The 115,343-nt window shown below is 48.0% G+C and carries 109 protein-coding genes, 1 tRNA gene, 1 other RNA gene and 4 pseudogenes (2 of these 115 running past the window's edge); 67 read left to right on the top strand and 48 right to left on the bottom strand.

Annotated features, from left to right (window positions below; genetic code table 11):
- Positions 1-697, top strand: partial view of an agmatinase gene (speB, locus tag G434_RS13805; RefSeq protein WP_000105561.1) — the 3' portion only. Its footprint begins 224 nt before the window's first position; the window shows 697 of its 921 coding nt (coding positions 225-921); the start codon falls outside the window, past its left edge; the stop codon is at positions 695-697.
- Positions 698-744: 47 nt separating this feature from the next.
- On the opposite strand, the gene loiP is transcribed toward speB, so the two are convergent.
- On the bottom strand, positions 745-1,503 hold the full coding sequence (gene loiP / locus G434_RS13810; protein WP_001297457.1) for a metalloprotease LoiP: 759 nt from the start codon (positions 1,501-1,503) through the stop codon (positions 745-747).
- A gap of 277 nt (positions 1,504-1,780) precedes the next feature.
- Between loiP and tkt the strand changes: the two genes are divergently transcribed.
- Complete coding sequence (tkt, locus tag G434_RS13815; RefSeq protein ID WP_000098614.1) at positions 1,781-3,772, top strand: transketolase; 1,992 nt, start codon at positions 1,781-1,783, stop codon at positions 3,770-3,772.
- A 45-nt stretch (positions 3,773-3,817) separates the two neighbouring features.
- Here the strand turns inward: tkt and G434_RS13820 are convergent, their stop codons facing one another.
- Complete coding sequence (locus G434_RS13820) at positions 3,818-4,726, bottom strand: prohibitin family protein (protein WP_000646940.1); 909 nt, start codon at positions 4,724-4,726, stop codon at positions 3,818-3,820.
- A gap of 377 nt (positions 4,727-5,103) precedes the next feature.
- Here G434_RS13820 and cmtB point away from each other — a divergent pair, with 377 nt between their 5' ends.
- Genes cmtB through G434_RS13850 form a run of 6 tightly spaced genes read left to right on the top strand, consistent with a single transcriptional unit; the run spans position 5,104 to position 10,458 of the window.
- Complete coding sequence (cmtB, locus tag G434_RS13825) at positions 5,104-5,547, top strand: PTS mannitol transporter subunit IIA (protein WP_001239650.1); 444 nt, start codon at positions 5,104-5,106, stop codon at positions 5,545-5,547.
- A 27-nt stretch (positions 5,548-5,574) separates the two neighbouring features.
- Complete coding sequence (gene cmtA / locus G434_RS13830) at positions 5,575-6,963, top strand: PTS mannitol transporter subunit IICB (RefSeq protein WP_000428839.1); 1,389 nt, start codon at positions 5,575-5,577, stop codon at positions 6,961-6,963.
- A gap of 14 nt (positions 6,964-6,977) precedes the next feature.
- Positions 6,978-8,255 carry a zinc-binding dehydrogenase gene (locus G434_RS13835; RefSeq protein WP_000853224.1) on the top strand — a complete coding sequence of 426 codons (1,278 nt, stop codon included), beginning with the start codon at positions 6,978-6,980 and terminating at the stop codon, positions 8,253-8,255.
- Positions 8,252-9,217, top strand: coding sequence for a class II fructose-bisphosphatase (gene glpX / locus G434_RS13840; protein ID WP_016239070.1), 966 nt, complete (start codon positions 8,252-8,254; stop codon positions 9,215-9,217). Before G434_RS13835 ends, glpX begins: the two co-directional genes overlap by 4 nt.
- A 21-nt stretch (positions 9,218-9,238) precedes the next feature.
- Positions 9,239-9,748: a fumarase E gene (gene fumE / locus G434_RS13845; protein WP_000224131.1), complete on the top strand. Its 510-nt coding sequence runs from the start codon at positions 9,239-9,241 to the stop codon at positions 9,746-9,748.
- Positions 9,745-10,458, top strand: coding sequence for a nucleoside/nucleotide kinase family protein (locus tag G434_RS13850; protein WP_000687699.1), 714 nt, complete (start codon positions 9,745-9,747; stop codon positions 10,456-10,458). The genes fumE and G434_RS13850 overlap by 4 nt, the downstream gene beginning before the upstream one ends.
- Here the strand turns inward: G434_RS13850 and G434_RS13855 are convergent.
- Genes G434_RS13855 through G434_RS13875 form a run of 5 tightly spaced genes read right to left on the bottom strand, consistent with a single transcriptional unit; the run spans position 10,430 to position 13,506 of the window.
- Positions 10,430-11,107 carry an ABC transporter ATP-binding protein gene (locus G434_RS13855; RefSeq protein WP_000956899.1) on the bottom strand — a complete coding sequence of 226 codons (678 nt, stop codon included), beginning with the start codon at positions 11,105-11,107 and terminating at the stop codon, positions 10,430-10,432. The two genes, G434_RS13850 and G434_RS13855, sit on opposite strands and share 29 nt — an antisense overlap.
- Positions 11,101-11,778 carry an ABC transporter ATP-binding protein gene (locus G434_RS13860; RefSeq protein WP_001394755.1) on the bottom strand — a complete coding sequence of 226 codons (678 nt, stop codon included), beginning with the start codon at positions 11,776-11,778 and terminating at the stop codon, positions 11,101-11,103. The genes G434_RS13855 and G434_RS13860 overlap by 7 nt, the downstream gene beginning before the upstream one ends.
- Positions 11,766-12,473: an energy-coupling factor transporter transmembrane component T gene (locus G434_RS13865; protein ID WP_016239069.1), complete on the bottom strand. Its 708-nt coding sequence runs from the start codon at positions 12,471-12,473 to the stop codon at positions 11,766-11,768. The genes G434_RS13860 and G434_RS13865 overlap by 13 nt, the downstream gene beginning before the upstream one ends.
- Entirely contained in the window at positions 12,474-13,052 is a 579-nt protein-coding gene (locus tag G434_RS13870; RefSeq protein WP_016239068.1) for an ECF transporter S component, read from the bottom strand. It abuts the gene before it with no gap.
- 22 nt (positions 13,053-13,074) lie between these two features.
- Positions 13,075-13,506 (bottom strand): PPC domain-containing DNA-binding protein, encoded by a 432-nt coding sequence (locus G434_RS13875; protein WP_000988713.1) that lies wholly within the window; start codon positions 13,504-13,506, stop codon positions 13,075-13,077.
- Between the two features lie 371 nt (positions 13,507-13,877).
- Here G434_RS13875 and epd point away from each other — a divergent pair, with 371 nt between their 5' ends.
- From epd to mscS, 4 genes are all read left to right on the top strand, one after another.
- Entirely contained in the window at positions 13,878-14,897 is a 1,020-nt protein-coding gene (epd, locus tag G434_RS13880) for an erythrose-4-phosphate dehydrogenase (protein ID WP_000218480.1), read from the top strand.
- A gap of 49 nt (positions 14,898-14,946) precedes the next feature.
- Positions 14,947-16,110 carry a phosphoglycerate kinase gene (pgk, locus tag G434_RS13885; RefSeq protein ID WP_000111269.1) on the top strand — a complete coding sequence of 388 codons (1,164 nt, stop codon included), beginning with the start codon at positions 14,947-14,949 and terminating at the stop codon, positions 16,108-16,110.
- 213 nt (positions 16,111-16,323) lie between these two features.
- Complete coding sequence (fbaA, locus tag G434_RS13890) at positions 16,324-17,403, top strand: class II fructose-bisphosphate aldolase (protein ID WP_000034372.1); 1,080 nt, start codon at positions 16,324-16,326, stop codon at positions 17,401-17,403.
- 357 nt (positions 17,404-17,760) lie between these two features.
- Complete coding sequence (gene mscS, locus G434_RS13895) at positions 17,761-18,636, top strand: small-conductance mechanosensitive channel MscS (protein ID WP_000389820.1); 876 nt, start codon at positions 17,761-17,763, stop codon at positions 18,634-18,636.
- A gap of 41 nt (positions 18,637-18,677) precedes the next feature.
- On the opposite strand, the gene G434_RS13900 is transcribed toward mscS, so the two are convergent.
- The gene (locus G434_RS13900; protein WP_000559340.1) at positions 18,678-19,721 is read right to left on the bottom strand and encodes a C4-dicarboxylate TRAP transporter substrate-binding protein; all 1,044 of its coding nucleotides are present in this window, start codon (positions 19,719-19,721) and stop codon (positions 18,678-18,680) included.
- A 115-nt stretch (positions 19,722-19,836) separates the two neighbouring features.
- On the opposite strand from G434_RS13900, the gene argO reads away from it, so the two are divergent.
- From argO to srsR, 3 genes are all read left to right on the top strand, one after another.
- Positions 19,837-20,472 (top strand): arginine exporter ArgO, encoded by a 636-nt coding sequence (gene argO, locus G434_RS13905; RefSeq protein ID WP_000626874.1) that lies wholly within the window; start codon positions 19,837-19,839, stop codon positions 20,470-20,472.
- Between the two features lie 92 nt (positions 20,473-20,564).
- The gene (locus G434_RS13910; RefSeq protein WP_000669834.1) at positions 20,565-21,305 is read left to right on the top strand and encodes an oxidative stress defense protein; all 741 of its coding nucleotides are present in this window, start codon (positions 20,565-20,567) and stop codon (positions 21,303-21,305) included.
- Positions 21,306-21,472: 167 nt separating this feature from the next.
- The gene (srsR, locus tag G434_RS13915) at positions 21,473-22,369 is read left to right on the top strand and encodes a LysR family transcriptional regulator SrsR (RefSeq protein WP_000350807.1); all 897 of its coding nucleotides are present in this window, start codon (positions 21,473-21,475) and stop codon (positions 22,367-22,369) included.
- On the opposite strand, the gene scpC is transcribed toward srsR, so the two are convergent.
- The 5 genes from scpC to argP form a co-directional block, all read right to left on the bottom strand.
- Positions 22,366-23,844 (bottom strand): propionyl-CoA:succinate CoA transferase, encoded by a 1,479-nt coding sequence (scpC, locus tag G434_RS13920; RefSeq protein ID WP_000449941.1) that lies wholly within the window; start codon positions 23,842-23,844, stop codon positions 22,366-22,368. The two genes, srsR and scpC, sit on opposite strands and share 4 nt — an antisense overlap.
- A gap of 23 nt (positions 23,845-23,867) precedes the next feature.
- Positions 23,868-24,653 carry a methylmalonyl-CoA decarboxylase gene (scpB, locus tag G434_RS13925; protein WP_000122080.1) on the bottom strand — a complete coding sequence of 262 codons (786 nt, stop codon included), beginning with the start codon at positions 24,651-24,653 and terminating at the stop codon, positions 23,868-23,870.
- A gap of 10 nt (positions 24,654-24,663) precedes the next feature.
- Positions 24,664-25,659, bottom strand: coding sequence for a methylmalonyl Co-A mutase-associated GTPase MeaB (meaB, locus tag G434_RS13930; protein WP_000606502.1), 996 nt, complete (start codon positions 25,657-25,659; stop codon positions 24,664-24,666).
- Entirely contained in the window at positions 25,652-27,796 is a 2,145-nt protein-coding gene (gene scpA, locus G434_RS13935) for a methylmalonyl-CoA mutase (protein WP_000073261.1), read from the bottom strand. The genes meaB and scpA overlap by 8 nt, the downstream gene beginning before the upstream one ends.
- A gap of 203 nt (positions 27,797-27,999) precedes the next feature.
- Positions 28,000-28,893, bottom strand: a complete 894-nt coding sequence (argP, locus tag G434_RS13940; RefSeq protein WP_001301058.1) for a DNA-binding transcriptional regulator ArgP — start codon at positions 28,891-28,893, stop codon at positions 28,000-28,002.
- A gap of 382 nt (positions 28,894-29,275) precedes the next feature.
- Here argP and rpiA point away from each other — a divergent pair, with 382 nt between their 5' ends.
- The 3 genes from rpiA to ibsC all read left to right on the top strand — a co-directional run bounded on the left by rpiA (position 29,276) and on the right by ibsC (position 31,711).
- A complete protein-coding gene (gene rpiA / locus G434_RS13945; RefSeq protein WP_000189743.1) occupies positions 29,276-29,935 on the top strand; it encodes a ribose-5-phosphate isomerase RpiA in 660 nt (219 codons plus the stop codon).
- Positions 29,936-30,190: 255 nt separating this feature from the next.
- Positions 30,191-31,423, top strand: coding sequence for a phosphoglycerate dehydrogenase (gene serA, locus G434_RS13950; protein WP_001151604.1), 1,233 nt, complete (start codon positions 30,191-30,193; stop codon positions 31,421-31,423).
- A gap of 228 nt (positions 31,424-31,651) precedes the next feature.
- Entirely contained in the window at positions 31,652-31,711 is a 60-nt protein-coding gene (ibsC, locus tag G434_RS27465; protein ID WP_071525914.1) for a type I toxin-antitoxin system toxin IbsC, read from the top strand.
- A gap of 100 nt (positions 31,712-31,811) precedes the next feature.
- Here the strand turns inward: ibsC and G434_RS13955 are convergent, their stop codons facing one another.
- The 3 genes from G434_RS13955 to zapA form a co-directional block, all read right to left on the bottom strand.
- On the bottom strand, positions 31,812-32,414 hold the full coding sequence (locus G434_RS13955) for a 5-formyltetrahydrofolate cyclo-ligase (protein ID WP_000192751.1): 603 nt from the start codon (positions 32,412-32,414) through the stop codon (positions 31,812-31,814).
- A gap of 20 nt (positions 32,415-32,434) precedes the next feature.
- Positions 32,435-32,618, bottom strand: a non-coding RNA gene (gene ssrS / locus G434_RS27460) — 6S RNA.
- A 41-nt stretch (positions 32,619-32,659) separates the two neighbouring features.
- Complete coding sequence (zapA, locus tag G434_RS13960; protein ID WP_001276008.1) at positions 32,660-32,989, bottom strand: cell division protein ZapA; 330 nt, start codon at positions 32,987-32,989, stop codon at positions 32,660-32,662.
- 167 nt (positions 32,990-33,156) lie between these two features.
- On the opposite strand from zapA, the gene ygfB reads away from it, so the two are divergent.
- From ygfB to ubiI, 4 genes are read left to right on the top strand one after another with little or no spacing between them, the layout of a single operon-like run.
- Positions 33,157-33,735: a UPF0149 family protein YgfB gene (gene ygfB / locus G434_RS13965; RefSeq protein WP_001295378.1), complete on the top strand. Its 579-nt coding sequence runs from the start codon at positions 33,157-33,159 to the stop codon at positions 33,733-33,735.
- 25 nt (positions 33,736-33,760) lie between these two features.
- A complete protein-coding gene (gene pepP, locus G434_RS13970; protein WP_001290111.1) occupies positions 33,761-35,086 on the top strand; it encodes a Xaa-Pro aminopeptidase in 1,326 nt (441 codons plus the stop codon).
- Complete coding sequence (ubiH, locus tag G434_RS13975) at positions 35,083-36,261, top strand: 2-octaprenyl-6-methoxyphenyl hydroxylase (RefSeq protein WP_000111165.1); 1,179 nt, start codon at positions 35,083-35,085, stop codon at positions 36,259-36,261. Before pepP ends, ubiH begins: the two co-directional genes overlap by 4 nt.
- 22 nt (positions 36,262-36,283) lie before the next feature.
- A complete protein-coding gene (gene ubiI / locus G434_RS13980) occupies positions 36,284-37,486 on the top strand; it encodes an FAD-dependent 2-octaprenylphenol hydroxylase (protein WP_001192216.1) in 1,203 nt (400 codons plus the stop codon).
- Between the two features lie 73 nt (positions 37,487-37,559).
- Here the strand turns inward: ubiI and G434_RS29780 are convergent, their stop codons facing one another.
- Positions 37,560-37,619 carry a hypothetical protein gene (locus G434_RS29780; protein WP_225087691.1) on the bottom strand — a complete coding sequence of 20 codons (60 nt, stop codon included), beginning with the start codon at positions 37,617-37,619 and terminating at the stop codon, positions 37,560-37,562.
- A 314-nt stretch (positions 37,620-37,933) separates the two neighbouring features.
- Between G434_RS29780 and gcvT the strand changes: the two genes are divergently transcribed.
- The 3 genes from gcvT (at position 37,934) to gcvP (ending at position 42,433) form a co-directional block, all read left to right on the top strand.
- Positions 37,934-39,028, top strand: coding sequence for a glycine cleavage system aminomethyltransferase GcvT (gcvT, locus tag G434_RS13985; RefSeq protein ID WP_000068693.1), 1,095 nt, complete (start codon positions 37,934-37,936; stop codon positions 39,026-39,028).
- A 23-nt stretch (positions 39,029-39,051) separates the two neighbouring features.
- On the top strand, positions 39,052-39,441 hold the full coding sequence (gene gcvH / locus G434_RS13990) for a glycine cleavage system protein GcvH (RefSeq protein ID WP_001295377.1): 390 nt from the start codon (positions 39,052-39,054) through the stop codon (positions 39,439-39,441).
- Between the two features lie 118 nt (positions 39,442-39,559).
- Positions 39,560-42,433 (top strand): aminomethyl-transferring glycine dehydrogenase, encoded by a 2,874-nt coding sequence (gcvP, locus tag G434_RS13995; protein ID WP_000195045.1) that lies wholly within the window; start codon positions 39,560-39,562, stop codon positions 42,431-42,433.
- A gap of 165 nt (positions 42,434-42,598) precedes the next feature.
- Here the strand turns inward: gcvP and bglA are convergent, their stop codons facing one another.
- Positions 42,599-44,032 carry a 6-phospho-beta-glucosidase BglA gene (gene bglA, locus G434_RS14000; protein WP_001513393.1) on the bottom strand — a complete coding sequence of 478 codons (1,434 nt, stop codon included), beginning with the start codon at positions 44,030-44,032 and terminating at the stop codon, positions 42,599-42,601.
- Between the two features lie 44 nt (positions 44,033-44,076).
- On the opposite strand from bglA, the gene yqfB reads away from it, so the two are divergent.
- Together yqfB and trhA are read left to right on the top strand one after the other, a co-directional pair.
- Positions 44,077-44,388 (top strand): N(4)-acetylcytidine aminohydrolase, encoded by a 312-nt coding sequence (yqfB, locus tag G434_RS14005; protein WP_001182957.1) that lies wholly within the window; start codon positions 44,077-44,079, stop codon positions 44,386-44,388.
- A gap of 163 nt (positions 44,389-44,551) precedes the next feature.
- On the top strand, positions 44,552-45,211 hold the full coding sequence (trhA, locus tag G434_RS14010) for a PAQR family membrane homeostasis protein TrhA (RefSeq protein ID WP_000250274.1): 660 nt from the start codon (positions 44,552-44,554) through the stop codon (positions 45,209-45,211).
- Positions 45,212-45,287: 76 nt separating this feature from the next.
- Here trhA and ygfZ read toward each other — a convergent pair whose 3' ends face one another.
- The gene (ygfZ, locus tag G434_RS14015) at positions 45,288-46,268 is read right to left on the bottom strand and encodes a tRNA-modifying protein YgfZ (RefSeq protein ID WP_000886049.1); all 981 of its coding nucleotides are present in this window, start codon (positions 46,266-46,268) and stop codon (positions 45,288-45,290) included.
- A gap of 242 nt (positions 46,269-46,510) precedes the next feature.
- On the opposite strand from ygfZ, the gene sdhE reads away from it, so the two are divergent.
- Together sdhE and G434_RS14025 are read left to right on the top strand one after the other, a co-directional pair.
- The gene (gene sdhE, locus G434_RS14020; RefSeq protein ID WP_000354046.1) at positions 46,511-46,777 is read left to right on the top strand and encodes an FAD assembly factor SdhE; all 267 of its coding nucleotides are present in this window, start codon (positions 46,511-46,513) and stop codon (positions 46,775-46,777) included.
- A complete protein-coding gene (locus G434_RS14025; RefSeq protein WP_000244769.1) occupies positions 46,758-47,165 on the top strand; it encodes a protein YgfX in 408 nt (135 codons plus the stop codon). Before sdhE ends, G434_RS14025 begins: the two co-directional genes overlap by 20 nt.
- Before the next feature lie 39 nt (positions 47,166-47,204).
- Here the strand turns inward: G434_RS14025 and fldB are convergent, their stop codons facing one another.
- Positions 47,205-47,726, bottom strand: a complete 522-nt coding sequence (fldB, locus tag G434_RS14030; protein ID WP_001055874.1) for a flavodoxin FldB — start codon at positions 47,724-47,726, stop codon at positions 47,205-47,207.
- Between the two features lie 111 nt (positions 47,727-47,837).
- Between fldB and xerD the strand changes: the two genes are divergently transcribed.
- The 5 genes from xerD to lysS all read left to right on the top strand — a co-directional run bounded on the left by xerD (position 47,838) and on the right by lysS (position 53,924).
- The gene (gene xerD / locus G434_RS14035; RefSeq protein WP_000806652.1) at positions 47,838-48,734 is read left to right on the top strand and encodes a site-specific tyrosine recombinase XerD; all 897 of its coding nucleotides are present in this window, start codon (positions 47,838-47,840) and stop codon (positions 48,732-48,734) included.
- Positions 48,735-48,758: 24 nt separating this feature from the next.
- Positions 48,759-49,469 carry a bifunctional protein-disulfide isomerase/oxidoreductase DsbC gene (gene dsbC / locus G434_RS14040; protein ID WP_000715210.1) on the top strand — a complete coding sequence of 237 codons (711 nt, stop codon included), beginning with the start codon at positions 48,759-48,761 and terminating at the stop codon, positions 49,467-49,469.
- A 5-nt stretch (positions 49,470-49,474) separates the two neighbouring features.
- A complete protein-coding gene (gene recJ, locus G434_RS14045; RefSeq protein WP_000813190.1) occupies positions 49,475-51,208 on the top strand; it encodes a single-stranded-DNA-specific exonuclease RecJ in 1,734 nt (577 codons plus the stop codon).
- A gap of 90 nt (positions 51,209-51,298) precedes the next feature.
- Positions 51,299-52,397 (top strand): peptide chain release factor 2 gene (gene prfB / locus G434_RS14050; RefSeq protein ID WP_001701073.1). Its coding sequence is split into 2 segments (ribosomal slippage): positions 51,299-51,373 and positions 51,375-52,397, totalling 1,098 coding nucleotides; the frame shifts between segments, so codons are not numbered across the junction.
- 9 nt (positions 52,398-52,406) lie between these two features.
- Positions 52,407-53,924, top strand: coding sequence for a lysine--tRNA ligase (lysS, locus tag G434_RS14055; protein ID WP_000003071.1), 1,518 nt, complete (start codon positions 52,407-52,409; stop codon positions 53,922-53,924).
- A 42-nt stretch (positions 53,925-53,966) separates the two neighbouring features.
- Here the strand turns inward: lysS and idi are convergent, their stop codons facing one another.
- Positions 53,967-54,515 carry an isopentenyl-diphosphate Delta-isomerase gene (gene idi / locus G434_RS14060; RefSeq protein ID WP_001192806.1) on the bottom strand — a complete coding sequence of 183 codons (549 nt, stop codon included), beginning with the start codon at positions 54,513-54,515 and terminating at the stop codon, positions 53,967-53,969.
- Between the two features lie 54 nt (positions 54,516-54,569).
- On the opposite strand from idi, the gene G434_RS29775 reads away from it, so the two are divergent.
- Complete coding sequence (locus G434_RS29775) at positions 54,570-54,641, top strand: protein YqfH (protein WP_120795390.1); 72 nt, start codon at positions 54,570-54,572, stop codon at positions 54,639-54,641.
- Here the strand turns inward: G434_RS29775 and yqfG are convergent.
- Together yqfG and uacT are read right to left on the bottom strand one after the other, a co-directional pair.
- Entirely contained in the window at positions 54,638-54,763 is a 126-nt protein-coding gene (gene yqfG, locus G434_RS14065; RefSeq protein ID WP_001050745.1) for a protein YqfG, read from the bottom strand. The two genes, G434_RS29775 and yqfG, sit on opposite strands and share 4 nt — an antisense overlap.
- A 1-nt stretch (position 54,764) precedes the next feature.
- Positions 54,765-56,213, bottom strand: coding sequence for a urate/proton symporter UacT (gene uacT, locus G434_RS14070; RefSeq protein WP_001295374.1), 1,449 nt, complete (start codon positions 56,211-56,213; stop codon positions 54,765-54,767).
- A 435-nt stretch (positions 56,214-56,648) separates the two neighbouring features.
- Here uacT and ygfT point away from each other — a divergent pair, with 435 nt between their 5' ends.
- Positions 56,649-58,568, top strand: a complete 1,920-nt coding sequence (gene ygfT / locus G434_RS14075; protein WP_001377035.1) for a formate-dependent uric acid utilization protein YgfT — start codon at positions 56,649-56,651, stop codon at positions 58,566-58,568.
- Entirely contained in the window at positions 58,568-59,056 is a 489-nt protein-coding gene (locus tag G434_RS14080) for a 4Fe-4S dicluster domain-containing protein (protein WP_000838435.1), read from the top strand. The genes ygfT and G434_RS14080 overlap by 1 nt, the downstream gene beginning before the upstream one ends.
- A 35-nt stretch (positions 59,057-59,091) precedes the next feature.
- Here G434_RS14080 and ghxQ read toward each other — a convergent pair whose 3' ends face one another.
- The 8 genes from ghxQ to mocA form a co-directional block, all read right to left on the bottom strand.
- The gene (gene ghxQ, locus G434_RS14085; protein ID WP_000012163.1) at positions 59,092-60,459 is read right to left on the bottom strand and encodes a guanine/hypoxanthine transporter GhxQ; all 1,368 of its coding nucleotides are present in this window, start codon (positions 60,457-60,459) and stop codon (positions 59,092-59,094) included.
- A 35-nt stretch (positions 60,460-60,494) separates the two neighbouring features.
- Positions 60,495-61,811: a guanine deaminase gene (guaD, locus tag G434_RS14090; protein WP_001377034.1), complete on the bottom strand. Its 1,317-nt coding sequence runs from the start codon at positions 61,809-61,811 to the stop codon at positions 60,495-60,497.
- A gap of 17 nt (positions 61,812-61,828) precedes the next feature.
- Positions 61,829-63,229 carry a xanthine/proton symporter XanQ gene (gene xanQ / locus G434_RS14095; RefSeq protein WP_001280192.1) on the bottom strand — a complete coding sequence of 467 codons (1,401 nt, stop codon included), beginning with the start codon at positions 63,227-63,229 and terminating at the stop codon, positions 61,829-61,831.
- A 164-nt stretch (positions 63,230-63,393) separates the two neighbouring features.
- Positions 63,394-66,264 (bottom strand): molybdopterin-dependent oxidoreductase Mo/Fe-S-binding subunit, encoded by a 2,871-nt coding sequence (locus tag G434_RS14100; protein ID WP_000583656.1) that lies wholly within the window; start codon positions 66,262-66,264, stop codon positions 63,394-63,396.
- Positions 66,261-67,040 carry a molybdopterin-dependent oxidoreductase FAD-binding subunit gene (gene ygfM, locus G434_RS14105; protein WP_000572433.1) on the bottom strand — a complete coding sequence of 260 codons (780 nt, stop codon included), beginning with the start codon at positions 67,038-67,040 and terminating at the stop codon, positions 66,261-66,263. Before ygfM ends, G434_RS14100 begins: the two co-directional genes overlap by 4 nt.
- A 50-nt stretch (positions 67,041-67,090) precedes the next feature.
- Positions 67,091-68,419: a putative aminohydrolase SsnA gene (gene ssnA, locus G434_RS14110; RefSeq protein ID WP_000906289.1), complete on the bottom strand. Its 1,329-nt coding sequence runs from the start codon at positions 68,417-68,419 to the stop codon at positions 67,091-67,093.
- A 2-nt stretch (positions 68,420-68,421) separates the two neighbouring features.
- Positions 68,422-71,520, bottom strand: coding sequence for a putative selenate reductase subunit YgfK (ygfK, locus tag G434_RS14115; RefSeq protein ID WP_000502444.1), 3,099 nt, complete (start codon positions 71,518-71,520; stop codon positions 68,422-68,424).
- Positions 71,521-71,841: 321 nt separating this feature from the next.
- Positions 71,842-72,420: a molybdenum cofactor cytidylyltransferase gene (gene mocA, locus G434_RS14120; protein ID WP_001272863.1), complete on the bottom strand. Its 579-nt coding sequence runs from the start codon at positions 72,418-72,420 to the stop codon at positions 71,842-71,844.
- A 102-nt stretch (positions 72,421-72,522) separates the two neighbouring features.
- On the opposite strand from mocA, the gene yqeC reads away from it, so the two are divergent.
- Positions 72,523-73,293, top strand: coding sequence for a selenium cofactor biosynthesis protein YqeC (yqeC, locus tag G434_RS14125; RefSeq protein ID WP_001309713.1), 771 nt, complete (start codon positions 72,523-72,525; stop codon positions 73,291-73,293).
- Between the two features lie 47 nt (positions 73,294-73,340).
- Complete coding sequence (gene yqeB / locus G434_RS14130; RefSeq protein WP_001020377.1) at positions 73,341-74,966, top strand: selenium-dependent molybdenum cofactor biosynthesis protein YqeB; 1,626 nt, start codon at positions 73,341-73,343, stop codon at positions 74,964-74,966.
- Positions 74,967-75,185: 219 nt separating this feature from the next.
- Here yqeB and arcC read toward each other — a convergent pair whose 3' ends face one another.
- Genes arcC through ygeW form a run of 5 tightly spaced genes read right to left on the bottom strand, consistent with a single transcriptional unit; the run spans position 75,186 to position 81,314 of the window.
- Complete coding sequence (gene arcC / locus G434_RS14135; RefSeq protein ID WP_000037992.1) at positions 75,186-76,118, bottom strand: carbamate kinase; 933 nt, start codon at positions 76,116-76,118, stop codon at positions 75,186-75,188.
- A gap of 47 nt (positions 76,119-76,165) precedes the next feature.
- Positions 76,166-77,551 carry a D-phenylhydantoinase gene (hyuA, locus tag G434_RS14140; RefSeq protein ID WP_001264439.1) on the bottom strand — a complete coding sequence of 462 codons (1,386 nt, stop codon included), beginning with the start codon at positions 77,549-77,551 and terminating at the stop codon, positions 76,166-76,168.
- A 52-nt stretch (positions 77,552-77,603) separates the two neighbouring features.
- Complete coding sequence (locus tag G434_RS14145; RefSeq protein WP_001107125.1) at positions 77,604-78,815, bottom strand: YgeY family selenium metabolism-linked hydrolase; 1,212 nt, start codon at positions 78,813-78,815, stop codon at positions 77,604-77,606.
- 57 nt (positions 78,816-78,872) lie between these two features.
- The gene (dpaL, locus tag G434_RS14150; RefSeq protein ID WP_000110493.1) at positions 78,873-80,069 is read right to left on the bottom strand and encodes a diaminopropionate ammonia-lyase; all 1,197 of its coding nucleotides are present in this window, start codon (positions 80,067-80,069) and stop codon (positions 78,873-78,875) included.
- 57 nt (positions 80,070-80,126) lie between these two features.
- Positions 80,127-81,314 carry a knotted carbamoyltransferase YgeW gene (gene ygeW / locus G434_RS14155; RefSeq protein ID WP_000859787.1) on the bottom strand — a complete coding sequence of 396 codons (1,188 nt, stop codon included), beginning with the start codon at positions 81,312-81,314 and terminating at the stop codon, positions 80,127-80,129.
- A gap of 479 nt (positions 81,315-81,793) precedes the next feature.
- Here ygeW and G434_RS14160 point away from each other — a divergent pair, with 479 nt between their 5' ends.
- Positions 81,794-83,572 carry a sigma-54 interaction domain-containing protein gene (locus G434_RS14160; protein ID WP_000417804.1) on the top strand — a complete coding sequence of 593 codons (1,779 nt, stop codon included), beginning with the start codon at positions 81,794-81,796 and terminating at the stop codon, positions 83,570-83,572.
- A 39-nt stretch (positions 83,573-83,611) separates the two neighbouring features.
- Here G434_RS14160 and xdhC read toward each other — a convergent pair whose 3' ends face one another.
- Genes xdhC through xdhA form a run of 3 tightly spaced genes read right to left on the bottom strand, consistent with a single transcriptional unit; the run spans position 83,612 to position 87,274 of the window.
- Positions 83,612-84,091 carry a xanthine dehydrogenase iron sulfur-binding subunit XdhC gene (xdhC, locus tag G434_RS14165; protein WP_001016585.1) on the bottom strand — a complete coding sequence of 160 codons (480 nt, stop codon included), beginning with the start codon at positions 84,089-84,091 and terminating at the stop codon, positions 83,612-83,614.
- A complete protein-coding gene (gene xdhB / locus G434_RS14170) occupies positions 84,088-84,966 on the bottom strand; it encodes a xanthine dehydrogenase FAD-binding subunit XdhB (RefSeq protein WP_000459197.1) in 879 nt (292 codons plus the stop codon). The genes xdhC and xdhB overlap by 4 nt, the downstream gene beginning before the upstream one ends.
- Positions 84,967-84,976: 10 nt before the next feature.
- Positions 84,977-87,274: a xanthine dehydrogenase molybdenum-binding subunit XdhA gene (xdhA, locus tag G434_RS14175; protein ID WP_000388121.1), complete on the bottom strand. Its 2,298-nt coding sequence runs from the start codon at positions 87,272-87,274 to the stop codon at positions 84,977-84,979.
- Between the two features lie 415 nt (positions 87,275-87,689).
- Between xdhA and actS the strand changes: the two genes are divergently transcribed.
- The 17 genes and pseudogenes from actS to G434_RS14255 all read left to right on the top strand — a co-directional run bounded on the left by actS (position 87,690) and on the right by G434_RS14255 (position 103,068).
- The gene (gene actS / locus G434_RS14180; RefSeq protein ID WP_001309712.1) at positions 87,690-88,442 is read left to right on the top strand and encodes an amidase activator ActS; all 753 of its coding nucleotides are present in this window, start codon (positions 87,690-87,692) and stop codon (positions 88,440-88,442) included.
- A 78-nt stretch (positions 88,443-88,520) separates the two neighbouring features.
- A tRNA-Gly gene (locus tag G434_RS14185) sits at positions 88,521-88,594 on the top strand.
- Positions 88,595-88,826: 232 nt separating this feature from the next.
- Positions 88,827-90,437 (top strand): glycoside hydrolase family 15 protein, encoded by a 1,611-nt coding sequence (locus G434_RS14190; RefSeq protein WP_000676946.1) that lies wholly within the window; start codon positions 88,827-88,829, stop codon positions 90,435-90,437.
- Between the two features lie 65 nt (positions 90,438-90,502).
- The gene (locus G434_RS14195; protein WP_001305821.1) at positions 90,503-90,682 is read left to right on the top strand and encodes a GhoT/OrtT family toxin; all 180 of its coding nucleotides are present in this window, start codon (positions 90,503-90,505) and stop codon (positions 90,680-90,682) included.
- Positions 90,683-91,027: 345 nt separating this feature from the next.
- A complete protein-coding gene (locus G434_RS14200; protein ID WP_000568782.1) occupies positions 91,028-91,777 on the top strand; it encodes a type III secretion system transcriptional regulator EivF in 750 nt (249 codons plus the stop codon).
- Positions 91,774-93,477, top strand: a complete 1,704-nt coding sequence (sctC, locus tag G434_RS14205; RefSeq protein WP_000694681.1) for a type III secretion system outer membrane ring subunit SctC — start codon at positions 91,774-91,776, stop codon at positions 93,475-93,477. Before G434_RS14200 ends, sctC begins: the two co-directional genes overlap by 4 nt.
- Positions 93,478-93,481: 4 nt before the next feature.
- Complete coding sequence (locus G434_RS14210; protein ID WP_000974422.1) at positions 93,482-94,627, top strand: YopN/LcrE/InvE/MxiC type III secretion system gatekeeper; 1,146 nt, start codon at positions 93,482-93,484, stop codon at positions 94,625-94,627.
- Entirely contained in the window at positions 94,620-96,680 is a 2,061-nt protein-coding gene (locus G434_RS14215) for an EscV/YscV/HrcV family type III secretion system export apparatus protein (RefSeq protein ID WP_000482503.1), read from the top strand. Before G434_RS14210 ends, G434_RS14215 begins: the two co-directional genes overlap by 8 nt.
- Positions 96,681-96,711: 31 nt before the next feature.
- Entirely contained in the window at positions 96,712-98,004 is a 1,293-nt protein-coding gene (gene sctN, locus G434_RS14220) for a type III secretion system ATPase SctN (RefSeq protein WP_000734317.1), read from the top strand.
- Positions 97,994-98,452, top strand: coding sequence for a type III secretion protein (locus tag G434_RS14225; RefSeq protein ID WP_001305819.1), 459 nt, complete (start codon positions 97,994-97,996; stop codon positions 98,450-98,452). The genes sctN and G434_RS14225 overlap by 11 nt, the downstream gene beginning before the upstream one ends.
- Positions 98,430-98,660 (top strand): annotated as a pseudogene (locus G434_RS30720) (type III secretion protein); the annotation flags it as partial. The gene G434_RS14225 and the pseudogene G434_RS30720, both read left to right, overlap by 23 nt.
- A 75-nt stretch (positions 98,661-98,735) precedes the next feature.
- A complete protein-coding gene (locus tag G434_RS30945) occupies positions 98,736-99,305 on the top strand; it encodes a SpaN/EivJ family type III secretion system needle length determinant (RefSeq protein WP_001309709.1) in 570 nt (189 codons plus the stop codon).
- Positions 99,265-100,252 (top strand): annotated as a pseudogene (locus G434_RS14235) (YscQ/HrcQ family type III secretion apparatus protein). Before G434_RS30945 ends, G434_RS14235 begins: the two are co-directional and overlap by 41 nt.
- Positions 100,242-100,907: an EscR/YscR/HrcR family type III secretion system export apparatus protein gene (locus tag G434_RS14240; RefSeq protein WP_000071534.1), complete on the top strand. Its 666-nt coding sequence runs from the start codon at positions 100,242-100,244 to the stop codon at positions 100,905-100,907. The pseudogene G434_RS14235 and the gene G434_RS14240 overlap by 11 nt, the downstream one beginning before the upstream one ends.
- Positions 100,908-100,917: 10 nt before the next feature.
- Complete coding sequence (locus G434_RS14245) at positions 100,918-101,178, top strand: EscS/YscS/HrcS family type III secretion system export apparatus protein (protein ID WP_000341004.1); 261 nt, start codon at positions 100,918-100,920, stop codon at positions 101,176-101,178.
- Position 101,179: 1 nt separating this feature from the next.
- Positions 101,180-101,947: a type III secretion system export apparatus subunit SctT gene (sctT, locus tag G434_RS14250; RefSeq protein ID WP_000503322.1), complete on the top strand. Its 768-nt coding sequence runs from the start codon at positions 101,180-101,182 to the stop codon at positions 101,945-101,947.
- A gap of 8 nt (positions 101,948-101,955) precedes the next feature.
- Positions 101,956-103,068: an EscU/YscU/HrcU family type III secretion system export apparatus switch protein gene (locus tag G434_RS14255; RefSeq protein WP_016239067.1), complete on the top strand. Its 1,113-nt coding sequence runs from the start codon at positions 101,956-101,958 to the stop codon at positions 103,066-103,068.
- Positions 103,069-103,138: 70 nt separating this feature from the next.
- On the opposite strand, the gene G434_RS14260 is transcribed toward G434_RS14255, so the two are convergent.
- Together G434_RS14260 and G434_RS14265 are read right to left on the bottom strand one after the other, a co-directional pair.
- Positions 103,139-103,432 carry an invasion protein gene (locus G434_RS14260; protein WP_000060690.1) on the bottom strand — a complete coding sequence of 98 codons (294 nt, stop codon included), beginning with the start codon at positions 103,430-103,432 and terminating at the stop codon, positions 103,139-103,141.
- A 1-nt stretch (position 103,433) separates the two neighbouring features.
- Positions 103,434-103,934, bottom strand: a complete 501-nt coding sequence (locus G434_RS14265; RefSeq protein ID WP_001195865.1) for a helix-turn-helix transcriptional regulator — start codon at positions 103,932-103,934, stop codon at positions 103,434-103,436.
- Between the two features lie 258 nt (positions 103,935-104,192).
- On the opposite strand from G434_RS14265, the gene G434_RS14270 reads away from it, so the two are divergent.
- The 7 genes from G434_RS14270 to G434_RS14290 all read left to right on the top strand — a co-directional run bounded on the left by G434_RS14270 (position 104,193) and on the right by G434_RS14290 (position 108,811).
- Positions 104,193-105,374 carry a PrgH/EprH family type III secretion apparatus protein gene (locus tag G434_RS14270; RefSeq protein ID WP_001309707.1) on the top strand — a complete coding sequence of 394 codons (1,182 nt, stop codon included), beginning with the start codon at positions 104,193-104,195 and terminating at the stop codon, positions 105,372-105,374.
- A gap of 13 nt (positions 105,375-105,387) precedes the next feature.
- The gene (locus tag G434_RS14275; protein WP_000796272.1) at positions 105,388-105,627 is read left to right on the top strand and encodes a type III secretion system needle complex protein; all 240 of its coding nucleotides are present in this window, start codon (positions 105,388-105,390) and stop codon (positions 105,625-105,627) included.
- Between the two features lie 19 nt (positions 105,628-105,646).
- Positions 105,647-105,979: a type III secretion system inner rod subunit SctI gene (gene sctI, locus G434_RS14280; protein ID WP_000116710.1), complete on the top strand. Its 333-nt coding sequence runs from the start codon at positions 105,647-105,649 to the stop codon at positions 105,977-105,979.
- The gene (locus G434_RS14285; protein ID WP_000875226.1) at positions 105,976-106,710 is read left to right on the top strand and encodes an EscJ/YscJ/HrcJ family type III secretion inner membrane ring protein; all 735 of its coding nucleotides are present in this window, start codon (positions 105,976-105,978) and stop codon (positions 106,708-106,710) included. Before sctI ends, G434_RS14285 begins: the two co-directional genes overlap by 4 nt.
- Before the next feature lie 15 nt (positions 106,711-106,725).
- Positions 106,726-107,307 carry a type III secretion apparatus protein OrgA/MxiK gene (locus tag G434_RS27435; protein ID WP_001322789.1) on the top strand — a complete coding sequence of 194 codons (582 nt, stop codon included), beginning with the start codon at positions 106,726-106,728 and terminating at the stop codon, positions 107,305-107,307.
- Complete coding sequence (locus G434_RS29085) at positions 107,249-107,956, top strand: hypothetical protein (protein WP_001227543.1); 708 nt, start codon at positions 107,249-107,251, stop codon at positions 107,954-107,956. The genes G434_RS27435 and G434_RS29085 overlap by 59 nt, the downstream gene beginning before the upstream one ends.
- Before the next feature lie 222 nt (positions 107,957-108,178).
- Positions 108,179-108,811: a LuxR C-terminal-related transcriptional regulator gene (locus G434_RS14290; protein ID WP_000516283.1), complete on the top strand. Its 633-nt coding sequence runs from the start codon at positions 108,179-108,181 to the stop codon at positions 108,809-108,811.
- An 18-nt stretch (positions 108,812-108,829) separates the two neighbouring features.
- On the opposite strand, the gene G434_RS14295 is transcribed toward G434_RS14290, so the two are convergent.
- From G434_RS14295 to G434_RS27430, 3 genes and pseudogenes are all read right to left on the bottom strand, one after another.
- Entirely contained in the window at positions 108,830-109,333 is a 504-nt protein-coding gene (locus G434_RS14295; protein WP_001239202.1) for a lytic transglycosylase domain-containing protein, read from the bottom strand.
- Between the two features lie 83 nt (positions 109,334-109,416).
- Positions 109,417-109,635, bottom strand: a complete 219-nt coding sequence (locus tag G434_RS14300; protein WP_000184106.1) for a hypothetical protein — start codon at positions 109,633-109,635, stop codon at positions 109,417-109,419.
- A gap of 167 nt (positions 109,636-109,802) precedes the next feature.
- Positions 109,803-110,090: pseudogene (locus G434_RS27430) on the bottom strand (transcriptional regulator); the annotation flags it as partial.
- An 82-nt stretch (positions 110,091-110,172) separates the two neighbouring features.
- Between G434_RS27430 and G434_RS14310 the strand changes: the two are divergent.
- A protein-coding gene (locus tag G434_RS14310; protein ID WP_106378881.1) for an IS3 family transposase occupies positions 110,173-111,401 on the top strand; the annotation gives its coding sequence in 2 pieces (ribosomal slippage) (positions 110,173-110,488 and positions 110,488-111,401; 1,230 coding nt in all).
- A gap of 10 nt (positions 111,402-111,411) precedes the next feature.
- On the opposite strand, the pseudogene ygeH reads toward G434_RS14310, so the two are convergent.
- The 3 genes and pseudogenes from ygeH to G434_RS14325 form a co-directional block, all read right to left on the bottom strand.
- Positions 111,412-112,515, bottom strand: a pseudogene (ygeH, locus tag G434_RS14315) (HilA family transcriptional regulator YgeH); the annotation flags it as partial.
- A 334-nt stretch (positions 112,516-112,849) separates the two neighbouring features.
- Positions 112,850-113,341: a tetratricopeptide repeat protein gene (locus tag G434_RS14320; RefSeq protein ID WP_001090785.1), complete on the bottom strand. Its 492-nt coding sequence runs from the start codon at positions 113,339-113,341 to the stop codon at positions 112,850-112,852.
- 225 nt (positions 113,342-113,566) lie between these two features.
- Positions 113,567-114,058, bottom strand: coding sequence for a hypothetical protein (locus tag G434_RS14325; RefSeq protein WP_000804519.1), 492 nt, complete (start codon positions 114,056-114,058; stop codon positions 113,567-113,569).
- Between the two features lie 429 nt (positions 114,059-114,487).
- Here G434_RS14325 and yqeK point away from each other — a divergent pair, with 429 nt between their 5' ends.
- Positions 114,488-114,913, top strand: coding sequence for a protein YqeK (gene yqeK, locus G434_RS14330; RefSeq protein WP_000350603.1), 426 nt, complete (start codon positions 114,488-114,490; stop codon positions 114,911-114,913).
- 35 nt (positions 114,914-114,948) lie between these two features.
- Positions 114,949-115,029, top strand: a complete 81-nt coding sequence (locus G434_RS29080; RefSeq protein ID WP_072132081.1) for a hypothetical protein — start codon at positions 114,949-114,951, stop codon at positions 115,027-115,029.
- 32 nt (positions 115,030-115,061) lie between these two features.
- Here the strand turns inward: G434_RS29080 and yqeJ are convergent, their stop codons facing one another.
- Positions 115,062-115,343: the 3' portion of a protein YqeJ gene (gene yqeJ / locus G434_RS14335; protein ID WP_000568330.1), read on the bottom strand. 201 nt of this gene lie beyond the right edge of the window; the window shows 282 of its 483 coding nt (coding positions 202-483); its start codon lies off the right edge, out of view — the gene reads right to left on this strand; it ends in the stop codon at positions 115,062-115,064.

The following is a 115,343-nucleotide window of genomic DNA, read 5'->3' as shown; positions in this document are numbered from 1 at the left end:
GAATTTCGACATGCGCGAGCGTCTGAACGTGGTGGACTGCGGCGATCTGGTGTATGCCTTCGGCGATGCTCGTGAGATGAGCGAGAAGCTGCAGGCGCATGCCGAAAAGCTGCTGGCTGCCGGTAAGCGTATGCTCTCCTTCGGTGGTGACCACTTTGTTACCCTGCCGCTGCTGCGTGCTCATGCGAAGCATTTCGGCAAAATGGCGCTGGTACACTTTGACGCCCACACCGATACCTATGCGAACGGTTGTGAATTTGACCACGGCACCATGTTCTATACCGCGCCGAAAGAAGGTCTGATCGACCCGAATCACTCCGTACAGATTGGTATTCGTACCGAGTTTGATAAAGACAACGGCTTTACCGTACTGGACGCCTGCCAGGTGAACGATCGCGGCGTGGATGACGTTATCGCCCAAGTGAAACAGATTGTGGGTGATATGCCGGTTTACCTGACCTTTGATATCGACTGCCTGGATCCTGCTTTCGCGCCGGGAACCGGTACGCCAGTAATTGGCGGCCTGACCTCCGATCGCGCTATTAAACTGGTACGCGGCCTGAAAGATCTCAACATTGTTGGGATGGACGTAGTGGAAGTGGCTCCGGCATACGATCAGTCGGAAATCACCGCTCTGGCTGCGGCGACGCTGGCGCTGGAAATGCTGTATATCCAGGCGGCGAAAAAGGGCGAGTAAGCGCCGGATAAGATGCGTTATGCGTCAAATCCGGCGTAATAAAATGCTTACTTAACTCCATCCGCGCTCATACGATCGCGAATATGCTGGGCGCGTTCGGCGGATGCTGGATGGTCGTCAAACATTGAGCTTTGACGGCCTTCTTCCAGCTTCGCCAGTTTTTCAAAGCTGGTGGCAAGACCTGCCGGGCTGATGCCGCGTTGGCGCAGAAGATCGTAAGAATAATCATCGGCTTCTGCTTCCTGGCGCTGGGAGAATTGCGAATTAACTAATTTCTCGCCCAGATCACCGAGTTGTGATTGAGATAAACTGCCGACAATCCCGCCCGCAGAGGCCGCAGCTACTCGTACGGCATTTGTACCAAGTGCCACCTGCATCCCTTTTTTCACATGGCCCAACGCTACGTGCCCCATCTCGTGACCGATCACCGCTTCGACTTCGTTATCTGTCATCATATCCATCAGCCCGCTATAGACGCGGATACAGCCGTTAGCCATTGCAAAGGCGTTCACATCCTTCGCCATATACACTTTGTAATTCACCGGCTGACCGTTGATATTGTTGCCTAGCGCATTGGCAATAGTTGTCAGACGTTTAGCGTATTCGCTATTGGCTGGCGCAATCGTCGCCTTGCTGTCCATCTCCTGACATGCCTGATCGCTCAGGGTTTTCACCTGCGCATCACTCAAACTGTAAGCCTGAAAAGCTTCCGCTCCTGATGAGAGCAGTCCGTTGGAGTCCATATTCTGGCAACCGGTCAGTACCGTTGCCACGCTCATTGCTACCAATAAGGCGCGAATTTTCATGTTTTCTCTTCCGCACAAGGTCAGGATTATTCTAAAAATGCGCCGTTTGCAGGTGAATCGACGCTCAGTCTCAGTATAAGGAAAAGCGCAGCGGACGGGCGAGCAGATTGCGCAACATGCGAGCATGATCCAGAGATTTCTGAAGCGGCAAAAGGATGTTCCATGTACATGACGCGCGGCTTGCGGTAAATTGTTGGCAAATTTTCCGGCGTAGCCCAAAACGCGCTGTCGTCAAGTCGTTAAGGGCGTGCCCTTCATCATCCGATCTGGAGTCAAAATGTCCTCACGTAAAGAGCTTGCCAATGCTATTCGTGCGCTGAGCATGGACGCAGTACAGAAAGCCAAATCCGGTCACCCGGGTGCCCCTATGGGTATGGCTGACATTGCCGAAGTCCTGTGGCGTGATTTCCTGAAACACAACCCGCAGAATCCGTCCTGGGCTGACCGTGACCGCTTCGTGCTGTCCAACGGCCACGGCTCCATGCTGATCTACAGCCTGCTGCACCTCACCGGTTACGATCTGCCGATGGAAGAACTGAAAAACTTCCGTCAGCTGCACTCTAAAACTCCGGGCCACCCGGAAGTAGGTTATACCGCTGGTGTGGAAACCACCACCGGTCCGCTGGGTCAGGGTATTGCCAACGCAGTCGGTATGGCGATTGCAGAAAAAACGCTGGCGGCGCAGTTTAACCGTCCGGGCCACGACATTGTCGACCACTACACCTACGCCTTCATGGGTGACGGCTGCATGATGGAAGGCATCTCCCACGAAGTTTGCTCTCTGGCGGGTACGCTGAAGCTGGGTAAACTGATTGCGTTCTACGATGACAACGGTATCTCTATCGATGGTCACGTTGAAGGCTGGTTCACCGACGACACCGCAATGCGTTTCGAAGCTTACGGCTGGCACGTTATTCGCGACATCGACGGTCATGACGCGGCATCCATCAAACGCGCAGTAGAAGAAGCGCGCGCAGTGACTGACAAACCGTCCCTGCTGATGTGCAAAACCATCATCGGTTTCGGTTCCCCGAACAAAGCCGGTACCCACGACTCCCACGGTGCGCCACTGGGCGACGCTGAAATTGCCCTGACCCGCGAACAGCTGGGCTGGAAATATGCACCGTTCGAAATCCCGTCTGAAATCTATGCTCAGTGGGATGCGAAAGAAGCAGGCCAGGCGAAAGAATCCGCATGGAACGAGAAATTCGCTGCTTACGCGAAAGCTTATCCGCAGGAAGCCGCTGAATTTACCCGCCGTATGAAAGGCGAAATGCCGTCTGACTTCGACGCCAAAGCGAAAGAGTTCATCGCTAAACTGCAGGCTAACCCGGCGAAAATCGCCAGCCGTAAAGCGTCTCAGAATGCGATTGAAGCGTTCGGCCCGCTGTTGCCGGAATTCCTCGGCGGCTCTGCTGACCTGGCACCGTCTAACCTGACCCTGTGGTCTGGTTCTAAAGCAATCAACGAAGATGCTGCGGGTAACTACATCCACTACGGTGTTCGCGAGTTCGGTATGACCGCGATTGCTAACGGTATCTCCCTGCACGGTGGCTTCCTGCCGTACACCTCCACCTTCCTGATGTTCGTGGAATACGCACGTAACGCCGTACGTATGGCTGCGCTGATGAAACAGCGTCAGGTGATGGTTTACACCCACGACTCCATCGGTCTGGGCGAAGATGGCCCGACTCACCAGCCGGTTGAGCAGGTCGCTTCACTGCGCGTGACCCCGAACATGTCTACATGGCGTCCGTGTGACCAGGTTGAATCTGCAGTGGCATGGAAATACGGCGTTGAGCGTCAGGACGGCCCGACTGCGCTTATCCTCTCCCGTCAGAACCTGGCGCAGCAGGAACGTACTGAAGAGCAACTGGCAAACATCGCGCGCGGTGGTTATGTGCTGAAAGACTGTGCCGGTCAGCCGGAACTGATCTTCATCGCGACCGGTTCTGAAGTTGAACTGGCGGTTGCTGCCTACGAAAAACTGACTGCTGAAGGCGTGAAAGCGCGCGTGGTTTCCATGCCGTCTACCGACGCGTTCGACAAGCAGGATGCGGCTTACCGTGAGTCTGTACTGCCGAAAGCGGTTACTGCACGCGTTGCGGTGGAAGCGGGTATTGCTGACTACTGGTACAAGTATGTTGGCCTGAACGGTGCTATCGTCGGCATGACCACCTTCGGTGAATCTGCTCCGGCAGAGCTGCTGTTTGAAGAGTTCGGCTTCACCGTTGACAACGTTGTTGCGAAAGCAAAAGAACTGCTGTAATCGGTAAGATGCTTTGTGAGAAGGGCCGCGAAAGCGGCCCTTTTTTTACTTAGTAGAGATAAACGGAACTGTGCTGCCGGGGATCATGGTATCGGGCAGTTTACCGTCCCAACGTTCGGCAGTGGTGAGGGCTACAAGTCCGGGATTATCCCGCAGAGCTTCACCGCGCAGGCGGATCGCTTCTGCTTCAGCCGCACTTTTTAAACGAATAGTTTCAGCCTCTGCCGCGCCTCTTACGCGAATAGTTTCCGCTTCTGCTTTAGCTGCCGCCAGTTTACTGTCTGCTTCTGCCTGGGCCTGAGTTACCGCTATTTGCGCCTGGATTTTCTCTGTTTCCAGATTTTGCTTACGCGTGGCAATGGCGACTTCTGCTTTCATTCGGTCTTCAATCGACTTTTCATAAGCGTCAGAAAAATCAATATTTTCAATCTGGACCCCGTCAATTACCACTGGCCCAACAACGGCTTTGCGCATGGCATTTTGCAGATCCTGAACCAGTTTTGTACGATCCTGTACCGCGCTGATGGCGGTATATTGGCCGAAAACGTTCTCCAGTTGAGTTGGCAACTGACGGACAATCAGACGATCTTTTAATGCTTCAATGGTGTTGTAGGTGGTATAAACCGCGCCTGCTTCTGAAGGTTTAATGTGGAAGCTGACTGATACTGTCATTTGTGCCGGTTGCTGGTCGCGGCTGTAGGCCTGTAATCCCTGATAGACCACAGCCTGATTACGCGTGGAAATTTTCTCCACGCTTTCCATAAACGGGATCTTAAAACCCAGACCCGGCTCGGCAACTTTTACGATTTTTCCGTAGCGCAGCAAAATGCCGCGTTCACCTTCATTAACGGTGTAATACGAGAGAAATGGCAGCACAACCACGGCAAGCACGCCAATGGCGATAGCAAGAGATTTTTGTGGGCGAAATGAGGTTAATGAAACAGGTGCTTTCATATGAATCTTCCTTGAGTAAAGTGGGGAATATGTCACATGAGGTAAGGAGAAAATAGCCGACAGGTGAGAATTCAGAATCTATAAAGGGGTATAGCGAAAAAACGTTGCATTAAAAAAAGTATGTTTTCGGATATTCAATAAATAAATGGCGATATGCATCACAAATACAATAACAAACAAAATGTTGATTTTGTGATAAACATAACAAATACAAAGTTGACTTTAAAAATATCAATTTCATATTGTTGTTATTTAAGGTTTTATTATTTTGGTTTATGGGGTTTTTCTTCTCGCGTACCCAATTGCTTTCATTAAACCGCACGAGTATTTTATTTTTACCGCCGGACGGTACCCTAAAAATAAAATAAGGATAATTTATGCGGCTTAGTGATTATTTTCCAGAATCATCAATCTCAGTTATACATTCAGCAAAAGATTGGCAGGAAGCTATCGATTTCTCGATGGTATCATTGCTGGATAAAAACTATATCAGCGAGAATTACATTCAGGCAATTAAAGATTCCACCATTAACAATGGCCCTTATTATATTCTCGCACCAGGCGTGGCAATGCCTCATGCGCGACCGGAATGTGGGGCGCTTAAAACCGGGATGTCTTTGACATTACTTGAACAAGGTGTTTATTTTCCGGGGAATGACGAACCAATTAAATTACTCATCGGACTCTCTGCTGCCGATGCCGATTCGCACATTGGCGCTATTCAGGCGTTAAGTGAATTACTGTGCGAAGAAGAAATACTCGAACAACTCTTAACAGCATCATCAGAAAAACAATTAGCGGACATTATCAGCCGCGGATAATTACTCTCTCCTCTACAGGATAATATTATGGAAAACAAGTCTGCTCGTGCAAAGGTCCAGGCTTTTGGGGGCTTTTTGACTGCAATGGTCATCCCCAATATTGGTGCTTTTATTGCCTGGGGTTTTATTACTGCGTTATTTATTCCCACCGGTTGGCAGCCTAACGAACATTTCGCCAAAATTGTCGGCCCGATGATTACCTATTTATTGCCCGTGATGATTGGTTCTACCGGTGGTCATCTGGTCGGCGGTAAACGCGGCGCGGTCATGGGCGGAATAGGTACTATTGGTGTGATCGTCGGCGCAGAGATCCCGATGTTCCTTGGCTCAATGATTATGGGGCCGCTCGGTGGGCTGGTCATAAAATATGTCGATAAGGCACTGGAAAAACGCATACCTGCTGGTTTTGAGATGGTTATCAATAACTTCTCATTAGGTATCGCGGGGATGCTCCTTTGTCTGCTGGGTTTTGAAGTGATCGGCCCGGCGGTGTTAATTGCCAATACTTTCGTCAAAGAGTGTATTGAGGCGCTGGTACATGCGGGTTATCTGCCTCTGCTGTCAGTCATCAATGAACCGGCGAAAGTGCTTTTCCTTAATAATGCGATCGATCAGGGCGTCTATTATCCGCTGGGAATGCAACAGGCTTCGGTTAACGGTAAATCCATCTTCTTTATGGTGGCCTCTAACCCAGGTCCGGGCCTGGGGCTGCTGCTGGCGTTTACCTTGTTTGGTAAAGGGATGAGTAAACGTTCTGCGCCCGGGGCGATGATTATTCACTTCCTCGGTGGGATCCACGAACTGTATTTCCCATATGTGCTGATGAAGCCGCTGACCATTATTGCCATGATTGCGGGCGGTATGTCTGGCACCTGGATGTTTAACTTACTGGACGGTGGTCTGGTGGCTGGCCCAAGTCCGGGGTCTATCTTTGCTTACCTGGCGCTGACGCCGAAAGGCTCATTCCTGGCGACAATTGCTGGTGTTACGGTAGGTACCCTGGTGTCCTTTGCTATCACTTCGCTGATACTGAAGATGGAAAAAACGGTGGAAACGGAGAGCGAAGATGAGTTTGCTCAGTCAGCCAATGCGGTTAAGGCGATGAAACAAGAGGGTGCATTCTCGCTAAGCAGAGTTAAGCGTATCGCCTTTGTTTGCGATGCGGGGATGGGCTCCAGCGCGATGGGCGCAACCACCTTCCGTAAACGCCTGGAAAAAGCGGGGCTGCCAATTGAAGTAAAACATTACGCGATAGAAAACGTGCCTGCGGATGCGGATATCGTCGTTACTCATGCCAGTCTGGAAGGGCGCGTGAAACGTGTGACGGATAAATCACTGATATTGATTAATAACTATATTGGCGATCCAAAACTCGACACTTTATTTAATCAATTAACCGCAGAACATAAACACTGATTACAGAGGTAAAAATGAAAACCAAAGTTGCTGCTATTTATGGCAAGCGGGATGTCCGTCTGCGCGAATTTGAACTGCCAGAAATTACCGATAATGAACTGCTGGTGAGTGTAATTTCTGACAGCGTCTGTTTATCCACCTGGAAAGCGGCGTTACTCGGTAGTGAACATAAACGCGTACCCGACGATTTAGAAAATCATCCGGTCATTACCGGGCATGAATGTGCCGGGGTTATTGTCGAAGTGGGTAAAAATCTCACTGGCAAATATAAAAAAGGCCAGCGTTTTGTATTGCAACCGGCGATGGGGTTACCAAGCGGATATTCAGCGGGCTACAGCTACGAATATTTTGGCGGTAACGCCACCTATATGATTATTCCCGAAATCGCCATTAATTTGGGCTGCGTATTACCGTATCACGGCTCTTATTTTGCTGCGGCGTCGCTGGCAGAGCCTATGTGCTGCATTATTGGCGCTTATCATGCCAATTATCACACTACGCAATATGTTTATGAGCATCGCATGGGCGTCAAACCTGGCGGCAATATTGCGCTGCTGGCGTGTGCAGGTCCGATGGGCATTGGCGCTATCGATTACGCCATTAACGGAGGTATACAACCGTCGCGGGTGGTGGTGGTCGATATCGACGACAAACGCCTGGCGCAGGTACAGAAGCTGCTGCCGGTGGAGCTGGCGGCCAGTAAAGGCATTGAGCTGGTGTATGTGAATACCAAAGGGATGAGCGATCCGGTACAGAAGCTGCGGGCGCTGACAGGAGATGTCGGGTTCGATGACATTTTTGTTTATGCGGCGGTGCCTGCTGTCGTTGAGATGGCTGACGAATTACTGGCGGAAGATGGCTGCCTGAACTTCTTTGCCGGGCCGACGGATAAAAACTTCAAAGTGCCGTTTAATTTCTACAACGTCCATTACAACAGCACGCACGTCGTCGGTACATCCGGCGGTTCAACGGACGACATGAAAGAGGCGATTACCCTTAGCGCTACGGGACAGTTACAGCCGTCGTTTATGGTGACCCATATTGGTGGCCTGGATGCGGTGCCAGAAACCGTGCTCAATCTGCCGGATATCCCAGGCGGTAAAAAACTCATTTATAACGGCGTGACCATGCCGCTCACTGCCATTGCCGATTTTGCCGAAAAAGGCAAAACCGATCCGCTGTTTAAAGAGCTGGCGCGGCTGGTTGAGGAAACGCACGGCATCTGGAATGAGCAGGCCGAGAAATATCTGCTGGCGCAATTTGGCGTTGATATTGGGGAGGCCGCGCAATGATGTCCCTGGCGTGGCCATTATTTCGCGTTACGGAACAGGCAGCGTTGGCTGCCTGGCCGCAAACCGGATGTGGCGACAAAAATAAAATTGATGGCCTGGCGGTCACCGCGATGCGCCAGGCATTAAACGACGTCGCTTTTCGTGGGCGAGTGGTTATCGGCGAGGGAGAGATTGACCATGCGCCGATGCTGTGGATTGGCGAAGAGGTGGGCAAAGGCGATGGGCCAGAAGTCGATATCGCGGTTGATCCCATTGAAGGTTCGCGGATGGTGGCGATGGGACAGAGCAATGCGCTGGCAGTCATGGCCTTCGCCCCACGAGGCAGCCTGCTACACGCTCCCGATATGTATATGAAAAAACTGGTTGTTAATCGGCTGGCGGCGGGCGCGATTGATCTGTCTTTGCCCCTGGTGGACAACCTGCGCAACGTGGCGAAAGCGTTAGGCAAACCGCTGGACAAGCTGCGCATGGTTACGCTGGATAAACCGCGCCTGAGTGCCGCGATTGAAGAAGCAACACAGCTGGGCGTGAAGGTTTTCGCTCTGCCGGATGGCGATGTCGCCGCCAGCGTGCTGACCTGCTGGCAGGATAATCCTTACGATGTGATGTACACCATCGGCGGTGCGCCAGAAGGCGTGATTTCTGCCTGTGCCGTTAAAGCATTAGGCGGGGATATGCAGGCCCAGCTGATTGACTTTTGTCAGGCTAAAGGGGATTACACGGAAAATCGGCAGATTGCAGAGCAGGAGCGCAAGCGTTGCAAGGCAATGGGCGTTGACGTTAACCGTGTGTACTCGCTCGATGAACTGGTGAGGGGGAACGATATCCTCTTTAGCGCTACGGGCGTGACGGGTGGCGAGTTGGTGAACGGTATCCAACAGACGGCGAATGGGGTGCGGACGCAGACATTACTGATCGGCGGCGCGGACCAAACGTGTAATATAATAGACTCCCTGCATTGATGGTGATCTATCGGAAGACCAATGGCGACGCTGACAGAAGATGATGTGCTTGAGCAACTGGACGCACAGGACAATTTATTTTCATTTATGAAAACTGCGCATTCTATTTTGCTCCAGGGGATACGCCAGTTTCTGCCGTCGCTGTTTGTCGATAACGATGAAGAGATCGTCGAATATGCAGTGAAGCCGTTACTCGCCCAAAGCGGCCCGCTTGACGATATTGATGTTGCGCTGCGTTTGATTTATGCGCTGGGGAAAATGGATAAATGGCTGTACGCCGATATCACGCATTTTTCCCAGTTCTGGCATTACCTGAACGAACAGGATGAAACGCCCGGATTTGCCGATGACATGACCTGGGATTTTATCAGCAACGTCAATAGTATAACCCGCAATGCGACGCTCTATGACGCATTGAAAGCGATGAAGTTCGCCGATTTCGCCGTCTGGTCAGAGGCGCGTTTTAGCGGGATGGTCAAAACGGCGCTGACGCTGGCAGTAACGACCACCTTAAAGGAATTAACGCCGTGAAAATTGAATTAACGGTGAATGGGCTGAAGATACAGGCACAGTACCAGAACGAAGAGATTGAAAATGTACATAAACCGTTGCTGCACATGTTGGCGGCCTTACAGACGGTAAATCCGCAGCGGCGTACGGTGGTTTTTCTTTGCGCTCCGCCGGGGACGGGTAAATCTACCCTAACCACCTTCTGGGAATATATCGCGCAACAAGACCCGGAACTGCCCGCTATTCAGACGCTACCGATGGATGGTTTTCACCATTACAATAGCTGGCTGGATGCGCATCAATTGCGCCCCTTCAAAGGCGCACCAGAGACATTTGACGTTGCGAAACTGGCGGAAAATCTGCGCCAGGTCGTGGAAGGGGATTGTACGTGGCCGCAGTACGATCGACAAAAGCATGATCCTGTTGAAGATGCGCTGCACGTTACCGCACCACTCGTCATCGTCGAAGGAAACTGGTTGTTGCTGGACGACGAGAAGTGGTGCCAGCTTGCGCAATTTTGTGATTTCTCTATCTTTATCAACGCGCCAGCTACTGCGTTGCGGGAACGACTGGTGGGGCGAAAGCTGGCGGGAGGGTTATCGCTGGCAGACGCAGAAGACTTTTATGACCGTACCGACGGGCCGAATGTTCGCCGGGTGCTGGAAGAGAGTCTGCCTGCAAATTTGACCTTAATGATGACCGCTACGGGTGAATATCGTCTGGTGGATTAACGTTCCTGATTACACCATCTTCCAGTCGCACCACACGAGAGAAATGACGCCGGGTAAATGCGGCGTCATGACTGATTGCTACGACGCTCGTGCCTCGCTGGCGGCACTTTTCCAGCCAGCGTTCAAACACGCTCAACCAATTTTCGTCAAAATCCCGACTCGGCTCGTCCAGCAGCAATAGCGGCGGAGAGAGTGCTTCCAGGCAGGCGACGGCGACCATCCGTCGCTGCGCACTATGCAGATCCAGCGGATGCGCGCTGGCAGTGTCTGCTAACTGACAGCATTGCAGGGCAGCATTGGTACGTTGAGTGATTTCATCCGCCGGGCATTTTTGCAGTTTCAAACCAAATGCGATCTCGTCGGCGACGGTGCTGTGAAAAAGCTGGTTTTCCGCTTCCTGAAACAGTACGCCAATCTTTGCTGCACGTTGGCGGTTTTTCAGGTTTTTCATCGCCTGTTGTTGCAGCATAACCGTACCGGTTGTGGGCGTAAGAAGACCTGCCATTACTCGTAACAGCGTCGATTTTCCCGCGCCATTGTCGCCGGTCAGCGCCAACCATTCACCTTGTTTGAGTTGCAGAGAAATGTCGCAAAGACAATCCGTTGCCGCGCCAGGCCAGCGATAAGTTATCTGATTTAACGTTAACATAGTGGCTGGAGCGCTCCGTTTTGCAATAGCCACGCTTGCTGGCAGTAGTTCAGGAAAGGTGTGCGATGACGTTCAAAAAGAATAATCAGCGAACCACGTTCAGACGCCCAGTGTTGTAAGCGCTGCAACAGCATTTCGCTGGCCTGCGGCGTCAGGCGGCTAAAGGCTTCATCAAGAATTAAGAGTTTTGGCTGCATCGCGATGGCGCAGGCGATGACCACGCGCTGTGTCTCTCCACCGGAGAGTGTTGCCGGGTGACGATGGCGCAACGGCTGGCACTCGGTCAGGGCCAGGGCGGCGTCAATCCGCGCCATAATCTCTTTTTCAGCAAGACACAGATTTTCTGGCCCAAAGGCAACTTCTTCTTCCACGCTAAAGGTACAGCCGGAGAGCTGCAAATAGGGCGATTGCTGGACGAGCTGGATGGTGGCGGATTGTTCATTAAGCGGGAGACGCCCAATGGGCGTACCGAGAAGCGTCCCCGTGCCGGTTATCTCTCCTGGTAGAAAGTCCGGATACCAGCCCGCCATCAGCTGCGCCAGCGTACTTTTGCCACTGCCGTTGTCACCAAAGATGGCGACCATCCCCGGTTTGACATAGTGAAAGTCATAACAGAACGGAGGATGCGTTGAGTGTGTCGGGCAATAGCGGAACTGTTCTAACGTAACCATATCCACGCTCCGAATTCTGCCAGCATCAGCAAGATCATGGTGTAACGTGCTACGCGTTGTAGGGTGCTATCGGCTGGTGCCCATAACGTAGTGCGCCTATTGTTGATTCGAAATGCCCGCATATCCAGCGCCGCACCACGGATAGCCAGATCGTTTAGCGCATTGTGTGTTAGCGGAATAATTAGCGCGGGCATAGCACGTAAACGCTGATACCAGCCCTCATCCAGCGGCACGCCGCGGGCGCGCTGCGCTTCATGAATAATCGCTAATTGCCGTTTTAACTGCTCAACGACCAACAACGGCCCGGCGAACAGATAAGCGACGCCCGGCGGCAGGTGAGAAGCAAACAAAGCGCGGATAAAACGTTGCACTGGGACGTACTGCATCCACAACTGCGAGGTTGAAACAATCGCCAGAATCCGCAACCAGAGCGTAATAGCATGCGTCCACCGTTCTGGCGAGCGTGGCGTGCCGCTTAGCCATTCTGTCAGCCAGCCACCGTGTACCAACCACAGTCCAGCCCCCAGCGAGAACATCAGCCAGACGACATATTTTGTCCGCCGCCGCGTGGCCTTTAGCGCAATAAGGCAGAAAAAGGTCGCCGCGCTATAGACTGGCAATATTGTCTGTGTGGGCAGGATAAGCGTGGTGCAGGCCGCCAGCGCCCACAGCGTTAAGGATGTAAACGGATGCATTTAGCGCACGGCAGCCATTGCCGGGAAATGGCGCGTGGTGCGAATCGGCAGCTGACGCAGTAAAAGCCAGACAATCACCGCTGTGAGAATTTTATCGACCAGGTTCGCGCCTATCACCGTAATCGCCACCGACTCCACCAGGTTTTGCCCCATCGAGTGCATCCAGGCAACGAACAAATCGGCTCCGCTTCCTGTCACGCCGCCGAACAGCGCAGTACGCAGCGGTACAGCGACGACCGTTACCGCAAGCGTAATAATCACGCCGCTAACAACGACTTTTGGCAGGGTGCGGAACCAACCCGCTCGCGCCAGCCAACCGGTGACCAGGCCGATGACCATCGCGACGGGCGCAAATGCGGCGGCGATCGGGTCGGTCAGCAAACCCCAGAGTAAATTGGTCAGTAAGCCGGTCAGCATCCCGATCACCGGACCAAGCAGTACCGCGCTAATAAGTGTGCCGATGGAGTCGAGAAATATAGGTAATTTGACCATGCTGGCCAGTTGCCCGCCGATCATATTGATGGCGATAGAGATAACGATCAACACCAACGCCTGACTGGAAAAGTGGCGACGCGCCATAAGAAAACCTCTCTGAAAGTAGTTATTTAACGGGGGAAATATGCAATTCGTCGTAACCAGAAAGCGCGCAAGGTTGGCGGCTAAACGCCAGTTCCTCAAGGCTACCGATCACCAGTTCAAGCGTGGTCCGCACGGTACAGCCGGGCATCATATGACCGCCAAGCATCGTGCCGTGTGGATCGGAAACGCAGAGATGAAGATGTTCACCACTCTGTTCCAGTGTGCCGTTCAATGCGATGACTTCGAACTTACCGCTTAGTAGGGCCGTGTTTTCTTGCCCGCCATAGCGTAAGGCGACGTCAGTCAGACTGCCGGTACAACCTGCAATCCACGCAGCGTGGAGTTGTTGTTGCTGCGCGAAGGCGCGTAATTGGGAGAGAACTTCCTGCCCGGGGAGCAGGCGCAGCGCGTAAAAGCGTGCGGAGGAAGAATATGGGTAGGGCAATGTCATCATTGGAGTACTCCGAAACTCGGACGTATTGCGGATAATATCGACGCTGCATCAGTCATATTCTGATATAAGTCAGGGTTTGTGACGGCACAACGAAAAGATTTTGCTACGCTTATTCGTGATTCTGCAAAGTGGAATAAATTCCACAGTGGCGGGGCTGAAAACGTGACGTAAGTCAGATAATTGTCTTCTTTGACTGGACAATCATTCCTTTTATTCCACGTTTCGCTTATCCTAGCTGAAGCGTTTCAGTCGATTAAATGTTCGACAATTAACCAATCAGTCGCAGTTTGCGACAGGTAAGGTTTCCCCGGACGATTTGCTGGATTACTCTGTCTGGCAAATTTGCTCAGGGAAAACCTTGCAGGAGATCTATGACCGTACGCGTAGCGATAAATGGCTTCGGTCGCATCGGGCGTAATGTGGTTCGTGCTTTGTATGAATCCGGACGCCGGGCGGAAATTACCGTGGTGGCAATCAACGAACTGGCGGATGCTGCGGGCATGGCGCATTTGTTGAAATATGACACCAGCCATGGCCGTTTTGCATGGGAAGTACGACAGGAACGCGATCAACTTTTTGTTGGTGATGACGCCATCCGCGTATTGCATGAACGTTCACTGCAATCGCTCCCCTGGCGTGAACTTGGCGTTGATGTAGTCCTCGACTGCACCGGCGTATATGGCTCCCGCGAGCATGGCGAAGCACATATTGCCGCCGGGGCTAAAAAAGTGCTCTTTTCACATCCTGGCAGTAACGATCTCGATGCGACCGTTGTTTACGGCGTCAATCAGGATCAACTTCGTGCGGAACACCGCATCGTTTCTAACGCTTCCTGTACCACGAATTGCATAATTCCCGTCATCAAATTGTTAGATGATGCGTACGGTATTGAGTCCGGCACTGTGACCACAATTCACTCCGCCATGCACGATCAACAGGTTATTGATGCATACCATCCTGACCTGCGTCGCACCCGGGCAGCCAGCCAGTCGATCATTCCGGTCGATACTAAACTGGCCGCCGGTATCACACGATTTTTTCCGCAATTTAACGATCGCTTTGAAGCGATTGCGGTACGTGTGCCAACCATAAATGTGACGGCAATCGATTTAAGCGTGACGGTGAAGAAACCTGTAAAAGCCAATGAAGTCAACCTGTTGCTGCAAAAAGCAGCACAAGGTGCATTTCATGGTATAGTTGACTATACGGAATTGCCGTTGGTCTCTGTAGATTTTAACCACGATCCGCACAGTGCCATTGTCGATGGCACCCAAACCCGGGTCAGTGGCGCACACCTGATCAAAACGTTGGTCTGGTGCGATAACGAATGGGGCTTTGCTAACCGAATGCTCGACACGACGTTAGCTATGGCTACTGTTGCTTTCAGGTAAGACGCAAGCAGCGTCTGCAAAACTTTTAGAATCAACGAGAGGATTCACCATGTCTGTAATTAAGATGACCGATCTGGATCTTGCTGGGAAACGTGTATTTATCCGTGCGGATCTGAACGTACCAGTAAAAGACGGGAAAGTAACCAGCGATGCGCGTATCCGTGCTTCTCTGCCGACCATCGAACTGGCCCTGAAACAAGGCGCAAAAGTGATGGTAACTTCCCACCTGGGTCGTCCTACCGAAGGCGAGTACAACGAAGAATTCTCTCTGCTGCCGGTTGTTAACTACCTGAAAGACAAACTGTCTAACCCGGTTCGTCTGGTTAAAGATTACCTCGACGGCGTTGACGTTGCTGAAGGTGAACTGGTTGTTCTGGAAAACGTTCGCTTCAACAAAGGCGAGAAGAAAGACGACGAAACCCTGTCCAAAAAATACGCTGCACTGTGTGACGTGTTCGTAATGGACGCATTCGGTACTGCTCACCGCGCGCAGGCTTCTACTCACGGTATCGGTAAATTCGCTGATGTTGCGTGCGCAGGCCCGCTGCTGGCAGCTGAACTGGACGCGCTGGGTAAAGCACTGAAAGAACCAGCTCGCCCGATGGTGGCTATCGTTGGTGGTTCTAAAGTATCTACCAAACTGACCGTTCTGGACTCCCTGTCTAAAATCGCTGACCAGCTGATTGTTGGTGGTGGTATTGCTAACACCTTTATCGCGGCACAAGGCCACGATGTGGGTAAATCCCTGTACGAAGCTGACCTGGTTGACGAAGCTAAACGTCTGCTGACCACCTGCAACATCCCGGTTCCGTCTGACGTTCGCGTAGCGACTGAGTTCTCTGAAACCGCTCCGGCTACTCTGAAATCTGTTAACGACGTGAAAGCTGACGAGCAGATCCTGGATATCGGTGATGCTTCCGCTCAGGAACTGGCTGAAATCCTGAAGAATGCGAAAACCATTCTGTGGAACGGTCCGGTTGGCGTGTTCGAATTCCCGAACTTCCGCAAAGGTACCGAAATTGTGGCTAACGCTATCGCAGACAGCGAAGCGTTCTCCATCGCTGGCGGCGGCGACACTCTGGCAGCAATCGACCTGTTCGGCATTGCTGACAAAATCTCCTACATCTCCACTGGCGGCGGCGCATTCCTCGAATTCGTGGAAGGTAAAGTACTGCCTGCAGTAGCGATGCTCGAAGAGCGCGCTAAGAAGTAAAAAATCACAGGGCAGGGAAACCTGCCCTTGTTTCAGCGCGCTTTTAGAGCACGCATTTTTTCATACTCTAAATAATTCGAGTTGCAGGAAGGCGACAAGAGAGTGAATCCCCAGGAGCTTACATAAGTAAGTGACTGGGGTGAGCGAACGCAGACGCAGCACATCAACTTGAAGTATGACGAGTATAAGGCCCGACGATACAGGACAAGAGACATGTCTAAGATTTTTGATTTCGTAAAACCTGGCGTAATCACTGGTGATGACGTACAGAAAGTTTTCCAGGTAGCAAAAGAAAACAACTTCGCACTGCCAGCAGTAAACTGCGTCGGTACTGACTCCATCAACGCCGTACTGGAAACCGCTGCTAAAGTTAAAGCACCGGTTATCGTTCAGTTCTCCAACGGTGGTGCTTCCTTTATCGCTGGTAAAGGCGTGAAATCTGACGTTCCGCAGGGGGCTGCTATCCTGGGCGCGATCTCTGGTGCGCATCACGTTCACCAGATGGCTGAACATTATGGTGTTCCGGTAATCCTGCACACTGACCACTGCGCGAAGAAACTGCTGCCGTGGATCGACGGTCTGCTGGACGCGGGTGAAAAACACTTCGCAGCTACCGGTAAGCCGCTGTTCTCTTCTCACATGATCGACCTGTCTGAAGAATCTCTGCAAGAGAACATCGAAATCTGCTCTAAATACCTGGAGCGCATGTCCAAAATCGGCATGACTCTGGAAATCGAACTGGGTTGCACCGGTGGTGAAGAAGACGGCGTGGACAACAGCCACATGGACGCTTCTGCACTGTACACCCAGCCGGAAGACGTTGATTATGCGTATACCGAGCTGAGCAAAATCAGCCCGCGTTTCACCATCGCTGCCTCCTTCGGTAACGTACACGGTGTTTACAAGCCGGGTAACGTTGTTCTGACTCCGACCATCCTGCGCGACTCTCAGGAATATGTTTCTAAGAAACACAACCTGCCGCACAACAGCCTGAACTTCGTATTCCACGGTGGTTCCGGTTCTACTGCTCAGGAAATCAAAGACTCCGTAAGCTACGGCGTAGTGAAAATGAACATCGATACCGATACCCAATGGGCAACCTGGGAAGGCGTTCTGAACTACTACAAAGCAAACGAAGCTTATCTGCAGGGTCAGCTGGGTAACCCGAAAGGCGAAGATCAGCCGAACAAGAAATACTACGATCCGCGCGTATGGCTGCGTGCCGGTCAGACTTCGATGATCGCTCGTCTGGAAAAAGCATTCCAGGAACTGAACGCGATCGACGTTCTGTAAGATATTCCTTTCTGCTTATCTCAAGGCCCGCTCTGCGGGTCTTTTTTTTGCTAAAAGAAAAATTGCCTGATGCGCTACGCTTATCAGGCCTACACGTATCCTGCAATATATTGAATTCGCAGGTTTTTGTAGGCCGGATAAGGCGTTCACGCCGCATCCGGCATGACAAAGCGCACATTGATATCTGTCTGAGCCCCGCTCTGCGGGGATTTTTTCGCCAAAAGCAAGGTGATGCAGATGAGAAATCTGTGATCTATTTGGCAAAATTATGCTTTATTGTTTACCCTTGTCAGACTGCCCGTCATAAGGCGGCGGAGTGTATTTCTCCATTTTGAGTCAGTTGAAAAGGAATATTGAATGGAAGATTTGAATGTTGTCGATAGCATAAACGGCGCGGGAAGCTGGCTGGTGGCTAACCAGGCGCTGCTGCTAAGTTATGCAGTAAACATCGTGGCGGCACTCGCGATCATCATCGTTGGTTTGATTATCGCGCGGATGATTTCCAACGCGGTGAATCGCCTGATGATCTCCCGTAAAATCGATGCCACTGTTGCTGATTTTCTTTCTGCGTTAGTCCGTTACGGAATTATCGCCTTTACGCTAATCGCTGCACTGGGCCGCGTGGGTGTACAAACAGCGTCAGTCATTGCTGTACTCGGTGCCGCAGGCTTAGCGGTTGGTCTGGCTTTGCAGGGGTCACTGTCTAACCTGGCCGCTGGCGTGTTACTTGTCATGTTCCGCCCGTTCCGTGCCGGAGAATATGTTGACCTCGGCGGCGTAGCCGGTACTGTGCTGAGTGTGCAGATTTTCTCCACCACCATGCGTACTGCAGACGGTAAAATTATCGTTATTCCGAACGGTAAAATTATTGCCGGAAATATTATTAACTTCTCCCGCGAGCCAGTTCGCCGTAACGAATTTATTATTGGCGTGGCGTATGATTCCGATATCGATCAGGTTAAGCAGATCCTGACCAATATTATCCAGTCTGAAGATCGCATTTTGAAAGATCGCGAAATGACTGTGCGCCTGAATGAACTTGGCGCATCGTCGATTAATTTCGTGGTCCGCGTCTGGAGCAACAGCGGCGATCTGCAAAACGTGTACTGGGATGTGCTGGAGCGTATTAAACGTGAATTTGATGCCGCCGGTATCAGCTTCCCGTACCCGCAAATGGATGTGAACTTTAAGCGGGTGAAAGAAAATAAAGAAAACGAAGCGGTAACTCGTTAATCATGTAAAGCGCCCATGAAGTTCATGGGCGCACTACCAATTTAACGCATTGTTTCATCGAGTATATTGGCAACTTTTTGCATGACTTCCCCGGCTTTCTCCACGCCTTCCTTATTTTGCTTTTCTACCCACTGTGCTTGTTCTTGCTGATAACCGATCGCTTTCTGCCAGGCGTCCAGCCCTGATTTTTTCAGATAGCGAACCTGTGCACCTTCCTGCTCAAGCGTTTTTACCATGCTGATCAGGTTGTTATCTAATGCCTTGCCCAGTGCTTTCTCGGTTGTAATGGCAGCTCGTTGAATAGCCTCACGATCTCTGTTATCAAGGTTTTCCCACGATTGTTTATTCATTACCAACAGATAAACATGACCAAGCCAGAGAGAAGGTGAGAGCAACACATTCGGCGCAGCACGTTCAGCATGGATGTCATATCCGCTATCGAGATTGACCATTAAACCATCCAGTTTTCCATCCATGAGTGCTTTAGTTATTTGATCATTCCACGGTAAAGTTACGGTTTTTGCCCCCGTATGAGTTAAATAAGCCCGATGCCAGAAACTGGCTGTTCGCCAGGTGGTTCCCTGAAGCGCAGTCAATTTATCAATGGGCCTGGTAGAGAAAAAGCCTACCGGGTAGCCAAGGAAAAACTGTAAATTCACGATATTGTTACGCTCAAGTTCAGCGTTAAATTCGGGAATTTCCGCATATACGCGACGAAAGAATTCTACCTGACTGGCTCCATGATCCGGGCCAATAGCAAAGCTCTTGAAGATTTGATGAAGCGGCAATTGTTTCGCGGTGTATTCCGGCACCACTATACCCATATCAGCTTTGCTGCCATCGCTTATTGTCGTCAGAGCGTCATAGCTGATGGCGGTTTCACCGTTCCAGTGTGGTTCGATTTTCAAACGCCCCTGCGACTCTTTTTCAATTTCTGCAAAAAATATCTCTTTAATTATTTGTGTACGCATTCCCCCGTAGGGTTCATGGTCTGTATAACGAAGAATTTTTTCAGCAGCAAAAATCGAGGGAGATAACAGAAGAAATCCTGATAAAAGAAAGGGGAGTAATTGTCGGTAGTGCATATCTGTTCCTTCAGTTTATTAATTCAACTTATACTATATTAATTTTATCAATTATCCCTAATGTTATTCCTGCGCTATAGTCTGCGCATCAGATAATTAGCCCGGAATTAATTACGTGATATCTTATTACTTTCAAGGTCTTGCGCTTGGCGCAGCTATGATCCTACCGCTCGGTCCACAAAATGCTTTTGTGATGAATCAGGGCATTCGTCGTCAGTACCACATTATGATTGCCTTACTTTGCGCTATCAGCGATTTGGTCCTGATTTGCGCCGGGATTTTTGGTGGCAGCGCGTTATTGATGCAGTCGCCGTGGTTGCTGGCGCTGGTCACCTGGGGCGGCGTAGCCTTCTTGCTGTGGTATGGTTTTGGCGCTTTTAAAACAGCGATGAGCAGTAATATTGAGTTAGCCAGTGCCGAAGTCCTGAAGCAAGGCAGATGGAAAATTATCGCCACCATGCTGGCAGTGACCTGGCTGAATCCGCATGTTTACCTGGATACTTTTGTTGTACTGGGCAGCCTTGGCGGGCAACTTGATGTGGAACCAAAACGTTGGTTTGCGCTCGGGACTATTAGCGCCTCTTTCCTGTGGTTCTTTGGTCTGGCTATTCTCGCAGCCTGGCTGGCACCGCGCCTGCGCACGGCAAAATCACAACGCATTATCAATCTGGTTGTGGGATGTGTTATGTGGTTTATTGCCTTGCAGCTGGCGAGAGACGGTATTGCTCATGCACAAGCCTTGTTCAGTTAGGCGCTATCTGATGGAAAAATAAAACAGAGGCGCTAAGCTTGCCTCCAGAGGTCCTGAATTTTAGGCAAGTCAATTAACACGGAGAGACTAACGTGAAGTTCAAAGTTATCGCCCTGGCGGCATTAATGGGTATTAGCGGGATGGCAGCGCAGGCTAACGAATTGCCGGATGGACCGCATATTGTCACCTCCGGTACGGCAAGCGTGGATGCGGTGCCAGACATTGCCACTCTTGCGATTGAAGTCAACGTGGCCGCGAAGGATGCCGCTACTGCCAAGAAACAGGCGGATGAGCGCGTCGCACAATACATTTCCTTCCTTGAACTCAATCAGATCGCGAAAAAAGATATCAGCTCAGCGAACTTACGCACCCAGCCAGATTATGATTATCAGGATGGTAAAAGTATCCTGAAAGGCTACCGTGCTGTGAGAACGGTGGAAGTCACGCTCCGTCAGTTAGACAAACTGAATTCCTTGCTGGATGGTGCGCTGAAGGCGGGTCTTAACGAAATTCGTTCTGTGTCGCTGGGCGTGGCGCAGCCGGATGCCTATAAAGACAAAGCGCGTAAGGCAGCGATTGATAACGCGATTCATCAGGCGCAGGAACTGGCGAACGGCTTTCATCGTAAACTGGGGCCGGTATATAGCGTGCGCTACCATGTTTCCAACTATCAGCCCAGCCCAATGGTGCGGATGATGAAAGCCGATGCCGCGCCGGTGTCCGCCCAGGAAACTTACGAGCAGGCCGCTATTCAGTTTGATGATCAGGTCGATGTGGTCTTCCAGTTAGAACCTGTGGATCAACAACCCGCTAAAACACCTGCAGCACAATAATATTTGTAGCCCGACGTATTCGTCGGGCTAATGCCTTTACCCGATATTGCCTCCTTTTTCTGTAATTTTCTGTAAAACCATGACGTAATCACCTATCTTTGCTCGCGGTTTCATCAAGGATAGGCTGACTGAAACGGTTAAGCGGACAAGGATGCGGGGGAGGGGGTATGGACATTTTTATTTCGAAAAAGATGCGCAATTTCATTTTATTAGCGCAAACCAATAATATTGCCCGGGCGGCAGAAAAAATCCATATGACGGCTTCGCCATTTGGTAAAAGCATTGCCGCGCTGGAAGAACAAATTGGCTATACGCTATTTACCCGCAAAGATAATAATATCAGCCTCAATAAAGCCGGACAGGAACTGTATCAAAAACTGTTCCCGGTTTATCAACGACTTTCTGCGATTGATAATGAAATCCATAACTCAGGGCGTCGTTCACGAGAAATTGTGATTGGCATAGATAATACTTATCCGACAATTATTTTCGATCAGTTGATTAGTCTCGGAGATAAGTATGAAGGCGTGACCGCCCAGCCAGTTGAGTTCAGCGAAAACGGCGTTATCGATAATCTTTTTGACCGCCAGTTAGATTTTATTATCTCCCCACAGCATGTATCTGCACGAGTTCAGGAACTGGAAAACCTGACTATCAGTGAACTACCGCCGCTGCGATTGGGCTTTCTCGTTTCTCGCCGTTATGAAGAGCGTCAAGAGCAAGAGCTGCTTCAGGAGCTGCCCTGGCTACAAATGCGCTTTCAGAACCGGGCCAACTTCGAAGCAATGATTGATGCGAATATGCGACCTTGTGGGATCAATCCCACCATTATTTATCGTCCCTACAGTTTTATGGCCAAAATCAGCGCCGTAGAGCGCGGACATTTTCTGACGGTGATCCCGCATTTTGCCTGGCGACTGGTGAATCCGGCAACGCTGAAATATTTTGATGCGCCGCACAGGCCGATGTATATGCAGGAATATCTTTATTCAATCAGAAATCATCGTTATACCGCCACGATGCTTCAGCATATTGCTGAAGATCGTGACGGGACGAGTCATTAACCCAGCATCGAGCCGGTTGCAATTAAATTACGGTGTAAATCGAAGACGTGGCTAAGATCGTGGTGAATATGTCCGCCGGGCGCATTTTCCAGATAGCGATGCAGATAATCCCGATACATAGGATGTGCACAATTATCAATGATGGTGCGGGCGCGTTGAAGCGGGGAAAGACCACGCAGATCGGCGATCCCTTGTTCGGTGATGATCACTTTGACGCTGTGTTCGCTGTGATCAACATGGCTGCACATTGGCACGACGGTTGAGATCTTGCCTTCTTTAGCAATCGACGGGGCCATAAAGATCGACAGATACGCGTTGCGTTCAAAATCACCGCTGCCACCGATGCCGTTCATCAGATCGACCCCGGCTACGTGCGTTGAGTTGGCATGCCCGTAAATATCAAACTCCAGGCCGACGTTCAGAGCGATGACGCCCAGACGACGGATGATTTCCGGGTTATTGGAAATCTCCTGCGGACGCAACACAATGCGGCTGGCAAAGTAATCCATATTGTCGTAAATCTTGCGCAGGGAATCGGCCGAGATAGTCAGGCTGGAGGCGCTGGCCCCGCTGATTTTGCCCGTTTCCAGTAAATGCACCACCGATTCCTGTAGCACTTCCGAATACATCATGAACGGAGGAATTTCCGGGTTTTCCCCTAGTCGCGCCATGACTGCATTATTGATATTGCCCACGCCACTTTGCAGCGGCAGAAATTCCGGCGGAATACGCCCATGCGCCATTTCCTGCAACAAGAACGTGACCACGTTATCGGCAATCTGCTGGCACATGGGATTTTGCTTATCCAGCATATTACCGGCGTCGGGCAAGTTGGTTTCCACGACGGCGACAATCTTTTTCGGATCGATTTGCACATAGCGGGTACCGACGCGATCCATTGCATGGAAGATCGACACGCTATTGCGCCGCGGTGGCGCGCCAGGAATCACAATATCTGCCAGTTCTGCAACGCGCGGATCGTGATAGTGATTAAGTTCAATGATCACTTTCTTCGCCCGCAGCAGCCATGTCGGCGCATTACCGATCCCGCTGGTTAACCAGACTCGACCATCCGGTGCCAGTGCCGATGCTTCAATGACGGCAACATCAATGTCGCCGAAGAAACCGTAATTGACCATTTGCGCCACTTCGCTCAAATGCAGGTCAACGAAACTCACCGCGCCCTGATTGATCTTTTTACGTAAACCGGACGATGTTTGATATGGCGCACGCCAGGAAACAGCATCGGCGTCAGAAAGTACATCGTCAGCGGCGGCGCTGATTGACGCCCCCGTCAGCAGGCGAATTTGATACGGCTTTTTGGCCTCATGCTGTTCGTTAGCTCTGCGGGCAATCGCGGTGGGTAAGGCTTTCGGCGAACCCGCTGGGGTAAAGCCGCTAAATGCCACCATGTCGTTATGCTGGATAATTTCTGCCGCTTCATCGGCGGTCATCCTTGTCCACTGAGTTTCCATTTTAACTCCTTCGTTCGCAGGGATTAATGACCAACGAAATTAGGTTTACGTTTTTCGAGGAAAGCGTTCATCCCTTCCTGGTAGTCTTCGCTGTCATAAACCGCGCGGCGCATCCCCTGAATACGTTCAAATTCATCGGAGTTCATGGTGTGCGCTTCGCCCAGTACACGCAGCTCTTCTTTGATAACGGCAATGGCTAACGGCGCTTTCTCAGAGATGTGGTGCGCCATTTGTAAGGTGAAATCTTCCAGTTCTTCCACTTCCACAACATGGTTGAGGATGCCGACAGCCAGCGCGCGCTGGGCGGTGATTGGCGAAGCGGTAAAAATCAGCTCTTTGACAATGTGGAAGCCCGCGTCGCGGGTCAGGTTGTGAATGCCGACCAGGTTATACGGGACACCGAGGTTTACAGGCGTCATTGAGAAGGTTGAGGTACTGGCGGCGATAATCAGATCGGAACTCATGATCATTTCAAATGCGCCACCCCAAACACTACCTTCCACCATCGAAATGATCGGTTTCGGGAATTTTTGGATCATGCGGGTGATTTGGCGCAATGGATCATCATAGGAGAGCGGATCGCGACCGCCAGACGGCAGTTCGTGAATATCGTGACCTGCGGAGAAGACTTTGGATCCACTCGGCGCGCGCAAAATGATACAGCGAATTTCCGGCCGGTTGAGATCGCTTAATGCCTGCATAAGATCATCAATAAAGACTTTACTTAAGGCATTAAGTTTTCGGCCATAGTTAAACTCAATGACCGCCACTTTGTTGATAGTGACAACGTTCACATACTGATAAGACATAAAAATTCCTTTAATCAAAATATTGCGTCTGGATAAATTCACTGAGCTGTCGCAGGCCGGTGCGCGGTGAGAGCGTATTGTTTTTGACCGCTAAAAGCGTCTGGCGGTAATAGCGATCGAAATCTTCATTCGCGAACAGGTGATTCAGTACTTCTTCTTCGGTTTGTTTACGCAGCCATTCCACTGATTGTTGTTGCCGTACTTGTTGCAAACGACCACTGGCAGTTAGCGCGGTTTTGAAGTCGATGATGGCGTGCCAGATCTCATTGATTCCACGTTTTTCCAGTGCGCTACAAGTCAGAACCCGTGGCTGCCATTCGTCGTATTTGTGTCGCAGAATATGCAGGGCACTCTCGTACATATGCTGGGCAATGGCGACATTGGTATGGTTATCGCCATCGTCTTTGTTGATAACGATCAGATCTGCCACTTCCATCAGCCCCTTTTTAATGCCCTGCAGATCATCGCCGCCACCGGCAATTTGCAACGAGATAAAACAGTCCACCATGCGGGCGACTTCCGTTTCCGACTGTCCGACGCCAACCGTTTCGACAATCACTACGTCATAACCCGCCGCTTCGCATAACAGCATTAATTCCCGCGCTCGCTGACTGGCACCGCCCAGATGACCGGAGGAGGGTACCGGGCGAATAAACGCCGCCTCGGCACGCGCCAGATCATTCATGCGGGTTTTATCTCCGAGAATGCTACCGCCAGTGACCGGGCTGCTGGGATCGACCGCAATAACCGCAACCTTTAGTCCCTCACGAATCAACAACATGCCAAAGGCTTCAAGAAAGGTACTTTTCCCCGCGCCGGGTGTGCCGGTAACACCCAGTCGCAGGGCGTTACCACAGAACGGCATAATGGCATCAAGCAGTTGCGTACTTAGCGCCTGATGACGCGGGTGACGGCTTTCCACCAGCGTCATGGCCTGGGCGAGCGTGGCACGCTCACCCTGACGTAAGCGGCGAATACTTTCTGCCAGCGTGGCTTCATTAATCATGATGCTGGCTTATCAGATTCAGTACGTCGCGCACGCTGTCGAGCATAGGCGTACCTGGACCATAAATCGCCGCCACGCCGCGCTCCTGCAGGAAGGCGTAATCCTGCGGCGGAATGACGCCACCCGCGACCACGCAGATATCTTCGCGTCCCCATTTTTTCAGCGCTTCGACCAGTTCCGGGATCAGCGTTTTATGACCGGCAGCCAGTGAAGATGCGCCCACTACGTGAACGTCGTTTTCTACTGCCAGGCGGGCGATCTCTTCAGGTGTAGAGAACATCGGGCTTAAATCTACGTCGAAACCGAGATCGGAATAGGCGCTGGCGATCACTTTCGCGCCGCGATCGTGCCCATCCTGGCCCATTTTGGCGATCAGAATGCGCGGGCGACGACCATTGTCGGCAAGGAACTGCTCCGTTTGCGCAACAATGGCATCGAACTCGGTGGCCGATTTCTCAGACTGATGATAGCTTTGCGCAATCACGCCGGTAACACACTGGCTTGGCACCAGATAACGGTCAAATGCCGCTTCCAGTGCATCGGAAATTTCACCAAGCGTTGCGCGAACGCGAGCGGCATTAACAGCGGCAGCCAGCAGGTTTTCGTTATGCTGTGCGGCGTGAGTCAGGGCGTTCAACGCGGCGGTTACGGCGGCATCATCACGGGTGGCGCGAATGCGTTCCAGCGAAGCAATTTGCTCGTTACGCACCATCACGTTGTCGATCTCAAGTACATCGGTTTCGTCTTCGTGATCCAGTTTGTACTTGTTGACACCAACGATGACACGCTTGCCCTGGTCGATCAACGACTGTTCGCGCGCTGAGGCCTCTTCGATCATTCGTTTTGGCAGACCTGCTTCGATCGCTTTCGCCATGCCACCGGCTTCGTCGATCTGTTGGATAATGGCTCTGGCTTGTTTGACGATTTGATCGGTCAGCGATTCAACGTAATAGGATCCGGCCAGTGGATCGACGGTGCGGCAGAGTTCTGATTCTTCCTGAATGATGATCTGGGTATTGCGGGCAATGCGTGCTGAGAAATCGGTAGGCAAACCAAGCGCTTCATCAAAGGCGTTGGTATGCAGTGACTGAGTACCGCCCAGCGTTGCAGCCAGTGCTTCAATGGTGGTGCGGATAACGTTGTTATACGGATCCTGTTCAGTCAGGCTCCAGCCTGAGGTCTGGCAGTGGGTACGCAGCGCCAGTGATTTCGGATCCTGTGCGCCAAATCCACTGACCGCTTCGCTCCATAAATAACGTGCCGCACGCAACATGGCGACGTTCATAAACAGATCCATGCCAATGCCGAAGAAGAACGACAGGCGAGGAGCGAAGTCATCAATTTTCAGCCCGGCGGAGATTGCTGCTTTGATGTACTCAATCCCATCAGCGAGCGTAAATGCTACCTGCTGCACGCAGTTGGCACCCGCTTCACCCATATGGTAACCGCTGATACTGATGGTATTAAATCGCGGCATGTTGCCGGAACACCAGGCGATGATGTCTGCGATAATACGCATTGACGGTTTTGGCGGGTAAATATAGGTGTTGCGGCAAAGATACTCTTTGAGGATATCGTTTTGAATGGTGCCGGTCAGTTTATCGGGTGTAACACCTTGCTCTTCTGCGGCGACAATATAAAACGCCAGTACTGGTAGTACTGCGCCATTCATGGTCATCGAAACCGACATTTTATCCAGCGGGATCTGGTCGAACAGGACTTTCATATCTTCCACGGTGTCGATAGCAACGCCCGCTTTGCCGACGTCGCCCGCCACGCGCGGGTTATCGGAGTCGTAGCCTCGGTGGGTGGCAAGGTCAAACGCAACGGAAAGACCTTTTTGCCCGGCGGCCAGGTTACGGCGATAAAAAGCGTTGGACTCTTTTGCTGTTGAAAAACCAGCATACTGACGGATGGTCCACGGTTGGGCGGTATACATAGTGGCACGCGGGCCACGAACGTAGGGGGGCAAACCAGGAAGGGTACCTGTCACCTCCAGATTATCGAGATCGGCTTCGGTATACAGCGGCTTGATGGCGATCCCTTCCGCGGTTTGCTGAACCAGCGAGTCGACAGTTTTCTCCCGACGGCTCAATTCCTTGTTGGCAAGCTGTTGCCACTCCTGCACGTTAGACATTATTTGCTCCGTAAAACGCAATCAAAATGAGGGTATTTGCGCTTACGGTGAGCTTTTTACGTGGGTTTGTCGCCAGCAAAAAAAATGCATTCAGACGTCGTTTTTTGCCGCCTGAGATTTGTCTATTTTGTGATGTGATTCAAGGAATACAAAAAGAAGTGAGGATAATGCCTGATATGTGCTATCAGGCATTATTTGATGGATTAATCCTGACGAAGGACTTTGTGACCATAATCGAGCAACGCATCAGTGACTTTACGCATCATGCGGCTTTCAGGAGCAAAGCGGTGCCAGTAGAGCATCCGGCGTTGAAATAGCCCCGGCGTTAAGTCAATCAGTTCACCGCTGGTCAGTTCTTTCTCGATTTGCAGGTGCGGGATCATACAGCAGGTGGTGCCCTGGCGAGCAAGTTGTACGAACGCTTCTGAAGAATTAACGATATGGCACGGTACGCTGCCTGGGGGCAGGTCGAAGTTTTGCTGCAAAAAGGCCTGGTGCATATCGTCAAGATGGTCAAAGGCGACCACAGGTGCTTTCAATAATGCCGAACGCGTTACGCCGTTAGGGAAATATTTTTCGGCAAACGGTTTTGAGCTGACGAACAGATAGTCAAGCGCACCGAGCTTATCGACAAGGCAACTCGGCAGCGCCTGATGTTGAATACTCACCGCGCCGACCACTTCGCCGCGGCGCAGACGTTCCTGAGTGCGGGTTTCATCTTCTACCTGCAAGTTGAGGCGGATAGGCGAATCAGCTAACACAGGAGCCAGCGCCGGAAGCAACCACGTCGCCAGACTGTCGGCGTTGACCGCCAGTGAAAGCAGCAGCGGAGTCGAACCGGTTTGTTCATCGCCCAGCCACTCTTCTTCCAGCAACTCCACCTGGCGTAGCAGTGCCAGCAGTTTTTGCCCTTGTTCTGTCGGGCGCGGCGGTACGGTACGCACCAACAGCGGCTGCCCGAACATATTTTCCAGTTGCTTAATGCGCTGTGAGACGGCTGATTGTGTAATGCACAGCTTTTGTGCCGCGCGTTCAAATCCTCGTTCACGTATCACCGCATCCAGTGCCTGTAATGTTCTGTAGTCCGGGCGTTTCATTGCTGTTGTCTGCTCCTGGTAAATGCTTTTTCCTGCACTATGACACAATTTTGTGTCAGGTTGCATATACCGAAGCCGTCGGCGGGTAACATTTGTATCAATGGTTAAACGCGCAGCTTAAAAGATCAGGGATTTGCGCTATTGCATTTCGCTTAGCGACTTCGCGCCCTGGTTATGTTGAATGGCGTGGCGTTATTGCCTCTGTTCGCACCGTGGAGCGGCATACCCAGACCGTTGTATGCTTTATTTGCCGGGCGAAAGGGGATGCCCGCCATTGCGCGATATTTTATGGATGAGTTAACCACGCGGCTTGCCAACGGGGTCTGAATCGCTTTTTTTGTATATAATGCGTGTGAAATTTCATACCACAGGCGAAACGATCATGACGCAGGATGAATTGAAAAAAGCAGTAGGATGGGCGGCACTTCAGTATGTTCAGCCCGGCACCATTGTTGGTGTAGGTACAGGTTCCACCGCCGCACACTTTATTGACGCGCTCGGCACGATGAAAGGCCAGATTGAAGGGGCCGTTTCCAGTTCAGATGCTTCCACTGAAAAACTGAAAAGCCTCGGCATTCACGTTTTTGATCTCAACGAAGTCGACAGCCTTGGCATCTACGTTGATGGCGCAGATGAAATCAACGGCCACATGCAAATGATCAAAGGCGGCGGCGCGGCGCTGACCCGTGAAAAAATCATTGCTTCGGTTGCGGAAAAATTTATCTGTATTGCCGACGCCTCCAAGCAGGTTGATATTCTGGGCAAATTCCCGCTGCCAGTAGAAGTTATCCCGATGGCACGTAGTGCAGTGGCGCGCCAGCTGGTGAAACTGGGCGGTCGTCCGGAATACCGTCAGGGCGTGGTGACCGATAACGGCAACGTGATCCTCGACGTCCACGGCATGGAAATCCTTGACCCGATAGCGATGGAAAACGCCATAAATGCGATTCCTGGCGTGGTGACTGTTGGCTTGTTTGCTAACCGTGGCGCGGACGTTGCGCTGATTGGCACACCTGACGGTGTCAAAACCATTGTGAAATGATCTGACGGGGGAACCTCCCCCGTTAAAAAAATTCTCTTCATTAAATTTGGTGACATGTGTCACGTTTTTACCTGGCTATTGTCGATTGCTCTAAATAAATCCTCTAAACCAGCATATTCATCCAAGAAATACCTTTGCGTGATATTTCCTCAACATCGCGACGCAAACGTTCATATTGCCGCAATATTATTTTTTGATATGTTGAAAGGCGGACGCAAATCCGCACACAACATTTCAAAAGACAGGATTGGGTAAATGGCAAAGGTATCGCTGGAGAAAGACAAGATTAAGTTTCTGCTGGTAGAAGGCGTGCACCAAAAGGCGCTGGAAAGCCTTCGTGCAGCTGGTTACACCAACATCGAATTTCACAAAGGCGCGCTGGATGATGAACAATTAAAAGAATCCATCCGCGATGCCCACTTCATCGGCCTGCGATCCCGTACCCATCTGACCGAAGACGTGATCAACGCCGCTGAAAAACTGGTCGCTATTGGCTGTTTCTGTATCGGAACAAACCAGGTTGATCTGGATGCGGCGGCAAAACGCGGTATCCCGGTATTTAACGCACCGTTCTCAAATACGCGCTCTGTTGCGGAGCTGGTGATTGGCGAACTACTGCTGCTATTGCGCGGCGTGCCGGAAGCCAATGCTAAAGCGCACCGTGGCGTGTGGAACAAACTGGCGGCGGGTTCTTTTGAAGCGCGTGGCAAAAAGCTGGGTATCATCGGCTACGGTCATATTGGTACGCAATTGGGCATTCTGGCTGAATCGCTGGGAATGTATGTTTACTTTTATGATATTGAAAACAAACTGCCGCTGGGCAACGCCACTCAGGTACAGCATCTTTCTGACCTGCTGAATATGAGCGATGTGGTGAGTCTACATGTGCCAGAGAATCCGTCCACCAAAAATATGATGGGTGCGAAAGAGATTTCACTAATGAAGCCCGGCTCGCTGCTGATTAATGCTTCGCGCGGTACTGTGGTGGATATTCCGGCGCTGTGTGACGCGCTGGCGAGCAAACATCTGGCGGGGGCGGCAATCGACGTATTCCCGACGGAACCGGCAACCAATAGCGATCCATTTACCTCTCCGCTGTGTGAATTTGACAACGTCCTTCTGACGCCACACATTGGCGGTTCGACTCAGGAAGCGCAGGAGAATATCGGCCTGGAAGTTGCGGGTAAATTGATCAAGTATTCTGACAATGGCTCAACGCTCTCTGCGGTGAACTTCCCGGAAGTCTCGCTGCCACTGCACGGTGGGCGTCGTCTGATGCACATCCACGAAAACCGTCCGGGCGTACTAACTGCGCTCAACAAAATTTTTGCCGAGCAGGGCGTCAACATCGCCGCGCAATATCTACAAACTTCCGCCCAGATGGGTTATGTGGTTATTGATATTGAAGCCGACGAAGACGTTGCCGAAAAAGCGCTGCAGGCAATGAAAGCTATTCCGGGTACCATTCGCGCCCGTCTGCTGTACTAATTCCCCTTCTCTGAAAATCAACGGGCAGGTCACTGACTTGCCCGTTTTTTTATCCCTTCTCCACACTGTTGCCGCGTTGCGCATTCTACTTTGCGAGTCTGCTCCAGAAAATAAATCAAAGTCAGATCAATGCGTTGTGTTTATTTAATGGGGATTTACGATGGCAGGACAGCACAGGGCTGTAACGGTAAAGCCCTCACCGAAGCGAGGGCTTGAAGGAGAAGGGTTATGATGCGACTTGTCATCATACTGATTGTACTGTTACTCATAAGTTTCCCAGCTTATTAACAGTCAGTCTCAGGGGAGGAGTCATCCTCCCTTACCCTTACTCACTAAATTAGGTCAAAGAATCAACGATGTCAATCAGGGCGATGCAGGTGTGTCGCCCTCACCACTCCCAGACTTTCGACGGTGTAACCACCGCAGGAAGAGGGATATCCCACTCTTCAACGGGGAGTTTTTCCACCAACTGACAATCATGCGCATAACCCACCGGTTGCATTTTATAGTGCTGCCAGTTTTGTAAGGTTCGATCATAAAAACCACCGCCCATTCCCAGGCGCTGACCGTACTCATCAAAGGCGACCAGCGGTGTGATCAACACGTCTAATCGGGAAAGGGGTAGCACGTCACGCACATCCAGTTTTGGCTCATGGATCTTCAACCTGTTCATCACCAGTTCACTTTGCGGATGGTAATTCAGGAACAGCAAATTACCGGCACTAAAGGGATGCAAAACTGGAAGATATACGCGCTTACCGGCGCGCCAGAGTTGTTCTATGAGTGGCTGGGTGTCGAGTTCGCCATCAAAAGAGAGGAATACAGCGACCGTATGCGCCATCACCACTGGGGGATACGTCATCATCCGGGTAGCGGCTTGTTGACCCATTTCCTGCTGTTGTTCCGGCGTTAACGTACGACGACGTTGCCGAATCATTTTGCGGATTTCTTGTCGGGATAATGTCAGTGGGAGTTCTGGTAGTTGCGTCATGGCTGGTGCCAGATAAGAAGGGAATCTCCGAGATGCCGCCGCAGGCTGTAACCCTTGAACCCTTGGTTCAAGGTGAATGTGTCGTCGCAGTTTTAAGGCTTCTCGGACGGACCGAGCATGCTCACCAACCGCGGAGCGCCACATTCTTGTGGTATGAAATATCGGCTCAGGGGACTGGCCCGCTTGCGAACATCTCAGAGAAATTTTGTCTTCACGGTTACTCTACCACAGTAAACCGAAAAGTGTCATTCAAAGTTTTGGTTAGTTTTTTCGGTGATGCGACCTTGTTCAAGTAACGCTTGTTCTATGGTCTGCTGCAGCATCCGAATACGCTGTTCCATACTTGCCGCGTAGTCACGAGTCTTCGCTTTTTCTTGCGCTAACTCATAGCTGATATTCAATGCGGCAATGAAGACCAACTGTTCAGTATTTGTGACTCTAGTGCGTTCTTTCAGATCTTGCAACCGTTGGTTCAGATCGTCCGCTGCCTGATTCAACGCATCCCTTTGGTCAGGCGGGCAGTTCACACGCAGTGAACGGCCAAAAATTTGGATATCGACGGGTTGTGCAGACATGCCACCTTCCTGCTGATTGACTGCGCTGCCTTCGTCTTTAGACCCATGGTCTGCGAAGGGGCGACACTATAGCTACCCTGATGAGAAGAGACAAGCCCTTTTCTGGTCCACCAGGGCCCAAAGTGGTAGCATATCATGAATATTCCTCCCTTTGACGACGAATGCTTATGTCTATACAGAACGAAATGCCTGGTTACAACGAAATGAACCAGTATCTGAACCAACAAGGGACGGGTCTGACCCCAGCTGAGATGCATGGTTTAATCAGCGGGATGATATGTGGCGGTAACGATGACAGCTCATGGCTGCCGCTACTTCACGACCTGACGAACGAAGGCATGGCTTTCGGTCATGAGCTGGCACAGGCACTGCGTAAAATGCACTCTGCCACCAGCGATGCCCTGCAGGATGACGGCTTCCTTTTTCAGCTTTATCTGCCTGATGGCGATGATGTCAGCGTTTTCGATCGGGCTGATGCACTGGCAGGTTGGGTTAATCACTTCCTGCTTGGTCTTGGCGTTACGCAACCGAAGCTGGACAAAGTGACCGGAGAAACCGGTGAAGCCATCGACGATCTGCGTAACATCGCGCAGTTGGGCTACGACGAAGACGAAGATCAGGAAGAGCTTGAAATGTCGCTTGAAGAGATCATCGAGTACGTCCGTGTTGCCGCGCTGTTATGCCACGACACCTTTACTCATCCGCAACCGACCGCGCCAGAAGTACAAAAACCGACTCTACACTAAAAACAAAAAACGTAAGGAGAGTGTTATGAGTGAGATATCCCGGCAAGAGTTTCAGCGTCGCCGTCAGGCCCTGGTGGAGCAAATGCAACCCGGCAGCGCCGCGCTGATTTTTGCTGCACCAGAAGTAACACGTAGCGCCGACAGCGAATACCCCTATCGTCAGAACAGTGACTTCTGGTACTTCACCGGCTTTAACGAACCGGAAGCGGTGCTGGTGCTGATTAAAAGCGATGACACTCATAACCACAGCGTTTTGTTTAACCGCGTTCGCGACCTGACGGCAGAGATCTGGTTTGGTCGTCGCTTAGGCCAGGATGCCGCGCCAGAGAAACTGGGCGTTGACCGCGCACTGGCATTCAGTGAAATCAATCAGCAACTTTATCAACTACTTAACGGCCTGGATGTGGTTTACCATGCTCAGGGCGAATATGCATATGCTGATGAAATCGTGAACAGTGCGCTGGAAAAACTGCGTAAAGGCTCGCGACAAAATCTCACCGCGCCAGCAACGATGATCGACTGGCGTCCCATTGTTCATGAAATGCGCCTGTTCAAATCGCCGGAAGAGATTGCCGTACTTCGCCGCGCGGGTGAAATCACCGCCCTGGCGCATACCCGGGCGATGGAAAAATGCCGTCCGGGAATGTTCGAGTACCACCTGGAAGGCGAAATTCACCACGAATTTAACCGCCACGGCGCGCGCTATCCTTCCTATAACACCATTGTCGGCAGCGGTGAAAACGGTTGCATTCTGCACTATACCGAAAACGAGAGTGAACTGCGTGACGGTGACCTGGTGTTGATTGATGCGGGTTGCGAATACAAAGGTTACGCTGGCGATATTACCCGCACCTTCCCGGTCAACGGCAAATTCACTCAGGCCCAGCGTGAAATCTACGACATTGTGCTGGAGTCTCTTGAAACCAGCCTGCGCCTGTATCGTCCGGGAACTTCCATGCAGGAAGTCACTGGTGAAGTGGTGCGCATCATGGTTAGCGGCCTGGTAAAACTCGGCATCCTGAAAGGTGATGTTGATGAACTGATCGCTCAGAACGCCCATCGTCCTTTCTTTATGCATGGCCTTAGCCACTGGTTAGGACTGGATGTCCATGACGTTGGCGTTTATGGTCAGGATCGCTCGCGCATTCTGGAGCCGGGGATGGTACTGACCGTAGAGCCTGGTCTGTATATCGCGCCGGATGCGGATGTGCCAGAACAATATCGCGGTATCGGCATTCGTATTGAAGACGACATTGTGATTACCGAAACCGGCAACGAAAACCTCACCGCCAGCGTGGTGAAAAAGCCGGAAGAAATCGAAGCGTTGATGGCTGCTGCGAGAAAGCAATGAGCGTAATCATCGTCGGTGGCGGCATGGCGGGCGCGACGCTGGCGCTGGCTATTTCCCGGTTAAGTCACGGGGCGCTGCCGGTACATTTGATTGAAGCGACTGCGCCAGAGTCACATGCTCATCCGGGCTTTGATGGACGAGCTATTGCGCTGGCGGCGGGTACCTGTCAGCAACTGGCGCGCATCGGCGTCTGGCAATCTCTGGCTGATTGCGCAACCGCCATCACCAGCGTGCATGTCAGCGATCGTGGTCATGCCGGATTCGTCACCCTCGCCGCAGAAGATTACCAACTGGCGGCGCTGGGGCAGGTTGTCGAATTGCATAATGTCGGGCAACGGCTGTTTGCATTGCTGCGCAAAGCACCTGGCGTAACGCTGCATTGTCCTGATCGCGTGGCTAACGTTGCCCGTACTCAGAGTCACGTTGAAGTGACGCTGGAGAGTGGCGAGACGCTGACGGGCCGCGTGCTGGTAGCAGCTGATGGCACCCATTCAGCGTTAGCCACCGCGTGCGGCGTTGACTGGCAGCAGGAGCCTTACGAACAACTGGCCGTGATTGCCAACGTTGCGACTTCCGTTGCGCACGAAGGCCGCGCTTTTGAACGCTTCACGAAACATGGCCCGCTGGCGATGTTGCCGATGTCTGACGGACGCTGTTCGCTGGTCTGGTGTCATCCACTGGAACGGCGCGAAGAGGTGCTGTCGTGGAGCGACGAGAAGTTTTGCCGTGAACTCCAGTCTGCCTTTGGCTGGCGACTGGGGCAAATTACCCACGCCGGTAAACGCAGTGCTTATCCGCTGGCGTTAACCCGCGCCGCCAGACCTATTACCCATCGTACCGTGCTGGTGGGCAATGCGGCGCAAACTCTGCACCCGATTGCCGGGCAAGGGTTCAACCTCGGTATGCGAGATGTCATGAGCCTTGCGGAAACTCTGACTCAGGCGCAGGAGCGCGGAGAAGACATGGGTGATTACGGCGTATTGTGCCGTTATCAGCAGCGTCGACAGCGCGATCGCGAAGCAACCATCGGCGTCACGGACAGCCTTGTACATCTTTTTGCCAACCGTTGGACCCCGCTGGTTGTCGGGCGCAACATCGGGCTGATGACGATGGAATTATTTACCCCGGCACGCGATGTGCTGGCGCAGCGCACCCTCGGTTGGGTGGCGCGTTGAAGGTGGTTTTAAGGAATAAACAATGCAAAGTGTTGATGTAGCCATTGTTGGCGGCGGCATGGTGGGGCTGGCGGTTGCCTGCGGCTTACAGGGGAGCGGCTTACGCGTTGCCGTACTGGAGCAGCGCGTACCGGAACCTCTGGCGGCGAATGCACCACCACAACTGCGCGTTTCGGCTATCAATGCCGCCAGCGAAAAATTACTCACCCGTCTTGGCGTCTGGCAGGACATTCTCTCTCGTAGGGCCAGTTGTTATCACGGTATGGAAGTGTGGGACAAAGACAGCTTTGGTCACATTTCGTTTGACGATCAAAGCATGGGCTATAGCCATCTTGGGCATATCGTTGAAAACTCAGTGATTCACTACGCGCTGTGGAACAAAGCGCAGCAGTCGTCAGATATCACTCTGTTGGCCCCCGCAGAATTACAGCAGGTCGCCTGGGGAGAAAATGAAACCTTCCTGACGCTGAAAGATGGCAGCATGTTAACGGCGCGTCTGGTGATTGGCGCGGACGGCGCTAATTCCTGGTTGCGCAACAAAGCCGATATTCCGCTGACTTTCTGGGATTATCAGCATCACGCGCTGGTAGCGACCATTCGCACGGAAGAACCGCATGATGCGGTGGCGCGGCAGGTTTTCCATGGCGAAGGCATTCTGGCCTTTTTACCGCTTAGCGATCCGCATCTTTGCTCGATTGTCTGGTCACTGTCGCCAGAGGAAGCGCAGCGGATGCAGCAGGCAAGTGAAGACGAATTTAATCGCGCGTTAAATATCGCTTTTGATAATCGCCTGGGCTTATGTAAGGTTGAGAGTGAGCGCCTTGTGTTCCCACTGACGGGGCGTTATGCGCGCCAATTTGCCGCGCACCGTCTGGCGTTGGTGGGCGACGCCGCGCATACCATTCACCCGCTGGCGGGGCAGGGGGTAAATCTCGGCTTTATGGATGCTGCAGAGCTGGTTGCTGAACTGAAACGGTTGCATCGTCAGGGGAAAGACATCGGGCAGTACATTTATCTGCGTCGCTATGAGCGTAGCCGCAAGCACAGTGCGGCGCTGATGCTGGCTGGTATGCAGGGATTTCGCGATCTGTTTTCCGGTACCAATCCGGCGAAAAAACTGCTGCGTGATATTGGTTTAAAACTGGCCGACACGCTTCCTGGCGTTAAACCACAACTTATCCGCCAGGCAATGGGATTAAACGATTTGCCTGAATGGCTGCGTTAAAAATTTCTCTTCTGCTGTTTATTTGATACCCATCACACTTTCATCTCCCGGTTTTTTCGACGGGAGATTTTCCTCATTTGAAATAAACTAATTTCACCTCCGTTTTCGCATTATATTTTCTAATGCCACGAATTTTTGATTTAGTGTTTTTTCACATTTTTTCAGCTCTTAATATTGCCTTATTCAAATTAATTTCCTCATCGCATCATTTTTCTATAGAAATTGGTGTGTTTTTTGGTTTTTTATTCTGTTGCGATTTTGGCGTTTTTTAACCATAAGCTAATGTGATGATCAATTTTACCTTATGGTTAACAGTCTGTTTCGGTGGTAAGTTCAGGCAAAAGAGAACGATTGCGTTGGGGACCGGGAGTGGCTCCGATGCTGGGTTTCGTGGTGATAATTTCGCCATGGAAAAGTTGTCAGCCCCGCTTATTCAATGAGGACAAGATGGCACAACAGACTCCTTTGTACGAACAACACACGCTTTGCGGCGCTCGCATGGTGGATTTCCACGGCTGGATGATGCCGCTGCATTACGGTTCGCAAATCGACGAACATCATGCGGTACGTACCGATGCCGGAATGTTTGATGTGTCACATATGACCATCGTCGATCTTCGCGGCAGCCGCACTCGGGAGTTTCTGCGTTATCTGCTGGCGAACGATGTGGCGAAGCTCACCAAAAGCGGCAAAGCCCTTTACTCGGGGATGTTGAATGCCTCTGGCGGTGTGATAGATGATCTCATCGTCTACTACTTTTCTGAAGATTTCTTCCGCCTCGTTGTTAACTCCGCCACCCGCGAAAAAGACCTCTCCTGGATTACCCAACACGCTGAACCTTTCGGCATCGAAATTACCGTTCGTGATGACCTTTCCATGATTGCCGTGCAAGGGCCGAATGCGCAGGCAAAAGCTGCCACACTGTTTAATGACGCTCAGCGTCAGGCGGTGGAAGGGATGAAACCGTTCTTTGGCGTGCAGGCGGGCGATCTGTTTATTGCCACCACTGGTTATACCGGTGAAGCGGGCTATGAAATTGCGCTGCCCAATGAAAAAGCGGCCGATTTCTGGCGTGCGCTGGTGGAAGCGGGCGTTAAGCCATGCGGCCTGGGCGCGCGTGACACGCTGCGTCTGGAAGCGGGTATGAATCTTTATGGTCAGGAGATGGACGAAACCATTTCTCCGTTAGCCGCCAACATGGGCTGGACTATCGCCTGGGAACCGGCAGATCGTGACTTTATTGGTCGTGAAGCTCTGGAAGCGCAGCGTGAACATGGTACAGAAAAACTGGTTGGTCTGGTGATGACCGAAAAAGGCGTGCTGCGTAATGAACTGCCGGTACGTTTTACCGATGCGCAGGGCAACCAGCATGAAGGCATTATCACCAGCGGGACTTTCTCCCCGACGCTGGGTTACAGCATTGCGCTGGCGCGCGTGCCGGAAGGTATTGGCGAAACGGCGATTGTGCAAATTCGCAACCGTGAAATGCCGGTTAAAGTGACGAAACCTGTTTTTGTGCGTAACGGCAAAGCCGTCGCGTGATTTACTTTTTTGGAGATTGATTGATGAGCAACGTACCAGCAGAACTGAAATACAGCAAAGAACACGAATGGCTGCGTAAAGAAGCCGACGGCACTTACACCGTTGGCATCACCGAACACGCCCAGGAGCTGTTAGGCGATATGGTGTTTGTTGACCTGCCGGAAGTGGGCGCAACGGTTAGCGCGGGCGATGACTGCGCGGTTGCCGAATCAGTAAAAGCGGCGTCAGACATTTATGCGCCAGTAAGCGGTGAAATCGTGGCGGTAAACGACGCACTGAGCGATTCCCCGGAACTGGTGAACAGCGAACCGTATGCAGGCGGCTGGATCTTTAAAATCAAAGCCAGCGATGAAAGCGAACTGGAATCACTGCTGGATGCGACCGCATACGAAGCATTGTTAGAAGACGAGTAACGGCTTTATTCCTCTTCTGCGGGAGAGGATCAGGGTGAGGAACTTTTACGCCTCACCCTCACTCTCTTCGCAAGGAGAGAGGTTCACAATTCACTGCACGTTTCAGGAACCATCGCTCATGACACAGACGTTAAGCCAGCTTGAAAACAGCGGCGCTTTTATTGAACGCCATATCGGACCGGACGCCGCGCAACAGCAAGAAATGCTGAATGCCGTTGGCGCACAATCGTTAAACGCGCTGACCGGCCAGATTGTGCCGAAAGATATTCAGCTTGCGACCCCGCCGCAGGTTGGCGCACCGGCGACCGAATACGCCGCGCTGGCGGAACTCAAGGCTATTGCCAGTCGCAATAAACGCTTCACGTCTTACATCGGCATGGGTTACACCGCCGTGCAGCTACCGCCGGTTATTCTGCGTAACATGCTGGAAAATCCGGGCTGGTATACCGCGTATACTCCGTATCAACCTGAAGTCTCCCAGGGCCGCCTTGAAGCACTGCTCAACTTCCAGCAGGTAACGCTGGATTTAACCGGGCTGGATATGGCCTCTGCTTCTCTTCTGGACGAGGCCACCGCTGCCGCCGAAGCAATGGCGATGGCGAAACGCGTCAGCAAACTGAAAAATGCCAACCGCTTCTTTGTTGCTTCTGACGTTCATCCGCAAACGCTGGATGTGGTTCGCACCCGTGCCGAAACCTTTGGTTTTGAAGTGATTGTCGACGATGCGCAAAAAGTGCTCGATCACCAGGACGTCTTCGGCGTGCTGTTACAGCAGGTGGGTACGACGGGTGAAATCCACGACTACACTGCGCTTATCAGCGAACTGAAATCACGCAAAATTGTGGTCAGCGTCGCCGCCGATATTATGGCGCTGGTGCTGTTAACTGCGCCGGGTAAACAGGGCGCGGATATTGTCTTTGGTTCGGCGCAACGCTTTGGCGTACCGATGGGCTACGGTGGCCCACATGCGGCATTCTTTGCGGCGAAAGATGAATACAAACGCTCAATGCCGGGCCGTATTATCGGTGTATCGAAAGATGCAGCTGGCAATACCGCTCTGCGCATGGCGATGCAGACTCGCGAGCAACATATTCGCCGTGAGAAAGCGAACTCCAACATTTGTACTTCCCAGGTACTGCTGGCAAACATCGCCAGCCTGTATGCCGTTTATCACGGCCCGGTTGGCCTGAAACGTATCGCTAACCGCATCCACCGTCTGACCGATATCCTGGCGGCGGGCCTGCAACAAAAAGGTCTGAAGCTGCGCCATGCGCACTATTTCGATACTTTGTGTGTGGAAGTGGCTGACAAAGCGGGCGTGCTGGCGCGTGCCGAAGCGGCTGAAATCAACCTGCGTAGCGATATTCTGAACGCGGTTGGGATCACCCTTGATGAAACCACCACGCGTGAAAACGTGATGCAGCTTTTCAGCGTGCTGTTGGGCGATAACCACGGGCTGGACATCGACACGCTGGACAAAGACGTGGCTCACGACAGTCGCTCTATTCAGCCTGCGATGCTGCGCGACGACGAAATCCTCACCCATCCGGTGTTTAATCGCTACCACAGCGAAACCGAAATGATGCGCTATATGCACTCGCTGGAGCGTAAAGATCTGGCGCTGAATCAGGCGATGATCCCGCTGGGTTCCTGCACCATGAAACTGAACGCCGCCGCCGAGATGATCCCCATCACCTGGTCGGAATTTGCCGAACTGCACCCGTTCTGCCCGCCGGAACAGGCAGAAGGTTATCAGCAGATGATTGCGCAGTTGGCTGACTGGCTGGTGAAACTGACCGGTTACGACGCCGTTTGTATGCAGCCGAACTCCGGCGCACAGGGCGAATACGCGGGCCTGCTGGCGATTCGTCATTATCATGAAAGCCGCAACGAAGGGCATCGCGATATCTGCCTGATCCCGGCTTCTGCGCACGGAACTAACCCCGCTTCTGCACATATGGCAGGAATGCAGGTGGTGGTTGTGGCGTGTGATAAAAACGGCAACATCGATCTGGCTGATCTGCGCGCGAAAGCGGAACAAGCGGGCGATAACCTCTCCTGTATCATGGTGACCTATCCTTCCACCCACGGCGTGTATGAAGAAACGATCCGTGAAGTGTGTGAAGTCGTGCATCAGTTCGGCGGTCAGGTTTACCTTGATGGCGCGAACATGAACGCCCAGGTCGGCATCACCTCACCGGGCTTTATTGGCGCGGACGTCTCGCACCTTAACCTGCATAAAACTTTCTGCATTCCGCACGGTGGCGGCGGCCCAGGTATGGGACCGATCGGTGTGAAAGCGCATTTGGCACCGTTTGTACCGGGTCATAGCGTGGTGCAAATCGAAGGCATGTTAACCCGTCAGGGCGCGGTTTCTGCGGCACCGTTCGGTAGTGCCTCTATCCTGCCAATCAGCTGGATGTACATCCGCATGATGGGCGCAGAAGGGCTGAAAAAAGCAAGCCAGGTGGCAATTCTTAACGCCAACTATATTGCCAGCCGCCTGCAGGATGCTTTCCCGGTGCTGTATACCGGTCGCGACGGTCGCGTGGCGCACGAATGTATTCTTGATATTCGTCCGCTGAAAGAAGAAACCGGCATCAGCGAACTGGATATTGCCAAGCGTCTGATCGACTACGGTTTCCACGCGCCGACCATGTCATTCCCGGTGGCGGGTACGCTGATGGTTGAACCGACCGAATCCGAAAGCAAAGTGGAACTGGATCGCTTTATCGACGCGATGCTGGCTATCCGCGCAGAAATTGACCAGGTGAAAGCCGGTGTCTGGCCGCTGGAAGATAACCCGCTGGTGAACGCGCCGCACATTCAGAGCGAACTGGTCGCCGAGTGGGCGCATCCGTACAGCCGTGAAGTTGCGGTATTCCCGGCAGGCGTGGCAGACAAATACTGGCCGACAGTGAAACGTCTGGATGATGTTTACGGCGACCGTAATCTGTTCTGCTCCTGCGTACCGATTAGCGAATACCAGTAATTCACTGATTCGACTATTTTCTAAAGGCGCTTCGGCGCCTTTTTAGCTTGTTAATAAAGTGCGCTTTGTGTGTTTCGACTGAGGCGTAATATAAAATATTGCGAGCTCAATATATTAAAAGAGTGCCAGGCCTGATGAGCGTAGCGCATCAGGCACATCGGCTAATTACAGATTCTCGCCGTTGCTGGCAATCACCTCTTTGTACCAGTCAAAGCTCTTCTTACGTGAACGCGACATATCGCCAGTACCGTCGTCATGTTTATTCACATAGATAAAGCCGTAGCGCTTGCTGTACTGCCCGGTGGTGAACGACACGCAGTCGATGCAGCCCCATGGTGTGTAGCCCATCAGGTCGACACCATCGTAAGTCACCGCTTTTTTCATCTCTTCAATATGGGCGCGCAGGTAGTCAATGCGGTAGTCGTCGTTGATGCTGCCATCTTCTTCCACTTTGTCGTAAGCGCCAAAACCGTTTTCGACAATAAACAGCGGCTTCTGGTAACGCTCATACAGTTCGCAAAGTGCGTAACGCAGACCCACCGGATCAATCTGCCAGCCCCAGTCAGATGCTTTAACATACGGGTTTGGTACGCTGCCTTCAAAACCAGAGATCGCATCGCCGGTGCCGCCTTCGGCCTTCACCGCGTTGGTCATGTAATAGCTGAAACCGAGATAATCGCAGGTGCCTTCGCGCAGCACATCGAGATCGCCGTCTTCCATTTTGATGTTAAATCCGCGACGCTCCCACTCGTGCAACACATAGGACGGGTAATAGCCACGCAGTTGCACATCGGTAAAGACGTAGCGTTCGCGCATCGACTCCTGGGCGAACATCACATCGTCCGGATTACAGGAGTAAGGGTAAAGCGGCACCATCGCCAGCATACAGCCGACTTTCATTTCCGGGTTAATGCGACGCGCGGCTTTCACCGCCAGGGCGCTGGCGACAAACTGGTGATGCAGCACCTGGTACATCGTCTCTTCCGGGTTTTCATGCTCGGTATACACCACGCCGGAGCAGCAGTAACCGAACAGCGGTGCACGCCAGTTACGCTGGTTGTTAATTTCGTTGAAGGTCATCCAGTATTTGACTTTATGCTTATAGCGTTCAAATACCACTTCTGCGAAACGGACAAAGAAATCAACCACTTTACGGTTGGTCCAGCTACCGTATTGCTGCACCAGATGCAGCGGCATTTCAAAGTGGGAGAGGGTGATCACCGGTTCGATGTTGTATTTCAGCAGTTCATCGAACATATCATCGTAGAACTTCAGCCCTTCTTCGTTTGGCTGAGCTTCATCGCCTTTTGGAAAAATGCGCGTCCAGGCGATGGATGTACGAAAACATTTGAAGCCCATTTCGGCAAATAGCTTGATGTCTTCCTTGTAATGACCATAAAAATCAACGGCTTCATGGTTCGGATAGTATTTTCCTGGCAACACTTCTTTGGTGATTTCGCGCGGCACGCCGTGTGCGCCACCGGTCAGAACGTCACAAATGCTCGGCCCTTTGCCGCCTTTGTTCCAGCCGCCTTCGACCTGATGAGCGGCAACTGCGCCGCCCCATAAGAAATCTTTCGGTAAGGTGAGTTTTTTCACTATCATAGGCTCCAGATGAGTCAATTCTTACAGGAAATAGTACCATGCAGCCAAACGACATCACTTTTTTTCAACGTTTCCAGGATGACATTCTGGCTGGGCGTAAAACCATCACCATCCGCGACGAGTCTGAATCGCACTTCAAAACGGGTGATGTGCTTCGTGTCGGGCGTTTTGAAGATGACGGTTATTTTTGCACGATTGAAGTCACCGCAACCTCAACCGTAACGCTGGATACACTGACGGAAAAACATGCAGAGCAGGAAAATATGACCCTGACTGAACTCAAAAAGGTCATTGCCGACATCTATCCCGGTCAGACACAGTTTTATGTGATTGAATTTAAATGTCTTTAAATTGAACTCACACCTGTTAGTTGAAATTTTGCATTTAATTTCATGATTTTTCGGAGATTAGTCCCAAATCAGAATTTATTTTAGCTAACAGGTGTTCACTGGAACTATTCTCAGTTACGCTGGAGAGGTTTACACGTGCGTGTACGTTTCTCCGGAGTAAGTTATGGTTCAGAAGCCCCTCATTAAGCAGGGATATTCGCTGGCAGAGGAAATTGCCAACAGCGTCAGTCACGGCATTGGGTTGGTGTTTGGTATCGTTGGGCTGGTGTTGCTACTGGTTCAGGCGGTGGATCTCAATGCCAGCGCCACAGCGATAACCAGTTACAGCCTCTATGGCGGCAGTATGATCCTGCTGTTCCTCGCTTCGACGCTCTATCACGCCATTCCTCATCAACGGGCAAAAATGTGGCTGAAGAAATTTGACCACTGCGCTATTTATCTGTTGATTGCCGGAACCTACACGCCGTTTTTGCTGGTGGGGCTGGATTCTCCGTTAGCGCGCGGGTTGATGATTGTTATCTGGAGCCTGGCTCTGCTGGGGATTCTGTTCAAACTGACTATCGCGCACCGATTCAAAATTTTATCTCTGGTGACCTATCTGGCGATGGGCTGGTTGTCGCTGGTGGTGATTTATGAAATGGCAGTTAAGCTCGCGGCGGGCAGCGTTACCTTACTGGCTGTAGGCGGCGTGGTCTACTCGCTCGGGGTGATTTTCTACGTCTGCAAGCGCATCCCATACAACCATGCCATCTGGCACGGCTTTGTGCTCGGCGGCAGCGTGTGCCACTTTCTGGCGATCTATTTATATATTGGGCAGGCGTAATGGGTGTGCCTTTGTAGGCCTGAAAAGACACACCCGTGTCGCATCAGGCGATAAATACCTGATGCGACACAGAGATTTACTCTTCGAGCGAATACGGCAGCGGCTCGATATGCAGCGTATTCGCATCGTCACGCACGCGGAAGATGCTGTCCGGTTCCATATCGTTATTCATGACGACCTGTACCACGACCTGACCATCTTCCAGTTTTACCGCAGCCAGCACCGTACCAGTGCGACGCCAGTTCTCGCCCATTTTCAGCTCTAAATCTTCACCAGCTTCCGGCAGTCGGCTGGCACTACCTGTCAGCAACCAGAGCGCGCGTTTGTTGGCACCACGGAATTTTGCTCGCGCCACCATCTCTTGTCCGGTATAGCAGCCTTTTTTAAAGCTGATACCGCCCAGCGCCTGGAGATTGGTCGCCTGTGGGATAAACTGCCCGCTGTTGGCGGCGTCAATCACCGGGAAACCCGCTTCAATGTTTAATGCCAGCCACTGTTGGCTATTGTTCAGTTCCGCTTCACCGCGCAGTTTATCGGTCAGCATATTGGCAGTAGCTTCATCGGTTACGATCAGGAAACGTTCTGCCGGGTGTTCGAACCATAGCAAAGTGGTCGCGCCTTCTTTAACTACCTGTTTTTCTTTCGAAGGCAGTTCACTAAAGAGATTTGCCAGCGCGGCGCGCGCCTGAAAACCGGCAACACCAAGCAGCACACGCTCGTCGTCTGGCGCGATGGTCACTTTAGAGAACACCGCATATTTTTTCAGTTCAGTCAGCTGCGGTTCACGCACGCTGCGCCGTTCAATCCATGCAAAGCCATCGCCGTCGCGGAACAGACGTAAATTGCTCCACATTTTACCTTTGGCGTCGCAATGGGCGGCGAGCAGGTGCTGATCTTCTGTCATCTGGCTGACATCTGCTGTCACCTGACCCTGCATATATTTTTCGCTGTCCGCGCCAGTAATGGTGGCAAGCGCCCAGTCATCAAGCGTTATCAGCGTCAGCGGTAAACGGGCAGACGCCGTAGGCTGACGGGGAGGAAAAGGTGTAAAAGCCATAATAGAGTCCTGAGTTGCTTAACGGCGTATTAATGACTAATGGTAAAAGAGCTATGAGGCAATGCAAGTGCTTTCACTACGCGATCTGTGCCTTCTGCGAGGCGACTTCCAAAAAAATGAAGCCCTTGAATTGTTGTGAATTAATTTCGCGATCGCGATTGTGTTTACTGATATTCCCGCAAAAGAAGTCGAAAAACACGTTACAATAGCCAAGTACTGGATTTTCGTGAGACAGGAAGAAGATGGACATTAACAACAAAGCCCGCATTCATTGGGCATGCCGCCGTGGTATGCGCGAACTCGATATTTCAATCATGCCGTTTTTCGAACATGAGTACGACAGCTTAAGCGATGACGAAAAACGCATCTTTATTCGTCTGCTGGAGTGTGACGATCCGGACCTGTTTAACTGGCTGATGAATCACGGTAAACCAGCCGATGCAGAACTGGAAATGATGGTCCGACTCATCCAGACACGGAACCGGGAACGTGGTCCTGTGGCAATCTGATTTGCGCGTCTCCTGGCGCGCGCAGTGGCTTTCCTTGCTGATTCATGGGCTGGTTGCCGCTGTTATTTTACTCATGCCCTGGCCGCTCAGTTACACCCCGTTATGGATGGTGTTACTTTCGCTGGTGGTGTTTGATTGCGTTCGCAGCCAGCGGCGCATTAATGCTCGCCAGGGGGAAATTCGCCTGTTGATGGACGGGCGTTTGCGTTGGCAAGGGAAGGAGTGGAGCATCGTCAAAGCGCCGTGGATGATTAAGAGTGGCATGATGCTGCGTTTACGTTCTGATAGCGGTAAACGGCAACATTTATGGCTGGCAGCCGACAGCATGGACGAAGCCGAATGGCGGGATTTACGGCGGATTTTGTTGCAACAAGAGACGCAAAGATAAAGATGACGGCAAAGCATATGCGCTAAGCCGTCAGTGACATCAGGCGTAATGCTCTGCCATTTCGTTGAGGATTTGTTCACACCAGCTCTGAATACGCTCGTCGCTAAGGTCATACTGGTTAGTTTCGTCCAGCGCCAGCCCCACGAACAGTTGCCCGTCAGCAATCACCGGTTTCGGGCTGGTAAATTCATACCCTTCCGTTGGCCAGTAGCCGACGAACTTCACGCCTTTGGTCGAGAGTTTGTCATGCAGCATACCGAGCGCATCGAGGAACCACTCGCCGTATCCCAGTTGATCGCCAAGCCCATACAGCGCAACAATTTTACCTTCGAGGTTCAGGTCGTCGAGCTGATCCCAGACGGCTTCCCAGTCTTCCTGGATTTCACCAAAATCCCAGGTCGGGATACCCAGAATGAGCACATCGTACTGCTCCATTAATTTCGGGGAGTCGTCCTTGAGGTTATGTAAGGTCACCAGTTCTGGGCCGATAATATCGCGGATTTTTTCTGCCGCCATTTCGGTGTAACAGGTGCTGGAACCGTAAAAAAGACCCATATTCATAACGTAAGCTTCTCGATTCTGCTGTGGCTTTTGTGGCTAGTGTATCAGAATCGCTTTAGTCACGGCACAATAAGGCATAATGGATCAAATGAGTGACCATAAGGGGCGCAAGTGAAACAGGATCTGGCACGCATCGAGCAGTTTCTTGATGCTCTGTGGCTGGAAAAAAATCTGGCTGAAAATACGTTGAACGCATACCGTCGCGATCTGTCAATGATGGTGGAGTGGTTGCATCACCGCGGGTCGACGCTGGCGACGGCGCAAAGTGACGATTTGCAGGCATTACTGGCAGAACGGCTGGAGGGCGGGTATAAAGCCACCAGCTCAGCGCGTTTGCTGAGTGCAGTGCGTCGATTGTTCCAGTATCTTTATCGCGAAAAGTTTCGTGAAGACGATCCCAGTGCGCATCTCGCTTCACCGAAATTGCCACAGCGTTTGCCAAAAGATTTAAGCGAAGCGCAGGTCGAACGTTTATTACAGGCACCATTAATTGATCAGCCACTGGAGCTACGCGATAAAGCCATGCTTGAAGTGTTGTATGCTACAGGGCTGCGTGTCTCTGAACTGGTCGGGCTGACAATGAGTGATATCAGCCTGCGTCAGGGCGTAGTGCGGGTCATTGGTAAAGGCAACAAAGAGCGCCTGGTACCGTTAGGTGAAGAGGCGGTTTACTGGCTGGAGACCTATCTGGAACATGGGCGACCGTGGTTGTTGAACGGTGTCTCTATTGATGTGTTGTTCCCCAGCCAGCGTGCGCAGCAGATGACGCGACAGACCTTCTGGCACCGCATTAAACATTATGCCGTGCTGGCGGGTATCGACAGCGAAAAGCTGTCACCGCATGTGTTGCGTCACGCTTTTGCCACTCATTTATTAAATCATGGTGCGGATTTACGCGTGGTGCAGATGCTACTGGGCCACAGCGATCTCTCCACCACGCAAATTTATACGCATGTCGCTACCGAGCGTCTGCGGCAACTTCATCAACAGCATCACCCGCGGGCGTGATGTCTGAAAAGAACGGGAAGATTTATGAAGAAAGGTTTTATGTTGTTTACTTTGTTAGCGGCGTTTTCAGGCTTTGCTCAGGCTGATGACGCGGCAATTCAACAAACGTTAGCCAAAATGGGCATCAAAAGCAGCGATATTCAGCCCGCGCCCGTAGCTGGCATGAAGACAGTTCTGACTAACAGCGGTGTGTTGTACATCACCGATGATGGTAAACATATCATTCAGGGGCCAATGTATGACGTTAGTGGCACAGCTCCGGTCAATGTCACCAATAAGATGCTGTTAAAGCAGTTGAATGCGCTTGAAAAAGAGATGATCGTTTATAAAGCGCCGCAGGAAAAACACGTCATCACCGTGTTTACTGATATTACCTGTGGTTACTGCCACAAACTGCATGAGCAAATGGCAGACTATAACGCGCTGGGGATCACCGTGCGTTATCTTGCTTTCCCGCGCCAGGGGCTGGATAGCGATGCAGAGAAAGAAATGAAAGCTATCTGGTGTGCGAAAGATAAAAACAAAGCGTTTGATGATGTGATGGCCGGTAAAAGCGTCGCACCAGCCAGTTGCGACGTGGATATTGCCGATCATTACGCACTTGGCGTCCAGCTTGGCGTTAGCGGTACTCCGGCAATTGTGCTGAGCAATGGCACACTTGTTCCGGGTTACCAGCCGCCGAAAGAGATGAAAGAATTCCTCGACGAACACCAAAAAATGACTAGCGGTAAATAATTCGCGTGAAACAACAGATACAACTTCGTCGCCGTGAAGTCGATGAAACGGCAGACTTGCCCGCTGAATTGCCTCCCTTGCTGCGCCGTTTATACGCCAGCCGGGGAGTACGCAGTGCGCAAGAACTGGAACGCAGTGTTAAAGGTATGTTGCCCTGGCAGCAACTGAGCGGCGTCGAAAAGGCCGTTGAGATCCTTTACAACGCTTTTCGCGAAGGAACGCGGATTATTGTGGTCGGTGATTTCGACGCCGACGGCGCGACCAGCACGGCTCTAAGCGTGCTGGCGATGCGCTCGCTTGGTTGCAGCAATATCGACTACCTGGTACCAAACCGTTTCGAAGACGGTTACGGCTTAAGCCCGGAAGTGGTCGATCAGGCTCATGCCCGTGGCGCGCAGTTAATTGTCACGGTGGATAACGGTATTTCCTCCCATGCGGGGGTTGAACACGCTCGTTCGTTGGGCATTCCGGTTATTGTTACCGATCACCATTTGCCAGGCGACACATTACCCGCAGCGGAAGCGATCATTAACCCTAACTTGCGCGACTGTAATTTCCCGTCGAAATCACTGGCAGGCGTGGGTGTGGCGTTTTATCTGATGCTGGCGCTGCGCACCTTTTTGCGCGATCAGGGCTGGTTTGATGAGCGCGGCATCGCAATTCCTAATCTGGCAGAACTGCTGGATCTGGTCGCGCTGGGGACAGTAGCGGACGTCGTGCCGCTGGACGCTAATAATCGCATTCTGACCTGGCAGGGGATGAGTCGCATCCGTGCCGGAAAGTGCCGTCCGGGGATTAAAGCGCTGCTGGAAGTGGCCAATCGCGATCCACAAAAACTCGCCGCCAGCGATTTAGGTTTTGCGCTGGGGCCACGTCTCAATGCTGCCGGGCGACTGGACGATATGTCCGTTGGCGTGGCGCTGTTGCTGTGCGACAACATCGGCGAAGCGCGCGTGCTGGCAAATGAACTCGATGCGCTAAACCAGACGCGAAAAGAGATCGAACAGGGAATGCAAGTTGAAGCCCTGACCTTGTGCGAGAAACTGGAGCGCAGCCGCGACACGCTACCCGGCGGGCTGGCAATGTATCACCCCGAATGGCATCAGGGCGTTGTCGGTATTCTGGCTTCGCGCATCAAAGAGCGTTTTCATCGTCCGGTTATCGCCTTTGCGCCAGCAGGTGATGGTACGCTGAAAGGTTCCGGTCGCTCCATTCAGGGGCTGCATATGCGTGATGCGCTGGAGCGATTAGACACACTCTACCCCGGCATGATGCTCAAGTTTGGCGGTCATGCGATGGCGGCGGGTTTGTCGCTGGAAGAGGATAAATTCGAACTCTTTCAACAACGTTTTGGCGAACTGGTTACTGAGTGGCTGGACCCTTCGCTATTGCAAGGCGAAGTGGTGTCGGACGGTCCGTTAAGTCCGGCCGAAATGACCATGGAAGTGGCGCAGCTGTTGCGCGATGCTGGCCCGTGGGGGCAGATGTTCCCGGAGCCGCTGTTTGACGGTCATTTCCGTCTGCTGCAACAGCGACTGGTGGGCGAACGTCATTTGAAGGTGATGGTCGAGCCGGTCGGCGGCGGTCCGCTGCTGGATGGTATTGCTTTTAATGTCGATACCGCCCTCTGGCCGGATAACGGCGTGCGCGAAGTGCAACTGGCTTACAAGCTCGATATCAACGAGTTTCGCGGCAACCGCAGCCTGCAAATTATCATCGACAATATCTGGCCAATTTAGCGTCATCTTCTCTATAAAAAAGAGCGTGGATTGGGTACAATCCCGCTCTTATCACCGCATTTTGACTAGCTCAATAAAAGAAATCAGACCATGTTTGAAATTAATCCGGTAAATAATCGCATTCAGGACCTCACGGAACGCTCCGACGTTCTTAGGGGGTATCTTTGACTATGACGCCAAGAAAGAGCGTCTGGAAGAAGTAAACGCCGAGCTGGAACAGCCGGATGTCTGGAACGAACCTGAACGCGCACAGGCGCTGGGTAAAGAGCGTTCCTCCCTCGAAGCCGTTGTCGACACCCTTGACCAAATGAAACAGGGGCTGGAAGATGTTTCTGGTCTGCTGGAACTGGCTGTAGAAGCTGACGACGAAGAAACCTTTAACGAAGCCGTTGCTGAACTCGACGCTCTGGAAGAAAAACTGGCGCAGCTTGAGTTCCGCCGTATGTTCTCTGGCGAATATGACAGCGCCGACTGCTACCTCGATATTCAGGCGGGGTCTGGCGGTACGGAAGCACAGGACTGGGCGAGCATGCTTGAGCGTATGTATCTGCGCTGGGCAGAATCGCGTGGTTTCAAAACTGAAATCATCGAAGAGTCGGAAGGTGAAGTGGCGGGTATTAAATCCGTGACGATCAAAATCTCCGGCGATTACGCTTACGGCTGGCTGCGTACAGAAACTGGCGTTCACCGCCTGGTGCGTAAGAGCCCGTTTGACTCCGGCGGTCGTCGCCACACGTCGTTCAGCTCCGCGTTTGTTTACCCGGAAGTTGATGACGATATCGATATCGAAATCAATCCGGCGGATCTGCGCATCGACGTTTATCGCGCGTCCGGCGCGGGCGGTCAGCACGTTAACCGTACCGAATCTGCGGTGCGTATTACTCACATCCCAACTGGGATCGTGACCCAGTGCCAGAACGACCGTTCCCAGCACAAGAACAAAGACCAGGCCATGAAGCAGATGAAAGCGAAGCTTTATGAACTGGAGATGCAGAAGAAAAATGCCGAGAAGCAGGCGATGGAAGATAACAAATCCGACATCGGCTGGGGCAGCCAGATTCGTTCTTATGTCCTTGATGACTCCCGCATTAAAGATCTGCGTACCGGGGTAGAAACCCGTAACACGCAGGCCGTGCTGGACGGCAGCCTGGATCAATTTATCGAAGCAAGTTTGAAAGCAGGGTTATGAGGAACCAACATGTCTGAACAACACGCACAGGGCGCTGACGCGGTAGTCGATCTTAACAATGAACTGAAAACGCGTCGTGAGAAGCTGGCGAACCTGCGCGAGCAGGGGATTGCCTTCCCGAACGATTTCCGTCGCGATCATACCTCTGACCAATTGCACGCAGAATTCGACGGTAAAGAGAACGAAGAACTGGAAGCGCTGAACATCGAAGTCGCCGTTGCTGGCCGCATGATGACCCGCCGTATTATGGGTAAAGCGTCTTTCGTTACCCTGCAGGATGTGGGTGGCCGCATTCAGCTGTACGTTGCCCGTGACGATCTGCCGGAAGGCGTTTACAACGAGCAGTTCAAAAAATGGGACCTCGGCGACATCCTCGGCGCGAAAGGTAAACTGTTCAAAACCAAAACCGGCGAACTGTCTATCCACTGCACCGAGCTGCGTCTGCTGACCAAAGCACTGCGTCCGCTGCCGGACAAATTCCACGGCTTGCAGGATCAGGAAGCGCGCTATCGTCAGCGTTATCTGGATCTCATCTCTAACGATGAATCCCGCAACACCTTTAAAGTGCGCTCGCAGATCCTCTCTGGTATTCGCCAGTTCATGGTGAACCGCGGCTTTATGGAAGTTGAAACGCCGATGATGCAGGTGATCCCAGGCGGTGCCGCTGCGCGTCCGTTTATCACCCACCATAATGCGCTGGATCTCGACATGTACCTGCGTATCGCGCCGGAACTGTACCTCAAGCGTCTGGTGGTCGGTGGCTTCGAGCGTGTATTCGAAATCAACCGTAACTTCCGTAACGAAGGTATTTCCGTACGTCATAACCCAGAGTTCACCATGATGGAACTCTATATGGCTTACGCAGATTACAAAGATCTTATCGAGCTGACCGAATCGCTGTTCCGTACTCTGGCACAGGATATTCTCGGTAAGACGGAAGTGACCTACGGCGACGTAACGCTGGACTTCGGTAAGCCGTTCGAAAAACTGACCATGCGTGAAGCGATCAAGAAATATCGCCCGGAAACCGACATGGCAGATCTGGACAACTTCGACTCTGCGAAAGCGATTGCTGAATCTATCGGTATCCACGTTGAGAAGAGCTGGGGTCTGGGCCGTATCGTTACCGAGATCTTCGAAGAAGTGGCAGAAGCACATCTGATTCAGCCGACCTTCATTACTGAATATCCGGCAGAAGTTTCTCCGCTGGCGCGTCGTAACGACGTTAACCCGGAAATCACTGACCGCTTTGAGTTCTTTATCGGTGGTCGTGAAATCGGTAACGGCTTTAGCGAGCTGAATGACGCGGAAGATCAGGCGCAGCGCTTCCTGGATCAGGTTGCCGCGAAAGACGCAGGCGACGACGAAGCGATGTTCTACGACGAAGATTACGTCACCGCACTGGAACATGGCTTACCGCCGACAGCAGGTCTGGGAATTGGTATCGACCGTATGGTAATGCTGTTCACCAACAGCCATACCATCCGCGACGTTATTCTGTTCCCGGCGATGCGTCCGGTGAAATAAGCATTACGTTATGCTCACAACCCCGGCAAATGTCGGGGTTTTTTAATTGTGCTGCGCGAAAGCAGACAACAATTTTCTTGCTTCACTATTGGCTGCCTGCATCACCATCCACGGACTGAACGCCCACGGCGTGGCATCAATACCACGTAATACATCTGCTAAATCACACCATTGATAATCCATCACTTCATCATCGTTGATCTGTAACGCACTGGTGGTGCGTGCGGCAAATACCGGACACACTTCATTTTCCACAATGCCATTCGGATCGGTGGCGCGGTAGCGAAAGTCAGGATAGACCGGTTCTGGTGCTGTTATTTCCACACCCAGTTCAAAGCGGCAACGGCGGATCACCGCGTCTTCGTTGCTTTCGCCCATTTGTGGGTGCCCACAAACCGAGTTAGTCCACACGCCCGGCCACGCTTTTTTGCTAAGGGCGCGGCGGGTAACTAATAATTGCCCCTTGGCATTAAACAGCCAACTGGAGAACGCGAGATGTAAGAGGGTGTCTGCCGTGTGTGCGGCATACTTTTCCAGCGTACCCGTGGGAACTCCCTGTGCATTCAATAAAATGACGTGTTCCGTTTGCATAATTTCTCACATGTAATTCTAATCACTCATCATTATAGATAATTGAAGAGTGAAATGATTAACCAAGTGAGCGTTTATCGACAACCGCCCGTTTTGAGCGGATGTCGACAGGTAAAAACCATTTAAAAAAGCAGCATCATATATTTGAAGCGACTTTCAATGGCCATTGCAACACAGTCAGAAATGACAGGAATAGAGAGAGTAAAAAGCAACAACAGACTGAATATAGCGCGCATTAAAAGATTCATATTATTCTCCATGCTCATTTTTCTTCAGCTTGCGCATCAGAAGCCACATACGTACTGTCCTGACTTTTAAATCTTTATCAGAGACGGATTCCTTCACCAGATCAGCATGATGCTGATAGCCATTAAAGAAGACGTTCAGCACAACGGCGCTAAGGGTTGCGAGCATAATGCCGCTATGCAGCAACGGTTGCAGTACGGCCGGTAACTTAGAAAAGAAATCGTGAGAGAGCGTCGGAGTCATGCCAACGCCGAGACTGATCGCCACAATATAGAGGTTGTAACGATTGGTGGTGTAGTTACAGCGCGACAGAATTCGAATCCCTGTCGCCAGTACCATGCCGAACATCACCAGCCCAGCACCGCCCAGCACAAATTGCGGAATGGAGGCGACCAGCACCGCCATTTTTGGCACCATGCCAAACAGGATTAATATAATTCCCGAAGAAATACACACCCAGCGGCTATGAACGCGCGTCACGCTAACCAGGCCAACGTTTTGAGAAAATGACGTGTGGGGAAAGCTGTTAAACGTTCCGCCTATCATTGTCCCTACGCCATCGACACGCAGCCCGCGAATAATATCGTGTGAAGAGAGTTTACGACCGACTATTTCACCCAGTGCCAGGAACATCCCCATCGACTCGATAAACACGATGATTAACACGGCAGTCATGGTCAGAATGGAAACGGGATCAAAAATCGGCATACCAAACGACATCGGCGTAACAATCGCAAACCACGAGGCATCATGTAGCCCGGATAAATTGACTTCATTCATCATCCACGAAAGTAAAAAGCCAAATACAATCCCCAGTAATACGGCGACGTTGGACATAAATCCTTTCGCATAGCGAGTAATGAGCAAGATGAAAATTAAGACGGCAAAGGAGATACCTAAATAAACGGGATTACCATATTGCGGATTCCCTTTACCTCCTGCGGCCCAGTCAATACCCACCTGAATGATGCTAAGTCCGATAGAAGTAATAACCACACCGGTAACCAGTGGCGGGAATAAAGGCATCAAGCGACCGATAAGTGGCGCTAATAATGTGGTGATAAAACCCGCGGCGATAGTGGCACCAAATATCCCCAGCAGGCCGATATCCGGGTTCATCCCAATGGCTATCATTGGTGTTACAGCAGCAAAGGTCACCGACATAATCACCGGCAGGCGGATCCCCATAAAGCGGCCGATACCGATACATTGCAATAATGTGACGATCCCGCAGCAAAAGAGATCCGAGCTAATGAGCATCGCAATAGCTTCTTTTGAGAGGCCCAGTCGGTCACCAATCATAAGAGGAACAGCGACTGCACCTGCGTACATGACAAGGACGTGTTGCAGACCGAGTATGATCAGCTTTCCTGGTGATAATATGCGGTCAACCTCATCAGTTGGGCGGTCTTGCCCTGAAGATGAGGGAAGTTGGGAATCTATGGCGCTCATCAGTGTTTCTCCTTTCGCCCGCCAGAGTAAAAAGCAACCGTTTACGTTAATGAAACTGTCTAAACACATGCTCGTGGAGTGCCAGTTTTTGCGAGGAAGGGGAGTTAGAGACAGGAATTGCGGAGGCAATCACATAATCGTGGTTAAACCACGAAAATGAGAAGAGAACCTGACAATGGAATTATCTGTAATTTTCTCATATTGATATTTCATTAATCATTCTGGCATGTCGCACTCTCGTATTTAATCGTTTTTATCTGGTTAGATCTCTTTTGGTCGGCAATGTTGAAATAATGAAAGCGGCACAGATTGAGGGGCAATAATTTGAACTCAGTCGCAAAATTATAATTAAATCGGCCATGCTACCTAATATATGCCCATTTATTGCATCGCGAAATTTGAGAAGACATAACTCATTAAATGAAAGGGATGCAAATGAATAAGTTTATCGCTGCTGAAGCTGCGGAATGTATAGGCTGTCATGCTTGTGAAATTGCCTGTGCGATGGCACATAATCAAGAAAACTGGCCGCTGAGTCACAGTGACTTTCGACCGCGTATCCACGTTGTAGGGAAAGGCCAGGCTGCGAATCCGGTGGCCTGCCATCACTGCAACAATGCCCCTTGCGTTACGGCTTGTCCGGTTAATGCTCTGACTTTCCAGCCCGATAGCGTACAACTGGACGAGCAAAAATGTATTGGTTGTAAAAGATGCGCAATCGCTTGCCCCTTTGGCGTCGTTGAGATGGTCGATACGATTGCGCAGAAATGCGACCTTTGTAACCAGCGCAGTTCCGGCACGCAAGCCTGTATTGAAGTCTGCCCAACACAGGCGTTACGGCTGATGGACGATAAAGGGTTGCAGCAGATAAAGGTGGCCCGCCAGCGCAAAACGGCAGCAGGAAAAGCGTCATCAGACGCTCAGCCATCTCGCAGTGCAGCGTTGCTCCCCGTTAACTCGCGTAAAGGCGCAGATAAAATTTCAGCGAGTGAACGGAAAACCCACTTTGGCGAAATCTATTACGGGCTGGATCCACAACAAGCGACTTATGAGAGTGACCGCTGTGTTTATTGCGCCGAAAAAGCTAACTGCAACTGGCATTGCCCGCTGCATAACGCTATTCCGGATTACATCCGTCTGGTGCAGGAAGGAAAGATTATTGAAGCGGCAGAACTTTGCCACCAGACCAGTTCCTTACCAGAAATCTGCGGCAGGGTATGTCCACAGGACCGTCTTTGTGAAGGCGCATGTACTTTGAAAGATCACTCTGGCGCAGTCTCTATCGGGAATCTGGAACGCTACATCACCGATACCGCGCTGGCGATGGGCTGGCGTCCCGATGTCAGCAAAGTTGTTCCCCGTATCGAAAAAGTGGCGGTGATTGGCGCAGGGCCTGCAGGGTTAGGGTGTGCTGATATTTTGGCGCGCGCAGGAGTTCAGGTTGATGTCTTTGATCGCCATCCAGAAATTGGCGGTATGCTGACTTTTGGCATACCTCCTTTCAAACTCGATAAAACGGTATTAAGCCAGCGGCGAGAGATATTCACCGCAATGGGAATCGACTTTCATCTTAACTGTGAAATTGGCCGCGATATTACCTTTGGCGATTTAACTTCTGAATATGATGCAGTTTTCATCGGCGTGGGGACTTACGGGATGATGCGAGCAGATCTGCCGCATGAAGATGCGCCCGGTGTCATTCAGGCTCTACCGTTTCTGACTGCCCATACCCGCCAGCTCATGGGGTTGCCGGAGTCTGAAGAGTATCCGCTGACGGATGTGGAAGGTAAGCGAGTCGTGGTATTGGGCGGTGGCGATACGACCATGGATTGTTTGCGGACTTCCATTCGCCTCAATGCTGCCAGCGTGACCTGCGCGTATCGTCGTGATGAAGTCAGTATGCCGGGCTCGCGCAAAGAGGTGGTCAATGCGCGCGAGGAAGGTGTCGAGTTTCAATTCAATGTTCAGCCGCAATATATCGCTTGTGACGAAGATGGGCGTTTAACTGCGGTGGGCCTGATTCGTACCGCCATGGGTGAGCCGGGGCCGGATGGTCGCCGTCGTCCTCGTCCGGTAGCGGGTTCAGAGTTTGAATTGCCCGCCGATGTTCTCATTATGGCCTTTGGTTTCCAGGCGCATGCCATGCCGTGGTTGCAGGGCAGCGGAATTAAACTCGATAAATGGGGCCTGATTCAAACCGGCGACGTCGGGTATTTACCCACCCAGACGCATCTGAAAAAAGTCTTTGCTGGGGGTGATGCTGTTCATGGCGCGGATCTGGTTGTCACTGCAATGGCCGCAGGAAGGCAGGCGGCGCGCGATATGTTAACTCTGTTTGATACGAAGGCATCGTGATGAAATCGTTAATTATCGTTAATCCGGCTGACTGTATTGGCTGCCGTACTTGTGAAGTAGCCTGTGTGGTCGCTCACCCTTCAGAACAGGAGTTGAATGCCGATGTCTTTTTACCCCGGCTGAAGGTACAGCGACTGGACAGCATCAGTGCGCCGGTGATGTGCCATCAGTGTGAAAACGCCCCTTGTGTTAGCGCTTGCCCCGTGGGGGCGCTGACGATGGGCGAGCAGGTGGTGCAGACCAATTCTGCCCGTTGTATTGGCTGTCAGAGTTGCGTGAGTGCGTGCCCGTTTGGAATGATCACCATTCAGTCGTTGCCGGGGGATACCCGGCAACAAATCGTGAAATGCGATCTCTGTGAACAGCGGGAAGAGGGGCCTGCCTGCGTTGAATCTTGCCCAACACAGGCGCTGCAGTTGCTTACTGAAAGAGAACTCAGGCGAGTCCGCCAGCAGCGTATTGTTGCCAGCGGTGAGAATCCTCTGTGAAAGAAATCTCCGCGCTGAAAGGCGCGGAGAATCTATTAGATTGCCCAACCACCCGCGTAAAATGCGACCAGTGCGGCAGTAATGATCACCGTACCAATATTCAGCTTTTGCCATTCGCGTGCAAAGACGCGGCCTACGACCAGTGTCACAAAGCCCAGCATAATACCGGTAACGATATTACAAGTCAGAACGATGAACACGGCACACACCAGGCCAGCCATAGCGTCAATAAAATCATTGAAATCCAGCTTCGAGACGTTACTTAACATCAGCAAACCTACGTACATCAGAGCGGGTGCAGTGGCGTAACCAGGGATCAAAAATGACAGCGGTGATAAGAACAGAATCAGCAGGAATAACGCCCCCACTACGGTTGCGGTTAACCCTGTTTTACCCCCGGCGGCGGTTCCTGCCGCTGATTCGATATAAACCGCTGCGGGCGCTGCGCCCACCAGGCCGGAGAATATTGAACTTACTGAGTCACTGGTCAGGGCTTTGCCGCCGTTGATGATCTGGTTGTCTTTATCCAACAAATTCGCCTGACCGGCGACGGCACGGATGGTGCCAGTGGCGTCGAACACTGCGGTCATCACCAATGCCAGTACACTCGGAAGTACAGTTGGCTGGAGTGCGCCCATAATATCGAGGCTGAAAATCAGAGACTTACCATCTTCGCCAGTCAGGCTTGGCATCGCCACCAGACCGTGGTATTTCACCGCTGGGTCAAAGATTAAGCCGATGATCGAAATTGCAATAATCACCAACAAGATCCCGCCGGGTACGCGACACTTTTCCAGACCGAAGATGACCGCCAGCCCCAGCAAGCTCATCATCACCGGGAAGGAGGTAAACGCACCGAGCGCCACTGGCAAGCCTTCAATCGGGTTTTTGATAACCATTCCCACACCGTTAGCAGCAATCAGCAGCAGAAACAGGCCGATACCGATACCTGTACCGTGAGCGATCCCCATGGGCAAATTACGTAAGATCCAGGTACGCACACCGGTTACGGAAATGGCGGTGAAGATGACGCCCATCAGAAAGACCGCGCCCAGTGCGACAGGAACGCTAATTTGTTGCCCGAGAACCAGACTGAATGCGGTAAACGCCGTCAAGGAAATCGCGCAACCAATCGCCATTGGCAAATTGGCCCATAATCCCATCAGCAACGAGCCGAAGCCCGCGACCAGACAGGTGGCAACAAACACAGCTGCGGGAGGAAAACCTGCTTTGCCCAGCATTCCCGGAACGACGATAACGGAATAAACCATGGCCAGAAAGGTCGTTAAGCCAGCCAGTACTTCCTGACGAACGGTACTGCCACGAGCGGTAATTTTAAAATAATTATCCAGCGCGCCCTGTGGCTTTGGTGCGTCCGGTGTTTGTAGGATGTCTCCAGACATAATGATGTCCTCACGAGGATGTTAAAGTTTTATTATTAGTTGCGTTCGTATACCAGACGACCATCAACGTAGGTGCGGTAGATCGAACGGTCATCGCCCAACGTCATCATCACGAACAATTTGTCGACTAAAGAAACAGAGTTGTCATAGCGCAGCTGCTGTAGCGGAGTGGCGGTGGGTTCCATCACCACGAAATCAGCCTCTTTGCCAGGTAAAAAGTTGCCAATCAAATCGTCAAGGCCCAGAGATTTCGCTCCGCCGAGCGTGGCCAGGTAAAACGCTTCATATGCCGAGAGGCGATAGCCTTGTAGTTGCAACACTTTGTAGGCTTCGTTTAGCGTTTGCAGCATGTTGAAAGTTGTTCCGGCACCGATATCCGTTCCCATGCCCACTTTGACTTTCTTCTGCCATGCTTTTTTCAAGTTGAATAAGCCGCTGCCGAGGTAAAGGTTGGAGGTCGGACAGAAAGCAATGCTGGATTTGGTTTCGCTAAGACGATCCCACTCTTTTTCTTCGAGATGGACGCAGTGAGCAAAGACACAGTTTTTACCGGTCAGGCCGTACTGATGGTAAACATCCAGATAACCATCATGGTCAGGATAAAGCGATTTCACCCAGGCAATTTCATCTTTGTTTTCACAGAGATGGGTATGTACCCACGTATCCGGATATTCTTCTTTCAGGTGTTTCGCCATCGCCATCTGTTCAGGAGATGAGGTAGGGGCGAAGCGTGGCGTAATCGCATACAACAGACGACCATTTTTGTGCCAGCGCTCGATCAGTTCTTTGCTTTGGTGATAGCTGCTTTCGGCAGTGTCGAGCAGATAATCCGGTGCGTTGCGGTCCATCATCACCTTACCGGCAATCATACGCATATTGATATGGCTGGCGGCTTCAAACAGCGCATCAACGGATTGCGGATGAACAGTGCCAAACACCAGCGCCGTGGTGGTTCCGTTACGTAAAAGCTGCTTGATGAAGAACGCCGACATTTCGCGGGCGTACTCTAAATCCTCATAACGACGTTCAGTAGGGAAGGTGTGTTTATTCAACCACTCCAGCAATTGTTCACCATAGGCCCCCACCATTTCACTTTGCGGATAATGGATATGTGTATCGACAAAGCCCGGTACTATCAGTTTGCCGCGATAGTCGCGCACGCGAATAGTGTCAGGAATTTGATGCTTTCCGTCTTCCCATTCGCCAAACCATTCCACTTTTCCTTGTTTAATGAGTAATAAACCATCCTCAATAAACCGCAGCGCAGAGGCAATCTCTTCCGGGTTATCGACTGTACGGGTGACATCAATAAAACTGCCTCGTACCGCTTTTAACGTGTGTTCTCCTGACATCATTGACTCCTTTACTGTTAATCCATCTCTTCCGCTGAGGTAATACCAGGCAGAACGTTTTCCTGTCGGTAGCCACCAGGGAGGATAATATTTAATAAAATCGCAGTTAACCCGCCAGCACAAATAGGGTTTTCAACTAGTACATAAATAGAGGCTGGCAATATTTTAAAAATTTCGGGATCGTAGGAGACGCCAAGCCCTAAACCTAAAGAAGTGGCGACAATAAGTGTTTCTCGGCGCTTTAAACCGTTGGTGATGATGATGCGAATCCCAGCGATAGCAATCATGGAAAACATCAACGTCATTGCGCCTCCCAGAACAGCCGAGGGAATGGTCGTGAAGAAGCCGCCAATCATCGGAAATAAGCCGAGGATAACCAGCATTACCGCGATGGTTCGCCCGACATAACGTGAAGCGACGCCAGTCATCTGAATAACCCCATTATTTTGCGCAAATGTGGTTAAGGGTAATGATCCGACAGCGGAGGCGATAACAGAAACCAGACCGTCTGCCAGCACGCCGCCTTTCAGTCGGGACTGATACTCTTCCCCCTGAATGGGGCGGCGGGAAACCATTGCCGTGGCGGTGATATCGCCGACAGCTTCCAGCACGCTAAGCAGATAAATCGTGCCAACCACCAGGAACTGATGGAAGCTAAAACTAAAGCCGTATTTGAACGGATGTGGGATGGTGATTAACGGCAAATTGCGCATACTGCTGAAATCCACCATGCCCAGGCATAACGATGCGATATAGCCGACACATAGCCCAATGGCGATCCCTCCCATGCGTAGCAACGGACTGCGACAGCAGTTAAAGCCGATCACCACAATCAAAACCAATAAACCAACGCCGAGATGTTCGTAATTGCCGAATGTACCGCTGCTTTTGGCTGCAAATCCTCCACCAAAATCGATAATGCCGACTTTAATCAGGCTTAAGCCGATCATCAGCACCACAATGCCGCTGACGGTAGGCGTAATAACCCGACGTAAATAGGGCAGGATAAAAGAAGAGCCGACAACCAGAAATGCGCCAACGAAGGAGACGCCGAGGAGCGACGACATGATTAACTCTTCGTGAAAACCGTCGCTTTTCATGCTGCTGCCCAGCGCAATCATGACCGTAACAAATGAAAAATTGACTGACTGAATTGAGAGTAGGCCAGAACCGACGATGCCATAGCGGTTTACTTGTAACCAGGTACCAATACCAGAGGCGATCATCGCCATTGAAACAAGATAGGCAGTTGTTTCAGCGGAAAGCTGTAAGGCCGCACCCACGATTAACGCGGGGGTTACCATCGGAACGAAAATTGCCAACAGATGGGTAATGGCACCAACGAGAGCCTGATGAAAGGGAGGGCGATCCTCCAGTTCAAATATAAGGTCAGAACCTGCATGGTTTATATCAGACATCCCTTCACTCCTTTTAAAGTAAATTTGATCATCTGAATCAGTAAAATAAATTCCCACGAATTTGGGGCGCAGGACGCCTTGAGAACGGCTTATCTCATTTTCGCAGTCACTATTTGGTCGTCGTTCAAACAGAGAAACAGGCCGCCGAAGCGGCCATTTATTACTTATATTTTTTCCAGCGCGGTGAGTATTTTCTCCGGTGTGAAATGCCATTCGCGTAACCAGATGCCGCAGGCATCGTGAATTGCGGTAGCAATCGCCGGAGCTGCGCCATTTACACCGATTTCCGAGATCGATTTCGCCCCGAACGGGCCGACTTTATCGTCGCTCGGCACCAGCACAGCGCGGAAATCACGCGGAATATCGCCTATTTTCGGTGCGCCATAACTGCGTAAATCACGCGTTAACGGGTGACCTTCGGCGTCATAAATGATTTCTTCGCTCATACTGTGGCCGATAGCACGTAGGGTAGCACCGTAGATTTGTCCCAACGCTAACTCTGGATTGACCGGTGTACCGCAGTCCAGCAAGGCGTAGAATTTATCCAGGCGGATTTCACCCGTACGCGTATTGACGGCAACTTCAGCGAAGTTCGCGCCATACGGGAAGGCGAAATCAGGCGTGATATAACTGCCAGTTCCCACCAGTGAACCAAAGCCGGTGCCGGTTTCGCCTTTATGGGCAATATCCCCGAAACTAACTTCGCCTTTCTTGCCGCGAACGACGCCCGGCGTTGCTAGTTGAACATCTGCCACTGGCTCACCCAACATTTGCGCGCCGTGGAACAGAATTTTCTCCCGCAGATTTTCCGCTGCCAAACGCGCCGCGTTACCCGAGAAGCAAGTACCGGACGAGGCATATGCGCCTTTATCAAACAACGCATGATCGGTATCACCGGAGATAACATGCACGTCCTGCGGTGGGCAGTGCAGCACTTCTGCTGCCAGTTTCGTCACTACAGTATCCAGACCAGTACCAATATCCGCACCGCCAGAATGAACGATAAAGGTGCCGTCCGATTCCAGTTTGATCATACAGTTAGCCTGATCGATATCCGGGATACCCGATTTCTGCATGATAATGGCGACGCCGCGACCGATGTGCCAGTCACCATTTTGCGGTTTCGGTGAAGACCATTGGATCATCTCGCGACCCTGACGCAGGATCTCTTCCAGTGCGCAGCTGGCGGCGGAAGGAACGGAGGTCGGCGCTTTACCTTCACCGATTGCACCGAGAATTTTCAGCTCTTGCCCTTCGTGTACCCGGTTACGTTCGATAATTTCCAGTTGGTCGATCTGTAACTGTTCAGCCAGTTCCGCTAATGCCATGGTGATAGCGAAGTTACCTTTCGGTGCGCCATAACCCTGATAAGCACCATTTGGGCAAATGTTGCTGTAGTAGGTGGTGACCTGGAAATCGACGTTATCGCACGGATATAACGGCAGCGACAGCGCCGGTCCGTTACACGGTACGGTGAGTGAGTGGTTGCCGTAAGGGCCAGTGTTGGCGCGGAAATCCATCTTCACTGCCGTCAGGCGACCATCTTTTTTCGCTCCCAGTTTGACGGTGACTTTCGCGACGTGACGAGAGGTGTTAGCAATAAACTCTTCTTCACGGGTGTAGCGGAACAGTACCGGACGCCCGGTCACGCAGGTTGCCCAAGCGCACACTTCTTCCAGCAGGATGTCCTGTTTAGACCCAAAACCGCCGCCAACTCGCTCTTTAATGACATGAACTTTATGTTGTTTCATGCCCACGAGGCGCGCGACCTGGCGGCGTAAGTGCCATGGTACCTGGGTGGAGGCGTGGATAACCAGACGATCGCCGTCCATACGGGTAAAGCAGATATGTGTTTCAGTCGGGCACTGCTGCGCCTGCGTTGAGTTATAGGTTCGCTCAATGATCACATCGGCATCGGCAAAGCCTTTGTCCATATCGCCAATATGACCATGAATACTGGCGGCGATATTTTTGCGAGGGCGAGAACCGATCGGGAAGTTGATGATCATATGCTCGCCGCGCTGGGCTGCATGGCTGTTATCGTCTTCCAGAGTATCTGGCGCACCAGCAACATACACCACCGGTTCATCGTGCACGACAGGCGCATCTTCCGCCATTGCTTCGTCGATCGACATTACCGGCTTAAGCACTTCATATTCAACGTCGATGAGCTTCAGTGCTTCGAGCGCAATTTCTTCACTTTCTGCGACGACCGCAGCAACGCGATCGCCGACGTGACGCATTTTCTTACCGAACATACGGCGGTCAAGCGGTGACGGTTCCGGTGCGCTCTGACCGCCCGGGGTATAGTAGATATCCGGGCAATTCAGGTGAGTAATAACGTGAACAACGCCCGGTAAGGCTTCAGCTTTGCTGACATCCAGATGAGTAATCAGTGCGTGAGCGTGTGGGCTACGTAACATTTTAATGACGCAGGCGTCAGCCGTTACGCGGTCTTCAACATAGCAGGGTTTCGCCTGCACCATTTTCGCGGCATCAGTTTTAGGATAATGCTTGCCAATGACTTCAAGGTCGTCACGGAAAGTCGGAGCGATATCAATGGTGGCCTGCGGATTATTTTTACGTGCAACCGCCAGTTCAATGACCTGATAGTATTGCTGCCAGCCAGCATCGCGGCTAAACAGACCTGAGAGTGCATCGTCGATCTCTTCGCGGGTAGGTGCGTCGATGCGATCGAGAAGATCGGTGATAATCAGAGCCGCAGCTGGATCGTTATAACCAGACTGCACCACGCCAACATCAACCATGGCCTGTTGAACCAGACTTAACTCATTCCATTTGCCCAGAGATTCTGCAGTACGAATATCTGCCTTCTCTAACTGTGCGGCGATAAGCAAGGACGCGTTAACGATATTACCGTTAAAGATAATTGCGTCAGAACCGGCAAACCCAAAGCCATCATCACTGTTGCGTACAGAGTGCATTCCCATGTTAAACAACAGCTTTTGCACGTTTTCGCCTGGATTAACGGTTAGCTCCTGAGGCGCGCCATTTAAAGTAAAGTGGATGATCATACGGCTTCCTCCCCAGCCTGTTGGCAGTCGGCATACAGGTCGGCTACCAGAACTCCCGTGATATAGCGTTTATAGGCCACGCTGCCCCGCAAATCTTCCTGCGGGAAAATGGCGTTGGCGACAGCCTGTTCAAGTGCATTGCCTTCCAGATTTTGTTTTTCGACATCGTGCAGACGCAGGGCTTTACTGGCGACGCCATCCAGCGCAATTCGCATACCGTCGTGGTCTGTCATTGCAACGGCTGCCGTCACGATGGTTAAACCTGCCTGAGAACGGCTAATTTTGCGGGTCGCACAGGTGCGATACGGATCTTTAATGATAATTTCGGTTAGCAGGCGATCGCATGGGCAGGCCAGGTAGTCCTCGATTGACAGCGTTTCGCCGTTGCCAAAAACCAGTTCAGCATCCAGTGCCAGCAGGACGGGAAGCAGCACCGACTCTTCCTGCCGGGCGGCGATTTCACCACCAATGGTCGACTGATTACGAACATGGCGTGAGTAAACAAAACCGAGGGCTTCACGCAGTGCTGCAGGAATAAATCGCGCATCACGCAGTGGCTGCAAGCGAGACATTGCACCAATCCGCAGTGCACCGTTATCCCAGTCAACCCAGTCCAGTTCCAGATCCTGTAAGGAAATGGCAATCTTTTTATCGGTACGGGTTGGTGTAGCGTTGAGTTTGCTGCCCCCGGCGAACCAGACGGCTTCATCCTTGTAGCGGCGCTTCAGTTCCAGCGCCTGTTCGACAGAGTCGGGCCTGAAAAATTGTTCAATCATCTTCTTTCCTTATTTAACCCTCTTCCCTGCGGGAAGAGGGTATTTGTCATTTATGCCAGCGCATCCATCCGACGCCACATACTGGCAGCGGCTTTTCTGGCTTGCGCATAAATGGAATCGCAATCGAAGTTAAACTGACGGTCTTCATAGACCATCACGCCATTGACCATCACGCTATGAACGCTGCCTGAGCCCATACCGAAAGCGATATGCCCGGCGATATTGTCTGCAAGCAGCGGTGTCGGCGAGTTGTAATCGCAAATGGTTAAATCGGCTTTGTAACCGGCTTCCAGAAGGCCAAATTTCGCGCCAAAGTTGCGGCTCATCAGTTCGTTGCCGTTAGCCAGTGCTTTGGCAAAACTGTCAGGCCACAGCGGACCACCCGCATCGCGATGTTTAAAGAAGGCAAATTTCATCTCTTCAAACATGTCCGAACCAATGCCGTCAGTTCCCAACGCCAGATTGCGGATGTCGCTAAGGTGATGGTTGTAGCCGACATGGTTGTTCATGTTTGAACGGGCGTTATGCACCAGGAACGCATCGCGCTGATTGAGTAGGGCGATGTCATCTTTCGACAAGTACAGCCCATGAGCGACCAGCGTTTTGCTGTCGATGAGATCGAATTGCGCCAGTCGTGCCAGCAGGTCTTTGCCGTACCAGTGGTGACTGTAGGAAACGTCGTAAAGGTCTTCCGCAGCGTGAATATGCAAACCACGACCTGTGGCTTTCACGGCTTCACGCAGCATCTCCAGACCGGCATCCGGCACGGTAAACGGCGCGTGAGCGCCGATATGTGCTTCCACCAGATACGGCTCGGTTGCTGCTTTCTTCGCCTCATCAATCTGACGGGCGAAGCGGATGTTTTCTTCTACACCTTCCTGCAACTCTTTGATGCCGTTGTTACGGTCAGTAGTTTCAAAACAGGTCATCGCGCGCAGGCCAACTTTTAAAAATGCGTTGCGCAATGTGGAGAGCGACCCGCCGATATACGCCGGAGAGGCATGGTGATCGATAACCGATGTACATCCGCTCTTAATCGCTTCCAGGGAACAAATCAGTCCGCTGTAATAGAGCGACTCTTCATCAAGGGCGCGATCGAGTCGCCACCAGAGATTTTTCAGCGTTGAGATGAAATCCGGGCAGGGGGCGATGTTTGCCATAATTCCGCGGGACAGTCCCGAGTAAAAATGGTTGTGCGAGCAGACAATTCCCGGCATCACAATCCGACCATGCATCTCTTTGTAGCTGGCATCGGGGTAGCGTTGCGTCAGGGCATCGCCGATAGCGACAATCACATCATTTTCGATGGCGATATCAACGCCTTCCTGCACTTTCGCCGGGTGTAACTGCACTGCGGTGACATTCTTCAGAATCAACATGATTACACCTCCACGCGGCCCAGCAGATAATGATGATGCTGGTGGACATGGCTAATAATGCGGCACATATCGTTCAGCTCCGGTGGTACGTTGTTGAACTGACCTTCGCTGTCGATGTTTAACACCCAGCTTTGGTTATTCAGACGTACTCGTACCCGGCAATCTTCCACAAGGAAGCCAGGATTGCTGCTGTTATCAAAGTCTTGCGACAGGCTGAAGACGGTGATTTTGTCTTTGTACGGTTTACCGTTCCACGGGCAGAACTGAGCGCAGTTGCCGCATTCGTTACAGTAAGCGTCGAGGTGCAGCGTCTGGAAACGGTTCTGGAAGCCAGGGACCGCAATGGATACGTTGGCACGGTTCGGGCAGACATCCACACACTTGCTGCAAACGTAGTTACATTCAAGGCAGCGTGCGGCTTCCTGGGCGACAAACGCGTCACGATCGTCGCTATCCACCAGGGTGATAGAGATATCGCCTTTGCGTTGATAGATTTCCGCCGGATTGACGTTGTTCCAGTATTTATCGTTCTGGTGGGAACGGATATTTTCCCGACTAAGGATGGCATCGGTCGCCCGACGCGCGGTTCCGACAGCAGCGACAATGGAGGATGGTCCGCGCTGTACGTCGCCGATCATAAAGACGTCAGTCAGACGAGTTTCGCCATTATGGTCGACGTCTGGCCAGCCGTTTTTGTCCAGCGGCACGCCCATCGCATTCAGGGCTTCAGTATCCTGCTGTTCACCAATGGCGGTGATCAGGCTGTCTACATGCAGTGTTACTGTTTCGTTGGTTTCAACCGGACGGCGACGACCTTTCTCATCAGGTTCGCCAAGCGACATAACGCGCAAGGTTAAGGTGCCATCAGCATCGAAACGTTCCGGATTATTCAGGAAACGGAACTCCACGCCGTCGTGCAACGCTTCTTCATACTCTTCGCGCCATGCTGGCATCTCTTGCAGTGAACGACGGTAAACGACCGTTGCTTTTTCTACGCCTGGAACGCGTAACGCCGCACGAGCGCAGTCCATTGCCGTGTTACCCGCCCCGACAACGACCACATGTTTGCCCAGCTTGAGCGCTGTGCCCTTGTTGTATTCACGCAGGAAGGGGAGTGATTTCCAGACATTTTGGTTGTCGCCCGCCAGTTTCACACCGCTATTTTTATCAGTGCCGGTGGCAATCAGAACATAGTGGAAGCCCTGATTTTTTAACTGTTCAACGGTCAAATCGGGTGAGCAGCCATACTCAAATTTCACGCCGTGATCGGCAACAAAATCGATATCGTGCTGAATTAACTCTGCAGGAATACGGAACTGAGGAATGATATTTTTCACTACGCCGCCCGCATTGGCTTCGCGTTCAAACAGCGTAACCGGATGGCCCGCTCTGGCAAGGAAGTAACCTGCTGCCAGACCCGCCGGACCTGCACCAATCACGGCAACCGGATGGCGTGAACCAGAACCGGCGGGTTTGTGCCAGCGTTGCTTATATTCATCCCAACCTTTTTCCAGCGCGACTTTTTTCAGTTCGCGGATATTCAGCGCACTGTCGTAATCCAGGCGGGTACAGTTGTATTGGCACTGGTGATCGCAAATATGACCGGTAATGGCGGGCAGGGCGTTGCGTTGGTAGATGAGTTCCAGCGCGTCAGCATAGCGGTGTTCGCCAAGCAGCCGAATGTATTCCGGAATATCTTGCTTGATAGCGCAGGCAGTAACACAGGGGGCAACGTAGCAGTCGGTCAGCGGCAGGTCTTCTGCCACTTCAATACGCTCTTCTGGCTTCCAGTGTTTCTGGGTGTATTCCATGGTTAACGCGTCTGCTGCCAGTTTGTTCAGGCGTTCGACGTCAACATGGTCAAGCCCCCTGGCGTCGGAGCCTTCCAGCTCGCGCATGCAGGCACTTAAGCGCAGATAGCCGCCAGGTTTCAGCAGGTCGGTTGCCATAGTAATAGGGCGAATACCAGTATCAAAAATATCGCGGATAGTCAGCTGACTGGCACCACCGGAATAAGAAATGGGCAGTTTGCCGTCAAAGGCGCGAGAGAGAACTGCTGCAACATTGATGGAGAGCGGGAACAGCGCACGGCCTGACATATACATCTCTTCACCAGGCAGTGCGCCTTTATTGTTGATGGTGCCGAGAGTGTTAGTCAGTTTTACGCCAAAGCCGAGTGATTTTTCTTTTGCCAGTACCATCAGGCGTTCCAGCATTTCCAGCGCTTGCGTCAGCTTGAGGTCGTGATCAAATGACTCTTCTTTTAAGCCTATGTAACCGAAACCGCAGACATCGAGGATCTCACGAACACGCGCGTACCCCAGTAAGGTCGGGTTGAGTTTCACAAAGGTATTGAGCCCTTTTTCTTCCAGCATGTAGCGGCAAATGGCTTCGATTTCATGCGGAGGACAGCCGTGCATCGTGGAGAGGGTAACGCCTTGTACCATGCTGGTGGGGATGCGTGCCGGTAAGGCCTGCAAGCATTCGCGTTTTTCCTGTAAGCCGTGGCGGGCTAAAAATGCGTCATCCTGGAGTAGTTTATTAAGCGTATCGCGGTACTGTGCGAATTTCGGATGGTCAGACGCGTCCATCATATTATCGATGAACTGCTGCATGGGCGGCTGTTTAATCCCTTCAAGGTTATAACCGACGCTCATATTAAAGATAAATGACTTACCGGATCCTGATGGCTGGAACATCGCTTCCAACAGATGCAGGGCAAACCAGGCTTTGAGGTATTCATCCCAGGCTTTAAGCAGGGTAAATTCGGTGGACCATTCGGTGTTAAAGCACTCGTCTTCGGCATCAATACAGGGCTTTTCCAGCTCCAGGCGGTCAAGAATTTGGACGGTTTTTAGTTCGATGAAGCGTCCGCCAGTTAGCCAGGAAGTGACAATATTTTGCGCGAGCTGCGTGTGCGGGCCAGCGGCAGGGCCGACGGGAGTGGCACAGGTTTCACCGAAGACACTAACAGTTTTACCTTTTACGGGTGAGTAAAACTGTTGCTCGGGAATACCAAAGATTGAGCGTTGTTGTTGGTATTCATCAAATATGCGCGTCAAAAGTTCCTCAAACGGAATGGGACGCATAATATCCCCCATAACCCTCTCCTTAGCTTATACAGATATCATTGAGTGACCGGTGTTGAGAAATCCGGTGGTTTAGGGGGATAGAGCAACAATCGCACCACTCTTGCCAGGTTTGGCGGGAAATATAAAAAAATGTGAGGCGGCTCGAAACTTAGGAGCTTTTTGTGAATGAACTCACAGGTGCCAAATGAGAATTAAAATCACTCCTGAAAATTATTATTGCCAGCCCATTTATCACTTTTTCTCTTTTCTCAAAATCAGTGATTCCTTATCATTATGATAAAGAGTGCTGGAGGGATTAAATATTTGAACGCAATCGTTTAACTACGTTTTCTAAATTTCAGTATGCCTTTTTTTCGCTGTAATAAAGTCGTCCGGAGTATCAATATCTAAAATTATTTCTGCATTTTCTATTTCGACGGAATAATGTTCTCCCATAAGGAGTGCCTGACGCATATTGGTGATATTGGGACGCTGGATTGCCTGCATCAGGCATGGCTTTGACACTAAAATCGGATGGCCGGGAATGCCATTATGGAGTGGCAGTATTGCGCCATCATTTCGTAACGACCAGATTTTACTAAAAATATCGATGGTGAGGGTAGGCATGTCACCGTGGGTGAGAAAACAATATTCTGTTTGTACCGCAGGTACTGCGGCCTTTACTGATGTTAGTAAACCCTGTGCATAATCTGGGTTGTGGATAATAGTGATATTGCTCTGGTTCGCGTAACGTTCGTGCAGTTCATTACCACGATAGCCGGTGACTAAAATAATTCGGCTACAAAACTGCAACGCATTTTTGATACTTGTATCAAGAATTGTTCCCTGTTGCCAGGGTAACATCATTTTCCATTGCCCCATTCTTGATGATAATCCGGCAGCGGTAATTATACAGTCGATGGCTGACATAGTGGTTCCATTATTTATAGGGGCTAATAACGCCTGATAATTGCGTTACTTCCTGATGGATTAAGTTGGGGATAATTTATCCCAGAGAGGTCATAAAGACTCGTGAAAAGTATAGTTGACCCATCGGCATTATTCATTGATTTAGGCGCGCAGAAACGTCCCACTGTGATTTCTGTTGTTGGGGCTGGGGGAAAAACCAGCTTGCTTTTTTGGCTGGCAGAACTGCTCCAGGCTAGCGGCAGGCGTGTGTTAATCACTACGACGACACATATGTTTATGCCAACGTCTCACTGGCCCGTGGTTTTCTGTCGTGATCCCGCCATGCTTCCTCATGCGTCTCTTACATCCCCCATTTCATTTTGTTTTCACAGCTGGAAAGCGAACCAGGGAAAAGTGCAGGGATTTACGCCAGAAGCGATTGATGCACTGGTGCAACGACCAGAGTGTGACGTAATTCTCATTGAAGCAGATGGCTCGCGTGGAATGCCGTTAAAAGCGCCTGATGAGCACGAACCTTGCATACCCAAAAGCAGTTGCTGCGTGATTGCTGTGATGGGAGGACATATTTTGGGCGCGAAAGTGAGCACAGAAAATGTCCATCGCTGGTCGCAGTTTGCTGATATTACCGGGTTAACACCTGATGCAACCTTGCAACTGAGCGATCTCGTTGCGCTGGTTCGCCACCCTCAGGGCGCATTTAAAAACGTACCGCAAGGTTGTCGGCGAGTCTGGTTCATTAACCGTTTTTCTCAATGTGAGAATGCGATTGCGCAAAGCGAGCTCCTTCAACCGCTGCAACAACACGACGTAGAGGCAATCTGGCTGGGCGATATACAAGAACATCCTGCAATCGCGCGCAGATTTGTGAATTAGCGGCCCGGGTATTCCGGGTTACTGAAAGGATATCCATTGAGGTTGGTATGAATATTTTCACAGAGGCTGCAAAACTCGAAGAGCAAAATTGTCCGTTTGCGATGGCGCAAATTGTTGATAGCCGAGGCTCTACTCCCCGCCATTCTGCACAAATGTTAGTGCGCGCCGATGGTTCTATCGTCGGTACAATTGGTGGCGGAATGGTTGAGCGGAAGGTGATTGAAGAGTCGCTTCAGGCATTGCAGGAACGTAAGCCGCGATTATTCCATGGACGTATGGCTCGTAACGGTGCGGATGCTGTCGGGTCAGATTGTGGAGGTGCAATGTCAGTATTTATCAGCGTCCATGGTATGCGTCCACGTCTGGTGTTGATTGGCGCGGGGCATGTCAACCGGGCGATAGCCCAGAGTGCGGCGCTATTAGGATTTGATATTGCCGTTGCTGATATTTATCGCGAAAGCCTCAATCCTGAACTATTCCCACCATCAACCACGCTTCTCCATGCTGAGTCGTTTGGTGCGGCAGTGGAAGCACTGGATATTCGCCCTGATAATTTTGTCCTGATTGCCACGAATAATCAGGATCGTGAAGCCCTCGACAAACTCATTGAACAGCCCATTGCATGGCTGGGGTTGCTGGCAAGTCGCCGCAAGGTTCAGCTTTTCCTACGTCAATTGCGTGAGAAAGGCGTGGCTGAAGAACATATTGCCCGTTTACATGCGCCCGTTGGTTACAACATAGGTGCGGAAACGCCGCAGGAGATCGCCATCAGCGTGCTGGCAGAAATATTACAGGTGAAAAATAACGCGCCGGGTGGGCTGATGATGAAACCTTCTCATCCTTCCGGACACCAGCTGGTGGTGATTCGCGGTGCGGGGGATATCGCCAGTGGTGTGGCGCTACGTCTGTATCATGCGGGTTTTAAAGTGATCATGTTGGAAGTGGAAAAACCGACAGTGATTCGTTGTACCGTGGCGTTTGCCCAGGCCGTGTTCGATGGCGAAATGACGGTCGAAGGCGTCACTGCCCGCCTGGCAACCAGCTCTGCGGAAGCGATGAAACTTACCGAACGCGGATTCATCCCTGTGATGGTAGATCCCGCCTGTTCATTGCTTGATGAACTGAAACCGCTTTGCGTGGTGGACGCTATTCTGGCGAAACAGAATTTGGGGACGCGGGCAGATATGGCACCAGTAACAATCGCGCTTGGGCCGGGCTTTATTGCAGGGAAGGATTGTCATGCGGTAATTGAAACAAATCGCGGGCACTGGCTCGGTCAGGTGATTTACTCTGGTTGTGCGCAGGAGAATACCGGTGTTCCTGGCAATATTATGGGGCATACCACCCGACGGGTGATCCGTGCTCCTGCTGCAGGCATTATGCGATCCAACGTGAAATTAGGCGATCTGGTGAAAGAGGGCGATGTGATTGCCTGGATTGGTGAGCATGAAATTAAAGCACCGTTGACGGGGATGGTGCGTGGCTTGTTGAACGACGGACTAGCAGTGGTCGGTGGTTTTAAAATTGGTGATATCGATCCTCGTGGTGAAACGGCTGATTTCACCAGCGTTTCTGATAAAGCCCGGGCAATTGGCGGCGGCGTACTTGAGGCGTTAATGATGTTGATGCATCAGGGCGTGAAAGCGACAAAAGAAGTGCTGGAAGTGGCTTAAATGAAAATGGCCGGATGGTATTACCCCCCGGCCTGAGACTGATGACAAACGCCAAATTGCCTGATGCGCTACGCTTATCAGGCCTACAAGTGCATTGCAATCTATTGAATTTGCGATGTTTTGTAGGACGGATAAGGCGCTCGCGCCGCATCCGGCATCAACAAAGCGCACTTACTTGACAATCTTTGGCCGGATGGTATTACCCACCCGGCCTTTAAATTACTGACAAATCACCGTTCCGGTTTTGCCTTCAATCCCTTCTTTCGCTTTGCTCAATACGGTAATCAGTGCTTCACGACCTGCGCGAGAGCGAGCAAACGAGGCGGCAGCTTCCACTTTAGGCAGCATAGAACCTTTCGCAAAATGACCTTCTTCGATAAAGCGTTCAGCATCACTTAATGACAGGCGATCGAGCCACTGTTCATTCTCTTTACCGAAGTTAATGGCCACTTTTTCTACCGCAGTCAGAATGATCAGCATATCGGCATCAATCATTTCTGCTAAACGGGCGCTGGCCCAGTCTTTATCGATAACCGCACTGGCACCACGCAGGTGGTTACCTTCACGAATAACAGGGATACCACCACCGCCAACGGTGATCACCACCTGGCCTGCATCTACCAACGCTTTAACCGTTTCTTTTTCAATGATATCAACCGGTTTTGGCGAGGCAACAACACGGCGATAGCCGCGACCAGCATCTTCTTTCAGAGTGTAACCCTGTTTTGTCAGTTGCTCTGCTTCTTGCTCGGTAAAGAACGAACCGATCGGCTTGGTCGGGTTGAGGAATGCCGGGTCGTTAGCATCGACTTCGACCTGGGTAACCAGCGTTGCTACAGGTTTATTAATGCCACGAGAAAGCAGTTCTTCTCTTAATGCGTTTTGTAGATCGTAACCAATATAACCCTGGCTTAAGGCAACACAGACAGACATCGGCAGCATTGGCGAGTGCGCTTCAGTTTTTGCGGCAGCTTCAAAGGCCTGGTTAATCATGCCCACCTGTGGCCCGTTACCGTGAGTGACGATGACCTCATGTCCCTGGGCAATTAAATCAACAATTGCCTGAGAAGTAATTTTTACCGCTTTCATTTGTCCGGCCAGGTCATCGCCCAGCGCATTCCCGCCCAGGGCGAGAACAATTTTCTTACTCATTTTTCCTCACTCATCATTCTTGATTGTGTATAGATCCCTGGCAGTGGTTAGAGCACGGGAGGGACAAACGGTTTGCGTCGCAGGAAACGACCTCGCCCGGCTTTGCCTGTAAAGGTGCCGTCACAGAAAATCGTTTCACCACGGGATAAAGTTCTGACAATCGCGCCCTGACAGGTAAAACCCTCCCATGGCGAATAGTCAGCGTTGTCGTGGAGATGGCGATGCTGAATTTGTTGGCTCTGACGTGGGTCGATAATCACCACGTCGCCATCGGAACCGGGCGCTAATAATCCTTTTTGCGGCCACAGGCCAAACAGCCTGGCGGGCATCGCGCTGGTTAATTCAACAAAACGTTCCGGTGTTATACGTCCCGTCATTACGCCACTGGAAAACAGTAACTGCATGCGGTTTTCCACACCGGGTAAGCCATTTGGGCAGCGACTGAAATCGCCTTTAGAAATTTGCAGGCGTTGAGCCATCGAGAACGTGCAGTGATCGGTCGCTACCACGTCAATCGCACCATCGCTGATGCCACACCACAGTTTGTCCTGCTCGCGTACGTTACGCAGCGGTGGGCTAAGAATGAACTTCATGCCATCTTCTGTATCGTAACTGCGTTCGTCCAACAGGAGATATTGTGGGCAGGTTTCAACCCAGACTGGCTGGTGATTCGCACGGGCAAGACGCAGATAATCCAGACCTAAGCCGTTAGACAGGTGCACGATATAGAGCGGGGCGTTACCGGCAATTTGTGCCAGGTTAATCATGCGGGCGATGGCTTCCGCTTCGCATTCCAGAGGGCGACTCAAGGCGTGATAGCGCGGCGCGGTTAACCCTGCGGCGATAAACTCCGCCCGCTTGCTGGCGATAGCTGCATCATTTTCCGGGTGCACGGTGGTCAGCGCGCCGGACTCATGCAAGCGGCGTAACGCCTGCAAAACCTCGTCATCGTTGAGTTTGTATTGATAGGTTAAATAGAGTTTAAAACTGCTCAGTCCTTCTTCGACCATCATCGGAATTTCGTCGAGGATGGCGTGATTAATGTGCTGGATCACACCGTGAAAGCTGTAGTCGATGACCGCCTTATGGGCGGCATAACCACGATAAACCTCCAGTTGATGGCGTAACCGGCAGCCATTCGGGCCAAATCCCATATGGTCAATAATGGTTGTTGTACCGCCACACGCAGCTGCGCGGGTACCGGTAAAAAAATCATCACAACTGCGCGCGATGCCGACATCAATATTGAAATGCGTATGGACATCCACGCCGCCAGGGAAAACGTAACAGCCAGTGGCATCAATTTCTTCATACGGGAGCTGTGGCGAAATATTGTTGCCCAACTGGCGAACAATCGCGCTTTCAATCAGCAAATCCTGTTTGGCTTGTCCATCTGCGTTAACGACAGTGCCGTTTTTGATCAATACGCGCATAGCAAACTCCAAAAACCCTCCGGCGAACCGGAGGGGAATAAGTGAAGAGTAATTATTCGGTTGCCAGCCAGCTTAACGGGATTGCCGCGTACATCGCGGCACAGGTCACCAGGTGAGATTTCCAGGTTTTTTCGTTAGGTGCATGCGCTTCAGGTTCTTTACCTGGGCCAAAGCCGATCACTGGAATGCCGTGACGGCCCATGATAGATACGCCGTTAGTTGAGAAGGTCCACTTATCAACAACCGGCGCTTTGCCAAACAGACCTTCGTAGGCATTCACCAGTGCTTTAACGGTGAAGTGATCTTCTTCCACTTTCCAGGTCGGGAAGTAGCATTCGGTTGGGTAAACCAGGCCAGTCCAGGACGGACGGTCGTAGTTGTACATAGAAACAACCGCGTTAGCTTTCTGTACTGCAGGCAGGGCGCGGATTTCGTCCAGCGCGCCTTCCCAGGTTTCGCCCCAGGTCAGACGGCGGTCAATAGAGACGGCGCAGCTATCTGCTACAGCGCAACGGCTTGGGGATGTGAAGAAGATTTCAGAAACGGTGAGGGTGCCTTTGCCGAGGAATTCGTCATAACCCAGACGTTGGGAGAGTTCTTGTAATTCGCCAAGAATCGGACCCATTTTGAAAATGGCGTTGTCACCGCGTTCTGGTGCAGAACCGTGGCAGCTAACACCCTGAACATCAATACGAATTTCCATACGACCGCGCTGACCACGGTATACCTGGCAGTCGGTTGGTTCGGTACTGACCACAAATTCCGGGCGAATGCCGGATTGTTCAATAATGTACTGCCAGCACAGGCCGTCGCAGTCTTCTTCCTGCACCGTACCGGTAACCAGCAGGGTATATTCATCTTCCAGACCGAGGTCTTTAATGATTTTACCGGCATAAACCATAGAGGCCATGCCGCCTTCCTGGTCGGAAGTACCGCGACCACCGATCAGTTCATCAGTTTCCATGCCTTCGTACGGATCGAAGTCCCAGTTTTTGATGTTACCAATGCCGACGGTATCAATATGAGCGTCCATTGCCACCAGACGCGGGCCGTGGCCGATATAACCGAGAACGTTGCCCATCGGGTCGATTTCAACTTTATCGAAGCCGACTTTTTCCATCTCTTCTTTAATACGATGTACTACGCGTTTTTCGTCGCAGCTTTCACTGGGAATAGCAACCATGTCGCGCAGGAAGCGAGTCATGTCCGCCTGGTAATCTTTTGCTTTTTCAAGAATCAGTTTGAATGGAATATTCTTAGCCATTATTTTTCTCCAGATTTTTTACTCCCCGTTTTGCAGGGAGCAGTTCCAATAGGGTGATTAAGGTGCTACAGCGTGTTTGCCTTCCCAGACAACTTCGCGGTAGTGCTTCACGTCTGTGTCGCCTTCAGTGCTGATAACCAGCACTACGGCATCTTTGTTCAGCGCCAGTTTTTCCATCAGGCTTTGACGTTGCGGGTGATAATGAACCGCTGCGAGAACGCCCAAACCGACAGCGCCGGATTCACCGGAGATGATGCGCGGGTCATTGCCGTACGGATTACCCAGCACACGCATACCTAATGCGGCAACGCTGTCCTGGCAGGAGATGAATTGGGTGGCGCAGTTACGTAGGATTTCCCAGCCCAGCGGGTTAGGTTCGCCGCAGGCCAGGCCCGCCATGATGGTGGCCATATCACCGCCAACGTTGACGATGTCGCCTTTGACGCCGGAGCGATAAATACAGTCAGCTTTGTCAGGTTCAACAATAATGCTGTGCAGATTTTGCGGGCTGTAGACGTCGACCAGATAACCCAGCACACCACCGGCCATTGCACCGACACCGGCTTGCAGCAGAACGTGTGTCGGGGTTACGCCCATTTCACGCATTTGCTCGACGGCTTCATCTGCCAGTGTTGCGTAGCCTTGCATGATCCAGGTTGGGATTTTGGTGTAACCTTCCCAGGCGGTATCTTGCACCACTTCCCAGCCGTGCTGCTGCGCGTGTTGCATGGTCAGGCGAACGGTATCGTCATAGTTCATATCCGTGACGATGCACTCGGCACCGAGGTTCAGAATGGCGTCAACGCGTTCCTGAGCAGAACCTTTCGGCATGTAAATCACCGCATTCTGTCCGAGTTGCTGTGCTGCCCACGCCACACCGCGCCCGTGGTTGCCGTCGGTGGTGGTCGCGAAAGTCATTTTTTCGCCGATGGCATTTTTCAGGTGCTCAAATGACAGCGTTTCGATATCAAGATGATATTTTTCGCACAATAATTGAGCGATGGCGTATGCACCGCCGAGCATTTTGAAGGCGTTCAGACCGAATCGTTTTGATTCGTCTTTGACGAGAATTTTCTTCACACCAAAAAGGTTTGCGAGATCGTCCAGCGCACAAAGCGGTGTTGGGCGATAACCAGCAATTTTCTGGTGGAACTGGCGCGCCAGTTTGGCCTGGCTTTGCGAAAAGAGCGGTGATGTTTCGCCGTTGAAAAATTTGTTATCGGCGATATCAATCTTCAATGAGAAAACGGACATATCCTATCCTTTTGGCCTCTGGAAATAGAGGGCCGACCAGCTGATCGGCCCGAGGGGTTATTTCACGCGTTCTTGCGCTTCTTTCAGCAGTTGCTCGAGCAGTGCACCTGGTTTGGCGTATTTACGGGACAGGATCATCGCGGCGATGATATAAGGCTTCCAGCTGGCTTCTTTGTAGGTCGCGATACGGTATTTTTCGAATACGCCTTCAGTCACTTCACCTTCTTTGCAGGATACGCCGCTGATATCAGCTGGCAGGCAGTGCATGTACAGGGCTTCGCCATCACGGGTCAGTTCCATCATCTCTTCAGTACAATGCCAGTCTTTGTGTTGCGCGTTCTGTGCCAGACACTGTTTTTCCAGTGCTTTTAAGCCTTCGTGATCGTTCGCACGCAGCAATTCAGTACGCTCTTCCATCACTTTGTAAGGTGCCCATGACTTCGGATAAACGATGTCTGCGTCTTTGAAGGCTTCTTCCATGCTGGTGACCTGACGGAAGCTACCGCCGGAGGCTTTAGCATTGTTTTTAGCGACTTCAACGACATCCGGGATCAGGTCGTAGCCTTCCGGATGGGCCAGGGTGACATCCATACCGAAGCGAGTCATCAGACCGATGATGCCTTGTGGTACAGAGAGCGGTTTGCCATAGCTTGGGGAGTAGGCCCAGGTCATGGCGATTTTTTTACCTTTCAGGTTTTCCAGTGAACCAAAGTGTTCACGTAACCATGCGAGGTCAGCCATTGACTGAGTCGGGTGGTCAATATCGCATTGCAGGTTCACTAAAGCCGGACGCTGCGGCAGTACGCCCTGCTTGTAGCCGTCATCAAGTGCAGCGCCAACTTCACGCATATAAGCGTTGCCTGCGCCCAGATACATATCGTCACGAATACCGATGGCATCGGCGCAGAAGGAGATCATATTGGCGGTTTCACGCACGGTTTCGCCGTGAGCGATTTGTGATTTGCCTTCGTCGAGATCTTGCTGTGCGAGGCCGAGCAGGTTAAGCGCGGAAGCATAAGAGAAGCGGGTACGGGTGGAGTTGTCGCGGAATACGGAAATACCTAATCCACTATTAAAGACTTTGGTTGAGATGTTTTCAGCACGCAGTGCTTTTAATGCTGCGGCAACGTCCAGTACTTGTTTCAGTTCATCTGGCGTCTGTTCCCACGTTAACAAAAAATCTTTCTCGTGAAGGTGAGAGGTCAGCGAATTGATATCCTTAATCAGCTCATTAACAGTTTTCATCATAAAGTCCCGGTAGTGGAATGACAGGCAAAGAGGTTTATTTCACTGTGATTTGCCAAAAGTGATTGGTCTTTTCACAGCTATACCTGGGACTAACAATAACTATGCCAGAATTATCCAAGCGGCTGCAAAAGACTAATTTGACGGGTAATGTGTGGGGTTGATCACAAATTGATGCCAGCTTCTGGTTGTTTGTAAAATACGAAAACGTTTGGCTTTTTTTATCGCGTTATTTATTTGCTGCTAAGTATCAGAAATAAGATAAAGGGGCAGGTTATCCCTCGTCAGTTTGATAAACTCACCGCCGTAATTCTCATATTGATATAGAAATGTGATATCTCTTCCATAATTTCATTAGAAAGTGATAAAAATCTTATGTTTTTATCAAAGCCAATTTCGCCTGAGTTAATATCATCATGATCTATGAACCATCAACGTCTTCAATGATCGACTTTTAAGTAAGTCTGGAAGGTAAAGCTATGGAGCTTGCTACTACGCAGTCAGTATTGATGCAAATTCAACCGACAATTCAGCGTTTTGCCAGAATGCTTGCCAGCGTTTTGCAGCTTGAGGTTGAGATCGTTGATGAAAACTTGTGTCGCGTCGCCGGAACGGGCGCGTATGGGAAGTTTCTTGGTCGCCAGTTGAGCGGCAACTCACGCCTGCTCCGCCACGTCCTGGAAACGAAAACTGAAAAAGTTGTGACACAGTCTCGCTTCGATCCCCTTTGTGAAGGTTGCGATAGTAAAGAAAATTGCCGCGAAAAAGCATTTCTGGGTACGCCTGTCATTTTACAGGATCGTTGTGTTGGGGTGATAAGTTTGATTGCCGTTACCCACGAGCAACAAGAGCATATCAGTGATAATTTACGCGAATTTTCTGATTATGTTCGCCATATATCCACCATTTTTGTTTCGAAACTTCTGGAGGATCAGGGGCCAGGAGATAACATCAGTAAAATATTCGCGACCATGATCGATAATATGGATCAGGGCGTATTAGTTGTTGATGATGAAAGTCGGGTTCAGTTTGTTAATCAGACTGCCTTAAAAACACTTGGTGTTGTACAAAATAATATTATTGGGAAACCTATCCGTTTCAGACCATTAACATTTGAGAGTAATTTTACCCATGGACATATGCAGCATATTGTTTCGTGGGACGATAAAAGTGAATTAATCATTGGTCAATTGCATAACATTCAGGGCCGACAATTATTTTTAATGGCGTTTCACCAATCGCATACCAGTTTTTCTGTAGCAAATGCACCTGATGAACCGCATATTGAACAATTGGTTGGCGAGTGCCGTGTTATGCGGCAATTAAAACGACTCATTAGCCGTATTGCACCCAGCCCATCCAGCGTTATGGTGGTTGGTGAAAGCGGCACGGGTAAAGAAGTTGTCGCCCGTGCAATCCATAAGTTGAGCGGAAGACGGAATAAACCCTTTATTGCTATCAACTGTGCCGCGATTCCGGAGCAGCTTCTGGAGAGCGAACTGTTCGGTTATGTTAAAGGCGCATTTACTGGCGCTTCTGCCAACGGTAAAACAGGGTTGATTCAGGCGGCGAATACGGGCACGCTGTTTCTCGATGAAATAGGTGATATGCCATTAATGTTGCAGGCTAAATTACTGCGCGCTATTGAGGCGCGTGAAATTCTGCCGATTGGTGCCAGTAGCCCAATACAAGTCGACATTCGCATCATTTCTGCAACTAACCAGAATTTGGCCCAGTTCATTGCCGAAGGTAAATTCCGCGAAGATCTCTTCTACCGACTTAATGTTATCCCGATAACTCTGCCACCGCTGCGTGAACGTCAGGAAGATATTGAACTACTGGTGCATTACTTTTTACATCTGCATACCCGTCGTCTGGGATCGGTTTATCCTGGCATTGCTCCCGATGTCGTCGAAATATTGCGTAAGCATCGTTGGCCCGGAAACCTGCGCGAGTTAAGCAATTTGATGGAATATCTGGTTAACGTTGTTCCTTCAGGTGAAGTTATCGACAGCACGCTATTGCCACCAAATCTGCTGAATAATGGCACAACGGAGCAAAGTGATGTAACAGAGGTCAGCGAGGCGCACCTGGCACTCGATGATGCGGGCGGCACGGCGCTGGAGGAGATGGAAAAGCAAATGATCCGCGAGGCGCTTTCACGTCATAACAGCAAGAAGCAAGTTGCTGATGAACTGGGCATCGGCATTGCTACGCTCTATCGCAAGATTAAGAAATATGAGTTGTTAAACACATAACCTCAGTGAATCCGGCCTGAATTCAGGCCGGATATCCTTTTACTTCGTTTTCTCGCAATCCAGAACTGTATTTACAATCATCTGATACCCCGTGCAGCGACAAAGATTTCCTGCCAGTCCGCGACGAATTTCCGTAATGGTTAATGGCTTCTCGCGTGGTTTCGCCAGCATTGCTGTGGTAGCCATAATCAGGCCAGGCGTACAAAACCCGCACTGCACTGCGCCGGATTTCGCATAAGCCTGCTGAACATGAGAAAGTTTTCCGCCTTTCGCTTCACCTTCCAGCGTGCGGATCTCTTTTCCTTCAGCCCAGGCGGCAAGGTATAAGCAACTGTCTATTGCTGTGCCGTCGACCAGCACCGTACAGGCACCACATTCACCCACGCAGCACCCTTGTTTGACACTTAGCAGTCCTTGTTCGCGGAGTAATTCCGAGAGCGGCGTGCCTGGTGCGGCGTGAAGCTGAAAAGGGATCCCGTTAATGGCGCATTCGATGGTAATTGTTTCGCTGTGATTCATTGCAATTTTCCCCCCGCCGCGGCGACGGCTTCGCTAATCACTTTTTTGGTCATCGTCTGGATGAGATGCAGACGAAACTCTTTACTGGCCCGCCATGAAGAACGCGGGGCGACATCTTGCAGGACAGATTCGCTGATAGCTTCCAGCGTTTGCAGGTTTAATGGCGCATTTTGTGCAGTCTGTTCGGCATGTTGGCAGCGAATCGGCGTTGGCGCGGCAACACCAAATGCCAGACGTAATTCGCTGAAATTGCCGTTATCCAGTCGGCAATGTGCGGCGCAGCCAATCGTTGAAATATCCATTGCGTCGCGCATGGCATATTTAAAATGCGCGCTGCCCGCGTGTTCTTTCGGCTGGGGCGGAAAATGAAAGGCGACAAGGATTTCGTCATGCTCAAGAGACACTTTGCCCGGCCCAGTGTGAAAGCCATTAATCGGGACGAAACGAACACCGCGCGGGGAGTGAATCTCCAGTTTCGCGTCATAAATTAGCGTTGGCGTGGCAGAATCTGCGCTGGTAGCACCGTTGCAAATATTTCCACCGTAGGTAGCGACGTTACGGATCTGCGGTCCGGCAATGGATGAGGCCGCAGCACATAACGCTGGGAGATGACGTTGAGTTACAGGATCTTCAATGAGCTGGGTAAATGTCGTTGCAGAGCCGATACGTAGTGAGCCATCTTCCGCCAGCGTAATTCCCCGCAGCTCCACCAGATTATGAATATCAACAATATGGCGATAACGGTCATTGTGATGGTGGAGCTGAATCAGTACGTCAGTGCCACCGGCGAGCAGTTTGGCCTGCGGGTTGTCAGCCAGCAGGTTGATGGCATCGGCAAGGGTTGCTGCGCGATGGTAAGAAGCAAAATCAAACATGATGTTATCCTCAAATCAATCCTGCCAGATGGAACTCTTCATATAACCGTTTTGGCGTCAGCGGCAGTGTATTGATTGCAACACCGGTAGCCATCTTCACCGCGTTACGAATAGCAGCGGCAACAGGAATTATTGGTGGCTCACCCAGTGACTTATGTCCGTATGCGGATTGCGGCTCATTGATTTCGACGAACGCGCTTTCCAGTTGTGGCAGATCCGGCATGGTCGGCATTTTGTAATCCAGCAGGTTGGGGTTACGGACCACGCCGCTTTTCGCATCAATGATCATCTCTTCAAATAGCGCCCAGCCAATGCCCATTCCCATTCCGCCGTGTACCTGACCTTCTGCCAGTAGCGGATTAAGAATATGGCCCGAATCATGAACGTTGAGGATGCGGTTGATGGTGACTTTGCACAGCGCAATATCGATCGTCAGATCAACAAAGGTACAGCCAAACGCTGGTGGGTTAGTGGTGGTTTTGATGGAGCTTTCGGCAGAGAGCTGCCCACCGCGTTCAGGGTGGTAGAAAGCGTCCATCGCCAAATCTTTTAACGACATTAACGGCTCTTCCGGTCGTTCAACCAGCACGATATGGCCTTTTATCAAGGTAAGATTCATCGCTGACTGATGTAGCATGACAGCGGCGTGAGCGATGATTTTCTCTTTTAATAACAGTGCCGCACTGCGCAGCGCGGGCGCGGCAACATAGCTCTGGCGCGAGGCAAATGCACCGGGATCGAACGGCGTAACGTCGGTATCTTGTGTTGAAATAACGCGAACGTCGCTGACCGGAACCCCCACGGTTTCTGCCACCATTTGCGAGAACACGGTGTCGGCACCCTGGCCGATTTCCGTGGCACCACTCTGTACGTTGATGGTTCCATCCTGATTCATCAACAGGCGCGCGCCAGCAATTTCTACGCCGACAGGCCAGGTGTTAGAGGTGTAGCTAAAACAGGCGACGCCAACGCCGCGGCGTAAATTGCCTTGCTGGTTCTGGCATTCTGCACGGCGTTTTTCCCATTCAAAGATTTTCCGGCCTTTTTCAAGACACTCCGGCAACCCTGCGCTGTAAATACGTTTGCCCGAGAGCGGATTAGCATCTCCTTCGCGGGCGGCGTTGCGTAAACGAATTTCAACAGGATCAATACCTAACGCTGTCGCGGCGTCATCAAGCATAGACTCAACGGCAAATACGACTTGTGGCGCGCCATAACCACGCATCGCACCAGCCGAGGGGAGGTTGGTATAGCAGGTCTTTGAACTGTAAGCGTAGGCACAACGAGGATAAAGGTAAGCGACTTTATTCCCCCCTGCAGAAGCGATGGAGTGCCCGTGAGATGCATAAGCGCCGGTGTTAGACAGAACATCCAGACTATAACCTTTCAATGTTCCGTCGCGGTTCACGCCCATTTGCCCGTCAATAGTAAAAGCGTGGCGGGTACGGGTTGCGAGGAAACACTCTTCACGGCTAAGGGAAACTTTCACCGGAATGCCGCCAAGCTTGCTGGTCAGGAATGCTGCCATTGGCTCTTCCAGTACATCCTGTTTATTACCAAAACCGCCACCGACAAACGGTTTGATGACTCGTACGCATGACCAGGGAATATTCAGCGCCTGACCAACCACACGGCGAACAATGTGCGGGATCTGGGTGCTGGAAACGATGGTAATTCGCGAGTCATCCTCCATCCATGCCAGCGATGTCACGCTTTCCATGTGACAATGTTGAATGACCGGCGTCTGATAGTGCCCCTGTACCTGGTAGTCGGCGGCATCGATTGTTTGTTGGACATTGCCCGTCGTCATCGTGCTTTGTTTTAGTAAATTGCCGCCATTATGGATTGGTTCAGCGTCATCAGCCAGCGCCGCTTCTGGGGTGGTGATAACGGGTAATTCTTGCCACTCAATGCTGACCAATTGCGCCGCTTTTTCTGCCGTGAGTTCATCACGGGCCACGACGATGGCAACGGCGTCACCATGGTGACGAACATGGCGAGTTAGCAGGGCACGATCGGCGGTATCGCGCTTGTTTTCGTCAAGTGTCCAGGCATGCCCAGCTGTAGCGAATGGGATATCAGGCACATCTTCCCAGGTAAAAATCGCCAGTACGCCCGGTAAACTTCTGGCTTGTTCATCATTAATACTTACGGCATAACCATGTGCGATAGGGCTACGTACATATTTCGCGTAACACATGCCCGCCATAACATAATCGTCAGTATATCGTGCCCGCCCGGTGACCTTAGCAATGGCATCTACGCGCATGCATGATTCACCTGTAGCGGTTGCTTCCCGCGCTTCCATAGAAATCCCCTCGATTTGAACATTTGGTTCTTATGGCAAAGATTTAGTCTAAGCAGGCAAGATTTACGCCAGAAACGACGATAAGCGTTAAGGGAGGAAGGAAGTGTGATGATGTTAAAAAAACACAGATATGATACGAAACAGGACCCTGAATAGGGGCAGTGATACGTATCAATATGAGTGGCGATAAAATCAATGTGATAAATCAGGATTATTACGCATCAGGATGGGAAATAGGGTAAAAAAGTCAGGAAATTCGATACCTCTGCAGCGAATATTTTGCTGATGATACTTCCCTTTGCCAAATGAAATTAACCTCTTTCTCTATTACCGCGTTTTTCCAGAAGCAAGAGATTGGGTATCCAGAGGCTGGCTGCTATGATATGGCGTCTTGTTTTTTAAGCGAGGAAAGATTTTGAGTGCGGGACGCCTGAATAAAAAATCTCTGGGTATCGTGATGTTGTTATCGGTTGGACTGCTTTTGGCGGGCTGCTCGGGTAGCAAATCATCCGATACAGGAACGTATTCCGGCTCCGTTTACACCGTGAAACGGGGGGATACGCTATATCGTATTTCGCGCACCACGGGAACCAGCGTAAAAGAGCTGGCGCGACTGAACGGCATTTCCCCCCCTTACACCATTGAAGTTGGTCAGAAACTAAAACTGGGTGGGGCGAAAAGTAGCAGTACACGTAAATCAACCGCCAAATCAACGACCAAAACCGCATCGGTTACACCGTCATCAGCAGTACCGAAATCTTCCTGGCCGCCAGTAGGGCAACGTTGTTGGTTATGGCCAACGACAGGGAAAGTTATCATGCCGTATTCGACAGCTGATGGCGGCAATAAAGGGATTGATATCTCAGCTCCACGGGGTACACCTATTTACGCCGCGGGTGCAGGAAAGGTGGTGTATGTGGGCAACCAGCTGCGTGGCTACGGTAATCTCATCATGATTAAACACAGTGAAGATTACATTACGGCTTACGCCCATAATGACACGATGCTGGTAAATAATGGGCAAAGCGTGAAGGCTGGGCAAAAAATCGCCACTATGGGGAGCACTGATGCGGCATCGGTTCGCCTGCATTTCCAGATTCGTTACCGTGCTACGGCAATTGATCCGCTGCGTTACTTGCCGCCTCAGGGCAGCAAGCCAAAATGCTGATGGCGAATTAATCAGCAGTCAGCAGCGCGGCACTTGCTAAGGAGAGCGTAAGGTTTATAATGCCTTACGCATCTCGAAGCGGGCGTAGTTCAATGGTAGAACGAGAGCTTCCCAAGCTCTATACGAGGGTTCGATTCCCTTCGCCCGCTCCAATTTATCTTCACCTCATCAACCTGCCATTTTTGTTGTATCTGATTTTCTATATTATCTTAATTCAATCGCTTCAGACTTTTCGCAATCGCCGTAATACTTCCCCATTTTTTTGTAAATAAAAGCGTTTACGCAATGCAATCCATTTGTAACAACCCAGGTAAAATACCTTATTTTCAAGTTGTTAAATAAGTGGTTATCTACGCTTTTAACAAACGATTGATGGAATCTTTTATGAAAGGGAAATCTACATTAACTCTTCTGCTCGCTGGTATATTTTCATGCTGCACATGCCAGGCGACAGGGGCAGAAGTGACGAGTGAATCTGTATTTAACATTCTTAATTCCACGGGGGCAGCAACTGATAAAAGTTATTTATCGTTAAATCCAGATAAGTATCCTAATTATCGTCTTCTGATTCACTCAGCCAAATTAAAAAATGAAATAAAGAGCCACTATACCAAAGACGAAATTCAAGGATTGTTAACATTAACAGAAAATACACGAAAGTTAACGTTGACGGAGAAACCATGGGGAACATTTATTCTTGCTTCTACTTTCGAAGATGACAAAACAGCGGCAGAAACCCACTATGATGCTGTCTGGCTGAGGGATAGTTTATGGGGCTATATGGCATTAGTATCAGATCAGGAAAATAGTGTAGCCGCAAAAAAGGTTCTGCTCACTCTGTGGGATTATATGTCTACGCCAGACCAGATTAAACGGATGCAGGACGTCATTAGCAACCCAAAACGACTGGATGGTATTCCTGGGCAAATGAATGCTGTGCATATCCGATTTGACAGCAACTCCCCCGTGATGGCAGATGTGCAGGAAGAAGGCAAGCCGCAGCTGTGGAACCATAAACAAAATGATGCGTTAGGTCTTTATCTTGATCTCCTTATACAAGCAATCGACACTGGTACTATTAACGCTGAAGATTGGCAAAAAGGTGACCGATTAAAATCGGTTGCGCTGCTGATTGCTTATCTGGATAAAGCCAATTTCTATGTTATGGAAGATTCCGGAGCGTGGGAAGAAGATGCCAGATTAAACACATCTTCCGTTGCACTGGTGACCTCTGGACTGGAACGTTTGTCGAACTTACTCTCGAAGAAAGACTCTGTTTTTGTCTCTGATTTACTACGCGAAGCTAAAGCTAATGAACTGGATGAACCACTTTCAACAACGAGGTTGAACCACCTCATAGATAAAGGTTATGAAAGAATAACGTTACAGCTTGATTTAGGGGGAGAATCCCCAGGTTATCTGGAAAAAGATAAACATTACAGAGAAGCCGATGCGGCTTTACTTAATGTTATTTATCCTGCAAATCTTTCAAAGATAAATACCAGAAGAAAAGAGCAAGTTCTAAAAATAGTTAAAAAACTAGCAGGTCCGTATGGTATAAAAAGATACGAGAAGGATAATTATCAGTCGGCAAATTTTTGGTTCAATGATATTAAAACCGATACCGATCAAAATTCACATGCAAAAAGAGAAATGAGCTTCATTCCATCAACAGAAGCAGAATGGTTTTTTGACTCATGGTATGCAAAATCAGCAGCAATTGTTTATAAAGAATCAAGAAAAGAAGAGTATTTGAATGACTCAGTGCAATTTATGAATAGATCATTGGCCCAAATAACAGGCGAGAATATGATTGGTGCAAATGGCAGGAGCGTACCTGAAATGGCACTTCCCGAAAGCTATAACTATATCCACAAGTCAGGAACTTTGCATGAAGCGCCAAGCCCTATCATTCCGCTAAACTGGTCGAAAGCCTCAATGACTCTTATGTTGAAAGAAATGTCCAATCTTATCAATGATGAGGGAATTAAATAGTTTTCATAATGAAGCGGTCCTGGATTAAAAGGACCGCTCAAAGAGAAATCGTAAGGGAGGTAAAAGTGATCAATAAATTACTGTTAGCTTACCTGATAGGTCTGGTTGTGACATCGACCTTAATATTTATCTTCTCGGAAGAAAAAGTAACATATCGGTTGTTTGCTGCAGTAATTACAGGGTTGACATGGCCGCTTAGCCTCATTCCATCCATCATAAGTCTCATGATTCGTAAATCCGACTAACAAGAAAATTATATGAACGATTAAGAAAAATAGAATCGGAAAAGAGAATAAAATATATGCAGGGAGTAACAAAACACTCGCAGTGCGTTAATGTGTAACTAACAAATATGATTTTTATTGAAAATAGTCACCAAACAAGTGTTATAAGAAATACGGGGTATGTTTAAGTAAAACATATCAACAGTTGCAATTCTGTATATGGACAGGATGACGTACAAGTGTAAGTGGCTGATAGCTATTCGCTCATAACAAAATCATTATTTTATAAATAGGAATCATCACTTTTTAATCATGTTTTTATTGCAAGTTTATGGAGAATGAGAATATGGAATAAGGAGATGAAACATGATTGAAGAAGGGCTGTTACTTCCAATGAATGTTTTGCTTCAAGGACAGAAGTTAACCCTACTGGACCCTGAAATGTGGTTCTTACGGGGAAATGAAAACAAGGATGTAACCCTTGTTATTACGATTGGTAATAACCATCAAAAATTAATGGTAGTGGAAGACATATTACTGCTCATTGACCGAAGCCAAATTGAGGTAACTGCAGGGAAAGTAATTTATCATCCACTTCGCATTGATATCCTGAGTAAATTATTAGCTTTTATTGATGAATCAACGGGGAGTGTGGAAAGGGAACACCATGAGTTGTTTGCTGATGCCTTGCCCTTTGCATCAGAAGTTGTGCTATTCAGTAAAGTTGCAAGTGAAGCCTGGTTTTTAGCCACTTATCTGAGCAGCGATAATATTAATGAAATTCTGTTTCAGCATCTAAGAAAAACAGAATGCTATAAACTGGTTCGCTATTTATTATCGCAATCGCTCATACAGACTTCACTCTATGATCTTGGTGAGCTTTACGGCGTATCGTATTCACATTTTCGCCGTTTATGTAGTTATGCATTGGGTGGTAAAGTTAAAACGGAATTATGTGGCTGGAGAGTTGCCAGAGCCGTGTTGGAAATCATTGAAGGAAACAGTGATATGACAACTATTGCGCATAAATATGGCTACTCATCCTCATCACACTTTTCAGCTGAAGTAAAAAGTCGGTTAGGAAAAACACCGAGAGAACTATGTAAAAAGTTATGAAAATAAAATTACGTATTACTATTATATTAATTTCAGCCTTATGCATTTTTAATGGATTATTGACTCCTGGTGCATATGCCGCAACAGCGAATGGATACGTAGCAAATAAAGAAAATCTACGTAGTTTTTTTGAAACGGTTTCATCATATGCGGGTAAGCCTACAATAGTAAGTAAGCTTGCCATGAAGAAACAGATCAGCGGAAATTTTGATTTAACCGAACCCTATGCCTTGATTGAACGCCTGTCGGCGCAGATGGGACTTATTTGGTACGATGATGGCAAAGCTATTTATATCTATGACTCATCAGAGATGCGTAATGCTCTGATTAATCTGAGAAAGGTATCGACTAATGAGTTTAATAATTTCTTAAAAAAATCGGGTCTGTATAACTCTCGTTATGAAATTAAAGGGGGCGGCAATGGTACTTTCTATGTATCGGGGCCACCGGTTTATGTTGACCTGGTCGTTAATGCTGCAAAATTAATGGAGCAAAACAGTGATGGCATCGAGATCGGACGCAATAAAGTAGGGATTATTCACCTGGTCAACACATTCGTTAATGATCGGACTTATGAATTACGTGGCGAAAAGATAGTTATTCCTGGCATGGCAAAAGTACTATCGACGTTGTTAAATAATAACATTAAGCAAAGCACTGGGGTTAACGTACTTTCTGAAATTTCAAGTCGTCAACAACTAAAAAACGTATCACGTATGCCTCCTTTTCCTGGTGCTGAAGAAGATGATGATCTACAAGTAGAGAAAATAATATCGACAGCTGGAGCGCCAGAGACTGACGATATACAAATTATTGCATATCCTGATACCAACAGTTTACTTGTTAAAGGAACAGTATCTCAGGTTGATTTTATCGAGAAGTTAGTAGCTACACTCGATATTCCAAAGCGACACATTGAATTATCTTTATGGATAATAGATATTGATAAGACTGATCTAGAACAGTTAGGAGCTGACTGGTCGGGCACGATAAAAATTGGATCCAGCCTAAGTGCATCATTTAATAATTCAGGTTCAATTAGTACCCTGGATGGGACACAGTTTATTGCAACAATACAGGCACTTGCGCAAAAAAGAAGAGCCGCCGTTGTTGCTCGTCCTGTCGTTTTAACACAGGAGAATATTCCTGCTATATTTGATAATAACCGTACTTTCTATACTAAATTAGTCGGCGAGCGTACTGCGGAGTTGGATGAAGTAACCTATGGTACGATGATTAGCGTGCTACCACGATTTGCTTCGCGAAATCAAATTGAATTACTCTTGAATATTGAAGATGGCAATGAAATCAATTCTGACAAGACCAATGTTGATGATCTGCCTCAGGTTGGTAGAACGCTTATAAGTACTATTGCGCGCGTGCCTCAAGGGAAAAGTCTTTTGATTGGTGGATATACACGAGATACGAATACCTATGAAAGTCGCAAGATCCCAATATTAGGCAGTATTCCATTTATTGGTAAATTATTTGGATATGAAGGAACAAATGCGAATAACATCGTTCGTGTCTTTCTTATTGAGCCAAGAGAGATCGATGAGCGCATGATGAATAATGCGAATGAGGCTGCGGTTGACGCCAGAGCAATAACACAGCAAATGGCAAAAAATAAAGAAATCAACGATGAATTACTGCAGAAATGGATAAAAACTTACCTGAATCGTGAAGTCGTCGGAGGATAGTGAAATGGCGATTCATGTAGAGCATGTCGGTGTATTAGAAAGAGCCAGAGAAGTTTCTCGCTTAGAGGACATTATCACAGAAGATAATGAAGATATTGAAGCTGAAATGCCTAAAATGGGGGATGATCCCGCCGGTAAAGAAGCTCGATTCTTACAAGCTACTGACGAGATGTCAGCAGCGTTAACGCAGTTTATGAAGAAAAAAATCTACGAAGAACAACTGGCCAACTTTCTGGACGGAGAAGAATATGTCCTGGAAGATCAGCCAATAGAAAAAACCGATAAAGTCATGGAGGCGCTTAAGGCTGCAACTACCCATGACTATGAAGTGTATAGCTTTGCTAAAAAATTATTTCCAGATGAAAGCGATCTGGTGGTTGTATTACGTGCAATTTTACGTAAAAAACAAATATCTGAAAATGTGCGGCTAAACGCTGAAGCATTACTTAGAAAAGTTAATCAAGAGACTACTAAAAAATTCATTAATAGTGGCATTAACTCGGCATTAAAAGCAAAGTTATTTGGCCAGGCATTGTCATTAAATCCAAAATTACTAAGGGCAAGTTATCGACAATTTTTAATGGCAGAAGACGATGCTGTAGATACTTATGTAGAATGGATTGGTAGTTATGGCTATCAAAATAGAATGCTAGTGACAAAATTTATCAAAGAGACGCTTTTCTCAGATATAAATGCACTTGATGCGAGTTGTTCATCATTGGAATTTGGTATGTTTCTCAATAAGTTGTCACAACTATTGTCTCTTCAGTCGGCAGAGGCTTTATTTCTGAAAACTTTAATGAATAACCCAATAATTAAAAAATTTATTAGCGCAGAAGATTACTGGATATTTTTTCTGATATCGTTAATAAAGTTTCCTGAGACTGCAGAGGAACTCCTGAAAAATGCACTGGTAACCCTACCCGCAGATGCTAATTATAAAGACAAAACGTTACTCCTGAAGGCGATTTACAGCGGATGTACAAATCTTCCATTTTCACTTTTTATTAATAATGAACAATTATTAGAGATTAGGGAGTGTTGTAAACAGGCAATAAAAGTAACATTTGCAGCAGAGCTCTTTGATACACAAAACAGTAATAAAAAACAAAATAAAAAACCATGGAAGAAGGTAATGTTCAATGTTTAACAAAGTTTTGATAGGGTTAAGGAGTCATCCAGAATTAATAATTCTTGGATTAATGGTGATGATTATCGCCATGCTCATAATTCCATTGCCCACCTACTTAATCGATTTTTTGATTGGGCTGAACTTAACATTGGCAATACTTGTGTTTTTAGGATCATTCTATGTTGATAGGATTTTAAGTTTTTCTTCATTCCCATCAATTCTTCTCATCACAACGTTATTTCGTTTGGCGCTGGCGATCAGTACCAGCCGACTTATACTTCTTGAGGCGGACGCCGGAGAAATTATAACGAGTTTTGGTGAATTCGTTATTGGAGATAGCCTGGTAGTTGGTTTTGTTATTTTCTCCATTGTTACTATTGTTCAGTTTATCGTGATTACTAAAGGTTCGGAACGTGTGGCTGAAGTTGCTGCCCGCTTTTCGCTTGACGGTATGCCAGGTAAACAAATGAGTATTGACGCCGATCTACGCGCCGGGATCATTGATGCAGATTTAGCAAAAGAACGTCGTAGCGTATTAGAACGAGAGAGTCAGCTGTATGGTTCCTTTGATGGTGCGATGAAATTTATCAAAGGTGATGCTATTGCAAACATTATTATTATCTTTGTTAATATTATCGGTGGGCTATCAGTAGGAGTAGGCCAAAATGGAATGGATTTCTCGACAGCGTTGACCGTCTACACAATTCTTACCGTCGGTGATGGTCTTGTTTCACAAATTCCAGCTTTATTAATTGCTATTAGTGCAGGGTTTATCGTAACGCGCGTGAATGGCGATAGTGATAATATGGGGCAAAATATAATGTCCCAGTTATTAAGTAATTCTTTTGTCATTATTGTGACATGTGTCCTCGCGCTAAGTATTGGGTTGCTTCCAGGTTTTCCCCTTCTTGTGTTTTTATGTTTGGCAGTAATCTTAGGAATTTATTTTTACTTTAAATTCAAAAAGAAAGGGGTTGAAGAAACGGTTGTTGAGGGAGATATCACCGTTGGGTTGGAACCCTATAATCAGGATGATGATATTTCATTAGGTATTATTAATAAACTTGATCAGGTTATTACCGAAACGGTACCCTTGGTTTTGATTATGAATAGTGTACAGGCTAAAAAATACACTGAAATCAATCTTGCTGATAGGATTCGTAGTCAGTTTTTTATTGAGTATGGTATCCGTATTCCCGGTATTGTCATTCGCGAGGGGGAAGGCCTTAATGATGAAGATGTCATATTAATGCTAAATGAAGTCAGAGCCTCGCAATTTAAAATTTATCATGATCTTGTCTTGTTGGTTGAATATTCAGATGAAGTGGTTTCGACTTTGATCAAGAAACCTGTCATCGTAAATAATAATGGTGAACAATATTATTGGGTTACAAAAAGTGATGCCCAAAAATTAACAAAAATTGGCTGTTATACTCGCACGGCCATGGATGAAATGTACAATCATTTATCTGTATGTCTGGCTCATAATATTAATGAGTATTTTGGTATACAAGAAACCAAATATATTCTTGATCAATTAGAGATGAAGTATCCTGATCTATTAAAAGAAATATTAAGATATATAACCGTGCAGCGCATTTCAGAGGTAATTCAGCGTCTGATCCAGGAGCGAATTTCAGTGCGCAATATGCGTTTAGTTATGGAGGCTTTAGCATTATGGAGCCCACGAGAGAAAGATATAATTACACTCGTCGAGCATGTACGAGGTGCATTAGGTCGCTACATTTGCCATAAGTTTTCATATTCTGGAGAAATTAAAGCAATTGTGATTTCGCCTGAAATAGAGGACAGAATCAGAGATGGTGTCAGGCCTACCGCTGGCGGTACTTTTCTTAATCTCGATGCATCCGAAGCTGAGATGATTCTGGATAATTTTAAACTGGCTCTTTCTGGAATCAATATTCCTATTAAAGACATTATTTTACTGGGATCTGTGGATATTCGTCGTTTTATCAAAAAACTTATTGAATCTAGTTATCGAGACCTCGAAGTACTTTCGTACGGGGAACTAACGGAAAATGTTCCCGTTAATATTCTGAAAACTATTTAGGATAATGTCTTGCGATATGGAGCATGCTGGTATGAAAAAATTAAAACTATTAAATAAATACAGCTACTTACATAGCATAAACGGCTCGCTGATTGAAGCAGAGCTTGACGACGTTTCAGTGGGCGAAGTATGCGAAATTTATGCGAGCTGGCAAGCAAATGAACGTATAGCCAGGGCTCAGGTCGTTGGCTTTCGCAATGGAAAGACATTATTAAACCTTATAGGCAGCTCTGTGGGGCTTACACGTACTGCAGTTTTGAAACCAACGGGAGAGCAGTTAACCATACAGATCAGTGATGCCTTTCTTGGTTCAGTTTTGAATGCTTCTGGTCAAATTATGGAAAGGTTTGTCCCGGACACTCCAGGCGAAAGGGGAAATTTACGCCTGATTGATGAACTGCCACCGTCGTATCAGGAACGTCGAGTTATTAATACACCACTAGAGACACGGATAAGAGTCATTGATGGCGTACTGACATGTGGCATTGGTCAACGTGTTGGGATTTTCGCATCGGCTGGCTGTGGCAAAACGGTTTTAATGCATATGCTTGTAAACAACACTGAAGCTGATGTGTTTGTTATTGGCTTGATTGGCGAACGTGGAAGGGAAGTTACGGAATGCGCGGAATCGCTGAAAAAATCAGTAAATGCAGCAAAATGTGTTTTGGTTTATGCCACCTCTGATTTTTCGTCAGTAGATCGGTGTAATGCCGCCCTGATGGCGACAACCGTGGCAGAGTATTTTAGAGATCGTGGAAAGAGAGTTGTACTTTTTATCGACTCAATGACGCGGTATGCACGAGCACTACGCGATATGAAGCTGGCAGCGGGTGAACCACCTGCCAGGCGTGGTTATCCTGCTTCTGTTTTTGACAGTTTACCTCGCTTACTGGAGAGGCCGGGACCAACATTAAAAGGAAGTATTACTGCGTTTTATACCGTATTACTGGAGGGGGAGGATGAATCAGACCCACTGGGTGATGAAATTCGCTCAATCCTTGATGGCCATATCTATCTAAGTCGCAAACTCGCTGGGCAAGGTCATTATCCGGCAATAGATGTACTAAAAAGTGTGAGTCGAGTATTTGGTCAGGTCACTGATGAAAAACACAGAGATAATGCAGCACGGGTAAGGAAGATCCTCACAACTTTGGAAGATCTACAGGTGTTTATTGATTTAGGGGAATATCGCGCTGGGCAAAATGCTGAAAATGATTTTGCTATGAATGCCCGGCCTAAACTCACAAATTGGTTAAAACAGTCAGTTAATGAAAAAATGCCAATGAGTGAAACGCTAAAAGAGCTTGAACGAATTGTTAAGTAAAGTTAATCGACTTATCAGAAGAACAGCGCAGAGCCTGGCTGCATGTGAAGCATCATTACAAAAGTTAAATGCAGAAAAAGAAAAGTTAGTCGAAAAGGAACGCCTGTATGATATGCAACTTAAAAACCTACAGTCACTGTTAGATATGAAGGAATTACTCGGCGAAGTTGTATTTCGCCAGGATATATTTTACTCGTTACGTAAAGTTGCAGTCATTCAGCAGCAGATCGCTGAGATAAATCTTGAAAAGCAAAAAATAGCAGAGCGGCGAAAAATACTTAACAAGGAAATAGTTCAACAGCAAGCACAAAGAAAACACTGGTGGCTAAAAGGAGAAAAGTACGATCGACTAAAGAAGCGCATCAAAAAACAACTTTTAAATCAGATGCTTTATCAAGACGAGCTTGAACAGGAGGAGAAATATAATGGACGAAGTCAAGAAAATTGAACATTATAAAAATTTAAACACAGACACATCCGAGAATTCTGCTGCGGATTTAGACAGTTTCTTAAAGAAAAACAAAAAAAATAAAGAAATGAGTGAGATTGTTGCTGGATCCATTCTCCAGTTATTACGTCAGGCTCAGGATAGCCAATTCCTTACGTTTGGGAAAAAGAATGGGCAAATGAAGTCTATTGATAACAAATCGTCTCTCCAGGTTGACAGGAATTCTTCTTTTTCTTTGCAAACAAATGGAATAGAGCAACTTTCTACAAAGAAAGTCCTCAATATGACTTCACGAGATCAGGGTGTTAATTCTGAACTATCTGATAAAGCGATACAATTTAAGGGGGAAATCCATAATGGTATCCATACAGAAAACATCACGGTTCAAAACCACAGTAATAATAAAGAGCGTGAAAAAAAATATCGCGATGGAGACAAAAAAAATGGAGAGCAGGCCCATTTATTAGATATTACTAACGAAAGAAGGTTTGCTGATAACAAAACCATGTTTACTCAACATATCGAAAAGCAAAGGAATATTCATACGCTCAATCAGAATGATATAAATAATTCTGTTAATAGTGCCAATGTACCCGAAAATGAATTGACATATCAGTTTCAGCGTTGGGGACAGAATCATACAGTTCGGATTCTGGAAAGTAGTGAAGGGATACGACTAAAACCATCAGACACGATTGTCTCCGACAGACTCCATGAAGCCCAACACAATGATGTTACAGCACAACGTTGGGTATTGACTGAGCAAGATGAACGACAAGGGCAACGACATCAGCCTCATGATGAGCAAGAAAATGAAGGTAAATTCGAAAACGATCAGAAGGACGAAAGTTAATGTTCGGTCTGAGAAAAGTAAATGGAAACACTCATTCCTTTGAAACCACTTTTCAAAATTGGAAAGAAAAGGGTGAAGATGTTGCGTTATTAATGCCCGAATTTAGCGCCAAATGGCTACCGATAGCAGAAGAGAGCGGCAGCTGGTCTGGATGGGTGTTACTTCGAGAGTTATTTCCCTTAATTTCTGCCGAGCTCGCTGGGATGGCTTTAATGCCAGAAACGGAAAGGTTAATAGGGGAATGGCTCAGTTTATCTAGTACCCCGTTAAATCTAAAGTATCCTGAACTAAAATATAATCGTTTGTGTGTCGGTAAAGTATTTGATGGAGTATTGAGTCCAGCTCAACCACTGATAAGAATATGGACAGGGGAATTAAATATTTGGTTAGATAAAGTCACAGTCTGCCAATACGAAAACGCTCCAACGCTAGACAAAAAATCATTATATTGGCCCATTCATTTTGTAATTGGATTTAGTAAAACATGTTATAGAACCATTGTTGATATTGAAGTTGGTGATGTTTTATTAATTTCAAATAATTTTGCTTATGCGGTTATTTATAATACAAAGATTTGTGATTTAATTTATCCAGAGGAGTTAAAAATGGTTGATCATTTTGAGTACGAGGAAGATTTTGAAACAGATGACTTTGATATCAAAAAAAGCGAAATCGAGATTAATGATGAAAATGACTATCAGCAGATTAATAGTTTTGAAGACTTGCCTGTAAAAATTGAGTTTGTTCTTGGAAAGAAAATTATGAATCTATATGAAATAGATGATCTCTGTGCAAAAAGAATTATATCTTTGCTTCCTGAAGCGGAGAAAAATATAGAGATACGTGTAAATGGCGCGCTAACTGGCTATGGCGAACTTGTTGAAGTGGATGATAAATTGGGCGTAGAAATTCATTCTTGGTTATCAGGGAATAATAATGTCAAATAGCATTTCGCTGATAGCGATATTATCATTATTTACACTATTACCGTTTATAATAGCATCCGGGACATGTTTTATTAAATTCTCGATTGTTTTTGTTATTGTACGAAACGCTTTGGGACTTCAGCAAGTGCCATCAAATATGACACTTAATGGGGTAGCTTTGCTATTGTCAATGTTCGTAATGATGCCGGTTGGGAAGGAAATATATAATAACAGTCAGAATGAGAATCTTTCATTCAATAATGTTGCGTCGGTTGTTAATTTTGTTGAGACAGGCATGAGTGGTTATAAATCATATTTGATAAAATATTCTGAACCGGAGTTGGTTAGCTTTTTTGAAAAGATTCAGAAGGTGAATAGTTCTGAAGACAATGAAGAGATAATCGATGATGATAATATTTCAATTTTCTCGTTACTCCCGGCATATGCGTTGAGTGAGATAAAAAGTGCATTTATTATAGGTTTTTATATTTATTTACCCTTTGTTGTAGTTGATCTGGTTATATCCAGCGTTCTGTTAACGTTAGGTATGATGATGATGAGTCCGGTAACCATATCTACACCGATAAAATTAATTCTGTTTGTCGCGATGGACGGTTGGACAATGTTATCGAAAGGACTCATTTTACAATATTTTGACCTATCCATTAATCCCTGAGGAAAAAAATATGGACGACATTGTTTTTGCGGGGAATAGGGCGCTGTATCTGATTTTAGTTATGTCTGCAGGACCTATTGCAGTTGCGACATTCGTTGGTTTATTGGTAGGGCTTTTTCAAACGGTAACACAGTTGCAAGAACAGACGTTGCCATTTGGCGTCAAATTATTGTGCGTAAGTATTTGCTTTTTTTTAATGAGCGGATGGTATGGTGAAAAATTATATTCGTTTGGTATCGAAATGCTGAATTTAGCATTCGCGAGAGGATAGCATGGGGGAGGCGATGCTCTATCAGTTGCATAGTCTGCTGGCTGCTACAGCGCTCGGTTTTTGCCGATTGGCACCAACTTTCTATTTGTTACCATTTTTCGCCAGTGGGAATATACCAACAGTAGTCCGTCATCCAATAATAATAGTGGTATCATGTGCATTAGTTCAGCATTACCACTATGAATTATCTACCCTAAATGAAATAGATGTCGCTTTGTTTGCTGCCAGAGAAATTATCATAGGGTTGTTTATTGCTTGCTTATTAGCATCCCCATTTTGGATTTTCCTTGCTATAGGTAGCTTTATCGATAACCAACGTGGTGCAACGTTAAGTAGTACTTTGGATCCGGCTACAGGTGTCGATACATCGGAATTAGCAAGATTATTTAACCTTTTCTCTGCAGCAGTTTATCTTACTAACGGTGGATTGAACTTTATTCTGGAGACTCTATGGCAAAGTTATAACTTATGGCCTTCAGGAAATTTTAATTTTCCTAAATTAGAGCCTTTATTCTCATATATTAATAATATAATGACTCATACTATCGTTTACGCAAGCCCCGTGATTGCGGTTATGCTGGGCGGTGAAGCTGTCCTGGGATTGCTGGCACGTTATGCTTCACAACTAAATGCTTTTGCCATCTCACTGACTGTCAAAAGTGCGCTGGCATTTTTAATATTAATTATTTATTTTGGCCCAATACTGGCTGAACGAGTTATGCCGTTATCCTTTTTCCAAGAACAATTGCAATTATACATTGATAAATAGAGTGTTTCATGGCAAATAAAACTGAAAAGCCAACACAAAAGAAACTCCAGGATGCTTCTAAAAAAGGTCAAATTCTAAAAAGTAGAGACTTAACAGTCTCTGTAATAATGCTTGTGGGTACTTTATATCTCGGATATGTATTTGATGTGCATCACATTATGTCGATTCTTGAATACATCCTTGATCATAACGCTAAACCGGATATTTGGGACTGTTTTAAAGCTATGGGGATAGGTTGGTTGAAAACGATCATTCCTTTTTTGCTGGTTTGTATGTTTACAACAATACTTGTTTCATGGTTTCAAAGTAAAATGCAATTAGCAACTGAAGCTATTAAGTTTAAGTTTGATTCATTAAATCCAGTAAATGGCTTAAAACGTATATTTGGCTTAAAAACCGTAAAAGAATTTGTTAAAGCAATACTTTATATTATTTTTTTTGCATTGGCGATCAAATTATTTTGGAGTAACCATAAATCACTGCTTTTTAAAACTCTTGATGGAGATATCATTTCTTTATTATCAGATTGGGGAGAGATGCTATTCCTTCTCATACTGTATTGTCTCGGCAGTATGATAATTGTCTTAATTTTTGATTTTATCGCTGAATATTTTTTATTTATGAAAGATATGAAAATGGATAAACAAGAAGTTAAAAGAGAATACAAGGAACAAGAAGGAAGTCCAGAAATTAAGTCTAAACGCAGAGAGCGCCATCAAGAAATTCTTTCTGAGCAATTGAAATCTGATGTCAGTAATAGCCGTTTGATGATTGCCAACCCTACTCACATTGCCATAGGGATATACTTTAAGCCACATCTGTCACCTATCCCATTGATTTCTGTAAGAGAAACTAATGAGGTAGCATTAGCCGTAAGGAAATATGCAAAGGAAATCGGGATACCAATTATTACAGATAAAAAATTAGCACGAAAAATTTATGCTACCCATCGTCGCTACGATTATGTGAGCTTCGAAAATATAGATGAAATATTACGTCTTCTGCTGTGGCTTGAAGATGTGGAGAATGCCGGACAACCTGTTCCAGATGAACAGTTCTCTTCAGAAGATAAATTCATTGAGGGTGAAGACACAGAAATCGAGAATAAAGATAATAATTGAATAAATTAATTTCTATCGTAGTCAGATATTTAAAAATAATCTACACGCAAAAAGCGTGTAGATTCATTATTTAATGAGTTAAACGATCTTGCGAAATGAGAAGCAATTGATACATACTCATCTCTTTATAAGCTGGAACTGTAGTAACCTGTGCAAATTCGCGATATAGCTTTTGCTCCAGTTCTGCTGAAGATATATATTCCGGGTGTTCGCTAAAGAACTGTCTTGCATCTACTATCGCTTGGGATTCGCCACTTCTTTTATTTTGATTCTCCTTTAATGAATTTTCTCTGGTGCATGCAGAGAGCAACGATATCAGCGCGACAGTTATTATGATTTTACTATTATATCTTACTAATGACATATCAACTTTCTCTTATGCAAGATTGGAGTTTAAAATAATGTTTATCCCATTCACAGAGTGCTATAAACAACTCAACAGTACCTTTTATGTTAAGTTTATTTAGGGCTCTTATTTTGTGATATGATACTGTTTTATAATCAATTCCTTTGATAATGGCTATTTGTTTTAACGAATAAGAAACACATAACCGCAGGATATCTATCTCATCATGGGTAAGTGGTTCTTGAGTGGAATACACATTTTGTGTATGAAGATTCGAAACCAGAAAATGCGTTAAATCAGATAATGTAATATTCTTATTGATCCTGATGAAATTGTTGCTCAAAAGGGTGTTTACAGGTTCTGTATTTGGTTTGAGATTTCGATGTTGGTGCTCATCAATTACAACGAACGAATGTCCAAGATCAACCAACGCAACCAAATCGCTGTAATATTCCTTTTGGGATGCTAATAATGCATTAGTGCCTACAGTGAAGTAGACATCACTGGAAAAGACTTGCATATGCCAACCTGCACTCTAAAATCATTTAGGGTAAATATTACGTGTAAAATTTAAAATAATGGTAATTGTTATATTTGCATATCAATGAGGGAATAGGGTGTATACCTTAAATTGCAAATAAAGTTATGTATGTAGGAATTTAAAATGGTTCTCGAAAATTATAATCTTTTTATTGTGTGTCATCATAATTTGGTCATGAAATTTCCGTCTTGTTACACTACTCTAAACTAGAGCTTATGGAATTAGCGGGTGGTATTCATGGAAAATAATGATAAATTCTTATCACAAGACTTATTGGAATCTTATGCCATTCGTTTATTGAGCGGACCATTGAATGGATGCGAGTATGAAATACTTAATGGGCGTGTACTCGTTATCGTTGGTAATGATGTTTCGTTAGGAAGAAGTGATTCTTTTTCTGAGTTACCAGAGAATACGATAGTCATTCCTTATGGAGAGCTTACAGGCAGTTTTGAGGTAATAATCACTACAGACCCTGATCTGGTTGTAACAATCAGAGAATTAACAGCACAAGAATCTGAAGATAGAACGTTAACATTGAATCAGCAAATAGAAGTTTTAGGCCTCAAATTTGCTGTAAAAGTAAAAAATGAAGTTTGGCAGTATTCAATACCAGGTATTGTTGAAAATAACATTACTTCAACAAGACAACATTTCTTTAGAAGTACGCTGTTTAAATATGTAACGCTATTTTTTCTTTTTGCTATCATTTTTATAGCTTTTTATATTGTTAATGCCAGTAATGATCCGCAGCTGAGACATATCGATAAAATTCTTGTAAACAAAAATAGAAATTATGAAATTTTATATGGTAGGGATCATGTCATCTATATCAATACCAATAGTTTGGATGAAGCTGTCTGGGTCAAACAAGCACTGGAAAAAAATCAACCAGGAAAGCCAGTACGGGTGATAAATCCTGATGATGAATCGATACGAATTTTTTCATGGCTTGCTGATAATTTCCCAGATCTACAATATTTTAAACTACAGCTATTAGATGCCAGTAATCCAAGACTGACAGTGAGTAAGCAACGGAATGCTATCACACAGCAACTAATCGATAATCTTATTAAAGGATTACTGCAAACTATGCCATATGCCAGCAATATAAGTATTGCGGTATTAGATGATAATGTATTGGAAAGTCAGGCAATTGAAACATTGTCGGCAATAGGTCTTTCTTATGAAAAATATAAAACAGCTAACAATGTATATTTCAATATCATTGGTACGTTAAGCGACAGTGAATTAAATAAAATTAATAACTATGTCGACGAATATTATAAACAATGGGGTAAACAATATGTAAGATTTAATGTGAATTTGAAAAATCAGGATAAAAATAATAGTTCATTTAGCTACGGAGATAACCGATTCGAGAAGTCTCAAGGTAGCAAGTGGACATTTCAGGAATAATTGAGGAGGACTTATGGCAGATTGGAATGGTTATATTATGGATATCAGCAAACAATTTGATCAGGGCGTTGATGATCTGAACCAACAAGTTGAAAAGGCGTTGGAGGATTTAGCAACCAATCCTTCCGACCCGAAATTCCTTGCCGAATATCAGAGTGCATTAGCTGAGTATACATTATATCGAAATGCGCAATCTAACGTTGTAAAAGCGTATAAAGATCTTGATTCGGCAATCATACAAAACTTCCGCTAAACTGGATAAGGATTTTATTATGTCAGTAAGCAATATGCCACCTATTGATAGAGCTGAGCAATCAGCTGCTCGTGAAATACAGCAAGCGAAAGTTATTGATTTAAATGACCGGGTTCTCAATCTTGATAACCCGGATGATAAAATGATCTCCGCTTTTGCCAACTATGCGGTACAAACTGAAAATTGGCAGCAAAATGCGTTACAAGCATTAAGGTCTGATAAAAAGGGGTTAACTCCTGAAAAATTATTAGTCTTGCAGGATCATGTGCTTAATTATAATGTCGAGGTTTCATTGGTGGGAACATTAGCAAGAAAAATTGTCGCTGCAGTTGAGACGTTGACTCGCTCATGAAATATATATCATTATTCTTGTTTATCCTGCTGTTGTGCGGTTGCAAGCAGCAGGAATTACTGAACCATCTTGATCAACAGCAAGCTAATGATGTCCTTGCTGTTTTACAAAGACATAATATTAATGCTGAGAAGAAGGATCAAGGCAAAACTGGATTTTCAATCTATGTAGAACCAACGGATTTTGCTTCTGCGGTGGATTGGCTAAAAATCTACAATCTCCCGGGTAAGCCTGATATTCAAATATCGCAGATGTTCCCTGCAGATGCACTCGTTTCCTCTCCACGAGCGGAAAAAGCAAGATTGTATTCTGCTATTGAACAGCGTTTAGAGCAATCTCTCAAAATTATGGATGGCATTGTTTCTTCAAGAGTACATGTTAGTTACGATGTTGATACAGGTGATAGTGGCAAAACTGCTTTACCAATTCATATTTCTGTACTTGCTGTATATGAAAAAGATATCAATCCAGAAATAAAAATAAATGACATTAAGAGATTTATTGTTAATAGCTTTGCAAGCGTACAATATGAGAATATTTCAGTCGTATTGTCAAAACGAAGAGATATTATTGAACAAGCACCAACATATGAAATTAACGAACCTATTTTTGCTTATGATAAGACTATGCCGGTTTCTATCTTACTTGCATTAATGTCCATTGCGACTTGCTGGCTGTTATGGAAGTACAGGGCTATTATAACTAATTTAATCAGGTTAAAAAATAAGTAGACATATGAGAACGTTATGAATCTTGCCCTAAGAAAAATTATATATGATCCAATTAGTTATATTCATCCCCAACGAGTAAGTTTGAATAATGCACGTATTAGCAATCCGGTACTTAGATCTATTACCAATGAAATGATACTCCTACAGTACAATCTTTCAGTTGAGCATTTCAGTCTGAATAGTTCACTTATTTACTACATAAACAATTGGAAATTATTTCCATTGATCTGTTTACTCAGTGGTTGTCACTTTTATCGAGAAAGGTTTGCAGAACGCGGATTTTTTTACAAGGTTCCTGATGTGCTAAGGAATTATTTATCAGCTATACCGGTGGAAATAAATGAAAAGGCACGATATAAACCTGGTATCGTTAACTATCAGAATATCATCACATGTGGTTTTTCAACGTTGTTGCCCTATCTAAGGCAACAACCGTTGGCAATGCAGCAACGATTTAATTTATTATTTCCTGATTTTGTTGACCACATACAATTGCCGTTACCACTTGCGTCTACTCTTTTGGAGAGAATTACATTTTATGCGAAAAAAAATAGAGATGAGCTTGATAAACTCTCCTGCAAATGGTGTTGTGATTAAAAGAATAATTTCTGATGGATTGAAAGAAATAGTTTCTCTAAAAGAACAGATCCTTCTTGAAACCACCGCAAAAATTCAGAGTATTGAGGAAAAGAGAGAAGAAAAAGTTATTCAAGGTTATTATGATGGCTATGCGAAAGGCATTATTGATGTGATGGATAATTTTATACCCTTGATAAGTTTGCTGAGCTCAGAATTAGAAAAAAACAGAATAAATATGATAAACGATCTGAAGAGCATATTGTTAAAATCTTCAGAGGAAGTTGAAGTTTTTATCAAAATTTTTGAAAGTTGGGTAACAAAATTACCGTCAATATCAGGCCCTTTAAATCTCTATATACCTACCAGTTTCAAAGATAAGTCTATTGAAGTAGAGTCATATTTTGTCGACAAGTCAATATGGAATGTCCATATTTCATATCATGATGACAAACGTTTTGTTTTTTTTACAGATCAATTTATTGCTGAATTTAGTCCGCAGGAATTTGTGGATAATTGTGAGCAATATTTAATTAGCAATCACTGTTTTTCCCCTGACAAGGTTAATGAAATCTGTGAACATGCCAGACATTATTTAGTTGAAAGAATGTGTGAAATAGATTCTTTGGCTATGAATAATTCTGATTTGACGACCCCAGAGGACTTATAGATCACTGTCTCCGGCTTAATGACTTGAATATAATCTAATTCTAATATTTTAAACGCCTAATGATTTTTCAAAACGGGTGTTATTCTGCTTACGCAAAAATTTTATTATTAATTATATTTCATTATTATTTCATCAATGTATTCTTTGGATTTTGCTTATAATAATAATGGAAGGGATGATTATAAATGAATGCGTTATAGCATTTACACTCAGGATGAATATATGGGAAAGATTAAAATTGTAGTTTCAGATCAGCAGCCGTTTATGATTGATGGGATAATTGGATTTCTCGGACATTATCCCGATTTATATGAGGTTGTTGGGGGCTATAAAGATCTGAAGAAAGCTATCGCGGAGTGTAACAAATCTGCAGCCCAAATATTTATTTTAGGAGAATTTGCAGGTGGAATGATGGGGTCCGAACTCATTAAATGGGTTAAATCGCATAAAATAGATGCTCATATTATTACATTTGTAGCAAAAATGCCGTATATTGATTCAATAAAATTACTTGAAGCCGGTGCAAAAGGATGCGTATGGAAAACCAGTCACCCGGCAAAACTAAATCGCGCTATTGATTCGATTAGTAATGGTTACACTTATTTTGATAGTGTACACATGGATTGTGAAAAAATATCTTCAAGATATTCCTCTGATAATCAACTTACAAATCGTGAGTCTGAAATACTACAACTCATAGCTGATGGAAAAACAAACAAAGAAATCGCTAATTTCTTGCAGTTAAGCAGGAAAACAGTCGAAACTCATAGACTCAATATCATGAAGAAATTAGATGTTCACAGTGGTATCGAGTTGATCAAAACAGCTTTACGTATGGGTGTTTGCACTATATAAAAAAAAGAGGCTTTAGGCTTATTTTGCTAAAGCCTTACGCTTGTCTATTTCATTAAGTCTGGTATATACAACATATATTTTTTTTGCATATTGCAGCCTCTTTTTTTTGTTTTCCATTGCAAAACCCGCGTTATATGTCCCCAGACATTGCCACGTTACCCCACAACGTGAAAAATGATTATATAAAATCTCGGTCCCTATTTTAATGTTCAGACAGGGGTTATCTAACAAATCTCGTTCATCTTTTATTATTCCACGTTTTTTTAACATGGGAATGTGCATCTGGTTTATCTGCATTAAACCATAATCAACACTCTTTATATTGTTTTTCTTATCCCTGTTTTTGCCGATGCTATCATTTTTTAAATTACTTTCAACAAGAGCGATAGCTTTGATCAAATTTGGTTCGATTCTGAAAATTGATCCTGCTTCATTAAAGCAAGCGCTACTGGCGAAAGACATTTTTGTAATTAATATAGAAAACATGAAGATGGATAAGATTTTAACTTTGGGTAAGCGCATATATTTTTATGTGTAGGATTGAAGGAAAGGAACGAGATACTAATATATTCAGTATCTCGTTAATCATTTAAGTGGTCAATTATCTACCATTCCAGTTCATAGTAAGGAGAGATAGGATTATCTTTCGAATACATATCATTTTGAAAAGATGCCATCCATGTTGAAACTATAAATGCTTGTATTTGATCTGTATCAGTAGTACTGGTGGTGATGTGTTTATCTAATGAAACGACTTCATCACCCGTTGCGGTTGCTATATTTAAACTTTGAGAAAAATTATTCATATTGATTGGATTAGTCATAAAGTTCCCTTTTTTATTTGTCCAGGCCAATAGCCTATACACAATACTTTTTAATCTAGAGTATTTGATATATATTGCAATAAGGTAATTATCTTAGATGTTTTCATCTCTGTTGTTTACATAACCAGTTGCATGCATCTAAACAATAAAATTGCGACAATAAAGATTTATCGCATACAAATTCTCGTCAGTTGCTTTAGTTTCAAAATGTTGTCAATTATAACTCGATGGCTTTCACTCGAAGTTTCTTTATAGTAGAGTTTCATGTTGCTTTTGAGCGGGTTAGGCACATACATATCTACACACTCTTTTATCACAACTGCTTTTCGTCTTCTGGGTTCGAGTTGTAGTGATTTGTCTATACAAATCCTTGCCTCTTCAATTCTTTCATTATGAAAATTGACAAGTGCTCTATAGTAGTAGAGAGAGGCTATATCAGTTGTGTGTAGACTGGCCCCCTGAATCTCCAGACAACCAATATCACTTATTTAAGTGATAGTCTTAATACTAGTTTTTAGACTAGTCATTGGAGAACAGATGATTGATGTCTTAGGGCCGGAGAAACGCAGACGGCGTACTACACAGGAAAAGATCGCTATCGTTCAGCAGAGCTTTGAACCGGGAATGACGGTCTCCCTTGTTGCCCGGCAACATGGTGTGGCAGCCAGCCAGCTATTTCTCTGGCGTAAGCAATACCAGGAGGGAAGTCTTACTGCTGTGGCTGCCGGAGAACAGGTCGTTCCTGCCTCTGAACTTGCTGCCGCCATGAAGCAGATTAAAGAACTCCAGCGTCTGCTCGGCAAAAAAACGATGGAAAATGAACTCCTTAAAGAAGCCGTTGAATATGGGCGAGCAAAAAAGTGGATAGCGCACGCGCCCTTATTGCCCGGGGATGGGGAGTAAGCTTCGTCAGCCGTTGTCTCCGGGTGTCGCGTGCGCAGTTGCACGTCATTCTCAGACGAGCCGATGACTGGAAGGACGGCCGCCGCAGCCGTCACACGGATGATACGGATGTGCTTCGCCGTATACACCATGTTATCGGAGAGCTACCCACATATGGTTATCGTCGGGTATGGGCGCTGCTTCGCAGACAAACAGAACTTGATGGTATGCCTGCGATCAATGCCAAACGTGTTTACCGGATCATGCGCCAGAATGCGCTGTTGCTTGAGCGAAAACCCGCTGTACCGCCATCGAAACGGGCACATACCGGCAGAGTGGCTGTGAAAGAAAGTAATCAGCGATGGTGCTCTGACGGGTTTGAGTTCCGCTGTGATAACGGAGAAAAACTGCGGGTCACGTTCGCGCTGGACTGCTGTGACCGTGAGGCACTGCACTGGGCGGTCACAACGGGTGGCTTCGACAGTGAAACAGTACAGGACGTCATGCTGGGAGCAGTGGAACGCCGCTTTGGCAGCGAGCTTCCGGCGTCTCCAGTGGAGTGGCTGACGGATAATGGTTCATGCTACCGGGCGAATGAAACACGTCAGTTCGCCAGGATGTTGGGACTTGAACCGAAGAACACGGCAGTGCGGAGTCCGGAGAGTAACGGAATAGCAGAGAGCTTCGTGAAAACGATAAAGCGTGACTACATCAGTATCATGCCCAAACCAGACGGGTTAACGGCAGCAAAGAACCTTGCAGAGGCGTTCGAGCATTATAACGAATGGCATCCGCATAGTGCGCTGGGTTATCGCTCGCCACGGGAATATCTGCGGCAGTGGGCCAGTGATGGGTTAAGTGATAACAGGTGTCTGGAAATATAGGGGCAAATCCAGTGTGTATCTTAGCCTGTTCAAATAAGATATGAGATACTTTTGCTTGTCCAGACAGACCAGTTATCAGTCCCATAATAGCTAAAATTTTTCCATCGACATTGGTTATGTCTGATACATAATGTAAAAGCTCTAATGCTTTTTGAGCAGCAAGTTCAAGTTCATATTTTCCATGAAGTGCCAAAGACATATGGCATTCCGCTAGCAGACAATAACATTCTGTTTTTAGCGTCTGTATATCACTTTTATTTTGTAATCCATCAAATATAGTCATAGCCCTGTAAATGCTTTCAGATGTAAACTCGTAAAGTTCTTTCTTACCAGCCAACAGTTCATCTGATAAATAATGATTCTTGTAACCTTGATCTGATTTAGCTAATCTTACAGATCGCTCTGGATTATGTACCGTTTGAAGGATATTATCTATAATAAATTGTGATGTGTTATTTAGTTCATCAACAGGAAGATGATTACTGGCGATGAGGAAAAGATTTTTAGCGTCGATCAGTTCAATGTATAAAGTTTTCACCGCGTTATTCTGGTTTATTCTTCCTGTAACGAAATAATCTGGCTTGAATCTTCTCAAGAATGAATTTTGCGATATGTGATCATTACAAAAATTTGTCGCAGCCATCGGATAGGTATAAAGGCCATCGATTTTTTTATTCGAAATGTTTTGCACTAATTCCTGATTAAGTATTAATGGATCCAGGGTATTCACTGAAGTGGTGAAAGGAAATATAGCTATGGAATAGTCTGAAGTGTTATCTTCATTTCTTTTAGTTTTGAAAACCTGTCCACTGAAACGATAACCTTTCCGGTAGATTGTTTCTATGCAACGATCATAGCCAATTTTTTCAAAAATGCAGCGCAAAGAATAGATACATCTTGTCAGGGACTCGTCACTTACAATAATATTTTTCCATACTGATTCGATGATCATATCTTTCAGGACAACATGACCAGCGGATTCAAGTAATACGATCAATACTCCTAACTCTTTCGGTGGAATATAAATCTGCTCATTTCCTTGAGTAAGAATTCCATCTTCCGTGAGCGTTAATCCCTCAAGAAAATGATATGAAAATTTATTTTCTAAGTCCATTAGTTAACCTCTATGAAAAAATTGGTTTCTTGCATCCTGCATAAGCAATAGAAATTGTGGCTATTCATATTTATGTGTCATTAATGCTATAGGAGTTTACATTCGACATATCTATGGTTGTGTTCACTAATTTATCTTAGGAATTCAGTGATGTAATCTGAAATAGCCTTATTCAATTTTGATAAAATAGATTGTTCTCTAACGCGTTGAAAAATAATAATTTATAGTGTGTTCTTAACTGTTTTAAGATGTTGATTTAAGAAAACATAAGAGAAGATGGTCATAGTGGTTAACTGCACTATAACCAGCAATTTTAACCAAATGATTGTAATGCTTAGCCATTATCTTCTGAATTATCGGTTAAGAGTTCAATATATGCCTGCGCTTTGCTCTTAACACTTTCATCCTCACAATTGTTAATAATATGATAGAAACATTGCATTGCGTTATCGATATTTTTAGCCCCAATTTGACATTGACCCATACGATAAATAACTGAATAGTCATCATACGGGGAGTAATTGTAACTTAGTTTGTAAAGGTCATATGCTTGTTGATATTTCTTTTTTGACTGGCATACTGATGCAAAACCTTTTAGATATTCATGATTTTCGAACGCATAAATGCACAGAAATTTATAATAAATTTCTGCGTCCGTTATATTACCTTTTTCATGGTAGTCGAATGCATATGCATATATTCTATCAAGGATATCAGGAGTCAATCCATGTAGTAATGCCAGATTTTCTCCTTGTGATAATGCGTGTTTTAGTTGACTTGCCCATTCATCACTGTTATTGAATATTTCAAGTGTATCTGTGTTCATAATATTCCTCTGTGATGTGTTTCGTGATGCTAAATTATTATTAATTGACTCATTATTTTTTTGCATTTATCTTTTTTGAATTATGAGTTTTAAGCTTGTATTGCTTATGGGTATATTGGTTCATTATTAGTAAAAATACTGACCACTATAAACCAATAATGTCATTAGTTGTTTTGCTAATATTCACCTTATTAGTCATCTTATTTACGACATTTCATAAATGCCTTAATATGCATGACCTTGATTCATATTATCAATTTCCATTTTTTCGATGAAAATTAAAAAGGGGATTTTTGCGAAGGGTAGTAAATCGTCTGGTTTTTTTTCTTTATTATGTCTGGTGACGAGGGGGGATAGAACGTCGGTGCATATAGTAGAGAATTTATTCAGGTCTAAATTATTCTCTATTTTGGCCAGTTTTATGAGTTCATTTGTAGCCATACTCATTAAATCATCTGTTATCGGAAATTTATATATGCTCATAGCCGATAATATTGCTTGCTGAATTATTTCTTCAGAAATATCCGCTATCTTTATTGACAAATCATGTGTTAGATATTTTCCTCCAAGAGATTCTTGTTCAATATAATTTAAACCAGACCTCATCGTAATTTTAACTGGATTCACGTATTTCTCTTCATTTTTCTTATTTTTGTTCTCCTGATCAGGAACTAATGGTTGCAGTGGTAGGCTATTATTAATATTTCGTGGCTTCATTTTACATTTCTCTCATTTGATTAGAGCAAAATCCGAATTCGCAGCTTCTGATAATGTCAAATATCACCTTTTCTCATGCTTTATTCTATCAAAAATCGCTCATTTTTACTTTTTTTACCATAATGTTACCTAGTAGCATCGGCAATTTACATAACTTACATGTTGTTTTTTATGTCCTGAAAAAACAGATAGATAGTGTGCACACTCGAAATGATATTGGTAACATAAATAGCTTTATTCGTGACAAACATCTCAAAAGATTTCCTTTATTATTTTCGAAATTCATTTGATCAAGGTTATCACCTTATGGAGACGTTACGTAGAATGACTATATTTGTTATCGGCACATTAGGGGTATTAAATTTAGTATTGATGGAAGGTGATTATTGAACAGTAACATCGAGTCACGGTAAAAATGTGAGGTATATAATGGACATTGAGTTTTCGCAGATTCATGAAATGGTCTATATGCATGATATTGTAAATTCGGACTCGAAAAAGAAACCAAGGATTCCGTTAAAAAAATTCCTTAATGCTGAGAAGGTTCTCACGCAAACAACATCATGGGCACTAAATTCAAGATATGTGAATGTTAATTCTGTCAGTAAAGTCAACGTAAAGAGTAAAGTTAAAAACAGTTATATCTCACGATCTGTCAATGATGAGTTTAGTTTAACAGATGATGAAATCAATTCTTTTAAAGAAACGTTAGTCCTTTCCTCTATTGATTCTCTAAGTAAACTGGTTCTTAATAATCCTCTTTCTGTATTGTTTACATCGACTGTACGAAGGAATAATAATAGAGCTAAGATGAATGTTGAGTTCGACTCATGGATTTGCACCAGATGTTGTTGATACATGATATTTTACATTGCAAGGTGATATCTAAAATGAAAGATGTTGATCAAAACTTTGATGCTTTATACTGGCATATACTACAAGCATATTTAATTTTATTGTTTTATGATTAACGAGGTTCCATCTTTTTGTTATCTATTTAAGTTTACCTTGCACAATGCATTATTGCTCTGTTACCAATACTCAAAATAAAAGCATGCTTACCTTGCTTTAGTATATTATAGCTTACACTTTTTTCTGGAAAGACATAAAAATCAGGAATAAGTTCTGCAAGTCTATCATCATCGACTTGATCCATGATCTCAAATTTATTAACTTTCTTTGATGTTAAATGGGCTGTGTCATAGTTTTCAATCCATGTGTATTCAATATTTCGCCGTATTGACTTACTTTCTCTGTTACCCTGTTGCCAGGTTCCGCTCAACGC

Source organism: Escherichia sp. KTE172 (assembly GCF_000408845.1).
GTDB classification, from domain to species: domain Bacteria; phylum Pseudomonadota; class Gammaproteobacteria; order Enterobacterales; family Enterobacteriaceae; genus Escherichia; species Escherichia coli.
The sequence above is the reverse complement of the archived record's forward strand: the minus strand, read 5'-3'. Positions and strand labels throughout refer to the sequence as shown.

Excerpts from the sequence above, each read along its gene's own strand:
- ygfT (WP_001377035.1), top strand. The coding sequence starts at position 56,649 with ATGAATAAGTTTATCGCTGCTGAAGCTGCGGAATGTATAGGCTGTCAT.
- G434_RS14265 (WP_001195865.1), bottom strand. The coding sequence starts at position 103,934 with ATGCAAGTCTTTTCCAGTGATGTCTACTTCACTGTAGGCACTAATGCA.
- G434_RS14145 (WP_001107125.1), bottom strand. The coding sequence starts at position 78,815 with ATGGCTAAGAATATTCCATTCAAACTGATTCTTGAAAAAGCAAAAGAT.
- dsbC (WP_000715210.1), top strand. The coding sequence starts at position 48,759 with ATGAAGAAAGGTTTTATGTTGTTTACTTTGTTAGCGGCGTTTTCAGGC.
- G434_RS29085 (WP_001227543.1), top strand. The coding sequence starts at position 107,249 with ATGCGAAAAAAAATAGAGATGAGCTTGATAAACTCTCCTGCAAATGGT.
- pepP (WP_001290111.1), top strand. The coding sequence starts at position 33,761 with ATGAGTGAGATATCCCGGCAAGAGTTTCAGCGTCGCCGTCAGGCCCTG.
- sctC (WP_000694681.1), top strand. The coding sequence starts at position 91,774 with ATGAAAATAAAATTACGTATTACTATTATATTAATTTCAGCCTTATGC.
- fumE (WP_000224131.1), top strand. The coding sequence starts at position 9,239 with ATGGCGACGCTGACAGAAGATGATGTGCTTGAGCAACTGGACGCACAG.
- yqfB (WP_001182957.1), top strand. The coding sequence starts at position 44,077 with ATGCAGCCAAACGACATCACTTTTTTTCAACGTTTCCAGGATGACATT.
- G434_RS27435 (WP_001322789.1), top strand. The coding sequence starts at position 106,726 with ATGAATCTTGCCCTAAGAAAAATTATATATGATCCAATTAGTTATATT.
- G434_RS13865 (WP_016239069.1), bottom strand. The coding sequence starts at position 12,473 with ATGCATCCGTTTACATCCTTAACGCTGTGGGCGCTGGCGGCCTGCACC.
- srsR (WP_000350807.1), top strand. The coding sequence starts at position 21,473 with ATGGACATTTTTATTTCGAAAAAGATGCGCAATTTCATTTTATTAGCG.
- sctN (WP_000734317.1), top strand. The coding sequence starts at position 96,712 with ATGAAAAAATTAAAACTATTAAATAAATACAGCTACTTACATAGCATA.
- G434_RS14300 (WP_000184106.1), bottom strand. The coding sequence starts at position 109,635 with ATGACTAATCCAATCAATATGAATAATTTTTCTCAAAGTTTAAATATA.
- guaD (WP_001377034.1), bottom strand. The coding sequence starts at position 61,811 with ATGTCAGGAGAACACACGTTAAAAGCGGTACGAGGCAGTTTTATTGAT.
- uacT (WP_001295374.1), bottom strand. The coding sequence starts at position 56,213 with ATGAGCGCCATAGATTCCCAACTTCCCTCATCTTCAGGGCAAGACCGC.
- G434_RS14160 (WP_000417804.1), top strand. The coding sequence starts at position 81,794 with ATGGAGCTTGCTACTACGCAGTCAGTATTGATGCAAATTCAACCGACA.
- ygeW (WP_000859787.1), bottom strand. The coding sequence starts at position 81,314 with ATGAAAACTGTTAATGAGCTGATTAAGGATATCAATTCGCTGACCTCT.
- G434_RS14285 (WP_000875226.1), top strand. The coding sequence starts at position 105,976 with ATGAAATATATATCATTATTCTTGTTTATCCTGCTGTTGTGCGGTTGC.
- epd (WP_000218480.1), top strand. The coding sequence starts at position 13,878 with ATGACCGTACGCGTAGCGATAAATGGCTTCGGTCGCATCGGGCGTAAT.
- hyuA (WP_001264439.1), bottom strand. The coding sequence starts at position 77,551 with ATGCGCGTATTGATCAAAAACGGCACTGTCGTTAACGCAGATGGACAA.
- G434_RS14080 (WP_000838435.1), top strand. The coding sequence starts at position 58,568 with ATGAAATCGTTAATTATCGTTAATCCGGCTGACTGTATTGGCTGCCGT.
- yqeB (WP_001020377.1), top strand. The coding sequence starts at position 73,341 with ATGAATATTTTCACAGAGGCTGCAAAACTCGAAGAGCAAAATTGTCCG.
- gcvH (WP_001295377.1), top strand. The coding sequence starts at position 39,052 with ATGAGCAACGTACCAGCAGAACTGAAATACAGCAAAGAACACGAATGG.
- gcvP (WP_000195045.1), top strand. The coding sequence starts at position 39,560 with ATGACACAGACGTTAAGCCAGCTTGAAAACAGCGGCGCTTTTATTGAA.
- G434_RS14200 (WP_000568782.1), top strand. The coding sequence starts at position 91,028 with ATGATTGAAGAAGGGCTGTTACTTCCAATGAATGTTTTGCTTCAAGGA.
- dpaL (WP_000110493.1), bottom strand. The coding sequence starts at position 80,069 with ATGTCCGTTTTCTCATTGAAGATTGATATCGCCGATAACAAATTTTTC.
- scpA (WP_000073261.1), bottom strand. The coding sequence starts at position 27,796 with ATGTCTAACGTGCAGGAGTGGCAACAGCTTGCCAACAAGGAATTGAGC.
- ssnA (WP_000906289.1), bottom strand. The coding sequence starts at position 68,419 with ATGTTGATTCTGAAGAATGTCACCGCAGTGCAGTTACACCCGGCGAAA.
- sctI (WP_000116710.1), top strand. The coding sequence starts at position 105,647 with ATGTCAGTAAGCAATATGCCACCTATTGATAGAGCTGAGCAATCAGCT.
- G434_RS14215 (WP_000482503.1), top strand. The coding sequence starts at position 94,620 with ATGTTTAACAAAGTTTTGATAGGGTTAAGGAGTCATCCAGAATTAATA.
- G434_RS14255 (WP_016239067.1), top strand. The coding sequence starts at position 101,956 with ATGGCAAATAAAACTGAAAAGCCAACACAAAAGAAACTCCAGGATGCT.
- gcvT (WP_000068693.1), top strand. The coding sequence starts at position 37,934 with ATGGCACAACAGACTCCTTTGTACGAACAACACACGCTTTGCGGCGCT.
- fldB (WP_001055874.1), bottom strand. The coding sequence starts at position 47,726 with ATGAATATGGGTCTTTTTTACGGTTCCAGCACCTGTTACACCGAAATG.
- G434_RS13955 (WP_000192751.1), bottom strand. The coding sequence starts at position 32,414 with ATGACGCAACTACCAGAACTCCCACTGACATTATCCCGACAAGAAATC.
- xdhC (WP_001016585.1), bottom strand. The coding sequence starts at position 84,091 with ATGAATCACAGCGAAACAATTACCATCGAATGCGCCATTAACGGGATC.
- sctT (WP_000503322.1), top strand. The coding sequence starts at position 101,180 with ATGGGGGAGGCGATGCTCTATCAGTTGCATAGTCTGCTGGCTGCTACA.
- fbaA (WP_000034372.1), top strand. The coding sequence starts at position 16,324 with ATGTCTAAGATTTTTGATTTCGTAAAACCTGGCGTAATCACTGGTGAT.
- ygfZ (WP_000886049.1), bottom strand. The coding sequence starts at position 46,268 with ATGGCTTTTACACCTTTTCCTCCCCGTCAGCCTACGGCGTCTGCCCGT.
- G434_RS14295 (WP_001239202.1), bottom strand. The coding sequence starts at position 109,333 with ATGCGCTTACCCAAAGTTAAAATCTTATCCATCTTCATGTTTTCTATA.
- G434_RS13855 (WP_000956899.1), bottom strand. The coding sequence starts at position 11,107 with ATGTTAACGTTAAATCAGATAACTTATCGCTGGCCTGGCGCGGCAACG.
- scpC (WP_000449941.1), bottom strand. The coding sequence starts at position 23,844 with ATGGAAACTCAGTGGACAAGGATGACCGCCGATGAAGCGGCAGAAATT.
- loiP (WP_001297457.1), bottom strand. The coding sequence starts at position 1,503 with ATGAAAATTCGCGCCTTATTGGTAGCAATGAGCGTGGCAACGGTACTG.
- G434_RS13835 (WP_000853224.1), top strand. The coding sequence starts at position 6,978 with ATGAAAACCAAAGTTGCTGCTATTTATGGCAAGCGGGATGTCCGTCTG.
- scpB (WP_000122080.1), bottom strand. The coding sequence starts at position 24,653 with ATGTCTTATCAGTATGTGAACGTTGTCACTATCAACAAAGTGGCGGTC.
- G434_RS14210 (WP_000974422.1), top strand. The coding sequence starts at position 93,482 with ATGGCGATTCATGTAGAGCATGTCGGTGTATTAGAAAGAGCCAGAGAA.
- ubiH (WP_000111165.1), top strand. The coding sequence starts at position 35,083 with ATGAGCGTAATCATCGTCGGTGGCGGCATGGCGGGCGCGACGCTGGCG.
- mocA (WP_001272863.1), bottom strand. The coding sequence starts at position 72,420 with ATGTCAGCCATCGACTGTATAATTACCGCTGCCGGATTATCATCAAGA.
- G434_RS14100 (WP_000583656.1), bottom strand. The coding sequence starts at position 66,264 with ATGATCATCCACTTTACTTTAAATGGCGCGCCTCAGGAGCTAACCGTT.
- yqfG (WP_001050745.1), bottom strand. The coding sequence starts at position 54,763 with ATGAATCTTTTAATGCGCGCTATATTCAGTCTGTTGTTGCTTTTTACT.
- G434_RS14245 (WP_000341004.1), top strand. The coding sequence starts at position 100,918 with ATGGACGACATTGTTTTTGCGGGGAATAGGGCGCTGTATCTGATTTTA.
- ygfB (WP_001295378.1), top strand. The coding sequence starts at position 33,157 with ATGTCTATACAGAACGAAATGCCTGGTTACAACGAAATGAACCAGTAT.
- serA (WP_001151604.1), top strand. The coding sequence starts at position 30,191 with ATGGCAAAGGTATCGCTGGAGAAAGACAAGATTAAGTTTCTGCTGGTA.
- G434_RS14240 (WP_000071534.1), top strand. The coding sequence starts at position 100,242 with ATGTCAAATAGCATTTCGCTGATAGCGATATTATCATTATTTACACTA.
- G434_RS13860 (WP_001394755.1), bottom strand. The coding sequence starts at position 11,778 with ATGGTTACGTTAGAACAGTTCCGCTATTGCCCGACACACTCAACGCAT.
- sdhE (WP_000354046.1), top strand. The coding sequence starts at position 46,511 with ATGGACATTAACAACAAAGCCCGCATTCATTGGGCATGCCGCCGTGGT.
- trhA (WP_000250274.1), top strand. The coding sequence starts at position 44,552 with ATGGTTCAGAAGCCCCTCATTAAGCAGGGATATTCGCTGGCAGAGGAA.
- G434_RS13820 (WP_000646940.1), bottom strand. The coding sequence starts at position 4,726 with ATGAAAGCACCTGTTTCATTAACCTCATTTCGCCCACAAAAATCTCTT.
- G434_RS13875 (WP_000988713.1), bottom strand. The coding sequence starts at position 13,506 with ATGATGACATTGCCCTACCCATATTCTTCCTCCGCACGCTTTTACGCG.
- G434_RS14275 (WP_000796272.1), top strand. The coding sequence starts at position 105,388 with ATGGCAGATTGGAATGGTTATATTATGGATATCAGCAAACAATTTGAT.
- lysS (WP_000003071.1), top strand. The coding sequence starts at position 52,407 with ATGTCTGAACAACACGCACAGGGCGCTGACGCGGTAGTCGATCTTAAC.
- G434_RS29080 (WP_072132081.1), top strand. The coding sequence starts at position 114,949 with ATGAAAGATGTTGATCAAAACTTTGATGCTTTATACTGGCATATACTA.
- tkt (WP_000098614.1), top strand. The coding sequence starts at position 1,781 with ATGTCCTCACGTAAAGAGCTTGCCAATGCTATTCGTGCGCTGAGCATG.
- G434_RS13900 (WP_000559340.1), bottom strand. The coding sequence starts at position 19,721 with ATGCACTACCGACAATTACTCCCCTTTCTTTTATCAGGATTTCTTCTG.
- cmtA (WP_000428839.1), top strand. The coding sequence starts at position 5,575 with ATGGAAAACAAGTCTGCTCGTGCAAAGGTCCAGGCTTTTGGGGGCTTT.
- arcC (WP_000037992.1), bottom strand. The coding sequence starts at position 76,118 with ATGAGTAAGAAAATTGTTCTCGCCCTGGGCGGGAATGCGCTGGGCGAT.
- G434_RS13870 (WP_016239068.1), bottom strand. The coding sequence starts at position 13,052 with ATGGCGCGTCGCCACTTTTCCAGTCAGGCGTTGGTGTTGATCGTTATC.
- G434_RS14320 (WP_001090785.1), bottom strand. The coding sequence starts at position 113,341 with ATGAACACAGATACACTTGAAATATTCAATAACAGTGATGAATGGGCA.
- zapA (WP_001276008.1), bottom strand. The coding sequence starts at position 32,989 with ATGTCTGCACAACCCGTCGATATCCAAATTTTTGGCCGTTCACTGCGT.
- ghxQ (WP_000012163.1), bottom strand. The coding sequence starts at position 60,459 with ATGTCTGGAGACATCCTACAAACACCGGACGCACCAAAGCCACAGGGC.
- glpX (WP_016239070.1), top strand. The coding sequence starts at position 8,252 with ATGATGTCCCTGGCGTGGCCATTATTTCGCGTTACGGAACAGGCAGCG.
- mscS (WP_000389820.1), top strand. The coding sequence starts at position 17,761 with ATGGAAGATTTGAATGTTGTCGATAGCATAAACGGCGCGGGAAGCTGG.
- G434_RS30945 (WP_001309709.1), top strand. The coding sequence starts at position 98,736 with ATGACTTCACGAGATCAGGGTGTTAATTCTGAACTATCTGATAAAGCG.
- ubiI (WP_001192216.1), top strand. The coding sequence starts at position 36,284 with ATGCAAAGTGTTGATGTAGCCATTGTTGGCGGCGGCATGGTGGGGCTG.
- ygfK (WP_000502444.1), bottom strand. The coding sequence starts at position 71,520 with ATGGGGGATATTATGCGTCCCATTCCGTTTGAGGAACTTTTGACGCGC.
- yqeK (WP_000350603.1), top strand. The coding sequence starts at position 114,488 with ATGGACATTGAGTTTTCGCAGATTCATGAAATGGTCTATATGCATGAT.
- G434_RS14290 (WP_000516283.1), top strand. The coding sequence starts at position 108,179 with ATGGGAAAGATTAAAATTGTAGTTTCAGATCAGCAGCCGTTTATGATT.
- xanQ (WP_001280192.1), bottom strand. The coding sequence starts at position 63,229 with ATGTCTGATATAAACCATGCAGGTTCTGACCTTATATTTGAACTGGAG.
- xdhA (WP_000388121.1), bottom strand. The coding sequence starts at position 87,274 with ATGGAAGCGCGGGAAGCAACCGCTACAGGTGAATCATGCATGCGCGTA.
- G434_RS14260 (WP_000060690.1), bottom strand. The coding sequence starts at position 103,432 with ATGTCATTAGTAAGATATAATAGTAAAATCATAATAACTGTCGCGCTG.
- meaB (WP_000606502.1), bottom strand. The coding sequence starts at position 25,659 with ATGATTAATGAAGCCACGCTGGCAGAAAGTATTCGCCGCTTACGTCAG.
- idi (WP_001192806.1), bottom strand. The coding sequence starts at position 54,515 with ATGCAAACGGAACACGTCATTTTATTGAATGCACAGGGAGTTCCCACG.
- argP (WP_001301058.1), bottom strand. The coding sequence starts at position 28,893 with ATGAAACGCCCGGACTACAGAACATTACAGGCACTGGATGCGGTGATA.
- G434_RS14325 (WP_000804519.1), bottom strand. The coding sequence starts at position 114,058 with ATGAAGCCACGAAATATTAATAATAGCCTACCACTGCAACCATTAGTT.
- pgk (WP_000111269.1), top strand. The coding sequence starts at position 14,947 with ATGTCTGTAATTAAGATGACCGATCTGGATCTTGCTGGGAAACGTGTA.
- rpiA (WP_000189743.1), top strand. The coding sequence starts at position 29,276 with ATGACGCAGGATGAATTGAAAAAAGCAGTAGGATGGGCGGCACTTCAG.
- G434_RS14190 (WP_000676946.1), top strand. The coding sequence starts at position 88,827 with ATGAAAGGGAAATCTACATTAACTCTTCTGCTCGCTGGTATATTTTCA.
- G434_RS14270 (WP_001309707.1), top strand. The coding sequence starts at position 104,193 with ATGGAAAATAATGATAAATTCTTATCACAAGACTTATTGGAATCTTAT.
- cmtB (WP_001239650.1), top strand. The coding sequence starts at position 5,104 with ATGCGGCTTAGTGATTATTTTCCAGAATCATCAATCTCAGTTATACAT.
- xdhB (WP_000459197.1), bottom strand. The coding sequence starts at position 84,966 with ATGTTTGATTTTGCTTCTTACCATCGCGCAGCAACCCTTGCCGATGCC.
- ygfM (WP_000572433.1), bottom strand. The coding sequence starts at position 67,040 with ATGATTGAACAATTTTTCAGGCCCGACTCTGTCGAACAGGCGCTGGAA.